103 protein-coding genes and 2 pseudogenes (2 of these 105 running past the window's edge) are annotated in these 113501 nt (G+C 66.2%); 56 read left to right on the top strand and 49 right to left on the bottom strand.

Features of this window, described 5'->3' with window-relative positions:
- The 6 genes from gcvT to C4S70_RS04295 all read left to right on the top strand — a co-directional run.
- A protein-coding gene (gene gcvT, locus C4S70_RS04320) for a glycine cleavage system aminomethyltransferase GcvT (RefSeq protein WP_104006986.1) crosses the window boundary here: on the top strand, nt 1-70 show its 3' end. The gene continues 1052 nt to the left of window position 1, outside the view; 70 of the gene's 1122 nt are visible here — the last part of the coding sequence; its start codon lies beyond the left edge, outside the window; the stop codon is at nt 68-70.
- 20 nt (nt 71-90) lie between these two features.
- Nucleotides 91-450, top strand: a complete 360-nt coding sequence (gene gcvH, locus C4S70_RS04315; RefSeq protein ID WP_104006868.1) for a glycine cleavage system protein GcvH — start codon at nt 91-93, stop codon at nt 448-450.
- A gap of 97 nt (nt 451-547) precedes the next feature.
- Nucleotides 548-3397, top strand: a complete 2850-nt coding sequence (gene gcvP / locus C4S70_RS04310) for an aminomethyl-transferring glycine dehydrogenase (RefSeq protein ID WP_104006867.1) — start codon at nt 548-550, stop codon at nt 3395-3397.
- 235 nt (nt 3398-3632) lie between these two features.
- The gene (locus tag C4S70_RS04305) at nt 3633-4868 is read left to right on the top strand and encodes an acyl-CoA dehydrogenase family protein (protein ID WP_104006866.1); all 1236 of its coding nucleotides are present in this window, start codon (nt 3633-3635) and stop codon (nt 4866-4868) included.
- 7 nt (nt 4869-4875) lie between these two features.
- Complete coding sequence (locus C4S70_RS04300) at nt 4876-5685, top strand: thioesterase family protein (RefSeq protein WP_104006865.1); 810 nt, start codon at nt 4876-4878, stop codon at nt 5683-5685.
- Between the two features lie 153 nt (nt 5686-5838).
- Nucleotides 5839-7257, top strand: coding sequence for a D-alanyl-D-alanine carboxypeptidase family protein (locus tag C4S70_RS04295; protein WP_380218688.1), 1419 nt, complete (start codon nt 5839-5841; stop codon nt 7255-7257).
- Here C4S70_RS04295 and C4S70_RS04290 read toward each other — a convergent pair.
- From C4S70_RS04290 to ccoN, 9 genes are all read right to left on the bottom strand, one after another.
- Nucleotides 7215-8780, bottom strand: coding sequence for a bifunctional aminoglycoside phosphotransferase/ATP-binding protein (locus C4S70_RS04290; RefSeq protein ID WP_104006864.1), 1566 nt, complete (start codon nt 8778-8780; stop codon nt 7215-7217). The genes C4S70_RS04295 and C4S70_RS04290 overlap by 43 nt on opposite strands.
- A gap of 23 nt (nt 8781-8803) precedes the next feature.
- Nucleotides 8804-8962: a cbb3-type cytochrome oxidase assembly protein CcoS gene (gene ccoS, locus C4S70_RS04285; protein ID WP_104006863.1), complete on the bottom strand. Its 159-nt coding sequence runs from the start codon at nt 8960-8962 to the stop codon at nt 8804-8806.
- 4 nt (nt 8963-8966) lie between these two features.
- A complete protein-coding gene (locus C4S70_RS04280; protein ID WP_104006862.1) occupies nt 8967-11147 on the bottom strand; it encodes a heavy metal translocating P-type ATPase in 2181 nt (726 codons plus the stop codon).
- A gap of 4 nt (nt 11148-11151) precedes the next feature.
- Nucleotides 11152-11610 carry a FixH family protein gene (locus tag C4S70_RS04275; protein ID WP_104006861.1) on the bottom strand — a complete coding sequence of 153 codons (459 nt, stop codon included), beginning with the start codon at nt 11608-11610 and terminating at the stop codon, nt 11152-11154.
- A 3-nt stretch (nt 11611-11613) separates the two neighbouring features.
- Nucleotides 11614-13035 (bottom strand): cytochrome c oxidase accessory protein CcoG, encoded by a 1422-nt coding sequence (gene ccoG / locus C4S70_RS04270; protein ID WP_104006860.1) that lies wholly within the window; start codon nt 13033-13035, stop codon nt 11614-11616.
- A 425-nt stretch (nt 13036-13460) separates the two neighbouring features.
- Entirely contained in the window at nt 13461-14330 is an 870-nt protein-coding gene (gene ccoP / locus C4S70_RS04265; protein ID WP_104006859.1) for a cytochrome-c oxidase, cbb3-type subunit III, read from the bottom strand.
- Nucleotides 14327-14512, bottom strand: coding sequence for a cbb3-type cytochrome oxidase subunit 3 (locus C4S70_RS04260; RefSeq protein WP_104006858.1), 186 nt, complete (start codon nt 14510-14512; stop codon nt 14327-14329). Before C4S70_RS04260 ends, ccoP begins: the two co-directional genes overlap by 4 nt.
- A 10-nt stretch (nt 14513-14522) precedes the next feature.
- The gene (gene ccoO / locus C4S70_RS04255) at nt 14523-15251 is read right to left on the bottom strand and encodes a cytochrome-c oxidase, cbb3-type subunit II (protein WP_104006857.1); all 729 of its coding nucleotides are present in this window, start codon (nt 15249-15251) and stop codon (nt 14523-14525) included.
- A gap of 14 nt (nt 15252-15265) precedes the next feature.
- Nucleotides 15266-16870 carry a cytochrome-c oxidase, cbb3-type subunit I gene (ccoN, locus tag C4S70_RS04250; protein ID WP_104006856.1) on the bottom strand — a complete coding sequence of 535 codons (1605 nt, stop codon included), beginning with the start codon at nt 16868-16870 and terminating at the stop codon, nt 15266-15268.
- 195 nt (nt 16871-17065) lie between these two features.
- Here ccoN and C4S70_RS04245 point away from each other — a divergent pair, with 195 nt between their 5' ends.
- Nucleotides 17066-17905: a universal stress protein gene (locus tag C4S70_RS04245; RefSeq protein WP_104006855.1), complete on the top strand. Its 840-nt coding sequence runs from the start codon at nt 17066-17068 to the stop codon at nt 17903-17905.
- A gap of 89 nt (nt 17906-17994) precedes the next feature.
- Here the strand turns inward: C4S70_RS04245 and C4S70_RS04240 are convergent, their stop codons facing one another.
- Nucleotides 17995-19317, bottom strand: a complete 1323-nt coding sequence (locus tag C4S70_RS04240) for a serine hydroxymethyltransferase (RefSeq protein ID WP_104006984.1) — start codon at nt 19315-19317, stop codon at nt 17995-17997.
- Nucleotides 19318-19416: 99 nt separating this feature from the next.
- Here C4S70_RS04240 and C4S70_RS04235 point away from each other — a divergent pair, with 99 nt between their 5' ends.
- Nucleotides 19417-20286 (top strand): LysR family transcriptional regulator, encoded by an 870-nt coding sequence (locus C4S70_RS04235; protein ID WP_104006854.1) that lies wholly within the window; start codon nt 19417-19419, stop codon nt 20284-20286.
- 9 nt (nt 20287-20295) lie between these two features.
- On the opposite strand, the gene fnrL is transcribed toward C4S70_RS04235, so the two are convergent.
- A complete protein-coding gene (gene fnrL, locus C4S70_RS04230; RefSeq protein WP_104006853.1) occupies nt 20296-21039 on the bottom strand; it encodes a transcriptional regulator FnrL in 744 nt (247 codons plus the stop codon).
- Between the two features lie 61 nt (nt 21040-21100).
- Between fnrL and hemN the strand changes: the two genes are divergently transcribed.
- The gene (gene hemN, locus C4S70_RS04225; RefSeq protein WP_104006852.1) at nt 21101-22456 is read left to right on the top strand and encodes an oxygen-independent coproporphyrinogen III oxidase; all 1356 of its coding nucleotides are present in this window, start codon (nt 21101-21103) and stop codon (nt 22454-22456) included.
- Between the two features lie 298 nt (nt 22457-22754).
- Nucleotides 22755-24686: an elongation factor G gene (locus tag C4S70_RS04220; RefSeq protein WP_104006851.1), complete on the top strand. Its 1932-nt coding sequence runs from the start codon at nt 22755-22757 to the stop codon at nt 24684-24686.
- A gap of 220 nt (nt 24687-24906) precedes the next feature.
- Here the strand turns inward: C4S70_RS04220 and C4S70_RS04215 are convergent, their stop codons facing one another.
- Genes C4S70_RS04215 through putA form a run of 3 tightly spaced genes read right to left on the bottom strand, consistent with a single transcriptional unit; the run spans nt 24907 to nt 29489 of the window.
- Nucleotides 24907-25290: a GFA family protein gene (locus C4S70_RS04215; protein ID WP_235003695.1), complete on the bottom strand. Its 384-nt coding sequence runs from the start codon at nt 25288-25290 to the stop codon at nt 24907-24909.
- Nucleotides 25287-26042, bottom strand: coding sequence for a rhomboid family intramembrane serine protease (locus C4S70_RS04210; protein WP_104006850.1), 756 nt, complete (start codon nt 26040-26042; stop codon nt 25287-25289). The genes C4S70_RS04215 and C4S70_RS04210 overlap by 4 nt, the downstream gene beginning before the upstream one ends.
- A gap of 39 nt (nt 26043-26081) precedes the next feature.
- On the bottom strand, nt 26082-29489 hold the full coding sequence (putA, locus tag C4S70_RS04205) for a bifunctional proline dehydrogenase/L-glutamate gamma-semialdehyde dehydrogenase PutA (protein WP_104006982.1): 3408 nt from the start codon (nt 29487-29489) through the stop codon (nt 26082-26084).
- 126 nt (nt 29490-29615) lie between these two features.
- On the opposite strand from putA, the gene C4S70_RS04200 reads away from it, so the two are divergent.
- Nucleotides 29616-30089, top strand: coding sequence for an Lrp/AsnC family transcriptional regulator (locus tag C4S70_RS04200; RefSeq protein WP_104006849.1), 474 nt, complete (start codon nt 29616-29618; stop codon nt 30087-30089).
- Nucleotides 30090-30117: 28 nt separating this feature from the next.
- Here the strand turns inward: C4S70_RS04200 and C4S70_RS04195 are convergent, their stop codons facing one another.
- Nucleotides 30118-31497 carry a M20/M25/M40 family metallo-hydrolase gene (locus C4S70_RS04195; protein ID WP_104006848.1) on the bottom strand — a complete coding sequence of 460 codons (1380 nt, stop codon included), beginning with the start codon at nt 31495-31497 and terminating at the stop codon, nt 30118-30120.
- Between the two features lie 236 nt (nt 31498-31733).
- Between C4S70_RS04195 and hemA the strand changes: the two genes are divergently transcribed.
- The 3 genes from hemA (at nt 31734) to ispG (ending at nt 35507) form a co-directional block, all read left to right on the top strand.
- The gene (gene hemA / locus C4S70_RS04190) at nt 31734-32957 is read left to right on the top strand and encodes a 5-aminolevulinate synthase (RefSeq protein WP_104006847.1); all 1224 of its coding nucleotides are present in this window, start codon (nt 31734-31736) and stop codon (nt 32955-32957) included.
- A gap of 129 nt (nt 32958-33086) precedes the next feature.
- The gene (locus C4S70_RS04185) at nt 33087-34295 is read left to right on the top strand and encodes a helix-turn-helix domain-containing protein (protein ID WP_104006846.1); all 1209 of its coding nucleotides are present in this window, start codon (nt 33087-33089) and stop codon (nt 34293-34295) included.
- Nucleotides 34296-34385: 90 nt separating this feature from the next.
- Entirely contained in the window at nt 34386-35507 is a 1122-nt protein-coding gene (ispG, locus tag C4S70_RS04180; RefSeq protein ID WP_104006845.1) for a flavodoxin-dependent (E)-4-hydroxy-3-methylbut-2-enyl-diphosphate synthase, read from the top strand.
- Between the two features lie 27 nt (nt 35508-35534).
- On the opposite strand, the gene C4S70_RS04175 is transcribed toward ispG, so the two are convergent.
- Nucleotides 35535-36287, bottom strand: coding sequence for a DsbA family protein (locus C4S70_RS04175; protein ID WP_104006844.1), 753 nt, complete (start codon nt 36285-36287; stop codon nt 35535-35537).
- Nucleotides 36284-37636, bottom strand: coding sequence for a M48 family metalloprotease (locus C4S70_RS04170; protein ID WP_200822721.1), 1353 nt, complete (start codon nt 37634-37636; stop codon nt 36284-36286). Before C4S70_RS04170 ends, C4S70_RS04175 begins: the two co-directional genes overlap by 4 nt.
- A 22-nt stretch (nt 37637-37658) precedes the next feature.
- Here C4S70_RS04170 and C4S70_RS04165 point away from each other — a divergent pair, with 22 nt between their 5' ends.
- The 6 genes from C4S70_RS04165 to C4S70_RS04140 all read left to right on the top strand — a co-directional run bounded on the left by C4S70_RS04165 (nt 37659) and on the right by C4S70_RS04140 (nt 46378).
- Nucleotides 37659-38804: a pyridoxal phosphate-dependent aminotransferase gene (locus C4S70_RS04165; protein ID WP_104006980.1), complete on the top strand. Its 1146-nt coding sequence runs from the start codon at nt 37659-37661 to the stop codon at nt 38802-38804.
- A 92-nt stretch (nt 38805-38896) separates the two neighbouring features.
- Nucleotides 38897-40114 carry an N-acetylmuramoyl-L-alanine amidase gene (locus C4S70_RS04160; protein ID WP_104006843.1) on the top strand — a complete coding sequence of 406 codons (1218 nt, stop codon included), beginning with the start codon at nt 38897-38899 and terminating at the stop codon, nt 40112-40114.
- A 102-nt stretch (nt 40115-40216) separates the two neighbouring features.
- Nucleotides 40217-42787 (top strand): penicillin-binding protein 1A, encoded by a 2571-nt coding sequence (locus C4S70_RS04155; protein WP_104006842.1) that lies wholly within the window; start codon nt 40217-40219, stop codon nt 42785-42787.
- Nucleotides 42788-42876: 89 nt separating this feature from the next.
- The gene (gene prfB, locus C4S70_RS04150; protein WP_104006841.1) at nt 42877-44004 is read left to right on the top strand and encodes a peptide chain release factor 2; all 1128 of its coding nucleotides are present in this window, start codon (nt 42877-42879) and stop codon (nt 44002-44004) included.
- A 166-nt stretch (nt 44005-44170) separates the two neighbouring features.
- Entirely contained in the window at nt 44171-45574 is a 1404-nt protein-coding gene (locus tag C4S70_RS04145; RefSeq protein ID WP_104006840.1) for an amidase, read from the top strand.
- A gap of 27 nt (nt 45575-45601) precedes the next feature.
- Nucleotides 45602-46378: a DUF2189 domain-containing protein gene (locus C4S70_RS04140; RefSeq protein ID WP_104006839.1), complete on the top strand. Its 777-nt coding sequence runs from the start codon at nt 45602-45604 to the stop codon at nt 46376-46378.
- Nucleotides 46379-46397: 19 nt separating this feature from the next.
- Here C4S70_RS04140 and C4S70_RS04135 read toward each other — a convergent pair whose 3' ends face one another.
- Complete coding sequence (locus C4S70_RS04135; protein WP_200822720.1) at nt 46398-47195, bottom strand: helix-turn-helix domain-containing protein; 798 nt, start codon at nt 47193-47195, stop codon at nt 46398-46400.
- A gap of 218 nt (nt 47196-47413) precedes the next feature.
- On the opposite strand from C4S70_RS04135, the gene C4S70_RS04130 reads away from it, so the two are divergent.
- On the top strand, nt 47414-47776 hold the full coding sequence (locus C4S70_RS04130; protein WP_146064172.1) for a hypothetical protein: 363 nt from the start codon (nt 47414-47416) through the stop codon (nt 47774-47776).
- A 13-nt stretch (nt 47777-47789) separates the two neighbouring features.
- Here C4S70_RS04130 and ilvN read toward each other — a convergent pair whose 3' ends face one another.
- Both ilvN and C4S70_RS04120 read right to left on the bottom strand, forming a co-directional pair.
- Entirely contained in the window at nt 47790-48350 is a 561-nt protein-coding gene (gene ilvN / locus C4S70_RS04125; protein ID WP_104006837.1) for an acetolactate synthase small subunit, read from the bottom strand.
- A 42-nt stretch (nt 48351-48392) separates the two neighbouring features.
- A complete protein-coding gene (locus C4S70_RS04120; RefSeq protein ID WP_104006836.1) occupies nt 48393-50144 on the bottom strand; it encodes an acetolactate synthase 3 large subunit in 1752 nt (583 codons plus the stop codon).
- Nucleotides 50145-50552: 408 nt separating this feature from the next.
- Between C4S70_RS04120 and C4S70_RS04115 the strand changes: the two genes are divergently transcribed.
- Nucleotides 50553-51404: a HalD/BesD family halogenase gene (locus C4S70_RS04115; RefSeq protein WP_104006978.1), complete on the top strand. Its 852-nt coding sequence runs from the start codon at nt 50553-50555 to the stop codon at nt 51402-51404.
- Nucleotides 51405-51437: 33 nt separating this feature from the next.
- Here C4S70_RS04115 and C4S70_RS04110 read toward each other — a convergent pair whose 3' ends face one another.
- A complete protein-coding gene (locus C4S70_RS04110; protein ID WP_104006835.1) occupies nt 51438-52907 on the bottom strand; it encodes a UbiA family prenyltransferase in 1470 nt (489 codons plus the stop codon).
- A gap of 217 nt (nt 52908-53124) precedes the next feature.
- On the opposite strand from C4S70_RS04110, the gene C4S70_RS04105 reads away from it, so the two are divergent.
- The 3 genes from C4S70_RS04105 to C4S70_RS04095 are packed head-to-tail and all read left to right on the top strand — an operon-like array spanning nt 53125 to nt 56912.
- Nucleotides 53125-54168, top strand: coding sequence for an NAD-dependent epimerase/dehydratase family protein (locus C4S70_RS04105; protein WP_104006977.1), 1044 nt, complete (start codon nt 53125-53127; stop codon nt 54166-54168).
- A gap of 24 nt (nt 54169-54192) precedes the next feature.
- Nucleotides 54193-55947: a hypothetical protein gene (locus C4S70_RS04100; RefSeq protein ID WP_104006834.1), complete on the top strand. Its 1755-nt coding sequence runs from the start codon at nt 54193-54195 to the stop codon at nt 55945-55947.
- Nucleotides 55944-56912: an SUMF1/EgtB/PvdO family nonheme iron enzyme gene (locus C4S70_RS04095; protein WP_104006833.1), complete on the top strand. Its 969-nt coding sequence runs from the start codon at nt 55944-55946 to the stop codon at nt 56910-56912. Before C4S70_RS04100 ends, C4S70_RS04095 begins: the two co-directional genes overlap by 4 nt.
- A 54-nt stretch (nt 56913-56966) precedes the next feature.
- Here the strand turns inward: C4S70_RS04095 and C4S70_RS04090 are convergent, their stop codons facing one another.
- The gene (locus C4S70_RS04090) at nt 56967-57881 is read right to left on the bottom strand and encodes a hypothetical protein (RefSeq protein ID WP_104006832.1); all 915 of its coding nucleotides are present in this window, start codon (nt 57879-57881) and stop codon (nt 56967-56969) included.
- Nucleotides 57882-58031: 150 nt separating this feature from the next.
- Nucleotides 58032-59327, bottom strand: a complete 1296-nt coding sequence (glyA, locus tag C4S70_RS04085) for a serine hydroxymethyltransferase (RefSeq protein ID WP_104006831.1) — start codon at nt 59325-59327, stop codon at nt 58032-58034.
- A gap of 162 nt (nt 59328-59489) precedes the next feature.
- Between glyA and C4S70_RS04080 the strand changes: the two genes are divergently transcribed.
- From C4S70_RS04080 to C4S70_RS04035, 10 genes are all read left to right on the top strand, one after another.
- Complete coding sequence (locus C4S70_RS04080) at nt 59490-60260, top strand: NAD kinase (RefSeq protein WP_104006976.1); 771 nt, start codon at nt 59490-59492, stop codon at nt 60258-60260.
- Between the two features lie 135 nt (nt 60261-60395).
- Nucleotides 60396-61322 carry a UDP-N-acetylmuramate dehydrogenase gene (murB, locus tag C4S70_RS04075; RefSeq protein ID WP_104006830.1) on the top strand — a complete coding sequence of 309 codons (927 nt, stop codon included), beginning with the start codon at nt 60396-60398 and terminating at the stop codon, nt 61320-61322.
- A 141-nt stretch (nt 61323-61463) separates the two neighbouring features.
- On the top strand, nt 61464-62342 hold the full coding sequence (locus C4S70_RS04070) for a D-alanine--D-alanine ligase (protein WP_235003694.1): 879 nt from the start codon (nt 61464-61466) through the stop codon (nt 62340-62342).
- Entirely contained in the window at nt 62342-63223 is an 882-nt protein-coding gene (locus C4S70_RS04065; RefSeq protein WP_380218693.1) for a cell division protein FtsQ/DivIB, read from the top strand. Before C4S70_RS04070 ends, C4S70_RS04065 begins: the two co-directional genes overlap by 1 nt.
- A 6-nt stretch (nt 63224-63229) precedes the next feature.
- The gene (ftsA, locus tag C4S70_RS04060) at nt 63230-64564 is read left to right on the top strand and encodes a cell division protein FtsA (protein ID WP_104006827.1); all 1335 of its coding nucleotides are present in this window, start codon (nt 63230-63232) and stop codon (nt 64562-64564) included.
- A gap of 175 nt (nt 64565-64739) precedes the next feature.
- Nucleotides 64740-66335, top strand: coding sequence for a cell division protein FtsZ (ftsZ, locus tag C4S70_RS04055; protein WP_104006826.1), 1596 nt, complete (start codon nt 64740-64742; stop codon nt 66333-66335).
- Nucleotides 66336-66548: 213 nt separating this feature from the next.
- Nucleotides 66549-67469, top strand: coding sequence for a UDP-3-O-acyl-N-acetylglucosamine deacetylase (lpxC, locus tag C4S70_RS04050; RefSeq protein WP_104006825.1), 921 nt, complete (start codon nt 66549-66551; stop codon nt 67467-67469).
- A gap of 151 nt (nt 67470-67620) precedes the next feature.
- Nucleotides 67621-68475 (top strand): outer membrane protein assembly factor BamD, encoded by an 855-nt coding sequence (locus C4S70_RS04045; protein ID WP_104006824.1) that lies wholly within the window; start codon nt 67621-67623, stop codon nt 68473-68475.
- Nucleotides 68476-68513: 38 nt separating this feature from the next.
- Nucleotides 68514-70163: a DNA repair protein RecN gene (recN, locus tag C4S70_RS04040; protein WP_104006823.1), complete on the top strand. Its 1650-nt coding sequence runs from the start codon at nt 68514-68516 to the stop codon at nt 70161-70163.
- Nucleotides 70164-70334: 171 nt separating this feature from the next.
- Complete coding sequence (locus tag C4S70_RS04035; RefSeq protein WP_104006822.1) at nt 70335-72020, top strand: chloride channel protein; 1686 nt, start codon at nt 70335-70337, stop codon at nt 72018-72020.
- Nucleotides 72021-72027: 7 nt separating this feature from the next.
- Here the strand turns inward: C4S70_RS04035 and C4S70_RS04030 are convergent, their stop codons facing one another.
- The 9 genes from C4S70_RS04030 to C4S70_RS03990 all read right to left on the bottom strand — a co-directional run bounded on the left by C4S70_RS04030 (nt 72028) and on the right by C4S70_RS03990 (nt 79730).
- The gene (locus tag C4S70_RS04030) at nt 72028-72372 is read right to left on the bottom strand and encodes a DUF427 domain-containing protein (protein ID WP_104006821.1); all 345 of its coding nucleotides are present in this window, start codon (nt 72370-72372) and stop codon (nt 72028-72030) included.
- A 63-nt stretch (nt 72373-72435) separates the two neighbouring features.
- The gene (locus tag C4S70_RS04025) at nt 72436-74226 is read right to left on the bottom strand and encodes an aminopeptidase P family protein (protein WP_104006820.1); all 1791 of its coding nucleotides are present in this window, start codon (nt 74224-74226) and stop codon (nt 72436-72438) included.
- A 50-nt stretch (nt 74227-74276) separates the two neighbouring features.
- Nucleotides 74277-76142 (bottom strand): cobaltochelatase subunit CobT, encoded by a 1866-nt coding sequence (cobT, locus tag C4S70_RS04020; RefSeq protein ID WP_104006819.1) that lies wholly within the window; start codon nt 76140-76142, stop codon nt 74277-74279.
- Nucleotides 76143-76308: 166 nt separating this feature from the next.
- Nucleotides 76309-76995, bottom strand: a complete 687-nt coding sequence (locus C4S70_RS04015; protein ID WP_104006818.1) for an aspartate/glutamate racemase family protein — start codon at nt 76993-76995, stop codon at nt 76309-76311.
- Nucleotide 76996: 1 nt separating this feature from the next.
- Nucleotides 76997-77983: a cobaltochelatase subunit CobS gene (gene cobS / locus C4S70_RS04010; protein WP_104006817.1), complete on the bottom strand. Its 987-nt coding sequence runs from the start codon at nt 77981-77983 to the stop codon at nt 76997-76999.
- 135 nt (nt 77984-78118) lie between these two features.
- Nucleotides 78119-78403, bottom strand: a complete 285-nt coding sequence (locus tag C4S70_RS04005) for a hypothetical protein (RefSeq protein ID WP_104006816.1) — start codon at nt 78401-78403, stop codon at nt 78119-78121.
- Nucleotides 78404-78417: 14 nt separating this feature from the next.
- Nucleotides 78418-78600, bottom strand: a complete 183-nt coding sequence (locus C4S70_RS04000; protein WP_235003709.1) for a c-type heme family protein — start codon at nt 78598-78600, stop codon at nt 78418-78420.
- Nucleotides 78597-79040, bottom strand: coding sequence for a hypothetical protein (locus tag C4S70_RS03995; RefSeq protein WP_104006814.1), 444 nt, complete (start codon nt 79038-79040; stop codon nt 78597-78599). Before C4S70_RS03995 ends, C4S70_RS04000 begins: the two co-directional genes overlap by 4 nt.
- 69 nt (nt 79041-79109) lie before the next feature.
- Complete coding sequence (locus C4S70_RS03990; RefSeq protein WP_104006813.1) at nt 79110-79730, bottom strand: J domain-containing protein; 621 nt, start codon at nt 79728-79730, stop codon at nt 79110-79112.
- 120 nt (nt 79731-79850) lie between these two features.
- Here C4S70_RS03990 and C4S70_RS03985 point away from each other — a divergent pair, with 120 nt between their 5' ends.
- Genes C4S70_RS03985 through C4S70_RS03975 form a run of 3 tightly spaced genes read left to right on the top strand, consistent with a single transcriptional unit; the run spans nt 79851 to nt 81112 of the window.
- A complete protein-coding gene (locus C4S70_RS03985; protein WP_104006812.1) occupies nt 79851-80108 on the top strand; it encodes a BolA family protein in 258 nt (85 codons plus the stop codon).
- A 27-nt stretch (nt 80109-80135) separates the two neighbouring features.
- Nucleotides 80136-80420 (top strand): DUF3572 domain-containing protein, encoded by a 285-nt coding sequence (locus C4S70_RS03980; protein WP_200822719.1) that lies wholly within the window; start codon nt 80136-80138, stop codon nt 80418-80420.
- Between the two features lie 2 nt (nt 80421-80422).
- Nucleotides 80423-81112, top strand: coding sequence for an HAD family hydrolase (locus C4S70_RS03975; protein WP_200822725.1), 690 nt, complete (start codon nt 80423-80425; stop codon nt 81110-81112).
- A 60-nt stretch (nt 81113-81172) separates the two neighbouring features.
- On the opposite strand, the gene C4S70_RS03970 is transcribed toward C4S70_RS03975, so the two are convergent.
- Nucleotides 81173-82024: a hypothetical protein gene (locus tag C4S70_RS03970; protein WP_146064171.1), complete on the bottom strand. Its 852-nt coding sequence runs from the start codon at nt 82022-82024 to the stop codon at nt 81173-81175.
- A 119-nt stretch (nt 82025-82143) separates the two neighbouring features.
- Nucleotides 82144-82941, bottom strand: a complete 798-nt coding sequence (locus tag C4S70_RS03965) for a lytic murein transglycosylase (protein WP_104006808.1) — start codon at nt 82939-82941, stop codon at nt 82144-82146.
- Between the two features lie 275 nt (nt 82942-83216).
- Here C4S70_RS03965 and C4S70_RS03960 point away from each other — a divergent pair, with 275 nt between their 5' ends.
- The 8 genes and pseudogenes from C4S70_RS03960 (at nt 83217) to C4S70_RS18980 (ending at nt 89791) form a co-directional block, all read left to right on the top strand.
- The gene (locus tag C4S70_RS03960) at nt 83217-83987 is read left to right on the top strand and encodes a PhnD/SsuA/transferrin family substrate-binding protein (RefSeq protein ID WP_235003693.1); all 771 of its coding nucleotides are present in this window, start codon (nt 83217-83219) and stop codon (nt 83985-83987) included.
- Complete coding sequence (locus tag C4S70_RS03955) at nt 83987-85414, top strand: sensor histidine kinase (protein WP_104006807.1); 1428 nt, start codon at nt 83987-83989, stop codon at nt 85412-85414. Before C4S70_RS03960 ends, C4S70_RS03955 begins: the two co-directional genes overlap by 1 nt.
- The gene (locus C4S70_RS18995; RefSeq protein ID WP_235003692.1) at nt 85408-85590 is read left to right on the top strand and encodes a response regulator; all 183 of its coding nucleotides are present in this window, start codon (nt 85408-85410) and stop codon (nt 85588-85590) included. The genes C4S70_RS03955 and C4S70_RS18995 overlap by 7 nt, the downstream gene beginning before the upstream one ends.
- Nucleotides 85565-86163 (top strand): annotated as a pseudogene (locus C4S70_RS18990) (sigma 54-interacting transcriptional regulator); the annotation flags it as partial. The gene C4S70_RS18995 and the pseudogene C4S70_RS18990, both read left to right, overlap by 26 nt.
- 105 nt (nt 86164-86268) lie before the next feature.
- Entirely contained in the window at nt 86269-86652 is a 384-nt protein-coding gene (locus C4S70_RS18985; protein WP_235003690.1) for a helix-turn-helix domain-containing protein, read from the top strand.
- A gap of 151 nt (nt 86653-86803) precedes the next feature.
- Nucleotides 86804-87328, top strand: coding sequence for an arsenate reductase (azurin) small subunit (locus C4S70_RS03945; RefSeq protein WP_104006806.1), 525 nt, complete (start codon nt 86804-86806; stop codon nt 87326-87328).
- A gap of 15 nt (nt 87329-87343) precedes the next feature.
- Nucleotides 87344-89404, top strand: a complete 2061-nt coding sequence (locus C4S70_RS03940) for an arsenate reductase (azurin) large subunit (RefSeq protein WP_235003689.1) — start codon at nt 87344-87346, stop codon at nt 89402-89404.
- Nucleotides 89405-89419: 15 nt separating this feature from the next.
- Nucleotides 89420-89791: a molybdopterin dinucleotide binding domain-containing protein gene (locus C4S70_RS18980; protein ID WP_235003688.1), complete on the top strand. Its 372-nt coding sequence runs from the start codon at nt 89420-89422 to the stop codon at nt 89789-89791.
- A gap of 212 nt (nt 89792-90003) precedes the next feature.
- Here C4S70_RS18980 and C4S70_RS03935 read toward each other — a convergent pair whose 3' ends face one another.
- The 3 genes and pseudogenes from C4S70_RS03935 to C4S70_RS19520 all read right to left on the bottom strand — a co-directional run.
- Nucleotides 90004-91188 carry an amino acid aminotransferase gene (locus tag C4S70_RS03935; protein ID WP_104006805.1) on the bottom strand — a complete coding sequence of 395 codons (1185 nt, stop codon included), beginning with the start codon at nt 91186-91188 and terminating at the stop codon, nt 90004-90006.
- Entirely contained in the window at nt 91188-92042 is an 855-nt protein-coding gene (sseA, locus tag C4S70_RS03930) for a 3-mercaptopyruvate sulfurtransferase (protein WP_104006804.1), read from the bottom strand. The genes C4S70_RS03935 and sseA overlap by 1 nt, the downstream gene beginning before the upstream one ends.
- A gap of 258 nt (nt 92043-92300) precedes the next feature.
- Nucleotides 92301-92453 (bottom strand): annotated as a pseudogene (locus C4S70_RS19520) (VOC family protein); the annotation flags it as partial.
- Nucleotides 92454-92508: 55 nt separating this feature from the next.
- On the opposite strand from C4S70_RS19520, the gene C4S70_RS03920 reads away from it, so the two are divergent.
- A complete protein-coding gene (locus C4S70_RS03920) occupies nt 92509-93276 on the top strand; it encodes an FAS1-like dehydratase domain-containing protein (RefSeq protein WP_235003686.1) in 768 nt (255 codons plus the stop codon).
- 93 nt (nt 93277-93369) lie between these two features.
- Here C4S70_RS03920 and C4S70_RS03915 read toward each other — a convergent pair whose 3' ends face one another.
- The gene (locus C4S70_RS03915) at nt 93370-94407 is read right to left on the bottom strand and encodes an NAD(P)/FAD-dependent oxidoreductase (RefSeq protein WP_104006802.1); all 1038 of its coding nucleotides are present in this window, start codon (nt 94405-94407) and stop codon (nt 93370-93372) included.
- Nucleotides 94408-94462: 55 nt separating this feature from the next.
- Here C4S70_RS03915 and mnmD point away from each other — a divergent pair, with 55 nt between their 5' ends.
- Nucleotides 94463-95125, top strand: coding sequence for a tRNA (5-methylaminomethyl-2-thiouridine)(34)-methyltransferase MnmD (gene mnmD / locus C4S70_RS03910; protein ID WP_146064170.1), 663 nt, complete (start codon nt 94463-94465; stop codon nt 95123-95125).
- Complete coding sequence (locus C4S70_RS03905; RefSeq protein ID WP_104006800.1) at nt 95122-96006, top strand: DMT family transporter; 885 nt, start codon at nt 95122-95124, stop codon at nt 96004-96006. Before mnmD ends, C4S70_RS03905 begins: the two co-directional genes overlap by 4 nt.
- On the opposite strand, the gene C4S70_RS03900 is transcribed toward C4S70_RS03905, so the two are convergent.
- On the bottom strand, nt 95971-97953 hold the full coding sequence (locus C4S70_RS03900) for a lytic transglycosylase domain-containing protein (protein ID WP_104006799.1): 1983 nt from the start codon (nt 97951-97953) through the stop codon (nt 95971-95973). The two genes, C4S70_RS03905 and C4S70_RS03900, sit on opposite strands and share 36 nt — an antisense overlap.
- A gap of 139 nt (nt 97954-98092) precedes the next feature.
- On the opposite strand from C4S70_RS03900, the gene dapA reads away from it, so the two are divergent.
- Nucleotides 98093-98965: a 4-hydroxy-tetrahydrodipicolinate synthase gene (dapA, locus tag C4S70_RS03895; RefSeq protein ID WP_104006798.1), complete on the top strand. Its 873-nt coding sequence runs from the start codon at nt 98093-98095 to the stop codon at nt 98963-98965.
- Between the two features lie 177 nt (nt 98966-99142).
- Here dapA and C4S70_RS03890 read toward each other — a convergent pair whose 3' ends face one another.
- The gene (locus tag C4S70_RS03890; RefSeq protein ID WP_104006797.1) at nt 99143-99559 is read right to left on the bottom strand and encodes a YqaA family protein; all 417 of its coding nucleotides are present in this window, start codon (nt 99557-99559) and stop codon (nt 99143-99145) included.
- Nucleotides 99556-101013: a MocR-like pyridoxine biosynthesis transcription factor PdxR gene (pdxR, locus tag C4S70_RS03885; protein WP_104006796.1), complete on the bottom strand. Its 1458-nt coding sequence runs from the start codon at nt 101011-101013 to the stop codon at nt 99556-99558. Before pdxR ends, C4S70_RS03890 begins: the two co-directional genes overlap by 4 nt.
- 223 nt (nt 101014-101236) lie before the next feature.
- On the opposite strand from pdxR, the gene C4S70_RS03880 reads away from it, so the two are divergent.
- The 3 genes from C4S70_RS03880 to C4S70_RS03870 all read left to right on the top strand — a co-directional run bounded on the left by C4S70_RS03880 (nt 101237) and on the right by C4S70_RS03870 (nt 103988).
- Nucleotides 101237-102523, top strand: a complete 1287-nt coding sequence (locus C4S70_RS03880; protein ID WP_104006795.1) for an NAD(P)/FAD-dependent oxidoreductase — start codon at nt 101237-101239, stop codon at nt 102521-102523.
- A 129-nt stretch (nt 102524-102652) separates the two neighbouring features.
- A complete protein-coding gene (locus tag C4S70_RS03875; RefSeq protein WP_104006794.1) occupies nt 102653-102961 on the top strand; it encodes an ArsR/SmtB family transcription factor in 309 nt (102 codons plus the stop codon).
- Entirely contained in the window at nt 102954-103988 is a 1035-nt protein-coding gene (locus tag C4S70_RS03870) for a permease (protein WP_104006793.1), read from the top strand. The genes C4S70_RS03875 and C4S70_RS03870 overlap by 8 nt, the downstream gene beginning before the upstream one ends.
- Before the next feature lie 51 nt (nt 103989-104039).
- On the opposite strand, the gene zapE is transcribed toward C4S70_RS03870, so the two are convergent.
- Complete coding sequence (zapE, locus tag C4S70_RS03865; protein ID WP_104006974.1) at nt 104040-105098, bottom strand: cell division protein ZapE; 1059 nt, start codon at nt 105096-105098, stop codon at nt 104040-104042.
- A 148-nt stretch (nt 105099-105246) separates the two neighbouring features.
- Between zapE and C4S70_RS03860 the strand changes: the two genes are divergently transcribed.
- Nucleotides 105247-106494, top strand: a complete 1248-nt coding sequence (locus C4S70_RS03860; protein WP_104006792.1) for an MFS transporter — start codon at nt 105247-105249, stop codon at nt 106492-106494.
- 9 nt (nt 106495-106503) lie between these two features.
- Here C4S70_RS03860 and C4S70_RS03855 read toward each other — a convergent pair whose 3' ends face one another.
- From C4S70_RS03855 to C4S70_RS03825, 7 genes are all read right to left on the bottom strand, one after another.
- Complete coding sequence (locus C4S70_RS03855) at nt 106504-107427, bottom strand: ornithine cyclodeaminase family protein (protein WP_104006791.1); 924 nt, start codon at nt 107425-107427, stop codon at nt 106504-106506.
- Complete coding sequence (locus C4S70_RS03850) at nt 107424-108041, bottom strand: HAD family hydrolase (protein ID WP_104006973.1); 618 nt, start codon at nt 108039-108041, stop codon at nt 107424-107426. The genes C4S70_RS03855 and C4S70_RS03850 overlap by 4 nt, the downstream gene beginning before the upstream one ends.
- Before the next feature lies 1 nt (nt 108042).
- Entirely contained in the window at nt 108043-108495 is a 453-nt protein-coding gene (locus tag C4S70_RS03845; protein ID WP_104006790.1) for a YaiI/YqxD family protein, read from the bottom strand.
- 1 nt (nt 108496) lies between these two features.
- Nucleotides 108497-109327 carry an S-formylglutathione hydrolase gene (gene fghA, locus C4S70_RS03840; protein ID WP_104006789.1) on the bottom strand — a complete coding sequence of 277 codons (831 nt, stop codon included), beginning with the start codon at nt 109325-109327 and terminating at the stop codon, nt 108497-108499.
- 97 nt (nt 109328-109424) lie between these two features.
- Nucleotides 109425-110354, bottom strand: a complete 930-nt coding sequence (locus C4S70_RS03835) for an AEC family transporter (protein ID WP_104006788.1) — start codon at nt 110352-110354, stop codon at nt 109425-109427.
- A gap of 7 nt (nt 110355-110361) precedes the next feature.
- Nucleotides 110362-111336 (bottom strand): iron exporter MbfA, encoded by a 975-nt coding sequence (mbfA, locus tag C4S70_RS03830; protein ID WP_104006787.1) that lies wholly within the window; start codon nt 111334-111336, stop codon nt 110362-110364.
- A gap of 149 nt (nt 111337-111485) precedes the next feature.
- A complete protein-coding gene (locus C4S70_RS03825; RefSeq protein WP_104006786.1) occupies nt 111486-112598 on the bottom strand; it encodes an S-(hydroxymethyl)glutathione dehydrogenase/class III alcohol dehydrogenase in 1113 nt (370 codons plus the stop codon).
- Nucleotides 112599-112720: 122 nt separating this feature from the next.
- On the opposite strand from C4S70_RS03825, the gene C4S70_RS03820 reads away from it, so the two are divergent.
- Both C4S70_RS03820 and C4S70_RS03815 read left to right on the top strand, forming a co-directional pair.
- Nucleotides 112721-112981 carry an I78 family peptidase inhibitor gene (locus C4S70_RS03820; protein WP_104006785.1) on the top strand — a complete coding sequence of 87 codons (261 nt, stop codon included), beginning with the start codon at nt 112721-112723 and terminating at the stop codon, nt 112979-112981.
- A gap of 102 nt (nt 112982-113083) precedes the next feature.
- Nucleotides 113084-113501: the 5' end (the start) of a Y-family DNA polymerase gene (locus C4S70_RS03815; protein WP_104006784.1), read on the top strand. 1235 nt of this gene lie beyond the right edge of the window; 418 of the gene's 1653 nt are visible here — the first part of the coding sequence; its start codon is at nt 113084-113086; its stop codon lies off the right edge, out of view.

Raw genomic sequence — 113501 nt, 5'->3', positions numbered from 1 at the left:
GTTGCGCGGCAAGCGGCTGCCGCTCAAGGTGGAAACGCTGCCCTTCGTGGCGGCCAGGTTCAAACGCTGAAGTCCAAGGGGAATGAGGACATGAAATATACCGAAGAACACGAATGGCTGCTGCCCGAAGGCGACCTGCTGGTTGTGGGCGTCACGGAACACGCCGCCGAACAGCTGGGCGACGTTGTGTTCGTGGAACTGCCCGAACCGGGCACCGAGGTCGCCAAGGGCGACGAGGTCGCCGTGATCGAGAGCGTCAAGGCGGCGTCGGACATTCTGGCCCCGGTGGACGGCGAGATCGTCGAGGTGAACGAGGCGCTGACCGACAATCCGGGCCTGGTGAACGAGGATCCCCTGGGCAAGGGCTGGTTCTTCAAGATGAAGCCGGCGAACATGTCGGACATCGACGATTTCATGGACGAAGCGGCCTACAAGGAATTCATCGGCTAGGCCGCCGCCGCATCCCGCCGGGCCGATCCGGCGGGATTTCTTTTGGGAAGGAGACTGGCGCGCCGCATGGCCGCGCCCGAAACGGGAGTGACCGGGCATGACCTTCAAGCCGACCGACTATCTGCCCTATGATTTCGCCAACCGCCGCCATATCGGCCCTTCGCCCGCCGAGATGGACGAGATGCTCAAGGTCGTCGGCGTCGAAAGCCTCGACGAACTGATCGACCAGACCATCCCGGCCTCGATCCGGCAGAAGGAGCCGCTGGATTTCGGCAAGCCCAAATCGGAACGCGAGCTGATCTGGCACATGCGGCAGGTGGCGTCCAAGAACAAGGTTCTGACCTCGCTGATCGGGCAGGGCTATTACGGTACGATCGTGCCGCCGGCGATCCAGCGCAACATCCTGGAAAACCCGGCCTGGTATACCGCCTATACCCCCTATCAGCCCGAGATCAGCCAAGGGCGGCTCGAGGCGCTGCTGAACTTCCAGACCATGGTGAGCGACCTCACGGGGCTGGAGATTGCCAACGCCTCGTTGCTTGATGAGGCCACCGCCTGCGCCGAGGCGATGACCATGGCCCAGCGGGTGGCCAAGTCCAAGGCGAATGCGTTCTTCGTGGATGAAAACTGCCACCCGCAGAACATCGCCGTCATCAAGACCCGCGCGCGGCCCCTCGGCATCGAGGTGATCGTCGGCGCGCCCGAGGATCTGGAGCCGGAAAAGGTGTTCGGTGCGATCTTTCAGTATCCGGGCACTTATGGGCATCTGCGCGACTTCACCGCGGAAATGGAGGCGCTGCACGCGGCCAAGGCAATCGGCGTGGTGGCGACCGACCTCATGGCGCTGACGCTCTTGAAGGAACCCGGAGCGATGGGGGCCGACATCGCCGTCGGCAGCGCCCAGCGGTTCGGGGTGCCGGTGGGCTATGGCGGCCCGCACGCCGCCTTCATGGCTACGCGCGAGAAATACGTCCGCGCCATGCCGGGCCGGATCGTCGGGATCAGTGTGGACAGCCACGGCCACCGCGCCTATCGGCTGGCGCTGCAGACGCGCGAACAGCATATCCGGCGCGAAAAGGCCACGTCGAATGTCTGCACCGCGCAGGCGCTTCTGGCGGTGATGGCGTCCTTTTACGCGGTGTTCCACGGCCCCGAGGGGCTGAAGGCGATTGCCCAGCGGATCCACCGCAAGACGGTGCGGCTGGCCCGCGTGCTGGAGGCCGCCGGGTTCGAGGTCGAGCCGCGCGAGTTTTTCGACACGATCACCGTCGAGGTGGGGCTGTTGCAGCGCGGCGTGCTGCAGGCGGCGGTGCGCGAGGGCATCAACCTGCGCCGTGTGGGCGAGACCAAGGTCGGCATCTCGCTGGACGAGATGACCCGCCCCGCCACGATCGAGGCGGTCTGGCGCGCCTTTGGCATCATCCTGAAGGACGATCATCTGACCCCGGAATACCGGCTGCCCGATGCGCTGATCCGGCAGAGCAGCTATCTGGATCACAAGGTCTTTCACATGAATCGGGCGGAAACCGAGATGGTGCGCTACATGCGCCGTCTGGCCGACCGCGACCTTGCACTGGACCGGGCGATGATCCCGCTGGGGTCGTGCACGATGAAGCTGAACTCGGCCGCAGAGATGATGCCCGTGTCGTGGCGCGAGTTTTCCCAGATCCATCCCTTTGTGCCGAAGGATCAGGCCGAGGGATATGCCGAGATGATTCGGGATCTGTCGGAGAAGCTGTGCACCATCACCGGTTATGATGGCATGTCGATGCAGCCCAATTCCGGCGCGCAGGGGGAATATGCGGGGCTGTTGACGATCGAGGCCTATCACCGCGCCCGCGGCGAGGGGCATCGCAACATCTGCCTCATCCCGATGAGCGCGCACGGCACCAACCCCGCCAGCGCGCAGATGGCGGGGATGAAGGTGGTGCCCGTGAAGACCGCCGAGAACGGCGACATCGACGTGGAGGATTTCCGCGCAAAGGCCGAGCAGCATTCGGACAATCTCGCGGCCTGCATGATCACCTATCCCAGCACCCATGGCGTGTTCGAGGAGACGGTAAAGGAGATCTGCGACATCACCCATCAGCATGGCGGGCAGGTCTATATCGACGGGGCGAACCTGAATGCGATGGTGGGGCTGGCGCGGCCCGGCGATCTGGGCGGCGACGTGAGCCACCTGAACCTGCACAAGACCTTTGCCATCCCGCATGGCGGCGGTGGGCCCGGCATGGGGCCGATCGGGGTCAAGGCGCATCTGATCCCCTATCTGCCCGGTCATCCCGTGACGGGGGGGAAGGAAGGGCCGGTTTCGGCCGCGCCCTTTGGCTCGGCCTCGATCCTGCCGGTCAGCTGGGCCTATATCCTGCTGATGGGCGGCGAGGGTCTGACCCAAGCCAGCCGGGTCGCGATCCTGAACGCCAACTACATCGCCGCGCGGCTGGAGGGGGCGTATGATGTGCTCTATCGCGGCAAGAACGGCCGGGTGGCGCATGAGTGCATCATCGACACCCGCCCCTTTGCCGAAAGCGCGGGGATCACGGTGGATGACATCGCCAAGCGGCTGATGGATTGCGGGTTCCACGCGCCGACGATGAGCTGGCCGGTCGCCGGGACGCTGATGATCGAGCCCACCGAGAGCGAGACCAAGGCGGAACTCGACCGGTTCTGCGAGGCGATGCTGGTGATCCGCGAGGAGATCCGCGCGATCGAGGAGGGGCGGATGGATCCCGAGAACAACCCATTGAAGAACGCGCCGCACACGATGGAGGATCTGGTGCGCGAATGGAACCGGCCGTATTCGCGCGAGCAGGGCTGCTTTCCGCCGGGGGCGTTCCGGGTGGACAAGTATTGGCCGCCGGTGAACCGGGTGGACAATGTCTGGGGCGACCGGCATTTGGTGTGCACCTGCCCGCCGATGGAGGCCTATTCCGAGGCGGCGGAGTAGTCGCCGCGCACTGTTTTCAGAAAGTGGCGGGCCTTGCGGCCCGCCGCGTTTCATGAACCACCCGGCCCCTTGGGGCCGGGTGGCGGTGCCTCCGGCGGGGGTATTTGCGACCAGAAAGAAGCAGGCGGGTTCCGCTGTGCGGACCGGTGTTTTGACGTGCCGTCACGCGGGTTTGGGCATTGCATGGCGCGGTTCGTCATGGTCCGATCTCGGGGAACGATCGGGAGGAGCAGAGATGGACATGCATTTCGGGATGCGGCCGGAGAACCGCGCGCTGCTGGAACGGGTCAAGGAGATGATCCGCGACGAGGTGATGCCGCTGGAAGAGGAATATCACGCGGAGATCGACAAGGGCGACCGCTGGCAGTTCACGGAGCGGCAGACCGAGATTCTGGAGGGGCTGAAGGCCAAGGCCAAAAGTCAGGGGTTGTGGAATTTCTGGCTGACCGACAGCGAGCGGGGATTCGGGCTGACCACGGTGGAATACGCGTTTTTCGCCGAGGAGATGGGCAAGACGCCGCTGGGCGCCGAAGTGTTCAACTGCTCGGCCCCGGACACCGGCAACATGGAAGTTCTGGAGCGCTATGGCAGCCCGGCGCAGAAGGCGGAGTGGCTGGAGCCGTTGCTGGAGGGCAGGATCCGGTCGGCCTATCTGATGACCGAGCCGGACGTGGCGAGTTCGGATGCGACCAATATCTCGATGTCCTGCGTGCGGGACGGCGATCAATATGTTCTGAACGGAGAGAAGTGGTGGTCCTCCGGTGCGGGCGATCCGCGCTGCAAGGTCTATATCGTGATGGTCAGGACTGGAGGCGAGGACCAGCCCCGGCACAAGCGGCATTCGATGATCCTGGTGCCCGCCGGGACGCCGGGCGTCGAGATCCTGCGGCCGATGCAAGTCTATGGCCATGACGACGCGCCGCACGGGCACATGCATATCCGGTTCACCGACGTGCGCGTGCCGGTGGAGAACATGATCCTGGGCGAGGGCCGCGGCTTCGAGATCGCACAGGGGCGGCTGGGGCCGGGGCGGATTCATCACTGCATGCGGGCGATCGGGCAGGCCGAGGCGGCGCTGGAGCGGATGTGCCGGCGGGCTCTGGAGCGAGAGGCTTTCGGAGAGAAGCTGGCGCGGCTTGGCGCGAATTACGACATCATCGCCGAGTGCCGGATGGAGATCGAGATGGCGCGGCTGTTGTGCCTCAAGGCGGCCTGGTACATGGACCAGGGGGATGCGCGCGCGGCGGCGCCATGGATTTCGCAGATCAAGGTGGTGGCGCCGCGGGTGGCGCTCAAGGTGATCGACGAGGCAGTGCAGATGCATGGCGGGCAGGGAGTGTCGCAGGACACGCCGCTGGCCGATGCCTGGGTGCATGTGCGCACGCTGCGGCTGGCCGATGGCCCGGACGCCGTGCACCGCCGGCAGATCGCGCGGACCGAATTGAAGAAATACACCCAGGAAAAGGTCTGAGGGCGACATGGCGGTGGCCGACCCGCACCGCGTGGCCTATTTCACGCGGGATGCTGACGGCGTCTTTCGCGGCAACGATCCGGCCCGGGGGCCGTGGTCCGAGGATCACTGTCACGCCGGGCCGGTCACCGGGCTGGTGGCACGCGCGGCCGAGGCCCTGGCCGGGCCGGAGAAGATGCTGACCCGGCTGACGGTCGATTTCCTCAGGCCGCTGCCGGTTGCCGGATTGCGGGTCGAGGGCACGCTGATCCGGTCCACGCGCACGCTGGCCGCCACGCGGGTCAAAGTGCACGGTCCGAACGGCGGGCTGTGCGCGCAGGCGACGACCATGCATCTGGTGCGCAAGGCGCTTGCGGGCGTTCCAACCACCCCCGCCGCGCCGCCCGACTTTGACGGTGCGGTGCAGGGGTCCTTTTCCATCGCGGAAGGTCGCCATGACCGGCCGATGTTCGCGGATTTCACCGAGATCCGGTTTCCGCCCGGCGAAGATTCGCGGCCCGGCCCCACGACGCTGTGGATGCGTACGCCGCGGATCGTGCAAGGCGAAGACCCCTCCCCCATCCAGGCGCTGTGCCCGCTGGCCGATTGCGGCAACGCCATTTCGCGCAATGCCGAACTGTCCGAGATGGGGTTCATGAATACCGACCTGACATTGCAGGTCCATCGCGCGCCGGAAGGGCGGTGGTTCGCGTCGCAATCGGTTTCCTATTGGGAACCGACCGGCATAGGGATGTCGCATTCCGTGCTGTTCGACCGCAACGGGCCGGTTGGCGCGGCGCTGCAAACGCTGGTCCTGCATCCGGTGGCCCAAAGGTGAAAGGGCCGGTCTGATTGCCACAGGCGCGGGAAAGTCGGGCCGGAACGGATCACCGGCTTTATTTGGTGGCCCCCCTGTGTTAGCCTCGGCGCAAAGCTGAATAAAACGAGGCCGCCCAATGCATGGCGGTCCGAGGCAGACAGAGGCAGAATCGTGTTGGTTCGAAGGACAGTGCCGGCCCATTCCTGGGCAGTTTTTTTCATTGTGGTCTGGCTATATCTGCTGACGGCGGTGACCTCCGTGGCGGCGCCCTATGCCGCGATGGTCATGGACGCGCGAACCGGAGAAGTTCTGTATTCGCGCAACGCCGACGCGCGGCTGCACCCCGCGTCCCTGACCAAGATGATGACGCTCTATATTGCCTTCGAGGCGGTCGAGAACGGCGAGATTTCCCTGGATACAAAGGTGCGGATTTCTCGCAATGCCGCAAGCGAGCCGCCATCGAAGCTGGGGCTGAAGCCGGGGCAGAGGATCGCGCTGCGCTATCTGATCCGGGCGGCGGCGGTGAAGTCGGCCAATGACGCGGCAACCGCGATCGGAGAGGCGATTTCTGGCAGCGAAGAGGCCTTTGCCCGTCGCATGAACCGCACCGCCAAGGCGCTGGGCATGACGCGGACCACGTTCAAGAACGCCAACGGCCTGACAACTCCTGGGCATCTGTCCACGGCGCGGGACATGACCATTCTCGGCCGGCACATCCTGTATGACTACCCCGAATACTACAATCTGTTTTCGCGCCGTTCGACCAATGCCGGGGTGCGGGTGGTGCGCAACACCAACCGCAAGCTGCTGGCCGCCTATCGGGGGGCCGACGGGATCAAGACCGGCTATACCAGGGCGGCCGGGTTCAACCTTGTCGCCTCGGCCAAGCGGGGAAACAAGCGGATCATCGCAACCGTTTTCGGCGGCAAGTCGAGCGCGTGGCGCAATGCCAAGGTCGCGGAACTGCTGGATCTCGGTTTCCGGCGGGCGCCGGCCAAGGCGCCGCTGCGCAAGCCCGGGCGCCCGGCCTATGACGGCGACGGCGCCAAGACCGTCGTGACCGCATCCACGGCGGTTCGCCAGAGCCCGCGCCCGCAGATGCGTCCAGCCCGGCCATTGCTGATGGCCGATGCGGTGGCCGATGCCGTGGCCGGCGTGCTGGCCGAGGCCGTCGGCGAAGAAAGCGCGGAGGCCCGCGACGCGGCGGCGCCCGATCCTGCCGATGCGGGGAGCGAAGGGCGCGAAGTCGTCCAGCCGAAGGTGCGGCCGCGGGACATCGTGCAGGCTTCGCTCAAGGCTGCGGAGCAGTCGGCGCCCGAACGTGAGGTGGTCACGCGGTTCTCGACGTCGGGCGGGCAGTTCTGGGGCGTGAATGTCGGCCGCTACACCACCCGCTACGAGGCCGAGAAGGTGCTGCTGCGCACCGCTCTGGCCGAGATGGCGACGCTGGATGGATCCTTGCGAAAGGTCGTGCAGACTTCGCGCGGGTTCGATGCCAATTTCATGGGGCTGACGCAGGAACAGGCGGACCTCGCGTGCCGGCGGCTTCAGGCGCGGGGCGTGCCCTGTTCCACGATCGGGCCGTCCTGATCGGGTGCCAGGCGGTCGAGGATGTCGCGCAGCGTCTGATCGAGCGGGCGATCGGTCGGGATCATGGCCCAGCGGACGGGCCCGGGATCGCGGCGCAACTGGCGTTCGAGCACGTCCACCGTGGCATCTGACGGGCCGCCGCGCCGGGCGGCGACGCGGGCGCGCAACGCGTCTGCATCGGCCACGAGCCAGAAGGCGGAACACGGCGTTCCCGTTTCGGCAATGGCGGCCTCGATCGCGTCGCGGCGGTCCGGCCGGTCAAAGACCGCATCAACGATCACGGTGGCCCCGGCGCCCAACAGCGCGCGCGCCCGTTCGCCCAGCCGGGCATAGACCCGGTCGGACACGGGCGGTGCATAGGCGTCGGGCGGCAGGCGGGTGTCGCCCGGGACGCCGAACATCGCCTTGCGGGTGCGGTCGCTTTCCACGATCCGCGCGCCGGGCGGGGCGCCCACATGGGCGGCCAGAGCTTCGGCAAGTGTGGTCTTGCCGGTGCCGCTGAGCCCGCCGATCACGACCGCGCGTGGCGGGATGGGGCGCAGCAGCGTGGCGGCAAGGTCGAAATAGCGCCGGGCGGTGGCGGCCAGCCGGTCCCGGTCGGCGCCTTGGTCCTCGGCCCGGGTGGCGGTGACATGGGCGCGCACCGCCGCCCGCACCGCCATCAGGAAAGGCAGCAGGGCAAAGCCTTCATCCTCGCCGGTTTCGTCGCAATAGCGGTTGGCGGCAAGGTTGGCATGTCCCGGCAGGCCCCGGAACCACAGATCCATCAGCAGAAAGGCAAGATCATACAGCACGTCCACCGTGGCGATCCGGTCGTTGAACTCGATGCAATCGAACGGTGTGGGGCGGCCATGGAACAGGCAGATGTTGCCCAGGTGCAGATCGCCGTGGCAGCGGCGGACCTTGCCGGCGGATTCGCGCGCGTCCAGCATGCCGGCGTAGCGTTGAAGGGCGGCACGAAAATCCGCGTCCAGGGCATCTACCTCGGTTTCCGAAAACACCGTGCTGGTGGCAAAGCCCGCGCGGTTGATGTCCAAAACGCCGGCTATGTTCTCGGCTCCCGTCCCTGCGTGCACCTCGGGCGCGGCGGCGTGATATTCGGCCGCGACACGCGCCAGCTCTGCGACCATGCCGGATGTCAGCTCTCGGCGCTCGGCCACTTTCGACAAGAGCGCGTCGTCGTCGAACCGGGCCATCTCGACCACCGCGTCCACCAGCGGACCGTCTCCGTCGAATTCCAGCCCGCCCCGGGCCGCGCGGGTGATCCGCCGGACGCCCAGGTAGAGCCCCGGCGCGTGCGGGGCATTCAGGGCATATTCCTTTTCGCAGGTGGCCAGCCGGATCCGGGGGGTGGAAAAGTCCGCATAGGGCAGTTTCACCGCCCGCTTGAGCTTGAACGCGCGGTCTCGGGTCAGGAAGATTTCCGAAATATGGGTTTCAACCCGCCTGACCGGCGTGTTCTGCCCGTGAGTGGCCGGATCGGACAGAAAGGCAATGGTGGCGGTCTGGTCTTCGCAGATCATGCGCGACCCTCCGGGGTGGCCGCTCAGGGTTTGGGGCGGTCGTCCCACTCGCCCGACAGGATGCGGCGGCTGTCGCCTTCGGGGTCGTCATACTGGTTGGTCCTGACCGTGTAGAAAAACGCCAGCAACCCCGCCCCGCCAAGCAGCAGGGAGATGGGAATCAGAATGGCCAGAACTTCCATGACGTCACCTCACGCGTAGCGCGTTCAGGGATACGGTAATGGACGAAGCCGACATCGCCAAGGCGGCAATCAGCGGCGTGGCAAGACCCGCAACCGCCAGCGGCACCGCGATCACGTTGTAGATCGTGGCGATCTGGAAGTTTTCGCGGATCCGCCTTGTGGCGCGTTCGGCGGTCCGGCAGGCATCGGCGATGGGCGACAGATCCTGCCCCAGCAGCACGATGTCAGAGGCCACTCGCGCCGCGTCCAGCGCCGAGGCGGGCGAGATGGACACATGCGCCGCGGCCAGCGCGGCGGTGTCGTTCAGCCCGTCGCCCACCATCAGCACGCGCCGGCCCTCGTCGGACAGTTTTCGGATGCGGGCGGCCTTGTCCTCGGGCAGGGCCTCGGCGATCCAGCGGTCGATGCCCAGCCGGCGGGCCAGCGCCTCGACCGCGCCCGCCGTGTCGCCCGAGATCAGCAGCACCTGTTTGCCGGCCTCGCGCAGGGCGCGCACGGCCTCTTCGGCACCGGGGCGCAGCGCGTCGGCAAAGGCAAAGGGGATCGGCGCGCGGTCGCCCACGGCCAGCCAGGCGGTGGTCTGCGCACTCTGCGGCGCGCCCACCCAGGCTGCGCGGCCCAGCCGGACCCTCTGTCCGCGCCAGCGGCCTTCGGTGCCAAAACCCGGCACTTCGGTCACGTCGGAGATGTTTGCCGGCTTGATCCCGGCCGCGCGCGCGGCGCGGGCCAGCGCGCGGGACAGCGGGTGCGAGGAGCTTTCGGCCAGTGCCAGCGCGATTTCAAGATCGGCGCGGGCATGGTCGCCCAGGTTGGTGAGCTCCGGCGTGCCGCCGGTGAGCGTTCCGGTCTTGTCAAAGACCACCGTGTCCACCTGCGCCAGCCGTTCCAGCGCGGTTGCGTTCTTGACGAGCAGCCCCTTGCGGAACAACCGCCCAGAGGCCGCCGTGGTCACCGCCGGCACCGCCAGTCCCAGCGCGCAGGGGCAGGTGATGATCAGCACCGCGGCGGCGATGTTCACCGACATGCGGAAGTCGCCCGACCAGAGATACCAGCCGAGGAAGCTGAGCGCCGACAGGATGTGAACCCCCGGCGCATAGAGCTTGGCCGCCTGATCGGCCAGAGACGTATAGCGCGACCGCCCCGATTCCGCGACCGCCACCAGATCGGCCATGCGGTGCAGCGAAGTGTCCTCGCCCACCGCCGTGGCGCGGATCACCAGCGGGCCGGTCAGGTTGACCTCGCCCGCGCTGACCGCGCGGCCGGGTTCGGCATAGACCGGCAGCGTTTCGCCGGTGAGCAGCGACCGGTCCAACTCGGACGTGCCTTCGACGATCTCGCCGTCCACCGGCATCCGCCCGCCGGGGCGCACGAGGATCCGGTCGCCCACGGCCAGTTCGGCCACGCGGACCTCTTCCTCGCCGTCATCGGTCAGGCGGATGGCGCGGGGCACCTCGAGCGCGGCCAACTCCTCGGCCGCCGACCGGGCCACGGCGCGGGTGCGGTGATCGAGATAACGCCCCGCCAGAAGAAAGAAGGTCAGCGTCAACGCCGCGTCGAAATAGGCATGCTCCCCCGACAGCCAGGTTTCCCAGGTCGAGGTGGCCAGCGCCAGCAGGATCGCCAGCGCGATCGGCACGTCCATGTTCAGATGCCGCGATGTCAGCGCCGCCCAGGCGTTGCGAAAGAACGGCTGCGCCGAAAAGGCGATCGCGGGATAGGTGATCGCGGCCGAGATCCAGTGGAACAGGTCGCGGGTGACGCCGTCGGCCCCCGACCAGACCGAGATCGACAGCAGCATCACGTTCATCGAGGCAAAGCCCGCCACCGCCAGCCGCATCAGCAGGTCGCGGCCCAGCTTGTCGTTTTCCGTGGCCGACAGCGTGCCGGGGTCCAGCTCGTGCGCCTCGTAGCCGATGCGTTCGAGCAGCGGGATCAGGTCGGCGGCGCGGATCTCGGGATCGGCCTGAACCGTCGCCCGCTTGAGCGTGAGGTTGACCCGCGCGTTTTGCACGCCGGGATGGGCGTTCAGCGTGCGTTCGACATCCGTGATGCAGGTCTGGCAGTGGATCGTCGGCAGCGACAGCGCGATGCGCGCCTCGGGCAGATCCGCCTGCACCGCCTCGGCCGGGGCGGCCAGGCATCCGGGGCAGGCGGCGGCAGAAGGCGGGCGAAGCTCGGCGGTCATGGGATCACCTTGTCACATGCACCTGGATGCGCTGGGTAAAGAGTGTGCCGTCCTCGTCCGTGGCCTTCAGCCGCACGTCCCAGCGGCCCGGCGCCAGATCGGTCCGCGCCACATAGGCGATGCCGTCGAACGTGAAATCCGGCGTGAAGTCGTCCTTGATCTCGGTGGGTCGGCCCACGGTGGCCTCCAGCGAGGCGACACGGACAGAGCGCCCGTCGCGGTCGGTGAAGGCCAGCCGGAGCGTGCCGTCGCGCTCTTCGGCGCTGACGGTCCAGCCCAGCGCCTCCTGCGCCTTGCGGCGGGCGTCGAAGGTCTGACTGGCGACATAGGAGTTTTCCACTTCGAGGCCCGGAAAGGTCCTGATCGCATTGTAGGCCATGACCGCGTTCACGGCGATGATGACGCCAAAGGCGCCGACGAAGACCATCGCGGCGTGGCGACCGGTGAATTGGCGTTCCGACATGGCTCAGTTCCCCTTGCCATTGAAGACGGTATCGACATAGGCGCGGTCGCCCCCGGTCAGATCCTCTACCCAGAGCCGGATCTCGGTGCGGTCAGAGGTGGCAGGGGCGGATCCCTTCGGTGCCGTTATGTATACACGCTGATGCAGGGTTTCGTTAGCCGGAACCGTGACCGTGTGATAGGGTGTGCCTTCGAGTTCCAGCACCAAGGCCGGGTCGCCCTTGACGGACAGGCGGAACGGATGGGATTCGCCCAGCTTGTTGCGCAGGCGCACGTCGTAGGTGTTGCGGATCGATCCGTCCGACAGGGTGACATAGAGCGGATTGCGCACCGGGGTCACGTTCACGTCGATATCCGACCGGATGAACAGCGCGACCAGAAGCCCCACGCCCACCAGTGACCACAGCGCGGTGTAAAGAATGATGCGCGGGCGGAAGATGTGCTGCCAGACGGGTTTGTCCGGCAGGCCCTTCTTTTCGCGTTCCTCGTCGCTCAGCGCCATGTAGTCGATCAGCCCGCGCGGCTTTCCCACCTTTTCCATCATCTCGTCGCAGGCGTCGATGCACAGCGCGCAGGTGATGCATTCCAGCTGCTGGCCGTTGCGGATGTCGATCCCCATCGGGCAGACGTTGACGCAGGCGTTGCAGTCGATGCAGTCGCCCAAGCCTTCGCGGTTCTTGCCCTTGCCGCGCGGTTCGCCCCGCCAGTAGCGATAGCCGACGGTGATCGTGTCCTCGTCCATCATCGCGGCCTGAATGCGCGGCCAGGGGCAGGCGTAGATGCAGATCTGTTCTCGCGCGAAACCGCCGAAGAAGAAGGTGGTGAAGGTGAGCAGACCCATCGTCGTATAGGCGATCGGATGAGCGTTGCCGGTGATCAGGTCACGTGCCAGCGTCGGTGCGTCGGCAAAATAGAACACCCAGGCGCCGCCGGTGGCCAGACCGATCAGCAGCCACAGCGTCCACTTGGTCAGGCGCAGCCGGGCCTTGCGGAAATCCAGCTTTTTCTGGCGGTGAAGCCGCAGGCGCGCATTGCGGTCGCCTTCGACCCAGCGTTCGACCAGGATGAACAGATCCGTCCAGACCGTCTGCGGACAGGCATAGCCGCACCACACCCGCCCCATGGCCGAGGTGAACAGGAACAGCCCCAGCCCTGCCATGATCAGCAGGCCCGCGACGAAATAGAATTCATGCGGCCAGATCTCGATCCAGAAGAAGTAAAAGCGCCGGTTGGCCATGTCGAGCAGCACCGCCTGATCGGGCAGGGCCGGACCACGGTCCCAGCGGATCCAGGGCGTGATGTAGTAAATGCCCAGCGTGATCGCCATGATGATCCATTTGAGGGTTCGGAACCGGCCCTTGACGCGTTTGGGGAAGACCGGCTCGCGCGCAGCGTAGAGGGGCTGGGCGGAATTGGTGTCGCTCACGGAATCACTCCGAGGTTGGGGAAACGTCTCTGACCGCCTTGTCACAGATGCGAGGGTTCGAAACTTTGATATGGGTCAAAAAGAGCATCTGCCAATCAACTTTTGACGCGACGGCTGGCCGCAGGCAAAAGACGGACGGTATCAACGTCATGGAGACGGGCGCAAAAAGGGCGCCGACTTTTCAGGAAACGCGCGAACAGATCGAAAAGCCGGCGCCGCTGCCCTCCGCCCTTGCAGGCGCGGGAACTGATGATTTCGGACCTTCCATGACCGAACACCGGGACCATCGCACGGAATCGGCGCGAACGATTTGACCCAAGTCAACTTTGGCCGTGAAATCCGAAAGATTTTCACCGGGCCGGCCTCCGCAAAGGAAAGGGGCCGCGCATGGCGGCCCCTTCCGGTTTCTGCGTATGGGGTTGAGATCACTCGCCGCCCCCCAGCTGGTGGACATAGACCGACACGGCGCGGATCTGCCATTCGTCCAGACGCCCGGTCCACGCAGGCATGACGCCCTTGCGCGAATTGGCAACCGTCTCGACGATGGTGTCGTAGTCGCCGCCATAGAGCCAGATCGCATCGGCCAGGTTCGGGGCACCCTGTGCCCGGTCGCCGGTGCCTTCCTCGCCGTGGCACGCGGCGCAGTTCTCTTCGAAGACGACCTTGCCCTCTGCCACTTTGGAGGCGTCCTTCGGCTCGCCCGACAGGCTCATGACATAGTTGGCCACCGCGTCGATCTGCTCGGGCTCGAGCAGTTCGTCACGACCAAAGGCCGGCATTTCCGAGAACCGGGTCTCGTCATTGTCCGGGCTGCGGATGCCATACGCGAGCGTCGTGTGGATGTCCTCGAGCGTCCCGCCCCACAGCCAGTCGTTGTCCAGCAGGTTCGGGAAGCCCTTGGCCCCCTGCGCGCCCGACCCGTGGCACTGCATGCACCAGGTGCCGAACACGGCCCGACCGGCGTTGACGGCATAGGTCTTGAGCTCGGGATCCTTGATGATTTCGGCCAGTTCGCTCGACTCGAGCTTGGCGTTGATCGGCGCGTTGGCTTCTTCAACCTCGGCGATCTCTGCAGCGACGTTGGCTCGGGTGGACCAGCCCAGAAGGCCGGGCGTCGTGCTGTTCAACAGCGGCCATGCCGGGTAGAGGATCGTGTAGATCACGCCCCAGATGATGGTCACATAGAAGACCCAGACCCACCATTTCGGCAGCGGGTTGTTGAACTCTTGGATCCCGTCCCAGCTGTGGCCCGTGGTTTCAGGATCGCCCTTGAGTTTTTCGGGTGTCTTGCTCATGTCCGCGCCTCCTCGGATTGGGCGGGTTTGTCGTCATGCCGGAACGGAATGTTCGCCGTGTCGCGGTACTGCCGGGTGGCGCCGGGGCGGAACACCCAGAGGATCACCCCGACGAAGAAGATGAACAGCAGCAAAAGCCCCCAGCTGTCCGCGAATGCTCTCAGAGCGGTGTATTCTTCCATCACACCCTCCTCAGCGGTTCGGCAGCGGCTGGAAGGTCGAGAAATCGACCAGCGTGCCCAGCATCTGCAGATAGGCCACCAGCGCGTCCATCTCGGAGATGCCCGGCTGGCCGTCGAAATTGCGCACCTGCACCTTGTCGCCATACCGTTCCAGCAGACCGTCATAGTCGCTGTCGGGATCCGCCTGCGCCTTGAAGTCGGCCTCGGCACTGGCGATCATCTCGTCGGTGTAGGGCACGCCCACGATCCGGTTGGTGCGCATCAGGTCGGCGATGTATTTCGGCTCGATCATGCGATCCATGAGAAAGCCGTATTTGGGCATCACCGATTCAGGCACCACCGATTGCGGGTCGATCAGGTGGGCGACGTGCCATTCATCCGAATAGCGGCCGCCGACGCGGGCCAGGTCCGGCCCGGTCCGCTTGGACCCCCACTGGAACGGGTGGTCATACATCGACTCCGCCGCCAGCGAATAGTGGCCATAACGTTCGACCTCGTCCCGCATCGGGCGGATCATCTGGCTGTGGCAGACATAGCAGCCTTCGCGGATGTAGATTTCGCGCCCCGCCATTTCCAGCGGGGTGTAAGGCCGCATCCCTTCCACCTTCTCGATCGTGCTGTCGAGATAGTAGAGCGGGACCATCTGCACGATGCCGCCGATGGTCACGACCAGAAAGCTGAAGATCAGCAGGAGGGTCGCGTTGGTCTCGAGGATCTTGTGTTTGTCGAGAATTGCCATTGCTCCGGCCCTCCTTATTCAGCCGGGACCGCGACGGAAAGCTTCGACTCGGTGGCCGGAACCTTCCTGACGGTCATCCACAGGTTGTAGCACATGATGAGCGCGCCGATGACGTAGAGCACGCCGCCCAGGCCACGCACCACATACATCGGGAACTTGGCGGCCACGGTGTCGGCAAAGGTGTTCACCAGGAAGCCGTTGGCGTCCACTTCGCGCCACATCAGGCCTTCCATGATGCCGGTCACCCACATCGACGCGGCGTAGAGCACGATGCCGATGGTCGCGAGCCAGAAGTGCCAGCTCACCATGCTGAGGCTGTAGAGCCGTTCACGCTTCCACAGGCGCGGCACGAGGAAATAGAGCGCACCAAAGGTGATCATGCCGTTCCAGCCCAGCGCGCCGGAATGCACATGACCGATGGTCCAGTCGGTATAGTGCGACAGAGAGTTCACAGCGCGGATCGACATCATCGGACCTTCGAAGGTGGACATGCCGTAGAAGCCGACCGAGATCACCATCATGCGGATGATCGGGTCGGTGCGCAGCTTGTCCCAGGCGCCCGACAGCGTCATCAGGCCGTTGATCATGCCGCCCCAGGAGGGCATCCACAGCACCACCGAGAACACCATGCCCAGCGTCGAGGCCCAGTCCGGCAGCGCGGTATAATGCAGGTGGTGCGGACCGGCCCAGATGTAGATGAAGATCAGCGCCCAGAAGTGCACGATCGACAGCTTGTAGCTGAACACCGGGCGTTCGGCCTGCTTCGGCACGAAGTAGTACATCATGCCGAGGAAGCCCGCGGTCAGGAAGAAGCCCACCGCATTGTGGCCATACCACCACTGCGTCATCGCGTCCTGCACGCCGGCCCAGACGATCACCGATTTGGAACCGAAGATCGACACCGGAACGGTGACGTTGTTGACCAGGTGCAGCATCGCCACGGTGACGATGAAGGACAGGTAGAACCAGTTGGCGACGTAGATGTGCGGTTCTTTCCGCTTGATGAGCGTGCCCAGGAACACGGCCAGGTAGGCGACCCAGACGATGGTCAGCCACAGGTCGATATACCATTCAGGCTCGGCATATTCCTTGGACTGCGAGTTGCCCAGCAGATAGCCGGTTGCCGCCAGAACGATGAACAGCTGGTAGCCCCAGAACACGAAGTGGCCCAGACCCCCGCCCCAGAGGCGCGCCGCGCTGGTGCGCTGGACCACATAGAACGAGGTCGCCAGCAGCGCGTTGCCGCCAAAGGCGAAGATCACCGCGCTGGTGTGCAGCGGCCGCAGCCGCCCGAAATTGGCGAACCCTTGCGCCCACTCGAAATTGAGCTGGGGAAAGGCCAGCTGGAAGGCGATGAAGGTGCCCGCCAGGAACCCGACGACGCCCCAGAATGCCGTGGCGATCACCCCCAGCCGCACGACGTCGTCATTGTATTCGTTTTCGGGATGCGCCGTTCCCGGTTCGTCGGTGCGGCGCAGGGTATAGATGAAAAGGCCGATGGCAATCACCGCCACGAGAATGGCGTGCACCATGTAGGCCAGATCGCGTGCGTTGTTGGCCGCGTACATCGCAAAGATGGCGACCAACCCAAGCACGATCAGCTTGAGGTAGTTTGACATGTTGCGTCCCTTCGTCTTGTCCCGCGCGATTCTATGGTCACGCCGAACGGGTTAGACCGCCAGCTTGATGCAATCGAAGCCGGACAGCCGCTTTGATCTGCATCAAGACGAAATTTCGAAAACTGTGAAAGGGATCGGAACAGATACCGGATTCACTGCCGGCCGCGGCCGGATTTCAGTTGCAAAGAGGCCCCGATGGCTTACAAGTCGCTCCTCACCGTTTTGACCGATCGCGCGATCGCGGAACCGCCGCTGGCGGCGCTGATCGCGCTGGCCCGAGAGTTTGACGCCCATGCCGAGGCGCTGTGCCTTGGCGTGGATCGCACACAGACGGGATATTACTATGCCGGCGCCAACGCGCTGATCCTGCAGGAGACGCTGGAGCGCGCGAACGCCGAGGCGGCCGAACTTTTGGACTACGCCAACGGCATCCTTGGCAGCGCGGGTGTGCGCTGGTCCACCGAGGAAGGGGTGGCGCAGATTGCCGATCTGGGACGACATGTCGCGTATCGCGCGCGTTTCTCGGATCTGGTGGTCATGCCGAAACCCTATGGCAAGGATCGCGGCGCCGAGGTCGAGCCGATCGTCGAGGCCGCGCTGTTCGAGGGGCGCGCGCCGGTCCTGGTCGTGCCGGACGAGGGCGACGTGAACCCTCATCCCTCGACCATCATCGCCGCGTGGAACGAAAGCGTCGAGGCGCTGGCGGCGATCCGTCGGGCGCTGCCGTTCCTGAAGCGGGCCGACCTCGTGCGCGTGGTGATCATCGACCCGCCGAAGCACGGGCCGGAACGGTCCGATCCCGGCGGGCTGTTGTCGCAGATGTTGGCGCGCCACGGCGTGCGTTGCGAAATCGACGTGCTGTCAAAGACCATGTCGCGGGTATCGGACGTTCTGAACCGTCACGCGGTGGATACCGCCGCCGAGATGATCGTGATGGGCGCCTATGGCCATTCGCGGTTCCGCGAGGCGATCCTGGGCGGGGCCACCCGCAACATGCTCGAACAGGCCAAGGTGCCGGTCTTCATGGCGCATTGAACCGACCGGCGAGGCCGGACAAGGGGGGGCGCGGTCGCGGCTGCCCCCTTTCGACTGTGCCTGTTCCAACGACCTGACACCCGCGCCGGTCACGCTCGCACGAAGTGCATCCCTCCAAAGCCGCGCCTCAGTTCGCGAGTGCGCGTGGCAACGGATGCCGGGGCGTTGCGCCGCAGCCCCTTCGCGATCAGGGCGGCCAGTTCGCCGGCATGATCGGGCGTCACGCCCCGACGCACCAGTTCCGGCGTGCCGATCCGCAGCCCGTTCATGTCACCCGCCACCGGGGCGACGGGCAGGCCGATGGCGCAGGCGAGGAAGCCGGCGCGGCGCAATGTCCTTGACGCGGCCTGTCCGCCGCCGAAGGGGGCCGCCTCGACCGCGAACTGGTGAGAGGCGGTCGCGCCGCCGCGGCCCTTGAACACCGGCAGGCCCTGCGCCTCCATCGCATCCGCAAGCGCCCGGGCCAGATCGATCATCGCCTGCGCATAGGCCGGACCGAACTCCACCCAGTCCAGCAGCGAAATCGCCAGCGCCGCCGATTTCGCCGCGTCGAAATTCGCGGTCATGCCGGGAAAGGCGATCGCGTCGAGCCGTCGGGCGATTTCCGCTTCATTGGTGACGATCAGGCCGCCGGCGGGGCCGCCGAGGCTCTTGTAGGTGCTCATGGTCATCAGGTGCGCGCCTTCGTCCAGCGGGTTGGGCCAGGCGCCGCCGGCGATGATCCCGCATTGGTGGGCGGCGTCGAACAGCACATGCGCGCCCACCTCGTCGGCGATGGCGCGCACCTCCTGCACCGGGTGGGGAAAGAGGTTCAGGCTGCCGCCCACGGTGATCAGTTTCGGCCGCACCTTGCGGGCCAGCGCCCGCAGTCCGTCGAGATCCAGCGAATAGCCGTCCGCATCCACCGGGGCGGGATGCGTGGTCAGGCCGTAAAGCCCCGCGCAGCCGTCGGCGTGGTGCGTGACATGCCCCCCGACCGAGGCGGGCGGGGCGATGATCGCGTCACCGGGCCGGGTCAGTGCCATGAAGCCGTAGAGGTTCGCCAACGCGCCCGAGCCGACGCGGATTTCGGCATATCGGGCATTGAACACGCGGGCGGCAAGCTCCGCGGCGATCACCTCGATTTCCTCGATCGCCTCCAGCCCCGTTTCATACTTGTCGCCCGGATAGCCCAGCGAGGGCCGGCTGCCCAGGCCGGCGGCCAGCGCGGCTTCGGCGCGCGGGTTCATCACGTTGGTCGCGGGGTTGAGGTTGAAACACTCTTCGTCAAGGATTTCCCGGCTCCGCTCGATCAGGGCGGCGATGCGGGCATCGATTTCATCGCCGGTCTCGCCATCGACGCGGGCGGCAATGGACTGGATCAGGGTTTCGTAATGTTCCGGCACCCAGGGGCGGCGGGCAAGATGGGGCATGGTCGTCTCCGTCATGGTCTGCACCCAGCAAACACCCGAGCCGGGGTTGTGGGCAAACCAGTTTTGCGAAAAACTAGGGTCAGAAAAAATGAGGCTCATATGGCTGTCTCGCCGCCCCGTCCGAAGTCCCTGCCGATGAATGCTCTGCGTGCCTTCGAGGCCGCCGCGCGACTGGGCGGCTTTGCCGCGGCAGCCGAGGAACTGGGTGTTTCACCGGGCGCGGTGTCGGCGCATGTCAAGACGATCGAGGATGCGCTGGGCGCCAAGCTGTTCGAACGCACGCCGCGCGGGGTGCGGCTGACGGCGCTGGGCGCACGGATGCAGCCCGAGTTTTCACGGGCCTTCGACGCATTGGGTATGGCGGTGCAAAAGCTGCGTGCCGAGGCCGCGCCGCGCAGGGTGCATATCGCGGCGCTTCCGGCGGTGGCGCAGTTCTGGCTGAGCCACCGCCTGCCGGGGCTGCGGGCCGCCTCGCCCGAGATCTCGGTTTCGATCACGGCGATGGAGACGCCCCCCAACCTGAAGCGCGCGCCGTTCGATCTGTGCCTGTTCTACGGCGGCCAAGGCGAGGTTCTGGTGCGCGACCATGTCTTTCCCGTCTGCGCGCCCCAGATCGCGGCGCGGCTGCGCAGTCCTGACGACCTGTCGCGGGAAACCTGCCTCACCGACAGCACATGGACCTACGACTGGGCGCTCTGGGCCGGGGCGGTGATGCCCGGCGCGGGGTTTTGCCCGCGCGGTCCGGTGCATTCGCTCTACTCGCTGGCGGTCGAGGAAACTGTGAATGGCGCCGGGGTGCTCATGGGGCGCGAGGCGCTGGTGGCGCCGCTCTTGCAGAGCGGGGCACTGGTCGCGCCGTTTTCGAAAAAGGTGCCGCTGCCGCAGCCGCTGACCCTGTGGAGCCTGCGGTCGCTGCGTCCGGGCACGCCGGTTGCGCGGGTCGTCGAGTGTTTGAGGACCGGCGCGTAGGTGGCCCCGTCAGACCAGAAAACCGCCGTCTGCGTCGTCGCCCGCCTCTTCCATCAGACGGCCCATGTCGGGCACGGTGATGTGGCGTTTGCCCTGCATCTCGATCACGCCGTCCTTTTTCAGCGCCGAAATCTGCCGGCTGACGGTTTCCAGAGTCAGACCCAGATAATCGGCCATCGCCTCGCGCGTCAGCGGCAGGTCGAAGACCAGCGGGCCGACCGTCGCCTTTTTCGCGATCGAGGCATCGCGGCGGGCGACGATCGACAGAAGGCTTGCGATCTTTTCCCGCGCCGTCTTGCGGCCCAGCACCAGCATCCACTCCCGCGCCGCGTCCAGCTCGTCCAGCGTCATTTCCAGCAGCCGATGCGCGATATGCGGCGTGCGCGCCATCAGATCCTCGAACGGTTTCTTGCGGAAACAGCACATCACGATGTCGGTGGTGGCGATCACGTTGTAGGCCGCGGTATCGCGTCCCGGCCGCCCCACGAAATCGGACGGCAGCAGCAGGCCCACCATCTGGGTGCGACCGTCCTCCATGGTCTGGGTCAGGGTGGCGACGCCAGTGATCACGGTGCCCACGAATCCCATCTTGTCGCCGGCCCAGATCACCGTCTGGCCCGCCTCGAAGCTGCGATAATACTTGATCTCGTCAAGTTCCTGAAGTTCCAGCGGGTTGCAATGAGCGCAGACCGCGCGGTGCCGGATCGGGCACTCGGTGCATTTCTGGGTGGGGGCGGCGACGGCAGCGTTCATCTGTTTTCCAAATTGATCTGGGTCAAAGTCATGATCGGGCGTTCCCGCCTAACTTATGCCAATGGTCACCAAATCACAATTGGCACGATTGGGTCTTTTTGACGCCAAGGTGCCGCGCTACACAAGCTATCCGACCGCGCCCCACTTCAGCAACGACGTGGGGCCGGATCTTTATGGGGATTGGGTTTCGGACATCGCGCCGGGCAGCGAGATATCGCTTTATGTCCATGTGCCGTTTTGCCGGAACCTTTGCTGGTTCTGTGCCTGCCGCACCCAAGGCACGCAGACGGATTCGCCGCTGGCCGCCTATCTGGAGACGCTCAAGGCGGAACTCGCGCTTCTGAAAGAGCGGCTGCCCGAGGGTGTCACGCTCTCGCGTCTGCACTGGGGCGGGGGAACGCCCACGCTTTTGCCGGCGGCGATGATCGACGAGCTGGCCGGCGCGATCTTCGAGGTCGCGCCCATGGCCGAGGGCGGCGAATTCTCGGTCGAGATCGACCCCGGCGAGATCGACGAATCGCGCATGGACGCGTTGGCGCGCAACGGGCTGAACCGCGCTTCGATCGGGGTGCAGGATTTCGACCCCGAGATCCAGAAGACCATCGGCCGGATCCAGGGCCATGACCAGACCCGCGATGCGGTGGAGCTGATCCGGTCGCGCGGCATTCCCAGCCTGAACGCGGATATCCTGTATGGCCTGCCGCACCAGTCCAAGGCGCGAATCACCGAAAGCGTGCAGAAGCTTCTGTCGCTTCAGCCGGACCGGGTGGCGCTTTATGGCTATGCCCATGTGCCGTGGATGGCCAAGCGCCAGCAGCTGATCCCGTCGGACGCGCTGCCCACGCCCGAGGCGCGGCTGGAGCTGTTCGAGACCGCCCGGCGGCTTTTCCTGTGGGACGATTACGCTGAAATCGGCATCGACCATTTCGCCACGCAGCAGGACGGTCTGACCCGCGCATTGCGGGGCGGCACGCTGCGGCGCAATTTTCAGGGCTATACCGACGACACCGCCGAGGTGCTGATCGGCATCGGGGCGTCTTCGATCTCGAAATTTCCGCAGGGCTATGCGCAGAACGCCCCGGCGACGGGCGCGCATACCGCGAAGATCCGCGACGGGCGGTTCTCGATCAGCCGGGGCCATGTGTTCAAGGGCGAAGACCGCCTGCGGGCGCGCATGATCGAGATGTTGATGTGCGACTTTCGCATCGACGCGGGAGAGATCTGCGATCGGTTCGGCGTGTCGCGGGACTGGCTGGCCGAACAGTTCGAGCGCGCGAACAGGCATTTCGAGGGCCTCCTGGAGGTGACCGAAGAGGGGCTTTTCATCCCGCCTCAGGCGCGCGCGCTCACGCGCATGATCGCGCGGGATTTCGACGCCTACGATCTCAGCAAGGCTGGGCACAGCTCGGCGATCTGAGGCGCGGGGCACGCGGATATGGGGTGACGTCCCGGCGCGGGCCGGCCCGCGCCGGGACGGGTGCGAGTTGATCCGGTTTCGGACGATTGCCGGTCATGACACTTGACGGGGCGGGCATTGGCTTTCAACAATCGTCAGGCAGGACTGGACCGCGGCGCGCCCGGCGCGCGGCGGGGCTGTTCCGCGGCGAGGCAGGCACTTCTGACAAGGCGATACCTGCGGATGCGCGCCGTCCGTCTGATTTTCAGGTCGTGCAATCGTGAACATGAGCCATGAAGCAGACGAAAGGGGCAGATCCATGCGAGTCTTTACCGTTCTAGGCCCGACGCAGTCAGGCAAGACCACCCTTGTCGAGGCGCTGAGCCGCCTGGACGACGGGCGGTCCACCAGGTTCGACGTCGCGGGAGTCGTGACCCTGCACGGTTTCGACTATCTGGGCGAGCCTTGGGTGGCGATCGACGTCGGTGGCGGGGCCGACAACCTGTCCTATGCCGGCCCGGCGATGGCGGTCAGCGACACGGTGGTGCTGTGCGTGCCGCCCGACCCGGACGCGTCGGTTCTGGTCGCGCCCTATCTGCGGATGGTCGAAGAGGCCGGGGTCCCCTGCATCCTGTTCGTGAACCGGATGGACAATCCCAACGGCAGGCTGCGCGACATCGTTTCGGCCCTGCAAGGCTATGCCAGCCACCACATCCTGTTGCGGCAGATCCCGATCCGCGAAGGCGACAAGGTCGTGGGCGCGGTTGACCTGATCTCGGAACGGGCGTGGAAATACCGGGAAGGTCAGCCCTCGGCGCTGATCGAGATTCCGAAATCCGTCGAAGAGCGCGAGCACGAGGCCCGCGCCGAGCTGCTGGAGGAGCTGAGCGATTTCGACGATCACCTGCTGGAGCAGCTGATCGAGGACAGGGAGCCGCCCAGCGAGGAGATCTATCACCTCGCCGCCGAGGTCTTGCAGCACCACCAGCTGATCCCGGCCTGTATCGGGTCGGCGGCGCATCGCAACGGGCTCACGCGGCTGATGAAGGCGCTGCGGCACGAGGCGCCGCAGGTGGATGTCGCGGCCGAAAACGATGGGGCCACCGATGGTGTCAAGGCGATCGCCGCCTTTGCCGACGTGAAGAAGCATATCGGCAAGATCACCGTCCTGCGTGGGCTGGGCGAGGGCGTGAAGGCGCATGACCAGCTGGGCGGCGAGGCGGTCGGCAGCCTGGTTGCGCTGGATGCCAAGACGCAGATCGACGGGATCGCGGCCGGCGAGATCGGACTGGCGGTGAAGTCCGATCATCTGGTGCCGGGGAACCTCTATACCGCCGAGCAGGCGATCCCGCTGCCCGAATGGGCGCGCGGGCGGCCGGCGGGGTATCGGCAGCTGGTGCTGCCGGCGCATGAAAAGGACGACGTGCGCCTGTCCAACGCGCTGACGCGGCTGGCCGAGATCGACCCCGGCTTGACGGTGGAGCAGGATGAGCAGAGCGGGCACGCCATCGTCGGCACCCAGGGACCGCAGCACATGCGGCGGATCGTGGACAAGCTGAAGGAGGATTTCTCGGTCGAGGTGGTCACCGAGCCGGTGCAGGCGGAGTATCGCGAGACCATCAGCAAGCCGGTGGAGCAGCACTATCGCCACCGCAAGCAGTCGGGCGGGGCGGGGCAGTTCGCCGATGTGGTGATCGACGTGGCGCCCCTGCCGCGCGGGACCGGGTTCGAATTCGAGGAAGTGGTCAAGGGCGGTGCGGTGCCGCGCAACTATATCCCCGCGGTCGAGCAGGGCGCGCGCGACGCCACCGAGGAAGGCCCGATCGGGCATCCGGTGGTGGATCTGAAGGTGACGCTGAAGGATGGCAAGCATCATTCAGTGGACAGTTCGGACCATGCATTCCGCATTGCCGGCAAGATGGCGGTGAAGGAAGCGATCGCGCAGGCCAAGCCGATCCTGCTGCAGCCGATCCTGAAGGTGGAGATGCACCTGCCGTCGGTGTTCGTGGGCGACATCGTGCCCACGATCAGCAGCCTGTCGGGGCAGGTGCTGGGCTTCGAGGCACACCCCGCAGCGTCGGGCTGGGAAGTGTTCAACGCCCTGCTGCCGGCCGTTGCGCGGGACGAGCTGATCCGGTCGTTGGCGAGCGCCACGCGCGGCACCGGCTGGGCGGTGTTCGCCTTCGACCATTTCGAAGAGGTTCATGGCCCCATCCCCGAGGCTGCGAAGCGCAAGGAAATGTCTGCCTGACGCAGGCGGGCGCCGGTCGAGGGCTATTGATTGGATTGGCCGTGCCAATCCGGCCGGTGCGAGGGGCTCTGCCCTTTGCACCGGAGGCGCGCAGACCAATATTGCGAGGGGCGCTGCCCCTCGCGCTCCCCGGAGTATTTGGGGCAAGATGAAGATAAGGGGCTTTGGTGCCGGCCGACTGGCGTCCGGAGTCCGGGGCGCGTCCTTTGTGTGGTTCTCTTCAGCGGTCGCTGGGGTGGTTCACGCCATCGGTCCAGGGAACGGGGTCCAGGTCCCGCGGGTTAACGCCGTCGATGCAGCCTAGGTTGACGCCGCATTCCGCCCGGTCCGACCGGCGGCGGTGATGGGTGTAGATGCCGCATGTCTTGCAGAAATAGTGCTGCGCGGTGTGCGTGCCCCAGGTGTAGAGCGCCAGGTTGTCCGCGCCTTTCAGCACCTTGAGGGTTGCAGCGATGGCGGTGACGGCGGCCGCGCCGCGCCGGCGGCAGAAGGAGCAGTCGCAGTGCGTGGCCGAGGCCAGGCCTTGGGGCAGTTCGGCTTCGATCACCACGGCGCCGCAGTGGCATCGCGCGCGGCGGATTTCGGCAGTGTCGGGGGCGGTCAACGGCGCCACCTGTCGCGTGGCAGTTTCGGGATGCGGCTCGCGGTGATCCGGTATTCATGCGGGGGGTGGCGGGGATGGCCGCGCGTCCGATGCCAGAAATCGGGTCCGCCCAGGCGCAGCCAGTGGGGCAGGGTCAGGATCAGCCCCACCACGAAACCGCCGGTGTGGGCCCAGTAGGCCACGCCTCCGCGGTCGGGGTTGATGTTCACGCTGCCCATGAGTTGGAACAGGAACCACAGCCCCAGCATCAGCCAGGCGGGGACCGAGACGATCTGGATGAAGATGATGAGGATGATGAGAACGTCCACCCGCGCGCGAGGATAGAGCAGCAGGTATCCCCCCATGACGCCTGCGATCGCGCCCGAGGCGCCGACCGTGGGAACGGTGGAATAGGGGGCGACGATCACATGGATCAGGGCCGCGCCGATTCCGCAGGCCAGATAGAACAGCAGAAAACCGACATGGCCCATCTCGTCTTCGAGATTGTCGCCGAAGATCCACAGAAACAGCATGTTGCCCGCCAGGTGCATGAAGCCCGCGTGCAGGAACATCGACGTGAAGAGGGTCGCGTAGCCTTCGCCCATCGTGATGCGCCGGGGCACGATGCCGTATTCCATGAAGAACCAGGTCAGGGCGCGTTCGTCCGAAAACAGCCCGGAATAGCTCAGAAACACCAGGATGTTGGCGGCCAGGAGGCCGTAGACGACATAGGGCGTGCGCCCCGAGGGGTTGTGATCGCGGATCGGGAACATGGGGGCACGCTGGGCCGGTTTCGGCCCGGCGTCAAGGGGTCAGGCCAGCCCGCCCAGAAGCTGCGCGTTCCCGCCCGAGGCGGTGGTGTCCACGCAGACATGGCGTTCTCCCATCACGCGAGCGAGGTCGGGTTTGCCGGGGATCAGAGGGATGATCGGCCCGTCGCGGCGTGACAGCGCCCGTTCGATCGCCCGCGCGGTGGCGGCATCGCCCCACCAGAGCACGCCCGAAATGCCGTCGATCCGCTCCAGCCGGTCGGGGTCGATCATGCCCGTGGCGGGAATGGCCTGACCGCCCATTTCCCGCACCACGCCGGCCTGTTCGGTCACCGCGCGCGGTCCGGGGCCAAGGCAGAGCAGCGGGGCGCGCGGGATCAGGCCGAGACGGTTGGATTCGCCGGTCGGCCCCGGCATGGAGCGCACGCGCGGGCGGGCCGGTTCGCCGGTGGGGGCGGGCAGGTTGGACATCGTGCCGTCCCAGGAGGCATCGACGTGCTGCCGGTCTGGGGCGCAGAAGCGGGGCATGTAGTGCGGCCCGCCGGCCTTTGGCCCGGTGCCGGAAAGCCCTTCGCCGCCGAAGGGCTGCGAACCGACGATGGCGCCGATCTGGTTGCGGTTGACGTAGATGTTGCCGGCGTGGACGCGTTCGGTGACGTGCTGCACGCGGTCGTCGATGCGGGTGTGCAGGCCGAAGGTCAGGCCATAGCCGGTGGCGTTGATCGTGTCGATCACGCGGTCCAGATCGGCGGCCTTGAAACGCGCGACGTGCAGGACCGGGCCGAAGATCTCGCGCTCCAGAGCCTCGATTCCCGGCACCTCGATCAGGGTCGGGCCGACGAACAATCCGGCATTGGGTGTCGGCAGTTCCTTGAGTACACGGCCTTCGGCGCGGGCTTGGGTGACATGGGCCATGATGCCGGCGCGGGCCTCTTCGTCGATCACCGGGCCCACATCGGTTGACAGATGCCACGGGTCGCCCAGCCGAAGCACATCCATCGCGCCCATGAGCATCTCCAGCACGTCGTCGGCCACGTCCTCCTGCAGGTAGAGACAGCGCAGCGCCGAACACCGCTGGCCCGCGGACTGAAAGGCGCTTTCGATGATGGATTGCACCGCCTGTTCGGGCAGGGCGGTCGAATCCACGATCATCGCGTTCAGCCCGCCGGTTTCCGCAATCAGCGGCGCGCCGGGTTCGAGGTTGTCGGCCATCGACGCGCGGATCAGTTTCGCGGTCTCGGTCGAACCGGTGAAGGCCACCCCGTTCACGCGCGCATCCGACGTCAGCGCCGCGCCCACGCGGCCGTCGCCCGGCAGCAGTTGCAGCACCTCGCGCGGCACCCCAGCCTCATGCATGAGCTGCACCGCGCGGTGCGCGATCAGCGGGGTCTGTTCGGCGGGTTTGGCCAGCACCGCGTTGCCCGTGGCCAGCGCCGCCGAGACCTGACCGGTGAAGATCGCCAGCGGAAAGTTCCAGGGGCTGATGCAGGAAAAGGTGCCCGCCGGCGCGCCATCGGGGATGTTGGCGGCATAGTAGCGCAGGAAATCCACTGCCTCGCGCAGCTCGGCCACCGCATCCACCAGGTTCTTGCCCGCCTCGCGCGCGACCAGGGCGAAGAATTCGCCGAAATGCGCCTCGTAGAGGTCGGCCGCCCGGTTCAGCACCTGCGCGCGGGTCGCGGCATCGGCCTTCCACGGACGCGCGGCGGCCAGCGCGGTTTCGATGTCGGCCGCACTGGCAAAGGCGACCGTGCCGGGGCTGTCCTCGGGGCGGGCGGGGTTGGCCACGGGTTGCGGCGCCTCGGGCGCGGCCGTGCCGGCGATCAGCGGCGCGGCCTGCCAGCAGTGGGCATGGAACGGTTCGCGCGCGGCGTCGATCTCCTCCAGCGTCGGCGTGTGGTGCAGGTCGAAGCCATGCGAGTTGCGGCGCTCGGGCAGGAAGAGTTCGGCGCCGGTGGGGATCTTTTTCGCGGGTTCGTCGAGCTTTTCGAACGGATCGGCGGCGACCACCTCTGGCGGCACGCTTTCGTCCACGATCTGGTTGACGAAGGACGAGTTCGCGCCGTTTTCCAGCAGCCGCCGCACCAGATAGGCCAGCAGGTCACGATGCGCGCCCACTGGCGCGTAGATGCGGCAGCGGGTGCCGTGGCGGTCGTGCACGATATCATGCAGGGTTTCGCCCATGCCATGCAGGCGCTGGAATTCGAACGGGATGTCCTGCCCGGCCTCGCGTACCATGTGCAGGATCGCACAGACGGTATGGGCGTTGTGGGTGGCGAATTGCGGATAGATCCGGTCGGCAAGGCCCAACAGCTTGCGCGCATTGGCGATGTAGGACACGTCGCTGGCCGCCTTGCGGGTAAACACCGGAAAGCCGTCCATGCCCGCGACCTGCGCGCGCTTGATCTCGGTGTCCCAGTAGGCGCCCTTGACCAGCCGCACCATGATGCGCCGATCATGGCGCCGGGCCATGTCGTAAAGCGCATCGATCACCGTGCCGGCGCGCTGGCCATAGGCCTGCACCACGATACCGAAACCGTCCCAGCCGGACAGCGCAGGTTCGGCCATCACCGCCTCGATCACCTCGAGCGACAGCGCCAGCCGGTCGGCCTCTTCGGCGTCCACGTTCAGCCCCATGCCGGCGGCCTTGGCCAGCAGCGCCAGCGCCCGCAGCCGCGGCACGAGTTCGTCCATCACCCGGTCGCGCTGGGCCACCTCATAGCGCGGATGCAGCGCCGACAGCTTGACCGAGATGCCGGGATTGTCGCGGATGTCGTCGCGGGTGCAGGCCTCGGCGATGGCCGAAATTGCCCGCGAATAGGCCAGATGATAGCGCGCGGCGTCGGCCTCGGTGCGGGCGGCCTCGCCCAGCATGTCGTAGGAATAGGTGTAGCCTTTCGCCTCCATCCCCGCAGCGCGTTTCATTGCCGCGTCGATCGTTTCGCCCAGCACGAACTGGCGCCCCATCTCCTTCATGGCGCGGCCCACGGCGGTGCGGATCACCGGCTCGCCCACGCGCTTGATCGCCGCCCGCAGCACCTGCGCGGGTCCGGGCGCGTCGTCGTCCAGCACCTTGCCGGTCAGCATCAGCGCCCAGGTCGAGGCGTTGACCAGCGGCGAGGAGGACTTGCCGATATGCCGACCCCAGTCGGATGGGGCGATCTTGTCCTCGATCAGCGCGTCGATGGTGTCGGCATCGGGCACGCGCAGCAGCGCCTCGGCCAGGCACATCAGCGCCACGCCTTCGTCGGTGGAAAGCCCGTATTCGGCGAGAAACACCTCCATCAGCCCCGGTGCGGTCGAGCCGCGGATGTCGCGCACCAGCTGCGCGGCCTCGGCGCAGATCGCGGCGCGGTCCTGCGGCGACAACGCGGCCTGATCGACCAGCCGGGCGATCACGGCCTTCTCGTCGGCATAGGTTTCCGCGTCGATCCGGTGGCGAAGGGTCATGTCGTTCATCGTCATCCCCGTGCAGAAGTCGTTTGTCAGAGTATATCGCGGATCATTCGGGACAATCGCCCGAATTTGGTCTATTCAAGGTCCAACGATCTGAATGATTGACGAAATGAGGTTCAAATGGACTTTCCCGGCCTTGACCGTTTCGACAGCGCGATTCTGACGGTTCTGTCCGAGGATGGGCGCATATCGATCGCCGATCTCGCCCGTCGGATCGGCCTGTCGAAATCCCCCACCCAGGCGCGGCTGCGCCGGCTCGAGGCCGAAGGCTACATCACCGGTTATCGCGCGTTGATCGACCCGATCCGGCTGGGTCTGGATCTGGTGGCCTTTGTCGAGGTGCGCCTGCAGGACACGCGCGAGGCCGCGCTGGCAGAGTTCAACGCGGCGGTGGCGAAAGTGGGCGAGATCGAGCAGGTGCACATGATCGCCGGCAATTTCGACTATCTGATGAAGGTGCGGACCCGGTCGATGTCGGATTACCGCCGCGTCCTGGCCGAAAAGGTTTCGACCCTGCCGCATGTGGCCTCGACCTCGACCTATGTCGCCATGCAGGCGGTCAAGGAAGGCGGGCCGCTGGAGAAGGTGGGGTAGGGCGGGGACATCCGCCCCGCCCGCGCCGTCAGGCGTTGCGCGTCAGCGCGTCCAGCACCCGCGCCCAGCTGCGGATGCCCTTGTGAAAGCTTTCCAGGTCGTATTTCTCGTTCGGGCTGTGGATGTTGTCGTCATCCTTGCCGAACCCGATCAGCAGCGCATCGGTGCCCAGAAGCTCCTTGAAATAGCCCGCGATCGGGATCGACCCTCCGCAGCCGACATAAGCCGCCTCGTCCGGCCATTCGTCGCTGAGCGCGCGGCGGGCCTTTTCAAACGCGGGAGCCTCCACCGACATCTGCGAGGCGGGCGAGCCCTTTTCGGTGCGATATTCGACGGTAAAGCCCGGCGGCAGGCTGGATTCGAGATAGTCGCGGAAGCTCTTCCGGATGGCCTCGGGATCCTGCGTGCCGACCAGGCGGAAGCTCAGCTTGGCGCTGGCTTTGCTGGGCAGGACGGTCTTGAACCCGTCGCCGGTATAGCCGCCCCAGATGCCATTCACGTCACAGGTTGGCCGCGACCAGATCATCTCGAGCGGCGTGCGCCCCTTTTCCCCGGCGGGCTCCTTCAGCCCCACATCGCCCAGGAACTTTTCGGCGTCAAAGCCCAGCCGGTTCCACTGTTCCAGGATCTCGGGGGGCGTTTCGGGCACGCCGTCATAGAAACCAGGCAGCGTGATGCGGCCGGTTTCGTCATGCAGGCCGGCAAGGATGCGGGCCAGCACGTTGATCGGGTTCGCGGCGATGCCGCCATACATGCCCGAATGCAGGTCGCGGTCGGGGCCGGTGATGGTGAAATCCTCGGCCAGAAGCCCGCGCAGCATGGTGGTGATCGCGGGCACGCGGGATTCGAAAAGTCCCGTATCGCAAATCAGCGCGAGGTCCGATTTCAGCTCTTCGGCGTTCTCCTGCATGAACGGCACCAGCGAGGGCGAGCCCGATTCCTCTTCGCCCTCGAAGAAAAAGGTGAGTCGGCAGGGCAGTTTTCCATGCACCTCCTTCCACGCCCGGCAGGCTTCGACAAAGGTCATCAGCTGTCCCTTGTCGTCGCTGGCCCCGCGCCCGCGGATCACCTTGCCCTGCGGCGTGTCCTCGATCGCGGGATCGAACGGATCGCGGTCCCACAGCTCCAGCGGGTCCACCGGCTGCACGTCGTAATGGCCATAGAACAGCAGGTGCGGCCCGTCGCCGTCGATATGGCCCACCACCATCGGGTGGCCGGGAGTCGGGCGCTTTTTCGCATCGATTCCAAAGGATTGCAGGTCGCGCACCAGCCAGTCCGCGGCACAGTCGCACTGCGCCTTGTAGGCCGGATCGGTCGAGATCGACGGGATGCGCAACAGCTCCAGCAGCCGGTCGGTAGCGGCCGGCAGCTCCGCGTCGATTTTCGCCAGAACGTCGTCGAGATTCATGTGGTTCTCCGCAGGACCGGATGATAGATCGGGCCGAACCTAGCAGGGCGCCCGCCGCTGTCCAGTCCGCTTGATCCAGATCAAGGCTGCGACCATGGGACACCTTCTATGGAGTTGATGGAAACGCGCATCTGAAATATGCATTCCCGATCAAGAATGCGTGGGGCGCCGAAACAGGGCTTGGCGTCTGTGATAAACTCGCAGCCAGATGGCCCGGGACAGGACTGGAGGAATCGGTGGACTATACCGCGAAACTCGATGAAGCGTTGAACCGTCTCCACGAGGAAGGCCGCTATCGCACCTTCATCGACATCGAACGCGAACGCGGGCATTTCCCCCACGCGATGTGGACCCGTCCCGACGGCACGCAGACCCGGATCACCGTGTGGTGCGGCAACGACTATCTGGGCATGGGCCAGCACCCGGCGGTGCTGCAGGCAATGCACGAGGCGCTGGACGCCACCGGCGCGGGCTCGGGCGGCACGCGCAACATTTCCGGCACCACGGTCTATCACAAGCGGCTGGAGGCCGAGCTGGCCGATCTGCACGGGAAAGAGGCGGCACTGCTCTTTACCAGCGCCTACATCGCCAATGACGCGACGCTCAGCACCCTGCCCAAGCTGTTTCCCGGCCTCATCATCTATTCCGACGAGCTGAACCACGCTTCGATGATCGAGGGCATCCGCCGCAATGGCGGGGCCAAGCGGATCTTCCGCCACAACGACGTGGCGCATCTGCGCGAGCTGCTGGAGGCCGACGACCCGGCCGCGCCCAAGCTGATCGCCTTTGAATCGGTCTATTCGATGGATGGCGACTTCGGACCCATAGAGGCGATCTGCGATCTGGCCGACGAGTTCGGCGCGCTGACCTATCTGGACGAGGTGCACGCGGTCGGCATGTATGGCCCGCGCGGCGGCGGCGTGTCCGAACGCGACCGGCTGGCCCATCGCATCGACATCATCAACGGCACGCTGGGCAAGGCGTTTGGCGTGCATGGCGGATATATCGCGGCTTCGGCCAAGATGGTGGATGCGGTGCGGTCCTATGCGCCCGGCTTCATCTTCACCACCTCGCTGCCGCCGGTGGTCGCTGCCGGTGCGGCGGCCTCGGTCGCCTGGCTGAAGCGGCACCCCGAGCTTCGCCAGAAACACCAGGAACAGGCAAAGATCCTCAAGACCCGGCTGAAGGGGCTTGGGTTGCCGATCATCGATCACGGGTCGCATATCGTTCCGGTGATCGTGGGCGACCCGGTGCACACCAAGAAGATCTCGGACATGCTGCTGGAAAGTTACGGGATCTATGCGCAGCCGATCAACTTCCCGACGGTTCCGCGCGGCACCGAAAGGTTGCGCTTCACGCCTTCGCCCGTGCACGGGCCCGACGAAATCGACCGTCTGGTGCGGGCGATGGACGAGTTGTGGTCGCATTGTGCGCTGAATCGTGCCGAATTGAGCGCCTGACAAGCTGCTGATATGCAAATCACTTGCGCTGTGTTACCGTGTCCTCAATAACACGGTGCAAGCGAGAATCGTGGTGGGGCGATTGCCAGTGCCGTGAGCGGGGCACAACGGGCACTATGGGGCAGCGGGATGATTGGGCGCAGGTTCCAGCGCAAGGTCGAAGAAGAACACCAGGTCGGACCAAAGGGCTTCGACGACTACGAGGTGCGCCTGGGCGACCTGATGCGCGGCGAACGCGCCACGATGGGCAAATCCCTTCTGGACGTGCAGCGGGATCTGCGGATCAAGGCAAGCTACATCGCCGCGATCGAGAATGCCGACCATTCCGCCTTTGACACGCCCGGTTTCGTTGCGGGTTATGTGCGATCCTATGCGCGCTATCTGGGCATGGATCCCGACGAGACCTTCCAGACATTCTGCCGCGAAAGCGGCTTCGTCCCGCCCACCGGGGGCGCTCTGCAACCGTCTGCGTCGCGCAGCAAGTCCACCGTCGCGACAGGGGGGGGCAAGGGTGCGGCCAAAGCCGATCCGCTGCTGTCCGCCCGAACGACCTTCGTGCCGGAACCCGAGAGCCTTCTGGATCGGATCGAACCCCGCGCGATCGGATCCCTGCTGGTGCTTCTGGCCCTGATCTCGGGGATCGGCTATGGCGGCTGGACCGTTCTGAAAGAGATCCAGCAGGTGCAGTTCGAACCCGTCGAACAGGCGCCGGTGGTTCTGGCGGATCTGGATCCGCTGGACGCGGCCACCGCGGGCGTGACCGAGGGCACGGAAGACCCGGCCCGCGCCGAGTCGCTGGATCGTCTCTATCGCCCGCAGGCGCTGGACGTTCCGGTTCTGGTGTCGCGGGATGCGCCGATTTCCACGCTGGACCCGCGCGAGGTGGGCATTTTCCGCGCGCCCGATCTGCCAAAGGTGGACCCGGTTTCGGATTCTGGCCGGGTGGCCGCCGTGGAAGAGGGTGCCCAGTCCGTGCCGCAGGTGGTGGAAACGGCGGCGCCCGTGCTTCAGATGGTTGCCGTGCGCCCGTCCTGGGTTCGGGTGCGCGCGACGGATGGGACCGTGATCTTCGAAGGGATCATGGAAAGCGGGCAGACCTACGACGTGCCGATAACCGAAGAGCCGCCCGTGCTGCGGGCCGGGGAATCGGGAGCGATCTATTTCGCGGTGAACGGCACGCATTATGGCCCCGTGGGGCAACCGGGCACCGTGACGTCGAACCTGCCGCTGTCGATCGAGGCGGTGACCGAACGGTTCCAGCTGGCCGATCTGGAACAGGACCGTGACTTGGCCCGGCTGGTGGCCGAGGCGAAAATCGACCCCGCGCCCGCCGAGTGATGCGCCGCGTGACCCGCCCGCCATTGCGGCCGGCCGGGCAGGGGCGTATCTAGGCGGCAATACGCAACGCTCCTTGGACAGGTCCATTCCATGTCGCATTCCCAGTTGCGCCCCTGGCGCACCATCGAACGCCGCAAGTCGCGCCGGATCATGGTCGGCAGCGTGCCGGTCGGCGGTGACGCGCCGATCGCGGTGCAGACCATGACCAACACCCCTACCACGGATGTCGCTGCGACCGTGGCGCAGGTGCAGGCGGCGGTCGAGGCGGGCGCCGACCTGGTGCGGGTGTCCGTCCCGGACGAGGCCTCGGCGCGGGCGCTGCGCGAAATCGTGCGCGAAAGCCCGGTGCCGATCATCGCCGACATCCATTTCCACTATCGCCGCGGCATCGAGGCAGCCGAGGCGGGTGCGGCCTGCCTGCGCATCAATCCGGGCAATATCGGCGATGAATCCCGCGTGCGCGAGGTGATCGCGGCGGCGCGCGACCACGGCTGTTCGATCCGTATCGGCGTGAACGCGGGCAGCCTGGAGAAGCACCTGCTGGAAAAATACGGGGAGCCCTGCCCCGAGGCGATGGTGGAATCGGGGCTCGATCACATCCGCATCCTCGAGGATCACGACTTTCACGACTACAAGATCAGCGTGAAGGCCTCAGACGTGTTTCTGGCGGCGGCGGCCTATCACGGCATCGCCGAGGCCACCGACGCGCCGATCCATCTGGGCATCACCGAGGCGGGCGGGCTCGTTTCGGGCACGATCAAGAGCGCGATCGGCCTGGGCAGCCTGCTCTGGGCCGGGATCGGTGACACGATCCGCGTGTCTCTCAGCGCCGATCCGGTGGAAGAGGTCAAGGTCGGCTTCGAGATCCTGAAGTCGCTGGGCCTGCGGCATCGCGGGGTCAACATCATCTCGTGCCCATCCTGTGCGCGGCAGGGCTTCGACGTGATCGCCACCGTCGAAGAACTGGAACGCCGGCTGGCGCATATCCACACGCCGATGAGCCTGAGCATCATCGGCTGCGTGGTGAACGGCCCGGGCGAAGCTCTGATGACCGATGTGGGCTTTACCGGCGGCGGGGCCGGGGCCGGCATGGTCTATCTGGCCGGCAAGCAGAGCCACAAGATTTCCAATGCCGAGATGATCGAACACATCGTCGAACAGGTCGAGAAAAAGGCCGCCGAAATCGAAGCGGCCAAAGAGAAGGACGCATAGGCCGGCCGCGCGGCCGGCGCGGGCGGCTCAGCCGCCGGCGCGGACCTCATCCACCAGTTCCTGCATCTGTTCCGCGGGAAGATAGCCGCGCAGGATCTGGTCGCCCAGGATGAAGGTCGGCGTGCCCGAGATCTTGAGCGCGCGGGCCAGCGCGTGGTTCTTGGCGATCACCTGCGTGACCTCGTCGCTGTCCATGTGTTCCATGATCGCGTCGGTATCCAGCCCCAGCCCGTCGCCCAGCCGGCGCAGGGCGACATCGGTCACCTCGCCCTTGAACGCGATCAGCGCCTCGTGGACCTGTTGATAGGCTTCGTATCCCAGCAGCTGATGGGCGGCGATGGCAAAGCGCGAGGACTTGACCGAAGCGTCGCCGAGGATCGGATACTCCTTGACGATCAGCCGGATGTTCCCGTCCGACGACAGCAGCGCATCGACTTCGGACGCGGCCTTGCGGCAATAGCCGCAGCGGTAATCCATGAACTCGACCAGCGTGACGTCGCCTTCGGGATTGCCGCCGACCCAGGAATAGCCGTCGTTGAAGATCGCGTCGGCGTAGCCCTTGATCATCTCGCGGTCGGCATGGGCCTCGGCCGCGGCCTGTTTCTGTTCCAGCAGGTTGATCGCCTCGATCAGCACCTCGGGGTTGTCCAGCAGATAGGCGCGCACCTCGTCGCGGAAGGCCTGCCGCTCGGCATCGGTCATGTTGGTCAGGTCCAGCGCGGCAACCGGGCCGGTCGCGAGCGCCAGCGCCAGAGCGGCGGCAGAGGCAAGACGGATCATCGTTTCTTCCTTTTCCCGTATCGTTCAGAAGCCAAAAGCACATCATTGGCCCGTTGCCAACCGGCCGAGCCTTCGGGCAGCAGCGCAACCGCCCGGCGGGCGTGGATGCCGGCATCTTCCAGCCGGCCCTGCGATGCATAGCGTTCCGCCGTGACTGCGGCCGCCATGCCGGTCTGGCCGGTCCTTGCATAGGCAATCGACATGTCGCGCAGCAGCCGCGGATCGCGCCCGTCGCGCAGGCGGGCCTTTTCCATGACCTCCAGAGCATCGCGCGGATGCCCCGCCGCCAGCAGCGCCCGCCCGAACCCGGCAAGGATCTGCGGGTTGCCCGGCGCGAGCGTCTGCGCCGTCCGGTAGGCGGCCAGCGCCTCGGCCCATTTCCGGTGCTCCATCAGGATCTGGCCCTTGAGGTCGAAATAGAACGGATCCTCGGGCCGCGCCGCGATCGCCGCGTCGACCCCGCGCAGGGCGGCGGACAGATCGCGCTGGCGGTGATGGGCCACCGCAAGACGCATCGCACGGACATCGGTAAAGCGCTCCTGCTCGACCCGCCGCATGGTCCATTTTGGCGATCTGCGAAAGGCCGAAAGCTTCCCCTGCACCCGCGCGAACCAGTAATCCGCGTCGGGGTTCGCGGCGGGCGCGTCGCCGTTCGCCGCGACATAGGCCTGCGCGGCGCGGATCCGGTCGCGGGTCAGGGGGTGCGACTGCATGTAGGGATCCTGGCGGCTGACGTTCAAAACCTCCTGACCGTGGAACAACTCGTGCAGGCGCGCCATGCCGCGGGGATCGGCGCCGGCCGATCGCATGTAGGCAAGCGCCGAACGGTCGGCCGAGGCTTCCTCGGCCCGGGTGTGCATCAGAAAGGACCGCAGCGCCGAGGAGGACGTGCCCACTGCGATCCCGCCGGCCGCCTGCCCGCCCCCGGCCGCGGCCGCCGCGACCGCCAGCGCCATGCCCAGCCCCGCCATGCCGCGCGCGGCGCGCAGGTTGTTCAGGCGCCGCACGATGTGGCCGTTCGCGATATGCGCTGCCTCGTGCGCGATCACCGCCTGAAGAGTGGCGGGATCCCTGACCTTCAGGATCAGGCCCGAATGCAGGTAGATCGCCCTGTTGTCCACCACGAAGGCGTTGAGCGAGCTGTCGTCGATTACCAGCACCCGCACACGGCGCGGGTTAAGCCCCGACGCCTGCAACACGCCGCTGGCCAGTTGCGTCAGCCCGTGTTCGATGTCGGCATCCCGCAGCATGGTGACCGCCGCCGAAGGCACGGCCGAGGCCGCCCACGCGACGAAGGCAAGGATCACGCCTGGGATTGACGCCGGGCTACGGATGGGCACAAAAGCCATGCGCGCACCATGGGAGATCAATATGCGAAACTCAACCCGGTCCGAAGTCGATCCCTTCATTGTGATGGACGTGATGGAGGCCGCGTGCCGCGCCGAGGAATCTGGCCGCCGGATCATCCACATGGAGGTCGGCCAGCCCGGAACCGGCGCGCCGAAGGGAGCGGTGCAGGCGGTGCGCGAGGCGCTGGACGCCGACGCGCTGGGCTATACGGTCGCGCTGGGCCTGCCCGCCCTGCGCAGGCGCATCGCGCGGCTTTATGCTGACTGGTATGGTGTGGACCTGAACCCCGAGCGGGTGATCGTCACGTCGGGCTCTTCGGGGGCCTTCCTGCTGGCCTTCACCGCGCTGTTCGATACCGGCGACCGGGTGGGGATCGGCGCGCCGGGCTATCCCTCCTACCGCCAGATCCTCAGGGCGCTGGGGCTGACCCCGGTGGATCTGCCCACAGCGCCCGAGAACCGCTATCAGCCGGTGCCGGAGGATTTCGCCGGGCTGGATCTGGCGGGGCTGATGGTCGCCTCGCCCGCCAACCCCACCGGCACGATGCTGGACCGTGACGCCATGCGCGCACTGGTCGAGGCCTGCGCCGATGCCGGCACCGCCTTCATCAGCGACGAGATCTATCACGGGCTGGAATACGGAAAAAAGGCGGTGACGGCGCTCGAGATCACCGACGACTGCTATGTGATCAACTCGTTCTCCAAGTATTTCAGCATGACCGGCTGGCGCGTGGGGTGGATGGTGGTGCCCGAGGACCACGTCCGCATCGTCGAGCGGCTGGCGCAGAACATGTTCATCTGCGCCCCCCATGTGGGGCAGGTGGCGGCGCTGGCGGCGATGGACTGCGCCGACGAACTGCAGGCCAATGTCGAGGTCTACCGCCGCAACCGCGAATTGATGCTGGAGGGGCTGCCCAAGGCCGGCTTCGGCAGGATTGCGCCGCCCGACGGGGCGTTCTATGTCTATGCAGACGTGTCGGACCTGACCGATGACAGCCGCGCCTTTGCCGCCGAGATCCTCGAACAGGCCGGCGTGGCGGTGACGCCGGGGCTCGATTTCGACCCCGCGCGCGGCCACACCACGCTGCGGTTTTCCTATGCCCGCTCGACCGAGGACATCGAGGAAGGTCTGCAACGGCTCGCGCGTTTCATGCAGGCGCGGGGCTGAGGCTTGCATCGCCCGCCGCGCCCGGTATCCTTGCCGCAAAGGGCCGCGGACAAGGCCGCCGACTAAAGGCCGCTGAGGCAGGATTCATGGCAATGCGCAGGCTTCTTTTTCTTCTGGTTCTGCTCCTGGTCGCGCCGGCGGCGACGGCGCAGGGCTTCAGCGGTCTTGCGCGGATCGATGCCGACGGCAGCCGGATTGCCGATCTGGACAAAGGCCTGCGGGTCGAACTGGGGCTGAGCGTCGGCGTGCCCTGGCGCCTGTTCACGCTGGACGGGCCGCCGCGGCTGGTGATGGACTTTCAGGAGGTGGACTGGACCGGGCTGGACGCGGAGCGTCTGGCGCGGGCCGAGCGGGTGAAGTCGGTGCAATTCGGCGCCTACCGGCCGGGATGGTCGCGGATGGTCATCGAACTGGCCGCGCCGCTGGGCGTCGATCAGGCGGGAATGCGGGTGGACCCGGTGACCGGCGCGGCGCGGCTGGCCATCGATCTATCGCCGCGCTCGGCGCAGGAGTTTGCCGCCGAGGCCGGCGCCCCTCGCGATCCGCGATGGGATCTGCCCGAGCCCGCGGCGATCCCGCGCGGGTATGCGGACCGCGGCCCGGACGGCCCGTTGCGGGTCGTGATCGATCCCGGTCATGGCGGTATCGATCCGGGCGCGGAAAGGGGCGCGATCGCCGAAAAGGCGCTGACGTTGGCCTTTGCCCGGCAGCTGCGCGAAGAGCTGCTGCGCGACGACCGGTTCGAGGTGGTGCTGACGCGGGACGCCGACTATTTCGTTTCGCTCGAACGACGGGTCGAGATCGCGCATCAGGCCGGGGCGGACGTCTTTCTGTCGATCCACGCCGATTCGCTGTCCGAAGGGCTGGCGCACGGCGCCACGGTGCATGTGCTGGCGCATGAGGCGTCCGATGCGGCCAGTGCCAGGCTCGCCGAGCGTCACGACCGCGACGACCTGCTGGCCGGCGCGGATCTGAGCGGCGCGGACGACCGTGTGACCGACGTGCTGCTGGATCTTGCCCGGCAGGAAACCCAGCCCCGGACCGAGGCCCTGGCCCGCGCGCTGATCGACGGCATGACCCAGGTGGGCGGGCCGATCAACCGCAAACCGCTGCGCTGGGCGGCGTTCTCGGTGCTCAAGGCCGCCGACATTCCCTCGGTCCTGATCGAGATCGGGTTCATGTCCAGCCCGCGCGACCTGAAGAACCTGCAGGATGCCGAATGGCGGGCTCGGCTGGCACGCGGCATCCGCAACGGTCTGATCGCCTGGCGCGAGGACGATCTGGGGCGCAAACCTCTGGTGCGGAAATAACTGGCTGGCTGGCGGCATCCCGCGCGGCGCGGTTTCGTGTTTTGACCATCGCCGCCGCTGCCCCTATATAGCCCGCACCACACCAGCAGAGGCCAGTGCCAGTTGATCCGGTTCATCCTCAACATCTTCGGGGCGATTTTCAGCTTTGTCACGCTGAGCATCTTCATGGTGGCCGTGCTGATCGGCGGCATCTTCTGGATGTACAGCCGCGACCTGCCCAGCCACGAATCGCTGGCCCAGTATCAGCCGCCGATGATCAGCCGGGTGTTTTCCGGCGAAGGCCACCTGATGGACGAATTCGCCAAGGAACGCCGCCTGTTTACGCCGACCGAGGAAATCCCCGATCTGGTCAAGCACGCGTTCATCTCGGCCGAGGACAAGAACTTCTACCAGCACCACGGCTATGACACGCGCGGCATTGCCGCCGCGATCTACGAGGCGGTCCGATCGCGCGGGCGCAACGTGCGGGGGGCATCGACCATCACGCAGCAGGTGATGAAGAACTTCCTGCTGTCGGGCGACCGCAAGATCGAGCGCAAGATCAAGGAAATCATCCTGGCCGCGCGGCTGGAGGAAACGTTGCCCAAGGAAAAGATCCTCGAACTCTATCTGAACGAGATCTTTCTGGGTCAGAACTCCTATGGCGTGACGGCCGCCGCACAGACCTATTTCAACAAGACGCTGGACGAACTGGCCCCGCACGAGGCAGCGACGCTGGCCTCGTTGCCCAAGGCGCCGTCGGACTATCACCCGGTGCGTCGCAAGGATCGGCTGCTGGCGCGGCGCAACTACGTGCTGCGCGAGATGTATCAGAACGGCTACCTCTCCAAGGAGGTGTATGAAAAGGAAATCCAGGCGCCGCTGAAGACCGTTCAGAACGGTGACTATCCGTCATTCCGCGCCTCTCTGCCGCCGCGCGACTATTTCACCGACGAGATCCGCCGTCAGCTGGCGCAGTCGGACGAATATATCGGGCAGAAGGGTGAGGAGGGGTTCTTTACCGGCGGCTACACCGTCCGCGCCACCATCGACGAGGAGATGCAGGCCGCCGCCGCGCTGGCGCTGCGCAGGCAGCTTGAGGCCTATGACCGCAAGCAGGGGCGCTGGCGCGGCACGGGCAAGACGATCCCGGCCGACAAGCTGATCTCCGAGGAAAGCTGGCGTAAGGCGCTGGCTGAGGTGGACGTGCCGCGGGACGTGGTGCTGCCGACACGGTGGTATCCTGCCGTTGTTCTGGAGGTCGGCAAGAACGATGCCCGCATCGGCATCGAGGACGTGCCCGAGGATGCCGACGGCCACTGGATCCCGGCCAAGGACGTGCAATGGGCACGCAAGGTCGGCCCCGACGGCAAGCCGGGCAAAAAGGCCCGCGTGGCCGGCGATCTGCTGTCGGTGGGCGACGTGGTGCTTGTGCGCAAGGTGACCAGCGACAAGGACGGCTCTTTCATCCGGTGGAGCCTGCGGCAGATCCCCGAAATCCAGGGCGCCTTTGTTGCGATGGACGTGCATACCGGCCGCGTGCTGGCGATGCAGGGTGGCTTTTCCTACCAGGCGTCGGTGTTCAACCGCGCCACCCAGGCCAAGCGGCAGCCGGGGTCGAACTTCAAGCCCTTCGTCTATGCCGCGGCGCTGGACAGCGGCTATTCGCCCGCGACCATCGTGATCGACGCGCCGATCGAGATCGACACGCCGCAGGGCCTGTGGCGGCCGCAGAATGCGTCGAACAAGTTTTACGGCCCCACGCCGCTGCGGACGGGCATCGAACAGTCGCGCAACGTGATGACGATCCGACTGGCGCAGGAGGTCGGCATGCCGGTGATCGCGGGCTATGCCGAGCGGTTCGGCGTCTATGACCACCTTGGCCCCTATCTGGCCAATGCACTGGGGGCGCAGGAAACCACGCCCTATCGGATCGTGTCCGCCTATGCCATGTTCGCCAATGGCGGCGAGCGGGTCCATCCCACGCTGATCGACCGGATCCAGGACCGCTATGGCCGCACTGTCTATCGCCACGACAGGCGCAAGTGTCTGGACTGCGAGTCCGAAACGCTGGGGCCGCGCCAGTTGCCCCGGATCGAGAGCCACCGCGAACGGGTCATCGACGCCATCACCGCCTACCAGATCACCTCGATGATGGAGGGGGTGATCAAGCGCGGCACGGCGGCGGGGCGGATCAACCTGCCGGTTCCCGTGGCCGGCAAGACCGGAACCACCAACGATGCACGCGACGTGTGGTTTACCGGGTTCACCTCGAACATCGTGGCGACCTGCTACATGGGCTATGACCAGCCGCGGCCGCTGGGGCGGGGGGCCTATGGCGCGTCGATGTGCGGCCCGGTGTTCCAGAGCTTCATGGAAAAGGCGGTGGCGAAATATGGCGGCGGGCCGTTCCGGGTGCCGCCCGGCGGGCAGTTCATCAAGATCGACCGGTTCACCGGCGCGCGGCTGCCGGACGATGCCTCTGGTCCCAACGTGGTGGCGGAATATTTCCGCGCCGGCGAAGAGCCGATCTTCGGCCTGACCGTGGATGGCGGCTTTGCCATGGGCTCGAACCTGCCGTTGTTCGAAGAGGTGACGACCTCGGGGCAGCAGGTGCGTAAGTCCACTGGCGAGACCACGACCGTCGGTCCCAAGGCGAATTTCGGAACCGTCAGTTCGGGCGGGCTCTACTGACCGTTTTCCCCGGCCGGGCCGCAGCCGCTTGCCGGTTGCGGCGGGCTGGTCTATCAGACGCAACACGAACCCGATTTGCAGGATATCCCATGCGCGCCGAGACGCAGAACATCGTTGCCGAGATCGAGAAATCGCTGAGCCTTCTGGCGCAGCGCATGAATCGCGAGACGGCGCAGCACCGGCTTGAGGAGTTCAACGCGCGGGTCGAGGATCCGGGGCTCTGGGACGACCCGGAGGCGGCGCAGAAGCTGATGCGCGAACGCCAAGCCCTGGTGGATGCCATCGAGACCTACGATTCGATCGAGCGCGAGCTGCGCGACAATGTCGAGCTGATCGAACTGGGCGAGATGGAGGGCGACGACGAGGTCGTGGCCGAGGCTGAGGCGGCGCTGGCCGCGCTGAAGGAGAAGGCCGCGCAGAAGGAGCTGGAGGCGCTGCTGGACGGCGAGGCGGACGCCAACGACGCCTATCTGGAGATCCATGCCGGGGCGGGCGGCACCGAAAGCTGCGACTGGGCGGCGATGCTGGCGCGCATGTATGTGCGCTGGGCCGAGAAGCACGGCTACAAGGTCGAGCTTCAGGAAGAAACCCCCGGCGAAGAGGCCGGGATCAAATCGGCGACCTACAAGGTTTCCGGCCACAACGCCTATGGCTGGTTGAAGTCGGAAAGCGGCGTGCATCGGCTGGTGCGGATCTCGCCCTATGACAGTTCGGCCCGGCGGCACACGTCGTTTTCTTCGGTCTGGGTCTATCCGGTGGTGGACGACAATATCGAGATCGAGGTGAACCCGGCGGATATACGCATCGACACGTACCGGTCTTCGGGCGCGGGCGGGCAGCACGTGAACACCACCGATTCGGCGGTGCGGATCACGCACCTGCCCACGGGTATCGTCGTCACCAGTTCCGAGAAGTCGCAGCACCAGAACCGCGACATCGCCATGAAGGCGCTGAAGTCGCGGCTGTATCAGCTGGAGCTGGACAAGCGGAACGCGGAAATCAACGCCCAGCACGAGGCCAAGGGTGAAGCCGGCTGGGGCAACCAGATCCGGTCCTATGTGCTGCAGCCCTATCAGATGGTGAAGGATCTGCGCACCGGCTATGAGACCTCGGACACCAAGGGCGTTCTTGATGGGGATCTCGACGGGTTCATGGCTGCGACGCTGGCGATGCAGGTATCGGGCAAGAGCCGGGCCGAGGCGCAGGCCGAGGAATAGGTGGCCCCGAATCGGCGCTGCGCGCCGATGCCTCCGGCGGGGGTATTTGCGACCAGAAAGAAGCAAGGGCGCGGGGTGGCGGCGCCACGGGCACAGCGGCGAATCGTTGCTTTTCCTGAAAAGATGAGGCCGTTAGGCTGCTTTTCGAGGAGCAACGGGAGGCCCCATGTCCGAGGAACTGACGCGGAAGTCCGCGGCGGAGTTGCTGGCGGATCTGTCCGCGCGGCAATTGAGCGCGGCGGAGATGATGCAGGCTACGCTGGCGCGCATCGAGGCGGTCAATGGCGCGGTCAACGCGGTCGTGGCCCTTCGCGATCCAGAGGTGCTGATGGAGGAGGCGCGCGCGGCGGACGACGGGCCTGTGCGCGGGCCGTTGCATGGGCTTCCGATTGCGGTGAAGGATCTGGTCAACGTGGCCGGGATTCGGTCCACCCAAGGGTCCCCGATCCTGCGGGATTTCGTGCCCGGGCGTGACGATCTGATCGCGGCGCGGATGCGGGCGGCGGGCGCGATCCTGATCGGCAAGACCAACGTGCCGGAGTTCGGGTTGGGGTCGCACACGTTCAACCCGGTCTATGGCGCCACGCGCAATCCGTACGATCCGCCACTGTCCTGCGGGGGATCGTCCGGGGGCGCGGCGGTGGCGCTGGCCACGGGGATGGTGGCGCTGGCGGATGGATCGGACATGATGGGCAGCCTGCGCAATCCGGCGGCGTGGAACAACGTCTATGGGTTCCGTCCAAGCTGGGGCCGGGTGCCGTCCGAGCCGATGGGCGATACCTTTCTGCATCAGCTGGCGACATTGGGGCCCATGGCGCGCAGCCCGGAGGATCTGGGGATTCTGCTGGACGTGATCTCGGGGCCCGACCCGCGTCAGCCGCATGGGATCGAGGCCGCGCCTGTCGCGCCGGTGCGGCCTGCGGACCTGCGGGGCAGACGGATCGGCTGGCTGGGCGATTGGGGCGGGGCGTTTCCCATGGAAGCGGGGATCCTCGATCAATGCCTGGGCGCGCTGCGGGTGATGGAGGAACTGGGCTGGGTGGTCGAACCGGTCGAGCCGCCCTTTGACGCCGAGGCCATGTGGGAGAGCTGGATCACGCTGCGGTCCTGGTCCGTGGCGGCGGGGCTCGCGCCGCTGGCGGACAGGCGGGATCAGTTGAAGGACAGCGCGCGGTGGGAACTGGACCGGGGGCTGGCGATGAGCGCGATGGAGGTGCATCGTGCCTCGGTGATCCGGTCGGACTGGTTCCGGCGCGCGGCGGAGTTGTTCGATGCGTTCGATGCGCTGGTCCTGCCCGCCGCACAGGTGTGGCCGTTCGACGTGGATCTGCCCTGGCCGACAGAGATCGCTGGACGGGCGATGGATACCTATCACCGCTGGATGCAGGTCGTGGTGCCGGTCAGCCTGATCGGTCTGCCATGCCTGGCCGCGCCTGCCGGGTTCGGGAAGAACGGGCTGCCGATGGGCGTCCAGATGTTCGGCCGCCGGGGGAGCGACGCCGATCTTCTGGCGATCGGGGCGGCTTGGCACGAAGCGACGGGCTGGCCGCAGCGGAGGCCGGCGATGTAGCCGCGACAATAGGAAGGAGACGACAGGATGGCTAGACAGAGGGAGTTCGGGGTGCCCGATCTGCGCCCCATGACCTTTTCAATTCTGGGAGAGGCGCTGCGTCAGGGGTGGCGCGATTTCCGCCGCCAGCCGCGCTGCGGGCTGGTGTTTTCGGCGTTCTACGTTCTGGCTGGTTGGGCGATGACCTGGATCACGGTGCAGACCAGCACGACCTTCTGGCTGGTTCTTGCGGCGATCGGCTTTCCGCTGATCGGCCCGTTTGCGGCGGTGGGCATGTATGAGGTGTCGCGCCGTCTCGAATGGGGCGAGGATACGCGGTTTTCCGAGATCATGGGCTGCGTGTTCCGGCAGAGCAAGCGCCAGCTGCCGTCGCTGTCGGCAGTGATCGGGGTGGTGTTCCTGTTTTGGTTTTTCCTCGGCCACATGATCTTTGCGCTGTTCCTGGGTCTTGCGACCATGACCAACATTTCTTCGTCCTTCGAGGTGTTCCTGACGATGAACGGCCTGTTGATGCTGGTCGTGGGCGGGGCCGTCGGCGCGGGATTCGCGCTGCTGCTTTACATGATAACCGTCATGGCGGTGCCGCTGTTGCTGGATCGCGAGGTGGATTTCGTCACCGCGATGATCGCCAGCTTTCAGTATGTGCTGAACAACCCCGTGCCGATGCTGGCCTGGGCGGTGTTGCTGGCCGGCGCGACCTTTCTGGCGATGATCCCCGCCTTTCTGGGGTTGCTGGTGGTCCTGCCGGTTCTGGGCCATGCGTCCTGGCACCTTTACCGGATCGTGTCGCGCCCGCCGGGTTGACCCCGGCGGGGCCGGTCGTTCAGCGGAACGGTTCCCCCACCTGCAACTGTCCGCGCACGTAAAGGGTCAGATCCTCGGCCGACTTGAAGCCGGCGTCGTGGGCCGCTGCCAGCGCCTGGCCAAGGTCGTGACCGAGATGTTCATAGACCATCCGCGTCACCCGCGTGCTCGACACGCTTTCGCGGACGGTGCGCGTGACGTAGCCGACCCAGTAATTGTTGTCGAACGAGGCCGCCCGGCTGAGATAGTTGAACGAACACGTCATCGCCTTGCGGTGGGAAATCATCAGGGCCACGCCATCCTCGAGCCGCATGACGAAGCCCCGGAATTCGCGCGCCTCCGGAGTCGTGGGCAGACCCTGAAGCCGCATACCGCTTTTCGGTTCATAGCCGCGGACATAGGTCGCGCCGCCTTCGCGAAAAACGAAGACAAGTCCGGTGATGAACCGGTCGGCGTTGAGAAAGCTCTGGCGAAAGAACCTGTAGAAGCCGCTGGGAAACTGGTCTTCGGTCAGGGTGTTGATCCCTTCGCCCAGAAAGTCCTTTAGAAACGGGTTGCTCAGGGCGGCGTTGGGCGTTTCGATTTCGCCTACCGGCTCCAGAAGGATCCGCGCGTCCACCCCGAAGAAGGTGCAGATCCGGTCCAGAACGTCCGGGCGCGGAAAGCTCTCTCCTGACAGGTAACGGTTGAACTGCGTCCGGTTGATGCCAAGTTGGCGCGTCAGTTCGGAAATCGACGGGTACTGCCTGGACAGTTCCCGCAGGTTTGCTCCGAACATGTTGCGCAATTCGGCCGGCGATCGTTTTTCCTTTTTCATTTATTGTTCCTCGCTCCCATCCCCAAAGCGCCACATTCCGGGTGTTGTCTCCAATTCTTGTCGAGTGACGCTATTTGGCGTCATGCATGACGCCAAATCATGTCGGGAGGCTATGTGAGCCGACACAAATTGCAAGCCTTCGACGCGAAATTAACCATGTTTGAACGCAACGATTCGGAGCAACTATAAGAAAAACAACGAGTTGGGACGGGATGGACATGTTCGGAGTAGTTCTCTGGAGCGACAGAAAGGACAACAAGGCGGTCATCTGGTGCGAGGACCACGGTGATCTGGCCTTTTACCGGCCTTGCTGCGAAGAGGCGGGTGTTTCGCTGGATACCGGGGATTGGGTCCAGTTCGACCTGACCACGGAACGCGACATGCGCTTAGCTCACAATCCGCGGTTGGTGGCCGAAGGGGCCTATGCCGGGATCGCGGACGTGCTGGGCCGGGGCGAGGGGGACACGACAGATACCACCACCACTCACGGGCGGGACGGCGTGGCCGAGGTCATTCCGTTCCGCCCGGTACGGTCCCGAACAAAAAGGGGCGCGTCCTCGGCGCACCCCATGCTGGCCTGAAGCGGTCAGGTTCCTAGTCGCCGCGCAACAGCGCGGCAACGCCCGTTCTGGCGATCTCGGTCAGGCCCAGCGGCCGCATCAGATCGGCAAAGGCGTCGATCTTGTCCGGCGCGCCGGTGATCTCGAAGACGAAGCTGTTCAGCGTGCTGTCCACTACGTTGGCGCGGAAAATGTCCGCCAGCCGCAGCGCCTCGACCCGCTTGTCGCCCTGACCCACCACTTTCAGAATGGCCAGTTCCCGTTCCACGGCCGGGCCCTCGACGGTCAGGTCGTGCACGTCATGGACCGGCACGATCCGGCCCAGCTGGGCCTTGATCTGTTCGATCACCTGCGGCGTGCCGGTGGTGACGATGGTGATGCGGGACAGGTGGCCCGTGTGGTCCACCTCGGCCACGGTCAGGCTTTCGATGTTGTAGCCACGCCCCGAAAAGAGCCCGATCACGCGGGCCAGCACGCCGGGTTCGTTCTCGACCAGAACGGCGATGGTGTGGCGTTCCTCCACGTCCGAAAAGGTCGGGCGCAGATTGTAGGCGGAATGGCGGGTGGAGCCTTTCTTGATGTGCAGGGCTGACATTGTCTTTGTTCCTCGATCCTTGTTCGCGTTCCGGCCTGACGATTACACCAGCACCGCGCCGCCGGATTCGATCGCGCCCTCGGTCGAGGCGTCGCCCAGCAGCATTTCGTTATGTGCCTTGCCTGACGGGATCATCGGGAAGCAGTTGGCATGTTTCTCCACCACGCAGTCAAAGATCACCGGGCCGGGATGTTCGATCATCTCCATGATCGCATCGTCCAGCTTGGCCGGGTCGTCGCAATGGATGCCCTTGGCGCCGAAGGCCTCGGCCAGTTTCACGAAATCGGGCAGCGATTCCGACCAGGAATGCGAATAGCGCGACCCGTGCAGCAGTTCCTGCCATTGCCGGACCATGCCGAGCCGTTCGTTGTTCAGTATGAACTGCTTCACCGGCAGGTCATACTGCGCCGCCGTGCCCATTTCCTGCATGTTCATCAGCCACGAGGCATCGCCCGCCACGTTGATGACCAGCGCCTCGGGATGCGCGATCTGCACGCCGATCGAGGCCGGGAACCCATAGCCCATGGTGCCCAGCCCCCCCGACGTCATCCAGCGGTTGGGATCCTCGAAGCCCATGAACTGGGCCGCCCACATCTGATGCTGGCCGACCTCGGTGGTGACATAGCGGTCATGCCCCTTGGTCAGCGCTTCGAGCCGCTGCAGCGCGTATTGCGGCTGGATGGTCTTTTCGCTGGGCCGGTAGGCAAGGCAGTTCACCTTGCGCCATTCGTCGATCTGTGCGTGCCACTTCTGCACCGCCTCGGCCTGGGTCTTGCGCCCGCGCGACTTCCAGATCTTGAGCACATCCTCGAGCACATGGGCCACGTCGCCGACGATCGGGATGTCGGTCTTGATCACCTTGTTGATGGACGAGGGGTCGATGTCGATATGCGCCTTGATCGAATTGGGGCTGAAGGCGTCGATACGGCCGGTGATCCGGTCGTCGAACCGCGCGCCAACGGCGATCAGGAGGTCGCAGTCATGCATGGCCATGTTGGCCTCGTAGAGCCCGTGCATCCCCAGCATGCCCAACCAGTTTGCGCCGCTCGCCGGATAGGCGCCGAGACCCATCAGCGTCGAGGTGATGGGAAAGCCCGTCGCGTCCACCAGTTCACGCAGCAGCTGGCTGGCGCCGGGACCGGAGTTGATGACGCCGCCGCCGGTATAGAACACGGGCTTTTTCGCCTTTTCGATGGCCGCGACCAGTTCGGTGATCTCTTCAATGTCGCCCTTGACCTTGGGCTGGTAATGCGAGGTCGAGGGCTTTGGCGGCACATAGGTGCCGGTGGCGAACTGCACGTCCTTGGGAATGTCGATCAGCACCGGGCCGGGACGGCCCGAGGTGGCGACGTGGAATGCCTCGTGGATGGTTTCGGCCAGCTTGTCGGTGTCCTTCACCAGCCAGTTGTGCTTGGTGCAGGGGCGGGTGATGCCGACGGTATCGGCCTCCTGAAACGCGTCAGAGCCGATCATGAAGGTCGGCACCTGCCCGGTGAGCACGATTATGGGAATCGAATCCATCAGCGCGTCGGTGATGCCGGTCACTGCGTTGGTCGCGCCGGGGCCCGACGTCACCAGCACCACGCCGGGCTTGCCGGTGGACCGGGCGTAACCCTCGGCGGCGTGCACGGCACCCTGTTCGTGACGCACCAGGATGTGCCGGATGTCATTCTGCAGGAAGATTTCGTCATAGATCGGAAGGACGGCGCCGCCGGGATATCCGAATACCGTGTCCACGCCCTGGTCCTTCAGGGCCTGAACCACCATCTTCGCGCCGGTCATCTCACGTTTCATCTGCCTTGCTCCATTGGCGACATCGCTGGTTTCGTCCGAACAAAAAAAAGCCCCCGGTCAGACACGAGGGCGCATGGGGAGAGGTATGGCAACCGTCACCGGCCCATGCGCGTTGATCCTACGATTACGACTAGGGTCATCATGCCCCGGGACTCCTTTCCGTTCGGGCGGGACATTATGGGCGGGGGGCAGGGGCGTCAACCGCCAATCATGCCCGAATCGGGCCGAAACGGGTCATTTTCTTGCGTCAGGGGGCGGGTGCGACGAAATATCCGCGAAAACCGTCGGGTCCGTCTTGGCAATTTTCGTCCCGAAGGGCCGGAAAGCGGCGCGCGCATGTCCCAAACGGACAAGAATCCGCGCGGCGCGGCGGACAGGCTGGACCCAGGTCAGGCCGGGGAGGACGCCATGACGGTTCTGCACGATCTCGTGGACATGGGAAAATACCCCATAGACCGGCCGAATTCGCCGGCCTTCCGGCGCCTGATTGCGGATCTGCGGCGCGAACTGGAGCGGGACGGCTGCGCCGTGCTGCCGGGCTTCGTTCATGCGGAGGGGCTGAAACAGCTGTTGGCCGAGGCCAGCCGCGTGGCCCCCAGGGCGCATCGCTCCTTTGGCCGCACCAACCCGTATTTTGGCAAGGACGATCCGGATCTGCCGCCGGATCATCCGGTGCGCTGGTTTCACGACCGCTCCAACGCCTTTGTCCCGGCGGACAATTTTGCCGCAGACGGCCCGTTGCGGCGGATCTATGAATACCCCGGTTTCATGCCGTTCATCCGCGAGGCCCTGGGCGAGCCCGAAGACCGTTTCTTTCGTTATGACGATCCGCTGGCTGATGTTATCATCAATACGGCGGAGGCGGGACCGGGCTTTCCGTGGCATTTCGACACCAACAACTATACCGTCACGCTGGCGATCCAGAACGCCGAAGAGGGCGGCGCCTTTGAATACGTCCCCCACCTGCGCACGCCCGAGGACGAGAATTTCGCCGAAGTTGCCAAGGTTCTGAAGGGCGACCGGTCGCGGGTTCGGGTGCTGGAGTTGCAACCGGGCGACCTGCAGATCTTTCGTGGACGGTATGCCTTGCACCGGGTCGCGCCTCTGGCGGGGGCCCGGGCGCGGCATGTGGGCATTTTCTCATTTGTCGAACGCGCGGGCATGTGCGGCAGCGTCGAGCGCACGCGGCAGCTCTATGGCCGGGTGCTGCCGGTGCACTACAGGTGGGCGGGGTGCCGCGGGGACAAGCTGCTTGACTGACCGGGGCCGTGGGGGACGCCCCCGGTGTGCCTGTCAGACCGCCAGCAGGCCGATCACGATTCCCGTCGCCGCGATGGCCAGGCCGATCGGGTCGCGCGTGACGGCGCGCACCGGATCGTAGTCCTCTTCGCCGCGCGAGGCGAAATGCACCATCCGCCCAAGCCAGATCGCGATGAGCACCGCGACCAGGGCAAGGACATGCGGGGCGTCATACTGCGTCTGCGCGGCGGGGCTGAAGGCATGGGCCAGAAACACCCCCGCCGCGCCAAGCGTTGCGGCATAGGCCAGCGCCCTGAGCCGGTTGAAATCCTGGCGCGAATAGCCCCGTCCCGGCAGCTGTCCCCGTCGCAGGGCGCGAGCCAGTTCGGTCAGCCGCTTGGTGCAGGCCAGCACCAGAAAAACGGCAAAGACAAAGGCGAACAGCCAGCCCGACACCGCAACCTGCGCCGCAGCCGCGCCGGCCAGCACACGCAGAAGGAAGAACCCGACCAAGGCCAGCACATCCACCCAGCGCCAGCGCTTCAGCCACAGGGAATAGACCAGGCTCCCTGTCATGTAGATCAGCGTGATCCCCGCCACGGCCGGGCTCACCGCCAGGGCAAGCGCCAGCGCGACCAGCGACAGCACCACGCTTGCGGCCAGCGCCCTGGGGATCGGCAGGGCGCCCGCGGCCACCGGGCGGCGGCTCTTTTCCGGATGGCGGCGATCCGCGGCGAGATCCAGCAGATCGTTGACGATATAGATCGACGACGCGCCCAGGCTGAAGGCGAGGATCGCCACCATCACCGGCAGCAGCGTCGCGGGCGAGACGTCGTGCGCGGCCAGCGCCGGAAGAAGCAACAGAAGGTTCTTGATCCACTGATGCGGGCGCATCTCCTTGAGCAGGGCGCCGGCGGCGCGGTGGCGGGGCAGCAGGTCCAGGGGCACGCCCAGGGCTTCGATCCGGCGGCGCAACGCAGGGCGCGGCGCAACGGCGACGGCCCTGGCCGCGCCTTCCCAACAGGGCAGATCCGCCTGCGAATCCCCCCCATAGACATAACCGCCCCGCCCGAACCGTTCCGTCAGCAGCTGCGCCTTGGCCGACCCTTTCAGGTTTCGGTTTCCGTCCGATCCGAAATGTGGCCCCTCCAGCCCGAACCGTTCGCCGACCGCATCGACAAGAACCTGATCGGCGGCCGAAGCCAGATGCACCGGGCGCCCTTCGTCCAGGGCACGAACGGCAAGCTCCAGCACCGCGTCATTGACGGGAAGCGTCTCGACCTCGGGCATGGCGATCTCGCGCAGGCGGGCCTTGAGCCGGGCGGGCCGTCGCAGATTGGCAAAAGTCGCCCGCAACGTGGCGAACGGGCGCCGCCCCAGTGCCGCCCAGAAGGTTTCGTGCAACAGATCGGTGCGTAACAGGGTGCCATCGACATCCAGCACCAATGGCAGCGCGCCGTCCCCGTCAGGGTGGGTCGGATCCGTGCCGGCGGGTGCCGGCGAAACCGCGCGGGAATCTTCCATGCCTTCACTCTGGGATGCTGTAAGCGCCGCGACAAGTGCGCGGGCAACACAGTTTCCTGAAACTTTCGTCACTGCGGGCGCCGTGCAAGAGCCTGTTGATGCAGGTCATTTACCCTTCCTGCGCAAGGGGGCAGCATCAAGCCCGATCACGGGATGCGCTGGAATGAAAGGCGGCGCGGCCCTATGTCTGAAGGAACAGGAGGCAGCGGCATTTCGCATGACCAAAGCGCGTTTTCTTGTTACCGGCGGGGCCGGCTTCATGGGGATCAACCTGATCCGCTATCTGCTGGAGCGCGGACATGACGTGACCAGCTATGACCTCGCCCCATTTGATTACCCCGAAGCCGACCGGGTTCGTATCGTCACCGGCGACATTCGCGACACGCGGCTGCACGACGCGGCCCTTGCCGATGTGGATATCGTCGTGCACTGCGCAGCCGCGCTGCCGCTGGCCGATCATGACGAGATCACCTCGTCCATCGTCGATGGCACGACGGCCCTGCTGGAAAGCGCGCGGGCGCGGGGGATCACGCGCTTTGTCCACACCTCCAGCACGGCGGTCTACGGCATCCCCGACCACCATCCGCTGGTCGAGGACGACCCGCTGCACGGGGTCGGCCCCTATGGCTCGGCCAAGGTGGTGGCCGAAGGCATCTGCGAACGGTTCCGCGACAGGGGCATGTGCGTGCCGGTGCTGCGGCCCAAGTCCTTTGTCGGGCCCGAACGGCTGGGCGTGTTCGAACTGCTCTACGATTTCGCCTATACCGGCCACAATTTCCCGGTGCTGGGGTCGGGCAACAACCTCTATCAGCTGCTGGATGTCGAGGATCTGAGCCAGGCCGTTCTGCTGGCCGCCACGGCGGACGAAGCGGTCGCCAACGACACGTTCAACGTGGGCGCGGCGCGCTTCGGCACGCTGCGCGAAAGCTTTCAGGCGGTGCTGGACCGCGCAGGCCACGGCAAGCGGGTGATCGGCCTGCCAGAGGCGCCCGCGATCTGGACCCTGCGCGTGCTCGAGGCGCTGCATCTCTCGCCGCTCTACAAGTGGGTCTATGAAACTGCCGGCACGGACAGCTATGTCAGCATCGACAAGATCACACAGCGGCTGGGGTTCGCGCCGAAATATTCCAACGAGGACGCGCTGATCCGCAACTACGACTGGTATGTGGCCAACCGCGACCGTTTCGCGGGGGCTTCGGGCGTTACCCATCGGGTGCCGTGGAAAAAGGGGGCGCTTGCGCTTGCGAGGCTGGTGTTCTAGGGACGCGCGCCCCGAAGGAGGAGCATGGGACGACTGGCAACCGCATTTCTGATCGCTGCCGCCGCCGTGACCGGGGCGGCTGCAACCGGCGGCGAGGCGCAAAGGGACCCGCAGGCTCTGGCCCGCCAGTGGGCGGCCTATGAAGAGGTTCGCCCCAAATCCATCATCGAACTGCAACCCTTTCGCGCCGAATGGGACGCCGAGGACGCCGCGCAGGGGCTGCGGCTGCATTTCGTGGCGCTGAATCCGGCGGTGGATGCGTGGTTTCTGTTGCAGGCTACGGACGCCAGGGGGCGGGTGCACAGCTATCACCTTGAAAACCCCGACCCGGCGGCGCAATCGGTTCGGTTCGAAACAACCCCGTCGCCGACGGTGGTGATCCGCGGCAGGGTCGGTGCGGAAACCTTCTGTCGGCCCTGGGCGGACGGCGCCCGCGAACTGGCCGAGGCGCGCAGGACCGCGCTGCCCTATGCGCCGGTCTGCAATGGCAGGCTGTTTCTGCGCAACAAGGTGACCGGCTCGCGCACCACGCTCGAGGCCACGGCGGAGTTCCTGCGCGACAACATCTGGGGCGGCGAGGACATCGTGCGCTTTGTGCGCGACACGTTCTTCAAGGATTCGCAGCTGGAGACCAGCCGCGAGCTGGGGATCGGCGGCGGGCGCGCCGAACAGGGCCCCGCGCCCATGCGGGCCAGCACGCCGCCGGATCAGCGCCCGGTGATCTCGACGCTGCTGGACATCGCGCTCGAGGGCACGCCGCATGGGCGCATGGCGGTCGGGCTGTGGTATCCGGTCAAGGGGCTGCCGGGCATCTATGCCAGCGCCTTTCAGCCGCGGGCCATCGCGCCGGAGGTGTTGCAGGGGCCGGGTAGGACGAACCGGCTGGATTCGGTGGAGGCCAAGGCCACCGGCTATATGGTCGCCTTTGATCTGGGCCGGCTCGACATGGGCTATGCGGTCGGCACCGATCATCCGGCGCTGGGCTGGTCGCCGCGCCCGCCGGGGTCGGTGCGGCCGCGCGGGATGCCGGGGCCGGACGGTGTGCGCAGCGCTGCGCCGCTGGTGCGGCTGGGCATGGTCAATCCGGTGATCGCAAATCGGACGGTTGCCACCTTTACCGGCGGGTTCAAGCGCGAACACGGGGCGTTCAAGTATGGCGACATGGCCACCTACAACCATGGCCACCATTACGGGTTCATCGAAAAGGGCACCATTTTCAGCAAGCTGCAGCCGGGGCTGTCCACGCTCTATCGCCTGACCGACGGCACGATCGGCATGAAGACGTGGACGGAGGCGGACAACGCGCTTTTGCCGCGCATCGACTTTGCCCGCCAGAACGGCGTGCCGCTGCTGGAAACCGATCCGGTGACCGGGCAGGGCGTGCCGGGTGATCGGGTGGCGCGCTGGGGGCCGGGGAACTGGTCGGGGTCGGCCAAGGCCGAACTGCGCACCCTGCGCGCCGGGGCCTGCATGGCCCGGTCGGCCGGGACGACCTGGCTGATCTACGGCTATTTCTCGACCGCCACGCCTTCGGCCATGGCGCGGACCTTTCAGGCCTATGGCTGCGACTATGCGATGTTGCTGGACATGAACGCGCTCGAACACACCTATCTGGCGCTCTACGTGCCGCAGGGGGGGCGCACGCATGTGGCACATATGGTGCCCGGCATGTCCCTGATCGACAAGAAGATGGGCGGCGGGCGGATTCTGCCGCGCTTCATCGGTTTTGCGGACAATCGCGATTTCTTCTATGTGACGCGAAAGGAGGCCCCCGGATGAGACGGATCCTGACCGGCCTGGCCTTGGCGGGCGCGGTTCTGGCCGCCCCGGCCACGGCGCAGACGACGCGGCAACAGGCCAATGAGGCGTTGTTTCAGCAGTTGCAGAAGGTGCACCGGCTGAGCGAAGCGCAGATGAAGGAGATCCGCCGCATCTTTGCCCGTTCGGCGGTGATCGGACAGGGCAACCCGGCGATCAGCAAGCACCCGATGACGCCCGAACAGTGCCGCAGGCGCGCACCCGACTATGCCAACAAGCGGTTCGAGCGGATCTGTGGGGCGAAATACATGGCGCCGCTCTACGATCCGCGCAAGGAACGCCCCGAGGACGCCAAGGCTTGCATCGACCAGTTCGAGTTTCCCGACATTCCCTGCACCTACCCGGTGGTCTGGGTCAAGGCCAAGGAGGCTGCCGAGATCTGCGCGGCCATGGGCAAGCGGCTGTGCGACGCTCATGAATGGGAAGGCGCCTGCGCCGGGGCGCTCGAGCCGCCCGATTACCCCTTTGGTGCGGGGTCCGTGGCCGCGATGCGGGCGATCCACAACCGGAAATACGAACCCACGAAGAGCTGGGCCTATGGTCCCGCCTTCCAGCGCGGCATCTGCGCTCAGAACAGCACGAAAAGCCCCACCTGCAACGGCGGCGGATACAATCGCTGCGGGTCGAACACCTATCCTACCGGCGCGTTTCCGAAATGCGTGAGCAAGTTGGGCGTCTATGATCTGCACGGCAACGCGGCGGAACACATGAACCTGCCGATGGCGCCGGATCAGATGGCCAGCCGGGGCAGCCGAAAGCTGGGCGTGACGGAAATGAAAGGCAGCTGGTTCATCTGGGACAAGTATCGCGCCCATCCCGACTGGTGCCGGTGGCGCGCGCCGTTCTGGCATGGCACCCGCGTGATGAGCCCCGCCAGCCACGAGAATTACCACCTCGGTTTTCGCTGCTGCAAGACGATCGACTGAACGCGAAACCGCCGCGCGGGGGGCGCGGCGGTTCGATCTGGATGACGGTCGCGGTCAGTAAAGGCTCGCCATCAGGCGCGTCGCGTCCGGGATCGGCCCTTCGCGGCTGACGATGGGGGCCAACTGCCGGTCGCGCATGATCTCGTCCAGCGGCACCGGCTTGCCGTTGACGAAAGCCGTCCGGCTGACCAGCCGCACCCCGTGGCTGTAATCGGCGTAAAAGGCGCCGTGCACGGTGCTGAGCGGCTGGATCGGACGGCCGTTCGGGCGGTGCCAGCCATAGATCGCCACCCGGCCGGGATGGCTCAGCAGGCGCGTGGTCAGCACGATGTCCTTTTTTTGCCCCGCAGTCAGTTCGGTCAGCTTGCCACCGGTCCTGCGCCGCTGGGCGTCCAGCGTTTCGTCATGCTGCAGCAGATAGGGGGTGGAGCTCATCATCCGCCCCGGCTTCATCGGGCGCGGCGCCAGGCGGACCTTGGCCTGCTGATAGATTGCATCCACCATTTTCGGCGTGGGCAGGATGAAGCCAAGGCTGTCGGCCACCCGCGCCGCCGCCGCCAGCCCCATCGGAACCCGCACGAAATCGCGGTCATTGCCGACAGCCAGATAATCGGGCGTCACGCATAGCGTGACCTGAACCTTGCGGCCATTGCCCAGCCTGCCGGTCAACGAAACCGGAGTCAGTCGGCGCAGGAAATCCGGCACATTGCCCGACAGGATCTGATCCACCACCGCCGCGTCGCGTTCCGGGCCGCTGCGGTCCATCAGCCGCTGCATCACCCGGCTGCCGGCGGGGGCCGTCAGCGGGCGATGCGGGATCTCGCGAACCAGCGATTCGGAGCAGAGCTCGGCGGAGGCCTGTGCGGCCAGGGGGAGTGTCAGCGCCGTGAGCATCACGGATACCATCCCGGCGAAACGCCGGTTCAACGGAAAACGCAACATGATGAACCATCCCTCGTGAGTGTTCATGAACGAGTGCTCGGAACCTCACGCGAGGATCAAGCGCATCTGCGGCGAATCTTTTCCGGTCGGCAGAAACTTGCCATGTGCAGGGCGTCAATGCGCGAACGGGCGCCCATGTGCGGCGCCCGTTCACCGGATGTCAGCGGATTCGTGCCGTCAGAGATTCGGGTAGATCGGGAAACGCGCGCAAAGCTCGGCCACTTCGGCCTTGACCTTGGCCTCGACCGCGCCGTTGCCATCCTCGCCATTGGCAGCGAGCCCGTCCACCACTTCGATGATCCAGTCGGCGATCTGGCGGAACTCGGTTTCCATGAAGCCGCGGGTGGTGCCGGCGGGCGACCCCAGCCGGATGCCGCTGGTCACGGTCGGCTTTTCGGGGTCGAACGGCACGCCGTTCTTGTTGCAGGTGATGTGGGCCCGGCCCAGCGCCTTTTCGGTGGCATTGCCCTTCACCCCCTTGGGTCGCAGGTCCACCAGCACGACATGGGTGTCGGTGCCATGCGTCACCGTGTCCAGCCCGCCCTTGATCAGTTGGTCGCTCAGCGCCTGGGCGTTTTTCACCACGTTCCGGATGTAGGTCTTGAACTCCGGCCGCAGCGCCTCGCCAAAGGCCACGGCCTTGGCGGCGATCACATGCATCAGCGGCCCGCCTTGAATACCGGGGAAAATCGCGCTGTTGACCTTCTTGGCGATGTCTTCGTCATTGGTCAGGATCATGCCGCCGCGCGGGCCGCGCAGGGTCTTGTGGGTCGTGGTCGTCACCACGTGGGCGTGTGGAAACGGCGATGGATGCTCGCCTGCCGCCACCAACCCGGCGAAATGTGCCATGTCCACATGCAGATACGCGCCCACCATGTCGGCGATCTCGCGCATGCGGGCAAAGTCGATCTGCCGCGGGATGGCCGAGCCGCCGGCGATGATGAGCTTGGGCTGATGCTCCCTGGCCAGCCGCTCGACCTCGTCATAGTCCAGCATGTTGTCCTGTTTGCGCACGCCGTATTGCACGGCGTTGAACCACTTGCCCGACTGGTTCGGCGCGGCGCCGTGGGTCAGGTGGCCGCCGGCGGCCAGGCTCATTCCCAGAATCGTGTCGCCCGGCTTGAGCAGGGCCTGGAACACGCCCTGGTTGGCCTGGCTGCCCGAATGCGGCTGTACGTTGGCAAAGCCGCAGTTGAACAGTTTTTTGGCGCGCTCGATCGCCAGTTCTTCGGCGATGTCCACGAACTGGCAGCCGCCATAGTAACGCCGACCGGGATAGCCTTCGGCGTATTTGTTGGTCATGATCGAACCTTGCGCCTCCATCACGGCGGCAGAGACGATGTTTTCCGACGCGATCAGTTCGATCTCGTCGCGTTGGCGGCCAAGCTCCTTTCGGATGGCGTCAAAGATCTCGGGGTCGCGGGTTTCCAGGGTTTCGGTAAAGAAACCGGTGTCACGGTTGGGCGCGTTCATGTCTGCTCCGATGGTCAGCGGTCGAATGGCGGCTTTCCTATAGGAAACCCCGCCCCCGGAAAAGGCTCCAATGCGACGCATCGCTGAAATCTCGCGGCATGGCTGGCGCTGACCGGAAAGCTGTGATTGTTTCGGAACCGGATGAACAGGACCGGAAACACCATGGCCCGCCGTTTCGAAAAGATCGCCTTTGTCGCCAGTGATGCCCCGGTGGCACAGACCGCGCGCGCCGCGCTGATCGGCCGCTATGGCAACGTCCCCCCCGAAGAGGCCGACGTGATCGTGGCGCTGGGCGGCGACGGGTTCATGCTGCGCACGCTGCACGCCTACCAGCATCTCGACGTGCCGGTCTATGGCATGAACCGGGGCACCATCGGCTTTCTGATGAACGAGTATTCCGAAACCGATCTGCCCCAGCGGCTGGAGGCGGCCGAGGAAGTGGTCCTGAACCCGCTGGCCATGACCGCCTGCGACCGCAAGGGCAGGCTGCACCACGCGCTGGCGATCAACGAGGTGTCGCTCCTGCGCGCCGGCCCCCAGGCGGCCAAGCTGCGCATCACCGTCGACGGCCGCCTGCGCCTGGCGGAACTGGTCTGCGACGGCGCGATTCTCGCAACGCCGGCGGGCTCGACCGCCTACAACTACTCCGCCCACGGCCCGATCCTGCCCATCGGCTCGGACGTGCTGGCGCTCACCGCGCTCGCCGCCTTCCGCCCCCGGCGCTGGCGCGGCGCGCTGCTGCCCAAAACGGCGGTGGTCCGCTTCGATGTGCTCGAGGCCGACAAACGCCCCGTCATGGCCGACGCCGACTCCATCGCGATCGCCGATGTGGACTGGGTCGAAATCCGCTCCGAGGACAGCATCCGCCACCGTCTGCTGTTCGATCCCGGCCACGGGCTCGAAGAGCGCCTGATCGCGGAACAGTTCACCTGAGTCCCATTTCTTCATCTTGCCGGCAAATACTCCGGGGGTGAGGCCCGCAAGGGCCGAGGGGGCAGCGCCCCCTCCCTTCCCCGCCCGCCCGACAACCCGGTTCCCACGGCGCGCGCTTTTCGTTAGACCGCCCCCATGAGCGATCTTCCCACACCCAGAGGGCGCCTGACCTCGAACCGCCCGCTGTCCGACCTGACCTGGCTGCGGGTCGGCGGTCCCGCCGACTGGCTGTTCCAGCCGGCCGATCTCGACGATCTCGCTGCCTTTTTGCGCGACCTGGATCCTGCGATCCCGGTTTTCCCGATGGGCGTTGGCTCCAATCTCATCGTCCGCGATGGCGGCATCCGGGGCGTCGTGATCCGGCTGGGCCGCGGGTTCAACGCCATCACGATCGAGGGCCCCCGCGTCACCGCGGGCGCGGCGGCGCTGGATGCCCATGTGGCCCGCCGCGCGGCCGAGGGCGGGCTGGACCTGACCTTTCTGCGCACCATCCCCGGCAGCATCGGCGGGGCGGTGCGGATGAACGCGGGCTGCTATGGCACTTATGTCGCCGACGTGTTCGTCTCGGCCCGGGCCGTGCTGCGCAGCGGAGAGATCGTGACCCTCGGGCCGGAGGATCTCGATTTCCGCTATCGTCAGGCCGACCTCCCCGATGGCGCGGTGCTGGTCGATGCGACTTTCGAGGCACCGCGGGGCGATCCCGAAAGGCTTGCCGCGCGGATGCAGGCGCAGCTTGAGAAGCGCGACGCAACTCAACCGACAAGGGACCGCACGGCGGGATCGACCTTTCGCAACCCCGCGGGGTTTTCCTCGACCGGGCGCGCCGACGACGTGCACGACCTGAAGGCGTGGAAGTTGATCGACGATGCCGGCATGCGCGGGGCGCGCCGGGGCGGGGCGGTCATGAACGAAAAGCACGCCAACTTTCTGACGAATGCAGGGGGCGCCACGGCCGCCGACCTCGAAGGTCTGGGCGAAGAGGTGCGAAAAAAGGTTTACGATTCAAGCGGCATCAGGCTAGAATGGGAAATCATGCGCGTGGGCGAACCGCGCGCGGACTGACCCCGACCGATCCGGACAGGCATTTCACCGGACGGGCGGGACCAAGAACGACAACAGGACCGGGCAAGCAGAAAACCCGGCGGTAACGAGGCACTTGACGTGGATCAGTCGGGCAGGACGATCCCCAAGGTGGCGGTATTGATGGGCGGACCTTCCGCGGAACGCGAAGTGTCGCTCAGTTCGGGGCGCGAATGCGCCGCCGCCCTGCGCGGGGAAGGCTACGAGGTGGTCGAGCTGGACGCAGGCCCCGACCTGTCCGAACGGTTGCGCGAGATTTCGCCGGACGTGGTGTTCAATGCCCTGCATGGCCGCTGGGGCGAAGACGGCTGCGTGCAGGGCATGCTGGAATGGCTGCGGCTGCCCTATACCCATTCGGGCGTTCTGGCCTCGGCGCTGGCGATGGACAAGCAGCGCTGCAAGGACGTCTACCGTGCCGCCGGTCTGCCGGTGGCCGACAGCGGGCTTTACCGCCGCGACGAGGTGTCCGCCCGCCACGTGATGGCGCCGCCCTATGTGGTCAAGCCCAACAACGAAGGTTCCTCGGTCGGAATCCACATCGTGCATGAGGCCACCGAAGCCCCGCCCGCGCTGGGGCCGGAAATGCCGGAACTGGTGATGGTCGAGGCCTTCGCGCCGGGGCGAGAGCTGACGGTTTCGGTGATGGGCGACCGGCCGCTGGCGGTGACCGACATCATCACCGAGGGCTGGTATGACTACGACGCGAAATACACCCCGGGCGGGTCGCGGCATGTGGTGCCGGCACGGATCCCGCCGGATGTCTACGACCTGTGCCTCGACTACGCCCTGCGCGCGCACCGGGCGCTGGGCTGCCGGGGGCTCAGCCGCACCGATTTCCGCTGGGACGAAACCCGTGGCACCGAAGGGCTGGTGCTTCTGGAGACCAACACGCAGCCGGGCATGACGCCCACCTCGCTCAGCCCCGAACAGGCGGCGGTGTCGGGGCTGGGGTTCGGAAAGCTGTGCCGCTGGCTGGTGGAGGATGCCTCATGCGATCGGTGATGCGCGGCGCCAGAGGCGGGCGCAAGCCGTGCCGCGATCCGGCGCCGTCGCGCCTGGCCTATCGGCTCCAGCGCCTGATGCTGACGCCGGGGGTTCGCCTGTCGCTGCGGATCGGCCTGCCGTTTCTGCTGATCTTCGGCCTGACCAGCGCATTTCTGGCCAACGAAAAGCGCCGCGATGCGCTGCTGCTGTTCGTGGCCGAAACCCGCGCCTCGATCGAGGAGCGACCCGAATTCATGATCAATCTCATGGCCATCGACGGCGCCGACGACAGCCTCGCCGAGGACATCCGCGAAGCCGTGGCGCTGGATTTTCCGGTCAGCAAGTTCGATCTCGACCTCGATCAGTTGCGCGAGATCATCACCGGGCTGGACCCGGTGAAGTCGGCCGCCCTGCGCGTGCGCCCCGGCGGCATCCTGCAGGTGGACGTGGTCGAACGCGTCCCCGTGGTGGTCTGGCGCAACCGGGAGGGGATCGAGACGCTGGACGAAACCGGCGCCCACATTCACGATTTGCCCAACCGGCTGGCACGCGCCGACCTGCCGCTGATCGCGGGCGAAGGCGCGGACCGGGCCGTGGACGAGGCGCTGGACCTCTTTGCGGCGGCCCGGCCGATCGAGAGTCGCCTGCGCGGGCTGGTGCGCGTGGGCGAACGGCGCTGGGACGTGGTGTTGGATCGCGGGCAACGGATCATGCTGCCGGCCGAGCGGCCGGTGCAGGCGCTGGAACGGGTGATTGCGCTGAACGAGGTTCAGGATCTGCTGGAACGCGATGTGGCGGTGGTGGACATGCGTATCGACGCCCGGCCAACGGTTCGGCTGAACGAGAACGCCGTCGCGGAACTGACGCGGATAAGAATGACGAACGAGAACGGGCAGTAGACGACCATGAAGGACCTGTATCAGGCTCAGCGGGCAATGCGGCAGATGCGCCAGCAGGCGCTGCAACGCGGCGTGATCGCCATTCTCGATGTCGGCACGACCAAGGTGGCCTGCCTCGTGCTGCGGTTCGACGGCACGGGCCGGCTGAGCGACGACAATTCGATCGGCTCGCTCGCGGGGCAGAGCGGCTTTCGCGTGATCGGCGCGGCCACCACGCGCTCGCGCGGGGTCAAGTTCGGCGAAGTCGATGTCATGCACGAAACCGAACGGGCCATCCGCACTGCCGTGCAGGCCGCCCAGAAGATGGCCGAAGTTCGTGTGGACCATGTGATCGCCTGTTTTTCGGGCGCCAATCCGCGGTCCTATGGGCTCAACGCCCGGATCGACCTGGAAGGCCAGGTCGTGACGGAACACGAAATCGCGCGCGTTCTGGCCGAATGCGAGGTGCCCGAATACGGCGCAGGCCGCGAGGTTCTGCATGCTCAGCCGGTGAACTTCACACTGGACCATCGCACCGGGCTGACCGACCCGCGTGGCCAGCTGGGCCAGTCGCTCGAGGTGGACATGCACATGCTGACCGTGGACGAGGCGCCGATCCAGACGCTGATCCACTGCATTCGCCGCTGCGATCTGGAACTCGCGGGGATCGCCTCCTCGGCCTATGTGTCGGGAATTTCCGCGCTGGTCGAGGACGAACAGGAACTGGGCGCGGCGTGCATCGACATGGGCGGCGGCACGACCTCGATCTCGATCTTCATGAAAAAGCACATGATCTATGCCGATTGCGTGCGGATGGGCGGCGATCATGTGACCAAGGACATCTCGATGGGGCTGCAGGTGCCCATGGCCAATGCCGAGCGGATCAAGACCGTCTGCGGCGGCGTGCAGGCCACCGGCGCGGACGACCGCGACATGATCGATATCGGAGGAGACACGGGCGATTGGGAGCGCGACCGCCGGACCGTCAGCCGCACCGAGCTGATCGGCATCATGCGCCCGCGGGTCGAGGAGATCCTCGAAGAGGTGCGCGTGCGGCTGGATGCGGCCGGCTTCGACCAGATGCCCAGCCAGCAGATCGTCCTGACCGGCGGTGCCAGCCAGGTAACGGGGCTTGACGGTCTGGCCAGCCGGATCCTGGGCCAGCAGGTGCGGCTGGGCCGGCCCTTGCGCGTGCACGGGCTGCCGCAATCGGCCACCAATCCGGGCTTTTCCAGCGCCGTGGGGCTGGCGCTGTTCGCGGCGCACCCGCAGGACGAATGGTGGGATTTCGAGATTCCGGTCGATCGCTACAGTGCCCGCCCGCTGCGGCGGGTGGTCAAATGGTTGCGAGACAACTGGTAACCGCCAGATATGGCGTTAATGCCGAAATCCGGCGGAAAACAGCGGAAAATCGCCCATATTTTGCGGCAATTTTTCGTTTTTTGCGTGACGACCGGACCGCTTGCCGGTAGGGTTGTCGGTGACAGGTAGGAAAGACCGCCCGCTCAATGGGCGGCATGACAGGCGGACCAGTAACATGACTTTGAACCTTTCGATGCCCGGACACGAGGAGCTCAAGCCCCGGATCACCGTTTTCGGCGTGGGCGGCGCCGGCGGCAACGCCGTCAACAACATGATCGAGAAACAGCTCGAGGGCGTGGATTTCGTGGTGGCCAACACCGACGCCCAGGCGCTGCAGCAGTCCAAGGCGCAAAGCCGGATCCAGATGGGCGTGAAGGTGACCGAAGGGCTGGGCGCCGGGGCGCGGCCCAGCGTGGGCGCCAAGGCGGCCGAGGAAAGCATCGAACAGATCGTCGATCATCTGGCCGGGGCGCATATGTGCTTCATCACCGCCGGCATGGGCGGCGGCACCGGCACCGGCGCGGCCCCGATCATCGCGCAGGCGGCGCGTGAACTGGGCGTGCTGACCGTGGGCGTGGTGACCAAGCCTTTCCAGTTCGAGGGCGCCAAGCGGATGCGCCAGGCCGAGGAAGGCGTGGAACAGCTGCAGAAGATGGTGGATACGCTCATCATCATTCCCAATCAGAACCTGTTCCGCCTGGCCAACGAAAAGACCACCTTTACCGAAGCCTTCGCCATGGCCGACGACGTGCTGTATCAGGGCGTCAAGGGCGTGACCGACCTGATGGTCAAGCCGGGCCTCATCAACCTCGACTTTGCCGACGTCCGGTCGGTGATGGACGAGATGGGCAAGGCCATGATGGGCACGGGCGAAGCCGAAGGCGAGGATCGCGCCATCCAGGCCGCCGAAAAGGCAATCGCCAACCCGCTGCTGGACGAGATCAGCCTCAAGGGCGCCAAGGGCGTTCTCATCAACATCACCGGCAGCCACGACCTGACTCTGTTCGAACTCGACGAGGCCGCCAACCGGATCCGCGAAGAGGTGGACCCGGATGCCAACATCATCGTCGGCAGCACGCTGGACACCGACATGCAGGGCGTCATGCGCGTCAGCGTGGTCGCCACCGGCATCGACGCCTCGGATGTCCACAGCGAGGTTCCGGTGCCGCGCCGTCCGCTGTCGCAGCCGCTCAAGCAGACCGTTTCGGTCGAAGAAGCCGCGTCCGAGCCGCTGGAACTGGATCAGCCGGTCGCGGCCGAGGCCGCCGAAGAGCCGACCCTGTTCGAAGGCTTCGAGGTCGAAAAGGCCGCCGCCGAGGACATGGCCGAGGATCTGTTCGAGGATGAGGGCCTCCAGGAGACGGACGACGATCTGCCACCTCCGGCCTACCGCCCCGAGCGCGAGTTTGGGCAGTTCGACGATGCCGCCGTTGACGAGAGCGTCGAAAGCTTTGTCGCGCCGCGTCCGGCGGCCGCGGGCACGGCCTCGCCGCAGACGATGGAACGGCTGCGCGCCGCGGTCCAGAACCAGCCGCGCAGCGATGGGGCGCCCGCGCAACCGGCTGCCCGCCGCGAAGAGCGGCCGCGCTTCGGCATCAACTCGCTCATCAACCGGATGACGGGCCATGCCTCGGACACGCCGGCGGCCCAGGCCGCGCGCCGGCAGCCCCCGGTGACGCAGCCTTCGGCGGCTCCGCAGCCCGAGGAATCGGTCGATCCGGATCAGGAACGGATCGAGATTCCCGCGTTCCTGCGGCGCCAGGCGAACTGATCCACGTCACAATCTGACTCTGGTGAGCGGCCGCGAGGCCGCTCATTTTCTTTGTAAATCAGCGCATTGGGCGAATATTGGCGAGGATTTGCCAAGTTGGTTCGCCCGTGTTTCATTTCGTTGCAAAGCGTGAGTTGTGACATTTTCGGGCCGCATCTACCTGTCGTGACAACACAGCCCGCCGAGGCTGGCCACTGCCACAAGAGGTTCGTTTTGCAGAATACACTGAAGTCGCCCGTCGTCTTTGCAGGTGTTGGACTGCACACAGGCAAAACCGTTCGCATGGCGATCCGCCCCGCCGCCGCCGGCCACGGCATCTGGTTCCGGCGCACCGACATCGAACTGGGCGATGCCATGATCCCCGCGCTTTATGACGCGGTGGACCGGACGCCGCTTTGCACGCGGATCGTCAACGACAGCGGCGCATCGGTCTCGACGATCGAACATGTCATGGCGGCGCTGGCGGGGACCGGCGTGCACAACGCCCTGATCGAGATCGACGGTCCCGAAGTTCCGATCCTTGACGGGTCGTCCGTGCCCTTCGTGCGGGGGATCATGGCACGCGGCATTCGGCAGCTGAACGCACCGATCACCGCCTGGCAGGTGATGAAGCCCGTGACCGTGGAACGCGAAGGGGCGCGGGCGACTCTGTTGCCTGCGGATCGGCTGCGGATCGAATTCCACATCGACTTTGCGGATGCGGCCATCGGGCGGCAAAGCAAGGTGCTGGACATGGCCAACGGCGCCTTTGCCCGCGAGTTGTGTGACAGCCGCACCTTCTGCCGGCTGGCCGACGTGGACACGATGCAGAAAAATGGCCTGGCGCTGGGCGGGTCGCTGGACAATGCGGTGGTGGTGGATGGCGAGCGCGTCCTGACCCCCGGCGGTTTCCGTCACCACGATGAACCCGTGCGCCACAAGATGCTTGATGCGCTGGGAGATCTCGCGCTGGCCGGCGGGCCGATCCTTGGCCATTATATCGGCGAACGCGCGGGGCATGTGATGACGAATACGCTGCTGCGCGCGGCCTTTGCCACGCCGGGGGCTGTCCGGCCGGTGACTTGCGACGCCGAAGTCGCGGCGCGCCTGCCGGGCAAGGGGCTGGTCCGGGACGAAATTCCCGCGGTCGCGTGACCGCGCGGCCTCCGGTCTGCGTGACACGGTTGTTGCCGCCATCGTCCCGGGCACCCATGCGTTTCAGGCGTTTTGCAGCGCGAAATAGTGTGCTAGACCGACCTGCAAGCGGGCGAGAGGCCCCGCGTTCGACCAAGGTGGGCAAGCAAGCATGATCGGCGGCAGAGCGATGGGCAGGGTGTTTGGCGCAGTCCTTCTGGCAGTGTTTCTCGCCGGCTGCTCCGGCATCGGCGGCGGGCCGGCGGCGGATCGGTCGGTCAGGCTGGATGGCTACACGCCCGAACAGATCTATCAGCGCGCCGAATACGAACTGAATCGCGGCCGAACCAACGACGCGGCCTATTTCTTTTCCGAGATCGAGCGGCTCTACCCTTATTCCGACTGGGCCAAGCGGGCGCTGATCATGCAGGCCTATGCCTATCACAAGGGCACCGATTACGAAAACAGCCGCGCCGCGGCCCAGCGCTATATCGACTTCTACCCCGCGGACGAGGACGCAGCCTATGCGCAATACCTGCTGGCGCTGAGCTATTACGACCAGATCGACGAGGTGGGCCGCGACCAGGGGCTGACCTTTCAGGCGCTGCAGGCGCTGCGCACGGTGATCGAGGTCTACCCCGACAGCGAATACGCCACCGCCGCCACGCTCAAATTCGACCTGGCCTTCGACCATCTCGCAGCCAAGGAGATGGAGGTCGGGCGCTACTATCTCAGGCGCAAGCAATACACCGCGGCCATCAACCGTTTCCGATCCGTGGTCGAGGACTACCAGACCACCTCGCACACCGCCGAGGCGCTGTATCGGCTGGTCGAGGCCTATCTGTCTCTGGGGCTGCTCGACGAGGCGCAGACCGCCGGCGCGATCCTGGGCTACAACTACCAGTCCAGCGAATGGTATCAGGAAGCCTACAAGCTGCTGACGGCCAAGGGGCTGGAGCTCAAGTCGCGCGGCAACAACTGGCTGAGCCAGATCTACCGGCAGTCGGTCAAGGGCGAATGGCTGTAACGGCGGGACCGGTGGGCCGCGCCTGACAGGATAGAGGGATGCTGCGCGCGCTTGATATCCGCGACATTCTGATCATCGACCGGCTGGAAATCGAATTCCGGCCGGGGCTCAACGTGCTGACAGGCGAAACCGGGGCGGGCAAGTCGATCCTGCTCGATTCGCTGGGTTTCGTGCTGGGCTGGCGCGGGCGGGCGGATCTGGTGCGGCAGGGCGCCGGGCAGGGCGAAGTGGTGGCCGAATTCGACCTTCCGCCGGATCATCCCGCGCGCGCCGTGCTGGAGCGCGCCGGGATCCCGGCGGGCGACGAACTGATCCTGCGCCGGATGAACACCGCCGAGGGGCGCAAGACCGCCTGGGTCAATGACCGCCGCTGTTCGGGAGAGGTGCTGCGGGCGCTGAGCGAAACACTGGTGGAACTGCACGGACAGCATGACGACAAGGGGCTTCTGAACCCACGCGGGCACCGGGCGATGCTGGATGCCTTTGGCGGTTTGCAGCCGCAACTGGACGCGGTGCGCGCCGCCTGGCGCGGCATGGTCGAGGCGCGCAAGGCGGTGGACGAGCTCGAAGAGGCGCTGGCGCGGGTCCGGTCCGAGGAGGATTACCTGCGGCACGCGGTGGCGGAACTCGACGCGCTGGATCCGCAGCCGGGGGAGGATGCCGAACTGGACGCCCGCCGCCGCATGATGCAGGCGGCCGAGCGGATCCGCGAGGATGTCGCCCGCGCGCTGGCCGCGCTGGGCCGCGACGGGGCCGAGGGCGCCGCGGGCGATGCGCTGCGCTGGCTCGAAGGGGTGGGGGACCGGGCCGAGGGGATGCTGGAGGAACCCATCGCGGCGCTGGGGCGCGCTCTGATCGAGCTGGGCGAGGCGCAAGAGGGGGTAGAGCGGTGCCTTGAGGCGCTGGATTTCAACCCGGCCGAGCTGGAGCAGGTCGAGGAGCGGCTGTTCGCGCTGCGGGCGCTGGCGCGCAAGCACGGGATCGTGCCGGACGATCTGCCGGGCTTCGCCGAAACGCTGCGCGAGCGGCTTGCGGCGTTGGATGCGGGCGACGCCGACCTTGAGGCGCGCCGAACGGCACTGGCCAAGGCCGAGGCGGGCTATTCCAGTGCCGCGGAGGATCTGAGCGCGGCCCGCCGTCTGGCTGCCGGGCGGCTGGATGCGGCGGTCATGGCGGAGCTTGCGCCGCTGAAGATGGAACGCGCGGTGTTCGAAACCCGGATCGAGCCGGCCGAGCCGGGCCCCGAAGGGCACGACGCGGTGACCTTCACCGTCGCCACCAATCCCGGCGCGCCGGCGGGGCCCCTGAACCGGATCGCCTCGGGCGGGGAACTCAGCCGGTTTCTGCTGGCGCTGAAGGTCTGCCTGCGGGGCAATGACAGCGGCCTGACCATGATCTTTGACGAGATCGACCGCGGCGTGGGCGGGGCCACGGCGGATGCGGTGGGCCGGCGGCTGGCGGCGCTGGCACAGGGTGGGCAGGTGCTGGTGGTGACCCATTCGCCGCAGGTGGCCGCCCGCGGCGCGCATCACTGGCGGGTGGAAAAGAAGGTGGCCGACGGGGCGACCCTGTCCACCGTCACGCCGCTGGCGCCGGAGGATCGGGTGGACGAGATTGCCCGGATGCTGGCCGGTGACACGATCACCGACGAGGCCCGCGCCGCGGCCCGGGCGCTTTTGGCGGGCTGAGCGAAGGGGACGGATCGGAAAGGACTCCGTGCCGACCGCCGGGAAGCGCGGAATTTCCATGTCGCGGTACACGTCGCGCGGATACCACAGGGCAGGCCGCCCGTGCCGGGAACCGGCTTTCCAGTCCTGCGGGGCTGCCGTAAAGAGGGGCGAACCGAAACCGAGGCGCACATGCCCAAGTCAACAGGCGCATTCCTGTCCGAGCAGCTCCGGCAGGCCGTCGCGGCTTTCCGGCACGGGCTGCATGTGGTGCGCCAGCGCGGGCCGAACCAGATCCAGTTCTGGTTCATCGCGCTGGGCATCGGTGTCGCCGCCGGTTTCGCCGCGCTGGGCTTTCGACTGGGCATCGTCTGGCTGCAATCGACGCTCTACGGCACCGAGACGCCACAATTCCTGCATTCCCATGCGGAACGGCTGCCTTGGTTCTGGGTTCTGGCGATTCCGGTCGCGGGCGGGCTGGCGGTGGGGTTGATCCTGCATTTCTTCACCCCCGACGGTCGCGTCCGATCGGTGGCCGACGTGATCGAGGGCGCGGCGATCCGCGACGGCCGGGTCGAAACCCGCGCCGGGATCGCCTCGATGCTGGCATCGCTGATCACGCTGAGTTCGGGTGGTTCGACGGGGCGCGAAGGGCCGGTGGTGCACATGGCCGGCGTGATCTCGACCTGGGTGTCGAATCGGATACACGCCGACGGCATCACCGGGCGCGACCTGCTGGGCTGTGCCGTGGCCGCGGCGGTCGCGGCCAGCTTCAACGCGCCCATTGCCGGCGCGCTTTTCGCGCTCGAGGTGGTGCTGCGGCATTTCGCGGTCCATGCCTTTGCTCCCATCGTCATTGCCGCGGTCGCCGGGGCCGTCATCAACCGGCTTGAATTCGGCGATGTGGCCGAGTTTTCTCTGGTCACGCCCGGCGCGCTGCAATTCTATGTCGAATTGCCGGCCTTCCTGCTCTTGGGGCTGGTGTGCGGTCTGGTGGCGGTGATCCAGATGCGGGCGCTGTTCTGGGCCGATGACTTGGGCAGCAACATCCAGGAGAACCTGCGCCTGCCGCGCTGGGTGCGCCCGGCGCTGGCGGGGCTGCTGCTGGGCGCGATCGCGATCTGGTTCCCGCACATCATCGGGGTCGGCTACGAAACGACGCTGCTGTCGCTGAAGGGTGAACTGCTGCTGCGCGAGGCGATCGTCTTTGCCATCGTCAAGACCGCGGCGCTGGCGATCACCATGGGCGGGCGCATGGGGGGCGGGGTGTTCTCGCCCTCGCTGATGATCGGGGCGCTGACGGGGTTGGCCTTCGGCCATATCGCGACCGGGTTCCTGCCGGACTATTCCGGCGCGCCCAACCTCTATGCCTTTGCAGGCATGGGCGCGGTCGCGGCGGCGGTGCTGGGTGCGCCGATTTCCACCACGATGATCGTGTTCGAGCTGACCGGAGACTGGCAGATCGGGATCGCGGTCATGGTCGCTGTGTCGATGTCCACCGCGCTGGCCTCGCGCCTGGTGGACCGGTCGTTCTTTCTCACCCAGATCGAACGGCGCGGCCTGCATCTGGCCGCCGGGCCGCAGGCCTATCTGCTGGCAATGCTGCGGGTGGGATCGGTGATGCGGCCGCTGGAGCAGGCATTGCCGAGCGACGAGGCAGCCGCCCGCGATCTGATGGCGCGCGGTCTGCATGTCTCGCCGGCCGACACTCTGGAGGCGGCGATGCCCGTCTTCGAGGCGCGGGAGCTGCCCTTTCTCCCGGTCGCGGTCGAAACGGACAAGGGCGACCTTCGACTCATCGGCCTCTTGCACGAGGTGGACGCCCTGCGCGCCTACAACCGCCTGCTGGCCGCAACCGCGGCCGAGGAGCATTCCTGAGACGCGGTCAGATCCGCTCTACCGTCACATTGTCGCCGGTGGCAAAGGCCAGCCGGTCCTTGATCTCGGCCACTTGGGGCAGCGGGTCTTCATAGGTCCAGACCGCGTTTTCCAGCGTCGCCGACTTGTTGACGATGGAATAGTAGTTGGCATCGCCCTTGTGCGGGCAATGGGTCACCTTGTCGGTTCGGTCGAGAAAGGCCATCGCCACATCCTGTCGCGGGAAATAGACGACCGGCGGCAGGTTGTCCTCGCACAGCTCGATCGCATCGCGTGTTTCGGCCAGAACCGCCCCGCCCGACCTGACCGTCCAGACCCCGTCCAGCTTGCGAATGATGATCTTGGCTGTCATTCCGCCTCCTTTCCCTGTTGGCTGTTGCGGCGCAGGATAGGCCCCCGCGCCGCCGGCCCCAAGTCAAAGCGGCGCGGTCGCGGCGTTCAGCCACAGTTCCGCCGCGCCACCCACGAGCGGGCCGATCCGTTCGGCCACCGTCGCGTGATAGGCGTTGAGCCAGTCTCGCTCGGCCGCCGTCAGCATGTCGGCAACGATCAGGCGGCGGTCGATCGGCACATGGGTCAGCGTGCGCCAGCACAGCATCTCGCGCCCCGCGTCGCCTTCGGGCAGGTCGGGGGCCGGTTCGACCACCACGAGGTTCTCGATGCGGATGCCGAACGCGCCCTCGCGGTAGTAACCCGGTTCGTTCGACAGAATCATGCCGGGCTCCAGGGGGACGTCGCTCAGCCGGCTCAGCCGCTGCGGTCCCTCGTGCACGCTCAGATAGGCGCCGACGCCGTGGCCCAGCCCGTGGTTGAAATCCTGCCCCGCCTGCCAGAGCGGCACGCGCGCGATCGCCTCGATATGGCACCCGGCCAGCCCGCGCGGCCAGCGCAGGCGGCTCATGGCGATCATGCCCTGCATCACGCGGGTAAAGGCGCGGCGCTCTTGCTCGCCAGGCGCACCGATGGCGATGGTGCGGGTGACGTCGGTGGTGCCGTCCAGGTATTGCCCGCCGCTGTCCAGCACCAGCAGATGCCCGTCCTCCAGCACGGCATTGCTGTCCTCGGTCACGCGGTAGTGGATCACCGCGCCGTTCGGCCCCGTGCCCGCGATCGTGTCGAAGCTGATTTCCATCAGCCGATCGTCGCGGCGCCGGAGCTCTTCGAGCCGTTTCACCACGTCGATCTCGGTGAGCGACCCAGGCGCCTGCGCGTCCAGCCAGCACAGAAACTCGACCATGGCCGCCCCGTCGCGCAGATGCGCCTCGGCGCTGCCTGCGATCTCGGCGGCGTTCTTGCGCGCCTTGGGCAGCAGGCAGGGGTCGGCGCCAAACACCGCCCGATCGCCCAGCGCCTGCGCCACGATCTGCGGAACGGTATCCTCATCCACCAGCACCGGTCCCTCGAGCACCGCCAGAGCGCCTAGAAAGTCATCCGGCGCGCGCACCGTGACCTCGGGGCCGAGATGATCTCCCAGTCCCCGCAGCTTGGCCTCGGCCATGAAAAGATCGACCGCGCCCGTGTCATGCAGAACGGCGAATCCGTGCGCCACCGGGTTGTGCGCCACGTCCGATCCGCGAATGTTCAGCAGCCACATGATCGAATCCGGCAGCGTCAGCACCGCCGCGCGCTGCCCCGCCTTGCGCAGCCCCTCGGCCAGCCGCGCCCGTTTCGACGTCGAGGATTCGCCGGCAAACGCGATCGGATGCGCCCGCACCGGATTCATCGGCGGCGGAGGCTGATCCTCCCAGATCCGGTCCACCAGGTTCTCGCAGGCCGACAGCTCGATCCCCGACCCGTCCAGTTCCTTTGTCAGCTTGCGGATCTCGCCCGCGGAATGCAGCCAGGGATCAAAGCCCACGCGCCCGCCCCGCGGCAGCTTCTCGCGCAGCCAGCCCGACAGCTTCACCTCGGGCCAGGGCACCGGCGTGAACACTTCGGCCACCTGCGCCTTGACCTGGGTGCGATAGCGGCCGTCCACGAAAACGCCCGCGACATCCCGCAGCACCGCGCAGAACCCCGCCGAGCCGGTAAACCCGGTCAGCCAGGCCAGCCGCTCGTCATGCGGCGCGACATATTCGCCCTGATGGGCATCCGACCGCGGCACCAGGAACCCGTCCAGCCCCTCGCGCGTCATCTCCTGCCGCAATGCCGCCAGCCGCGGCGGCCCCTGCTCGGGCCGGGCGGTCACCTCGAATGTCTGGAACATCGCCTCCCCTTCATCTTGCGAAAAATACTCCCGCCGGAGGCAGGCGAGCGTCAGCTCGCCTTCCTGATCCCCATCACCCGCGCGCGCGCCCGCGGATCCTTGTCGAACAGCGCGGCCAGTTGCTCGGTGATGGCGCCGGCCAGCTGCTCGGCGTCGGTGATCGTCACCGCGCGTTCGTAATAGCGGGTCACGTCATGGCCGATACCGATTGCCAGCAGTTCGACCATCTTCTTGCGCTCGACCATGTCGATCACGTCGCGCAGGTGCTTTTCCAGATAGTTGGCGGGGTTGACGCTGAGCGTCGAATCGTCCACCGGCGCGCCGTCGGAAATTACCATCAGGATCTTGCGCGCCTCGGGCCGCAACATCATCCGCCGATGCGCCCATTCCAGCGCCTCGCCGTCGATGTTCTCCTTCAGCAACCCCTCCTTCATCATCAGGCCAAGATTGTCCCGGGTCCGCCGCCACGGGGCGTCGGCGCTCTTGTAGATGATGTGGCGCAGGTCGTTGAGCCGCCCCGGCTGTTGCGGGCGCCCGTCGTTCAGCCAGGCCTCGCGCGCCTGCCCGCCCTTCCAGGCGCGGGTGGTAAAGCCGAGAATCTCGACCTTCACGTTGCAGCGCTCCAGCGTCCGCGCCAGCACGTCGGCGCAGATCGCAGCGATCGAAATCGGCCGGCCGCGCATCGAACCCGAGTTGTCCAGCAAGAGCGTCACCACGGTGTCGCGGAACTCGGTGTCCTTCTCGACCTTGAAGCTCAAGGGCGTCGTGGGGTTCGCCACCACCCGCGCCAGCCGACCGGCATCCAGGATCCCCTCGTCACGGTCGAACTCCCAGCTGCGGTTCTGCTGCGCCTGAAGGCGGCGCTGCAGCTTGTTGGCCAGCCGGCTGACCGCGCCCTTGAGCGGCTCCAGCTGCTGGTCCAGATAGGCGCGCAGGCGCTCCAGCTCGGCCGGCTCGGCCAGATCCTCGGCGGCGACCTCTTCGTCATGGGCGTCCAGATAGACCTTGTAGTTCGGGTCGGCCTCGGACGGCGGAGGCGGCGGGGGCGGCTCGAGCGGCGCGTCGGCCTCGGGCATGTCCACCTCGTCATGCATGTCTTCGTCCGACATCTCGTCGGCGGTGACCTGCATCTGATCCGGCTGGTCCTGCTGTTCGGCGTCGGGGTCCATCTCGGCCTCCGAGTCGTCCTGGTCCTGGTCGCCGCTGCTGTCGGGTTCGGACTGCTCCTCGTCCTGGCTGGCCTCTTCTTCGGACTGGTCGTCCTGGTTGTCGGGATCCTCGCCCAGCTGGTCGCCATAGCCCAGATCCTCGATGATCCGGCGCGCGAGCCTGGCAAAGGCCGCCTGATCCTCGAGCACCGAATCGAGATCGGCCAAGGTCTCGCCGGCATGCTGTTCGATATATCCCCGCCACAGATTCATCACGTTCGCCGCCGGGCCGGGCAGGTCGCGCCCGGTGGCCAGATGCCTGATCAGAAAGCCCGCCGCGTCCGCCAGCGGCGCCTCGGCGGGATCCTTCAGCCGGTCGAACCCTTTGCGCAGGGTTTCGTGGGTGATCTTGACGTCGATATTGCTGGCCGTTCCGGGCATGTGGCGGGCGCCGACGGCCTCGCACCGGGCGGTTTCCATTGCCTCGTAGAGGTCGCGGGCCATGTCTCCGCGCGGGACATAGCGGTTGTGCAGCGCATCGTCGTGATAGCGCCGACGCAGCGCCAGCGCGTCCGCCGTGCCGCGCGCAAGCAGCACCTCTTCGCGGTCCATGCGTCGGCTGACCTGCGGCAGGCGCATGGTCTCGCCGCTCAGCCCCGAGGGATCGACCGTGTAGCTGACCGTCAGCTCCGGGTCGTCGGCCATGACTTTGGCGGCCTCGGCCAGCGCCTTCTTGAACGGATCGGCGGGATTGTCGGATTTCTTCATGTCCGGTCCTCGTTCGGGGCGGTCCGCCCCGCGTGGCAAAGCGTGTTGCAACTTATTTCGGTCATGCCATGGCAAATGACAAGACGCGAGGCGGCCGGAGCGGGATCGCGGCTGCGCCGCGATGCCTCCGGCGGGAGTATTTTCGGCAAGATGAAGAACGGGGCGGTCACGCCGGCAGCGGCGCTTTGCCGGTGGCGAGCCGGGCCAGAAGGTCCACATGCACGTCGAGCGCGTCGATCACCGGATAGCCGGGATCCTGCCCGTCGAAGGCGAGGTTCAGGTCGGTGCCGGCGAGCACCACGGCGTCGGCGCCCAGGTCGCGGATCATGCGGGCGCCGGCGTCGAGAAAGAGGGCGCGTTGTTCCGCGGTGCAGGCCCCCGTCACGGCCATGTCCTGATAGCTTTGGCCGAGCCTTTCCATGTCGTCGTCAAGGGTCACCGCGCGGGTTCGGCGGAGCTGGCCGTAAAGGCGCGTGCGCATCACGGCACGGGTGCCGAGGAGCCCCACGCAGCCGATGCCTTGGCTGACGAAGAAGTCGTCGAGCGGTGCCACGGCCGAGACCAGCGGCAGGGAGGCGCGTTGCACGGTTTCGTCAAAGCAGAAATGTCCACCCAGCGAGGTGATCGCCGCGCAGTCGCAGCCCGCCGCCCGCAGCCGGTCGATCAGGCGGGCATAGATCTGCGCCTGTTCGACCCTGTTGTCGGCCAGGTTGTTGCGGATCAGCGTCTGCACGTCGGCATGGACGATGGTCAACTCGAGCCCGCCGCCGAGGCGTTCGACCGCCGCGGTCAGGCGCTGATAATAGACCACCGTCGCCGCGACGCCGATGCCGCCGATCAGGCCGACATGCATGTCAGCCGACGCTGACGTTGGCGGCGCTTTCGGGCAGTTCCTCATCAAAGCAGCGCTGGTAGAATTCCGCCACGGTCTGGCGTTCCAGTTCGTCGCATTTGTTGAGGAAGGTCACGCGGAAGGCATAGCCGATGTCGCGAAAGATCTCGGCGTTCTGCGCCCAGGTGATGACCGTCCGGGGCGACATCACCGTGGACAGTTCCCCGTTCATGAAGGCCGTGCGGGTCAGGTCGGCCACGGTGACCATCTGGCTGACGGTCTTGCGGCCCTTCTCTGTGTTGTAATGCGGGGCCTTGGACAGCACGATCGCGCATTCCGCGTCATGGCTGAGATAATTCAGCGTGGCGACAAGGCTCCAGCGGTCCATCTGCGCCTGGTTGATCTGCTGCACGCCGTGGTAAAGGCCCGTCGTGTCGCCCAGGCCCACCGTATTCGCGGTGGCAAACAGGCGGAAATAGGGGTGGGGCGTGATGATCTCGTTCTGATCGAGCAGCGTCAGCTTGCCGTCATGTTCCAGCACGCGCTGGATCACGAACATCACGTCGGCGCGTCCGGCGTCGTATTCGTCGAACACGATCGCGGTGGGGTTGCGCAGCGCCCAGGGCAGGATGCCTTCGTGGAATTCGGTCACTTGCTTGCCGTCGCGCAGTTTGATCGCGTCCTTGCCGATCAGGTCGATCCGGCTGATATGGCTGTCGAGGTTCACGCGCACGCAGGGCCAGTTGAGCCGCGCGGCGACCTGTTCGATATGGGTCGATTTGCCGGTGCCGTGATAGCCCTGAATCATGACGCGGCGGTTGTGGCTGAAGCCCGCGAGAATCGCCAACGTGGTGTCGGGGTCGAACTTGTAGGTCGGGTCGATTTCGGGCACGCGGTCGTTGCGCTCGGCAAAGCCGCGCACGATCATGTTGGTATCGATCCCGAACACCTCGCGGACCGGAAAATCCTCGGTGGGTCTCGCATTGGGATCGAGGGCGACTTCAGCCATCTCGTGGTCCTTTTTCTACGGATAATTCTGCTTCGGCTCGTGGTGCAACATATCGGCGCCGATCACAAGGGGCAGGGCGAAAAGCGACCTGTCGAGGCGTCATTTGGGAAACGTCACGTCAATATTCAATGGGTGTCAGTCGTCCAGCGCCGCCCTGAGCCGGGCGCGCGTGGCCGGATTGAGCCGCGCGGCGTCGATGCGCACGACGCCGCCATCGTCAGTCGGAACCTCGACGGGCTGGGCCTGCGCGTGCTTGATGTCGGTGACCTCGTAGGGGATGATCTCGTGCGAAATGCCGGCGAGAAGGTCGTTATCGGCCGCCAGCTCCCGGTTCAGCCGTCGTAACCGGCCGGCAAGCCGCGGTTGGTGGCCGGCGAAGAGAAAGCCGAACGTGCCCGCGACCGCCAGATAGGCCAGCACGAACTTGAACGAGGTCAGGCGATCGCCACCGTCTGGGTCACGCAGACCAGTTGCAGCCCGCGCACATCGCCCACCTTCCAGTTGCGCTCGGGGCTGTCGGGGAGGGTGTCGTGGCAGGACACGCAAGCGTCGGACATGACAACCGGAGTGGTCAGGGTCAGGCTGTCGTTCAACAGGTCGCCGGTGGCTTCGGTCAGTGAAGCGGGAGGGGCGTCGCCGCTGCGGAAAGTAGCAAACGCCCGCGTTTCAACGGGGGCAGGTCATGTGACGGCTGGCCCAGGAACGGATAGTCCGACACGAAGCGATAGCCGACATGGTTCTGCGCATCGTGCACCGTCTCCCCCAGCTCGATCGACAGGGTGGCGGGCACCGGGATCGCGCCCTTGACCTGATGATGGTTGTGCAGCGTCTGCACGTTGCCCTCGGCCTCGCGTGCGCGGGCGACCACGTTCGCGGCATAATAGCCGCGGAACCCGTTGATGATCCCGTTCAGGTTGGACGCCTGCCGGGACAGGTTGCGTTCCGACAGCGCGACGAGATTCAGCCGGACCGCGACGGGCAGCATCACCAGCGCCAGCGCGACCACGAAGAACAGGATGCGCGGGGGGGTGGTCAGGCAGTCGCTCAGGCAGTCCATGCCGCCCCTCCGGTATGGCCGTGGGATATGACCTCTATCGCAAAACCGGGCCGCGGGCCATGGTTGCCGTCACTTGAAGTGGCGGCTGTCCTTGATCTGCTCCCAGGCCCAGACGACCTGTTGCAGCTGTTCTTCCTGGCTGCGGTCGCCACCGTTCAGGTCGGGATGCAGAACCTTGATGAGCTTCTTGTAGGCCTTGCGCACCTCGGCCTTGGTCCAGGTGTCCTCGGCTTCGAGGATCTCGATGGCGCGGCGTTCGGTCGGGGGCAGGCGGCGGCCGGTGGCCTGCCGGCCCGGGTTCTTGGTGGCTTTGTCGCCCAGAACCTGGTGCGGATCCTCGATTCCCAGCCGCGCCCAGGCCCGCCGTTCGGGGTCGTTGAGGGGGCGCGTCTTGCGCTCCCACACCTTGTCGCGGGACATCTGCGCGTTGATCTCGGCTTCGGTCGTGCCCTCGAAGAAATTCCACTTCTGGTTGTATTCGCGCACATGCTTCTGGCAGAACCAGTAATAGTCGTCCAGTACGTCGGGGGCCTTGGGCGCGCGGAACTTGCCCGGTTCCTGGCAGCCGTCATGGTCGCAGATGCGGGTCGAGGTTTCCGACGCCCCCGACATCGCCCGCCGGCCGCGCGGCTTTTTCTTTTTCGCGGCAGACACGGAGATATCGAAACCAAAGGGGTCGGGTCTGGGCATGACGGGGCTCCTTCGACGGCATCTTTTCGACTCGGAAGCGGCAGTTTAGTCTAAGCCGCAGGAGATAGAAGAGGGGTCCGGGAAATTTTTCGCCGGACGAGACAAACGGGCAGGGATCATATGAGTGTGACCGAGGAAATCCGCAACCGGCTGGAACAGGCGTTCCGGCCCACGCTGCTGGAGGTCGTGGACGACAGCGAACGCCACCGGGGCCATGCGGGCTATCGCGAAGGGGGGGAAAGCCATTTCAACGTGACGATCCGGGCGGCGGCCTTTGCCGGCATGTCGCGCATCGAACGTCACCGCGCGGTGCACGCGGCGCTGGGCAAGGATCTGGTCGGGCGCATCCACGCGCTGGCGCTGGACATCGGCGCCTGACGCGCCCGGCCCGAAGGAGACATGGCGATGACCCTTTCCGAACAAGCCGCCGAGACGCTGGCGCTGCAGGCGCTGGCATGGCTGGTCGCCAATGACGATCTGCGCCCGGTCTTCATGGGCGCATCGGGCGCGTCCGAGGCCGATTTGCGCGAACGCGCGGGCGAGCCGGAGTTTCTGGCTTCGGTGCTGGACTTTCTTCTGATGGATGACGCTTGGGTGATCGGGTTCTGCGATACGGTGGGCGAACCCTACGAACGGCCGATGCAGGCCCGCGCGGCGCTGCCCGGCGGGGCGCAGGTGCATTGGACATGACGATGCGCGTTGATGCGATCCTGTTCGACAAGGACGGCACGCTGTTCGATTTCGCCACCACCTGGGGGGCGTGGGCGCGGGCCTTCCTGCTGCGCGCAACGGGCGGAGACACGGCGCGGTGCCGGCTGGTCGGGGCTGAGATCGGCTATGATTTCGACACGGGCCGGTTCGACCCGTCCAGCATCGTGATCGCCGGCACCACCGCCGAGGCGGCCGAGGCGCTGTTGCCCCATTTCCCCGAGATGGGGCGGCATGCATTGATCGCGCTCCTGAACGAAGAGGCCGCCCGCGCGCCGCAGGCCGAGGCGGTGCCGCTCGTCCCTTTGCTGGACGACTTGCGCGGGCGGGGGCTGCGACTGGGGGTTGCGACGAACGACTCGGAGGGGCCGGCGCGGGCGCATCTGCGGGGCGCCGGGGTTCTGGACCGGTTCGATTTCGTCGCCGGGTTCGACAGCGGACACGGGGCCAAACCGGAACCGGGGCCGCTGCTGGCCTTTGCCGATCACGTGGCGGCCAACCCGAACCGGATCGCCATGGTCGGCGACAGCCTGCACGACCTGGTTGCCGGGCGGGCGGCGGGCATGGTGACGGTTGCGGTTCTCACCGGTTTGGCAACGCACGATGATCTCGCGCCTCATGCCGATGTCGTGCTGCCCGATATCGGGCACATTCCAGGCTGGCTGGACGGGTGATTTGCGCAAATAAAAAGCCCGGCAAAACTGCCGAGCTTTGCAGTTTTTCTGCTTCGGCGGTCAGATCGGAAGGTTCTGCATGATCTGTGCCAGAAGCCCGGTGCTGCTGAGCACGGCGACCAGCCCGGTGAAGGACAGCACCTGCGTATTCAGCCGCAGATCTTCGCCGCGCGCCAGGTTGACCGCGGCCAGCGAGGCGGCGACCGGCGCGGAGAGAATCGCGACCATCCCGGTCATGCCCCATACGGCTAGACGGCGGATGTCGTTTTGCGCGCGCTCGACATCCGTCAGGTAATCTTCGTCCAGCGGGTCGTCCGACCGGAACGCCATCGCAAGGGTTTCCTCTTCGCTCAGGGTATGAGCCTGTTCGGCGGCCTTTGCGTGAATGTCGTAGTGATCGTCAATCTGGTCGAGTGTTTCATCCACCGGCGCAAAGCGTTCGGCCGGGGTCAGGCGCGATCTGCAACCGCGCACGCGATGCGGCGACACATTGGTGAAGGCGCTGAGAAACTGCTCGACGGTCAGGACCGTGCCGGGATCCATCCACTCGATGCTTTCGGCGTTGCAGATGTCCACCATGCGGTAGAGCATGACGACCATCATCAGTTCGGAAATGTCGCGATCCTCGTACTGGTCGTCCGCCGGAACCATCGAGATTTCCAGCCTCTGGCATTGACCGCCAAGCGGGCGATCCTCGGCCTTGTCTGAGAAATGCCGCGCGTTCATCGTCAGTTCGACCATGTAAAGGCTGGTCACCACCACCGCCGTGTTCGAATCGCGCACGCTCTGGCGCTCCACGCGCTGGCCGTAGTCTTCGAGGGTAGCCGTCACGATCCGGCAGAACTGATCGATTGAAACAGGATGGTCGTCACGAAAGACGAGCCCGCCGTGATAAATGGACGTCCGAGTCACTTTTGCGCCCTCCAGTAAGCTGCTCTTGAGCGGACGCTATCGGCGAAAGGTGGTCGAACTTTGGCAAGTTTTGTCAAACTTGGTGACATGCGGCGGGCCGCGTGCCGTCCCGTCGGTTTTCACGGGCGGTCGATTCTCGCCCCCATGATCGCCAGCGCCTGTTGATAAACCGTTGCCGCGTTCCATTCCTTGAGCACGGCGAAATTTGGCTGGCCGGGCTGATAGCCCTTGCCCCGTTTCCAGCCCTTCCTGCGCAGGTAGTTGGCGGTCGAGGCGAGCGCGTCAGTCACGTCATAGAGATCGACCCGTCCGTCCCCGTTGCCGTCCACGCCATAACGCAGCGCGTTTCCGGGCAGGAATTGCGTATGCCCCAGCTCGCCATGACGCGCGCCCAGGGTCGTGGCGGTGATACTGCCCCGATCCACCAGTTTCAGCGCCCCGATGGCGTGGGGGCGGAACAGTTCCGGCCTGCGGCAATCATAGGCCAGGGTCGCGATGGCCGAAACCACCGGGCTGTCGCCCATGAACCAGCCGAACCCGGTCTCCATCCCGTGAATTGCGATCAGGATACCGGCCGACACGCCATAGCGGCGCTCCAGCGCGGCATAGAATTCGGGGGTGCGGGACTTGCGCTTGCGCCCCTGGGCCACGATCGCATCGGCGCCGCGCACCCGCATGAACTTTTCAAGACCGTAGCGAAAGGATTTCTGCTGGCGGTCCGCCGCGATCGTGCGGGTGGCGTATTGCGCCCGGGCCAATGCGCGCAGTCCCTTGCCGCGAACCCCGGCCTTGCGGGCCTCTTTCGCAAACTCCGCCTTCCACGCCTCAAAGCCGCTTGCGTCATTGCCGCAAGGCGCGCCGAGGGCCGCCCCGGCCCAGATCAGCCACCCCAGACCCAGGGACACAATGCGTTTCATGGCAAATTCCTTCTCAAGAACGGGGACAGGTCAAGAACGGGGACAGGCTAATCCTGGCCGGGCGGCGCGCTCAAGAGGCAAGCGCCGGGACATCGAAAAAGCCGGATGCAGGGTGCAAAAAAGTCTTTGCGACATGTCGAGCCTTCGCCATACCCTTACGAGGCGTCAAGTCCAGGCAACATGCTGATGACCATATCGTTCTCGCGACGCGATCTTGTCCTGTCGGCGCTGGGCCAGTCGCCCTGCCGTCCATCGTGAGAGGGGCGCCGCGCGAGTTGCGCCTGGGCATCACGCCGGTATTTCTGGACAATGACGCCGAAATCCTGACCGCCCTGCGCTCTGCCTTGCAGGAGGCTGCCGGCCAACGGGTCCAGTTCGAGCAACGCCGCACCTATGAAGAAGTGACCGGCATGTTGCTGGAGGGGGCGATCGAGGCCGCGTGGCTGTGCGGTTACCCCTTTCTTCAACACCGCGCCACGCTGGCGCTGATGGCGGTACCGCTCTGGCACGGCAAGCCGATGTATCAGTCCTATGTCATCGTGCGGGAGGGGGATGATGCGAAATCGTTGGCCGATCTGCGGGGCGGAACGCATGCCTTTTCAGATCCGAACTCGAACTCGGGTTTTCTTGTCACCGCTTCGGATCTGGCGCTGAAAGGCGAAAAGGCCGAGGACTTCTTTCGCCGCACGATCTTTACCTACGGGCATCGCAACGTGGTGCGGGCGGTGGCGGATGGGCTGGCGCGATCGGGCAGCGTGGATGGCTATGTCTGGGAATCGCTGGCGGCCCTGGAACCGGAACTGGCAGGCCGCACCCGGGTCGTGACGCGCAGCGAATGGCTGGGTTTCCCGCCCTTCTGCACCCGCGCAGGGCACTTGGCCGATCCCGGCGTTGCCGCCCTGCGAAAGGCACTGCTGGGACTGGACAGGACGGAGGCCGGGCGACACGCGCTGGGGCTGCTCCTGCTGGACGGGATGACGGCGGGCGATGTGTCGCTGTTCGACGGGATCGCGCGGCGGATGCGGCTGCTGGCCTCGTTGCGCTGATGTCGGCGATCCTGCGAATACCGCTGAGCATCCGGGTGCCGTTGCTGACGGCGCTGCTGATGGTGGCGCTGGGCGTGGTCGCTTCGCAGCAGGTGCTGGCTGCGCTTGACCGGTTGCAGGATGCCCGCATCCGCGAAATCGCGCGGCTGCATGTGGAAACGCTGTCGGTCGCGCTGGGGCCTCATGTGCTGCGCGACGATGTCTGGGAGGTCTATGACACGCTGCAACGCGCCGCCGGTGAGGGCGAGGGCCGGCGGATGATCTTCACCGCCGTTGCCGACGAAGACGGGCGCGTGATCGCGGCCACGCTGCCGGACCGGGCGCCGCTGGACAGTTCCATCGCCGAGATATCGGACGGCGCGCAGCCGCCCGCCAATCTCACCGTGCCCAGCGACGAAGAGACGCTGCGGCTTGTCGCGCCACTGGTCTATCAAGGGCGCGAGGTCGGGCAGGTCGTGACTGAGCTTGACGTCGCCGACCTGGTTGCGGAACGGCGTCGGGCGGGGCGGCTGCTCTTGCTGGGAAACGCGGTGGCGACCGGAGTTCTGGCCCTGCTGGGCTATTTTCTGATGCGCCGGATGCTGCGGCCGATCACCCGGCTGTCGCAGCGGATGCGCGACACCAGCGACCAGCCCGAGCAGGTGCCCGAAACCGAGATCCCGCGCGGGGATACCGAGCTTTCGCGGCTGGTGCATACCTACAACGCCATGGCCCGAACGCTTGTCGCCAAGCGGGACGCCGAACGCCGCCTGGCCGAGCGCGAGCGCTTTGTCAGCCTGGGCCGGTTGTCGTCTGCGCTGGCACACGAGATCAACAATCCCTTGGGCGGGCTGCTGAACGCCGCGGACACGATCCGCGAATATGCCGACCGGCCCGAAGTGGTGCGCCGGTCGGCCGAGCTGCTGACGCGCGGGCTCAACCATCTGCGCGACGTCTCGCGGGCGATGCTGGAACAGAACCGGTTGGATCGCTCCGGCGCGGCGCTGTCGGCAGAGGACTTCGAGGACATCCACCTTCTGATCGGCCCCGAGATCAACCGGCAGGCGCAACGGCTGAGCTGGAAGGTCGAGGTGACGCCGACCGCGCTGGAGGTGTTGCCGGCGGGTCCGGTCCGCCAGAGCGCGTTGAACCTGTTGCTGAACGCTTCGGCAGCGGCGGGTCGGCAGGGGCGCGTGTGGTTTCGGGTCGCGCCGGACCGCGATCATCTGCACATGATGGTCGCCGACACCGGCCCCGGTCTGTCAGGAAGCGCCCGCACGCGGCTTCTGTCCTCGGGGCCGGTTCCGCCGGGCGGGGGCGTGGGCTTGCGTCTGGTGCATGATCTGGTCGAAGAACTGGGCGGAGTGATTCAGCTCGATCGCCGCGACGGGCGCACCGAAATCGCGGTATCGTTGCCGCTGAAAGGCAAGGAAGATCCGCAATGCTGAACGGGTTCCGCATCGCTTTGGTCGAAGACGACGAGATCATGGGCCATTCGCTGGTTCAGCGGCTGGAACTCGAAGGGGCCGAGGTGATCTGGATGAAGCAGGTCGGGCGCGCCATCGGGGCCTTGCGCACCCCGCGCGCCCATCGACGCGGTGATCTGCGACATCCGCCTGCCTGATGGGGACGGCGAGGATCTGTTCAATCGGCTGATGGAAACCACCACCCCGCCGCCGTTTCTGTTCATCACCGGGCATGGAGGCGTCGAAAAGGCCGTGCGGCTGATGCAGGCGGGCGCGGCCGATTACATCACCAAGCCGTTCGAGATGGCCGTGTTCCTTGATCGGCTGACATTGCTGCTGAACGCCAGCGGCGACCAGGACATGCCGCCGCTTCTGGGCATCTCGCCGGCGGCCCGCCGGGTCGAAGAGATGGCCGAACGCGCCGCGCGGATCGATCGGGCGGTTCTGATCCGAGGCGGGCCGGGCTCCGGCAAGGAACTGGTCGCCCGGCGTATCCACGAACGATCCGACCGCCGCGCGGCCCCTTTCGTGGTGGTGAACCTCGCACGAGAGCCTGACGTGCAGGCGGCGATGTTCGGGCCGGGCGGCGCCATCGAACGCACCGGCGAAGGCGTCCTGTTCCTGCGGGCGCTCAGCCGGATGCCGGGGCAGGCGCAGCAGGCGCTGGCCGACGTTCTGGATGCCGCTTTGCCGGCCGGGTCATTGCCGCCTGTGGCCATGACATGGACAAGGTGGTGCAGTCCGGCGGCTTCGATGCCGATCTGTTCTATCGACTCGACATGGTGGAACTGCCGGTCCCGCCACTGTCGGAACGCCCCGAGGATGCCGTCTGGTTGATGGAGCACCTGTTCGACCGGCTCAACCCCCGCCGTGACCGACCGCTGAAACACATCAGCCGTCTGGCCGAACAGGCCGTGCGCGCACATGACTGGCCGGGCGGCGGCCGCGAGCTGCGCGCGCGGTTGTCCCGCGGACTTGAAACCGCGCAGGGAGAGATGCTGCTGCCCACGGACCTGTTCCCGGAACGGATCGCCGACGGCGACCGCATCCTGACGCTGGCCGAGGCCCGCGAACAGGCCGAGCGCCGCCAGATCGTCGCCGCGCTGGAACGCACGGGCGGCCAGATCGGGCAGGCGGTGAAATTGCTGAAGGTGTCGCGGACGACTCTGTGGGAAAAGATGCAGAAACTGGGCCTGTCCGCTGGAGCCGATCAGGCCTGAACTTCTGCGCCGCGGCATGTTCGAAAATCCGAACACCCAATTTAATTTCGAAATTACAAGGTCTTAACCTGAACCAATTCCCGAAATGCGCGCCCCATCGACCTTCTTGGCGGTGATAGTTTTGCTGTCACCACAAGTTGGGAGGAAACTCATGAAAAGATGCAAAGGCATGGTCGATGTCGGCCGTCGCCAGTTCCTGCGCGGCGGTGCGATGGCAACCGCTGGCGCAGCCGTCGCGGCGGTGGCCCCTGCGCAAGAGGCCAAGGCGGCCCCGGCGCTGGCGCAGATCGACTACCCGTCGAACAGGCTGGCCAACGTGGCCGACCTGAAGGTCAACGAACCCGTGGACATCGAATATCCCGACGCCGACAGCCCCGGCGTTCTGCTGAAGTTGGGCCAGTCGGTCGAGGGCGGCGTGGGCCCGGACGGCGACATCGTCGCCTTCTCGACGCTCTGTCCGCACAAGGGTTTCAACATGTCCTACAACGGCGAGGATCACACCCTGAACTGCCCTGGCCACTTCTCGCGCTTCGACGTCGAGGCCGGTGGCCAGCAGACCTGGGGCCACGCCACGTCGAACGTTCCGCAATTCACCCTGCGCGTCGATGACAAGGGCGACATCTACGCCGAAGGCTGCAGCGACCTGATCTACGGCCGCATGTCGAACGTGCTGTAAGGGAGAGGATCACACATGGCTTACAAGAGACAGATCGACCGCCTTCCGATCCCGCCCGCGGACGCGAAGGTTCACAACGTGACCTGCCACTATTGCATCGTCGGCTGCGGCTACAAGGCCTACACCTGGCCGCGCAACAAGCAGGGTACGCCGGAAAACAACGCCTTCGGCGTGAACCTGAACGAACAGCAGGGTGCCATGGGCACCTGGGTCAACCCGTCGATGTATAACATCGTCAAGCAGGACGGGAAGGACGTGCACCTGATGGTGGTGCCCGATGACGACTGCGTGGTGAACTCGGGGCTCGGCTCGATCCGCGGCGCGCGGATGGCGGAAAACCGCCCTTCGGAGATCACGCTCACCCAGCAGCAGCGCCTGACCGACCCGATGGTGTGGCGCAACGGCGTGTGGCAGCCGACGTCGTGGGATGACGCGCTGGATCTGGTGGCCCGTGTCACGGCGAAAATCCTCGCCGAATACGGCGAGGACGAACTTCTGGTGTCGATGTTCGACCACGGCGGCTCGGCCGGCGGCTATGAAAATACCTGGGCGACCGGCAAGCTCTACTTCCAGAGCATGAAGGTCAAGAATTGCCGGATCCACAACCGCCCCGGCTACAACTCCGAGGTGCATTCGTCCCGCGACATGGGCGTGGGAGAGCTGAACTACAGCTACTCGGACTACGAAGTGACCGACACCATCTTCGTCGTCGGTGCCAACCCGATGGAGACGCAGACCAACCTGTTCCTCAACCACATGGTTCCGGGGATGCAGAACGGGGCGAAGTTCATCATGGTGGACCCGCGCCGGACGGTCACGGTGAACGCCGCCGAGGAAGTCGCCGGCAAGGAGAACGTGCTGCATCTGGCGATCACGCCGGGCACCGACATGGTGCTGTTCAACGCGCTGCTCACGCATATCGTGGACAACGGCTGGATCGACAAGGAGTTCATCGCCAACTCCACTTTCCAGGGCGGAGAGGCCGTGGCCGAAGATTCCGGTCAGCCGGCGGGTCTGGGCAGCCTCGACTATGCCATGGAAACCTGCCGCACCTCGCTGGGTGAGGCGGCGGAAATCTGCGGCGTGTCCAAGGACGACATCGTCAAGGTCGCCGAGTGGATCGCCAAGCCGCATGATGACGGGTCGCGCCGCAAATGCGTCACCGCCTATGAAAAGGGCATCATCTGGGGCAACGACAACTACCGCACCATCGGCGCGCTGGTGAACATCTCGCTGGCCACCGGCAATATCGGCCGCGAAGGCGGCGGGTGCTGCCGTCTGGGCGGTCACCAGGAAGGCTACTACCGTCCCTCGGACGCCCATGTGGGCCGTCCGGCCACCTATTTCGACCGGCACCTGATCCGCGGCGGCGGCAAGGTCTATCATATCTGGGCCTGCGACCACTACAAGACCACGCTGAACGCGGCCGAGTTCAAGCGCGTGCTGAAGAAGCGCGCCGACATGGTCAAGGAGGCGATGGACGCAGCCGCCGGCGGCACCCGCGAGGAGCTGGTGGACGCGATCGTCGCGGCGGTCAACGCGGGCGGTCTGTTCGTGGTGGACATGGACATCATCCACAGCCAGATCGGCCAGAACGCGCATGTGATCCTGCCCGCCTGCGAAGCCAACGAGATGAACCTCACCTCGATGAACGGCGAGCGGCGCCTGCGTCTTTCCGAGAAATACATGGACCCCTACGGCCAGTCCAAGCCCGACTGCCTGATCGCGGACGGCATCGCCCAGAACATGGAGCGCGTCCTGAACGAGATGGGCAACGACGAATATGCCGATCAGTTCAAGGGCTACGACTGGGAGACCGAGGAAGACGCCTTCATGGACGGCTACCATCAGGGCAACCCGGAAGTGACCTATGAGCGCCTGCGCGCGATGGGCAACAACGGGGTGCAGGAGCCGGTCGTGGGTTATGAGAACGGCAAGCTGATCGGCACGCCGCGTCTCTATGCCGACGGCAAGTTCGACCGGCATGGCCGCGAGGACAAGAAGGCGCTGTTCTGTGCGGCCCAGTGGCGCGGTTATGCCGCCGAAGGCAAGGCGCGCGAGGCGGCGAACCACTAGTTCTTCGTCAACAACGTGCGGGCCAACATCTTCTGGCAGAACCAGTTCCTGGATCAGGCCAACGACTTCATCCAGGACCGCTTCCCCTATCCGTTCATCGAGATGAACCCCGACGACATGGCCGAAATGGGCATCAACGCCGGCGATCTCATCGAGATCACGAACGAGAACGGGGCGACCCAGGGCATGGCCTATCCCACCGACACCGCCAAGCGCGGCCATGTGGCGATGGTGTTCGGCTCGCCCGCGGGCAGCCGGGGCAACGTGGTGAACCCGGGTGTCAGCGAACTCATCCCGCCCGAGTACAAGCTGACCTTCGGCAACATCCGCAAGCTGGCCGACGCCACGCCGCGGTCCAGGGCCGTTTCCTTCAAGTCGAAGGAATAAAAGGCGTAACCCTAGGCGCAGAACGACGGAACGGGCGGCCTTTGTGCCGCCCGTTTCTTTCTGGCGCCGGGGATCATGGTGTCTGGTGCCGGGGATGGCAGGGGCAATGTGGCCGCGGGGCGGGGGGCTCTGCCCCCCGCGCCCCCCGGGGTATTTCGGACCAGAAAGAAGCTGGTTGGAGTGCTGTCGTCGGAGAGGCAGTCGTTCCGAGGTCAGATCCCTGCGTCGACGATGGCGCGGGCAAGGATCGGAACGGTCTGCGCGTTCAACCCGGCAATGTTCATCCGGCTGTCGCCCACCATGTAGATCCCATAGTCGGTGCGCAGTTTGTCGACCATCTCGGGGGTGGTGCCGAGCCGTGAGAACATGCCGCGGTGCTGGGCGAGAAAGGCGAAGCGGTCCGAGCCAGTCAGCCGCTGCAGCTCGTCCGCAAGCTGCTGGCGGATCGCCAGCATGCCGGTGCGCATCTCTTCCAGTTCGGCGGTCCATTCGGCGCGCAGCGCGTCGTCGTTCAGGATCATGGTGACCAGCCGCGCCCCGTGATCGGGCGGGAAGGAATAGTTCTGGCGGTTGAGGAAGGCCAGCGTACCCTGGTTGACCGGCTGGCGCGCGGCATCCTGCGCCACTGCCATCAGGATGCCGGTGCGTTCGCGGTAGATGCCGAAGTTCTTGGAACAGCTCGCCGCGATCAGGCATTCGGGCACCGACGAGGCCACGAGTCGGGTGGCGGCGGCGTCCTCTTCGAGCCCGTCGCCGAAGCCCTGGTAGGCGATGTCGATCATCGGCATCAGGCCGCGTTGGTTCAGCAGGTCGATCACCGCCTGCCATTCCACCATGTTGAGGTTCGCGCCGGTGGGGTTGTGGCAGCAGCCGTGCAGCAGCACCACGTCGCCGGGGGCGGCGCGGCCCAGATCCTCCATCATGCCGGTGAAATCGACGCCGCGCGTTTCGGCGTCGAAATAGCGGTAGGGAACCGTCTCCATCTTGAGGTAGTTCAGGATCGACAGATGGTTGGGCCAGGTCGGGTCGGATACCCATATCCTGGCCTGCGGGTTCGCCATGCGGATCAGTTCTAACGCCTGGCGCACCGCGCCGGTGCCGCCGGGGGTCGCGGCGGCGGCCACGGTTTCGCGGGGGACGGCATTGCCCAGCACCAGGCCGATCATCGCATCGCCGAAGGCCGGGTCGCCGATCAGGCCGGTATAGGACTTGGTGGTCTGTTCCTCCCACAGCGTCCTTTCGGCGGACTTGACCGCGCGCATCACTGGCGTGACGCCCTGCGCATTCCGGTACACCCCGACGCCAAGGTCGATTTTCCGTTCGCGCGGGTCGTCGGCGAACATCTTCATCAGCATCAGAATCTTGTCGGCGGGTTGTTCCTTCAGGTTCTCGAACATCAGTCGTCTCCGGTGGCGACGGGGAGGGTGGAGAAGGCGCCCCATTCGGCCCAGGAGCCGTCATAGAGCGCGTAATCGGTCTTGCCCATGCGCTGAAGCGCAAGACACAGGATCGCGGCGGTGACGCCGGAGCCGCAGGTGGTGATGATCGGTTTGCCGAGGTCCACGCCGGCGGCCTCGAACACGGCGCGGCACTCTTCGGGGGATCTCATCGTTCCGTCGTCGTTCAGAAGCGCGGTGTAGGGGACGTTCTTCGAGCCCGGAATGTGGCCGCCGCGCAGCCCCTCGCGCGGTTCGGGCTCTTCTCCGCGGAAGCGCCCGGCCGAGCGCGCATCGACGATCTCGTGATCGCCCAGCTTGGACGCGGCGGATACCTGGGTGACGTCGCGCACAAGGTGGTTCTGGACGCGCGCGGTCATGTGCCGGTCGCGGATCACGGGGGGCAGGTCTTCGACCTCGCGGCCTTCGGCCTGCCATTTGGGCAGGCCGCCGTCGAGCACCGCGACATTGTCCTGGCCCATCAGCTTGAACAGCCACCAGACGCGGGCGGCCGATTGCAGCCCGGCGCCGTCATAGACCACGACCTGATGGCCGTCGCCCACGCCCATCGCGCGCAGCCGCGACATGAACTTTTCCGGCGGCGGGGCCATGTGCGGCAGATCCGAGCGATGGTCGGCGATGTCGTCTATGTCGAAGAACCGGGCGCCGGGGATATGGGCGGCCTCGTATTCGGCGCGCGCGTCGCGGTTCTGCTGCGGCAGATACCAGGAAGCGTCGAGGATCCGCAGGTCGGGATCCTTCAGGTGGCGCGCCAGCCAGTCGGTTGAAACCAGAGTTTTCGGGTCGTCCTGCATCGCCGCCTTCCCTTGCGTCCCATTTCGGGCCCTGCGTAACCGTTGCGGGCCGGAGTCGCAAGCCGGGTCAACGCCGCAAGCGGGTGGCGATTTCGACAAGGTTGTTGTCGGGGTCGCGGATGTAGATCGACAGGATCGGGCCGGTGGCGCCGGTGCGGGGGCCGTGGCGTGCGGCGCAAAGGGCGCGGCGGCGGGGTGCAGGTTGATCTTCTGGTTGCCGAAGCGGAGCGCATGGCGGATCGAGCCGTCGGCGGGGTGGAAGATCTCGGCGGTCATGCCGAGCGCGCGGGTGTAGAAGGCGACCGTGGCTTCGATGTCGGCGACGGTCAGAACCAGGTGATCGAGGCTGGCGACGCGAGGGGGGCATCCGGGATTGTCCTTTTCGCGGGGGGCGGTTAGCGTGCGGCCCATGCAGGGTGGCGAGAAGCGGACCGGGTGTCAAACCACCGAGCGGCAGGCCGACCTGATGGATCCTGCCCGCGCGGCGGCGTTTCAGGTGGCGCTGGGACAGGAACCGACGATTGGGGCGGGGTCGGTCCTGCCGCCGTTCTTTCACCAGCTCTATTTCTGGGCCCCGCGACCGCCGGGTGCGCTGGGCCGGGACGGCCATCCCAGAGTGGGGGACGGCATCATCCCCGACATGGGGCTGCCGCGGCGGATGTGGGCCGGGGGGCGGCTTGCGTTCCACGCGCCTTTGCTGGCGGGGGTGCCGGCCGAGCGGGTGAGCCATCTGGAGCAGGCGGTGCGCAAGACCGGACGGAGCGGGCCGCTGGCCTTTGTCACGCTGCGCCACGAGATTTCGCAAGGCAGGCGGGTTTGCGTGACCGAGTGGCAGGATCTGGTCTATCGCGAAGATCCCGATCCGTCCGCCGCGCGCCCGGCGCCGCCCGAGGCGCGGCGCGACGAGACCGAGAGGCGCACAGTATCGTTTTCGACGACTCTTCTGTTTCGCTATTCGGCGTTGACCTTCAACGGGCACAGAATTCATTACGACCTGGATTATGCACGGCAGGTGGAGGGCTATGACGGGCTGGTGGTGCATGGACCGCTTCTGGCGCAGCTGCTGATGCTGCTGGCAGAGGAGGCGATCGGGCCGCTCGCGGGGTTCGCGTTCCGGGCGTCGTCTCCGCTGATGCATTTCGATACCGCCGAGCTGTGTCTCAAGGGGCGCGAGCTGTGGGTTCGCGGGCCGGACGGGCGGCAGTGCATGACGGCGGCGGCCGAGACGGGCTGAGGGTTTCGGACCGCTGGCGCGATCCGACCGGGGCGAGGGGCTCTGCCCCTCGCGCTCCCCGGGGTATTTTCGACCAGAAAGAAGCGGGATCGGTCAGAGGGAAGCTTCGGGGCGGAAGTCCTCGGGGATGTCGTCGCGGTTTTCGAGGACGAGGTCGGCCATGACTTGTGCCACTTTGGGGGCCATGCCGAAGCCGATCTTGAAGCCGCCATTGGCGATGAAATGGCCGTTGTGGATCGGGTGGAGGCCAAGCATGGGCGCGCGGGAGCGGGCGCGAGGGCGGATTCCGGCCCAGCGTTCGATGACTTCGGCGCCGTGCAGTACCGGCATTGCCGCCATGGCCCGGTCGATCACGGCGTCGAGACGGGCGTCGGTGGCAGCGGGGTCGTCGTAGTCGCGTTCGCTGGTCGATCCGATCGCCACGGTGCCGTCCGCGTGCGGGATGATGTGGATCGAGTCCGCGAAGATCTGCGGGGCGTTTTCGGGGGCGTGGAAGCGCAGCAGCGCGGCCTGGCCCTTGACCCCGCTGCCGATGGTGCGGCCGAAATGGCGGTTGAGCTCTTCCAGCCCGGCGATGCCGGTGGCGTGGATCACGGCGCCGCGATCCGGGGCCTCGGGCTGCACCTCGACCCCGCGCACCGCGAGTGCCGCGACCAGCGCCGCGCAGGCGCGGCGGGGGGACATGCGGGCGCTGAGCGTGTCGTGGATGACGAGGCCCGTGGCGCTGGGCGGCGCCCAATCTCCCAGGTCGGAGGCCGGGCGCACGCGCCAGATCGCGTGATCGGACCAGAGCGCGCGAGCCGTGCCTTCGCGGCGGCGGGCAAGGTCCAGCGCGCGGTCGTCCGCGATGGGTTGCAGCCGCCCGGTGCGGGCATAGCCGGGCGACACGCCGCCGGTCGCCTCGACCCCCGCCCAGAAGTCGCGGGCCATCAGCAGGCTGGCCAGCTGGAAGGCTTTCTTGTCGTTCCAGTTTTCGGGCACATGCGGCGCCAGCGCCCCGACCAGCCCGCCGGAGGCGCCGGTGCCGGGACCGGCGGGATCCACCACCTGCACCCGCGCGCCGCGGCAGGCGCATTCCCATGCGATCGAGAGCCCGAAGATGCCCGCCCCGCGCACCGTCACATCGACCATTGCCAAAGCCCCCGTCATTGTTCAGTTATGCCACGGTCTAGGGGATTGTGCGACCATGCGCCAGCGCGCGGAACTGAACTGGAACGACGATGGCGTGCCGGTGTCGGCGCGCTTTGACGATCCGTATTTTTCACTGCAGGACGGGCTGGCCGAGACGCGGCATGTGTTTCTGACGGGCAATGGCTTGCCCGAGCGGTTCGCGCCGGGGTTCCACATCGCCGAGTTGGGCTTTGGCACCGGGCTGAACATGCTGGCGGCCTGGGCCGCGTGGGAGCAGGCCGGGGTGGAAGGTTCGCTGCGGTTCACCAGTTTCGAGGCTTTTCCGATGGCCCCCGAGGAGATGGCGCGTGCGCTGGCGGCTTTTCCCGAACTCGCGCCGTGGGCCGGACGGTTCCTGGAGGCCTGGGAGGGCGGGGCGTGCGATCTGGGCAGTCTACGGTTCGAGCTGATCGTGGGGGATGCGCGCGAAACCCTGCCGTCCTGGGCCGGGGTCGCGGATGCGTGGTTCTTGGACGGGTTTGCGCCGGCGAAGAATCCCGAGCTGTGGGAAGAGCCGCTGTTGGCCGAAGTGGCCCGCCATACGCGGCACGGCGGCTCGGCGGCGACCTACACAGCGGCCGGCTTCGTCCGTCGCGGTCTGGCGGCGGCGGGGTTCGAGGTGGAACGCGCCCCTGGCTATGGACGCAAGCGGCACATGACGCGGGCGAGGCTGCCATGACGCGGGCCGTGACCGCGCAGAGCAACAACGTCCCCGCCGGCATCGCGCTGATGATCGCGGCCACGATCGTCTTTGCCCTGCAGGACGGGATCTCGCGCCACCTGGCGGGCAGCTACAACACCTGGATGGTGGTGATGATCCGATACTGGTTCTTCGCCGCCTTCGTGCTGTCGGTCGCCGCGCGCGCGCCGGGGGGCTTGCGCGCGGCGGCCCGGACCGAGCAGCCGCTGCTGCAGGCGTTTCGCGGCGTGCTGCTGGCGGGCGAGATCTGCGTGGCGGTTTACGGCTTCACGCTCTTGGGGCTGATCGACAGTCTGGCCGTGTTCATCTGCTATCCGCTGCTGGTGGCGGCGCTGTCGGGGCCGGTGCTGGGCGAATCGGTCGGCTGGCGGCGCTGGGCGGCGATCGGCGTGGGGTTCGTCGGCGTGCTGATCATCCTGCGGCCCAGCGGCGGGGTGTTCGATCCGGCCGCCGTGGTGCCGTTGGTTTCGGCCTTCATGTTCGCGCTTTACGGGCTTCTGACCCGCTATGCCGCCCGCCGCGACAGCACCGCGACCAGTTTCTTCTGGACCGGGGTCGTGGGGGCGGCGTTCCTGACCGGGTTCGGACTCTATCACTGGCAGCCGATGACCGCGCCGGACTGGGGGTGGATGGTGCTGCTGTGCGTATCGGGGGCCTTCGGGCACTGGCTGCTGATCCGCTGCTACGAGGTGGCCGAGGCCAGCGCGGTGCAGCCCTTTGCCTATTTCCACCTCGTGTGGGCGGCGATCCTTGGCATCACGGTGTTCGGAGAGACGATCCGCCTGAACGTGGCGCTGGGGGCGGCGCTGGTGGTCGGGGCGGGCCTATTCACCTTGTGGCGCGAACGCCGCAAGGGTTGAGCCCTTGAGTTCCCTGCTGAACGGTATCGGCAGCGCCGGCTTGCCCAGGCGTGCGCGATAGACCGGCAGGCTTTCGGTCACGCGCATCACATAGTTGCGGGTTTCGCTGAAGGGGATGTGCTCGATCCAGTCAACCACGTCCACCGCGGGCGCACGCGGGTCGCCGTAGCGCTCGATCCATTCCGCCGGGCGACCGGGGCCTGCGTTGTAGCCAGCGGCCATCAGCACCACGTTGCCGTCGAACCGCCCCGCCAACCCGGACAGGTAGTTCGCCCCCAGTTTGGCGTTGTAGTCCCATTCGCGGGTCAGGCGGCTGGTGGCGTGGGCGGCGAGGATGCCCAGATCGCGCGCCACCTTCTTTGCCGTGGCGGGCATCACCTGCATCAGCCCGCGCGCGCCGGCGCCGCTGATGACCAGGGGGTTGAACTCGCTTTCCCGCCGGGCGATGGCCAGGACCATTTCGGGCGCCATGGGCAGCTTTTCCTTCGCCACCGGGTGCAGGGGGTAATAGGCGCCGGGCAGAATGATGCCGCGCCGCGCCGCCTGCTTGGCGATCATCACGGCGAGGTAAGGCTGGCCCAGATCCACGGCCATCTGGCCCAGCTGCGCGACCTCTTGCGGGTCCAGACTGTCGGCCAGATGGGTCAGAAACACGCGCGCAAGCCCCGGTTCATCCGCCTTGATGAGCAGCAATGCGGCCTGCGCGACCGAGGATTTCAGGAAGGCGGCCTTGCGCCAGTCGGGCGGCGTTTCGGGGTTCGCCAGAGCCGGGTCGAAGGGCCGCCCGATCCGCTCTGCCGCCAGAAGGCCGTAGAACGCGGTCTGAAAATCGGCGGCCATTGCGTAGGCGTCGTGCGCCTTGTCCGCATTGCCCAGCGCCGCGTAGGCGCGACCCAGCCAGTAGCCTGCCCGGCTTTTGGAAATCGGGGAGGCCACCGCCGCGCCGAAACGTTTGAAATGTTCCACCGCCCTCGCTGGATCGTTCAGCTTGCGCAGCGCGATGTAGCCGGCGAGCCATTCCAGATCAGCGTAGGAATAGCCGTCCTCGGGCGTCAGCTGATGCGTCGCCGCGATCCGGTAGGCGCGTGCCGGATCGCCGTCGCGCATCTCCTGCCGGGCCAGCTTGCGCCGGCGCGGCGCCCATTTCGCCGGCTCGCCGAGGCTCTCGGCGCTCGTGCTGCGCGCCAGAAGCAGCGTGATGGCGCTGTCGTCCAGATCCTTGCGATCGCGCCAGACGAACCGCGCGTAGACAAGGCCGGGGTCGTCCTTCAGCGCCTTCGGCACCCTGGCGATCAGCGCATCGACCCCCGGTTTGCGCTCGGCCAGGGCGATGCGGGCCTCGGCCAGCCGGCGGTGGCCTTCGTCCACCAGCGGCAGAATCCGTTTCGCGCTGATGTAGTGCCCATCCCACAGCATCCGGTCCAGCCGCGCCCAGTGATGCGGCTTCAGAAGCGTGCCGTAGTTTTCAAGATAGGTCCGCTGCAACCCTTCGCCCATCGGCATGGTGCGCCAGGCGAGCACGATTTCGGCCTGAGCATCGCCTTCACGCCCCTGCGTGGCCAGCGCCACGGCGTAGTTCAGCGCGCCTTCCGCGGTCTGCGGGCGATGGCCGGCGTGGAATTTCAGCACGCGTTCGGGGGCGGCATTGGTGAAGGATGGCTCGCTCTTGCGGCGCAGCCGGGTCAGGCCCGGCCAGTCCGGGCGTCGGTTCAGGAACACCAGAACGTCGCCGTCGCTGCCTTCGCCGGCGTGCAGCCAGTGCCAGACGATGATGTCGCGCGCGATCGACCCGCGCCGGCCAGCGACGTTCAGCGCGACGGTCCATTTGCCGTCGCGCATCGCCGCGAGGGCGCGTTTCAGAGCATCCGAGTCACTGGCAAGCGCGGGCCCTGTCAGGGTGGCGCAGAGCAGAACCAGACCGATCACGCCGAACAGGATGCGCCTCATCACTTGCAAACCCATGTCAACCAAGGCTAGAGGCTGTGACGATAAACCGTGACCGTCCGGGTTCAACCCGCAAACGGATCACGATCCTGTGCCGGCGGGCTTTCGCCCGCATGACTGCGACGACAAGAGGAGCGCACCCATGTTCAAAGGCTCGATGACGGCTCTCGTCACCCCTTTCCGCAACGGTGAGCTGGACCTGGAGACGCTCAAACGCCTGGTCGAGTGGCAGATCGGCGAAGGAACGGCGGCGCTGGTGCCGGTGGGCACGACCGGCGAGAGCCCGACGCTGACGCATGAGGAACACGAAACCGTGGTGGCCGAGGTGGTCAGGGCCGCGGCCGGGCGCGTGCCGGTGATCGCGGGCGCGGGGTCAAACAACACGGTGGAGGCGATTCGATTCATGCGTCATGCAGAGGCGGTGGGGGCCGACGCGGCGCTGGTGGTCACGCCCTATTACAACAAGCCGACCCAGCGCGGGCTGATCGCGCATTTCACGGCGCTGCATGATTGCTGCGAGCTGCCAATCTTCATCTACAACATCCCCGGCCGGTCGGTGATCGACATGACGCCGGAGACGATGGGCGAGCTCGCCAGGCTGCCGCGGATCATCGGGGTCAAGGACGCCACCGGAGACATCACCCGCGTGAGCAAGCAGCGCGCGACCTGCGGGGCGGATTTCATCCAGCTGTCGGGCGAGGATGCCTCGGCGCTGGGGTTCAACGCGCATGGCGGGGTGGGGTGCATTTCGGTCACCGCGAACGTTGCGCCGCGGCTGTGTGCCGAGTTTCAGAACGCGACCCTGGCGGGGGATTATGCCAAGGCGCTGGAATATCAGGACCGGTTGATGCCGCTGCACGAGGCGATCTTCCTCGAGCCGGGACTGGTGGGCGCGAAATACGCGCTGTCGAAGCTGGGGATGTGTTCCGAGGAGGTCCGGCTGCCGCTGACCGGGCTGCAGGACGGCACCAAGGCGGCGATCGACGCGGCGATGGAGCACGCGGGGATCGTCTGACAGAGGTGTTTCGGATCGCTCGCGCGATCCGACCGATGCGGGGGGCTCCGCCCCCCGCGCCCCCCGGGGTATTTCGGACCAGAAAGAAACGGGTCGTTTCGGGGTTTTCTGCTTTTAGCGTGCGCGGGCGCGGCCGGACCGGGAAACCGCAGCAGCGGGCGGCGCGCGGTCCGGCGGTCAGAACAGCAACCCTATCGCGGCATAGCGGGCCGTCTTGCCGATAGCGACCAGCGGGAAAAACAGGGTGAGAGGCACGCGGAGGGTGCCTGCGGCGAAGGTGAGCGGATCGCCGATCAGGGGCACCCAGGAGAGCAGCAGGGACCAAGTTCCGTACCGGTTGAACCGGTCGGATGCGCGGGAAAGCTGGTCGGGGGAGAAGGGAAACCAGCGGCGGTCCTGCCAGTGCAGCAGGTAGCGCCCGAGCCACCAGTTCAAGACGGCACCAGCGGTATTGGCCATGGCCGCGACAGCGATCGCAAGGTGCGGATCGGTGTCGCCGGCCGCCAGCGCCGCGGCCAGCAGCGCCTCGGACGAAAACGGCAGGATCGTCGCGGCGAGGAAGGCGGTGACGGCCAGGGCGGTCAGCGTGGTCACGATGCCAGCGCCTGGGCGATGCGGTGGATACCCTCGGGGATCCTGGAGGACGGGATCGAGGAATAGCCCAAGCGATAGAAATGCGTGGGCCGGTCCTCGCCGGCGAAGAATGGGGCTCCCGGTTCGATGAGCACGCTGCGCTCGCGCAGGATCTCGGCCAGTCTCGCGGTGTCGCTCCCCGGCGGCGCCTGCATCCACAGCGACGAGCCGCCATAGACGCCCCGACCGGCCACCGTCAGCCCGTGTTCCTCGATCGCCTTCTCGATCGTCCGCCGGCGGCGGTGCAAGACCGAGGCCATGCGGCGAATCTGGGCATCGTAGTGGCCCAGTGAAAGGAAATAGGCCGCGGTGCGCTGGATGTGGCCCGGCGGGTGGCGCAGCACGCTGGCGCGCAGGGCGCGGGCCTCGCGGATGAAGGCTTCGGAGCCGACCAGGTAGCCTAGCCGCAGTCCCGGGAACAGCGATTTCGAGAAGCTGCCGATATAAATCACCCGGCCGTCGCGGTCGAGCGACTTCAGCGCCGGCGAGGGGGCGCCGAGAAAGGCCATTTCGAATTCGTAGTCGTCCTCGATGATCAACGCGTCGATCTCGCGGGCGCGGTCCAGCAGCGCCCGGCGCCGGTCGAGCGGCATGGTCGCCGTGGTCGGGCTCTGGTGGCTGGGGGTGGTGAAGATCACGTCGGTATCGTCGGGGATCGCCGCGGGCGGCAGCCCGTCGGCATCCACCGCAACCGGGGTCAGCGGGCAACGCGCCTGCATCAGCAGGTCGCGCAGCGAATAGTAGCAGGGATCTTCGATCGCGGCCTTGCGGCGGCGGTTCAGCAGGATCTGCGCGGTCAGCCACAACGCGTTCTGCGCGCCCAGCGTGATCAGGATCTCGGTCGGCCGCGCGGTAATGCCGCGCCGGGGCAGGGTGTTGCGGGCGATGAACTCGACCAGAAGCGGGTCGTCTTCGTCGTAGTAGTCGCCGGTCATCGAGGCGAAGTCCCGTTGCCCCAAGGCGCGCAGGGCGCAAAGCCGCCAGTTGGCATGGTCGAACAGGGTGGGATCGGCCTGCCCGTAGATGAACGGAAAGCGGAAGCTGTGCCAGTCGGCCGGCTTGCGTGGCGTATCGCCGCCGGTAAAGCTGCGCGCCAGTGCGCGGGACCAGTCCACATTGTCCTCGGTCGCGGCGGGCGGGTCATAGGTTGGCGGGATCGGCGCGTTCTCGGACACGAAATAGCCCGACCGCCCGCGCGAAACCAGGTAATCATTGGCCAGAAGCTCGGTATAGGCCAGCGTCACCGTGATCCGGCTGACGCCCAGATGCCGCGCCAGCTTGCGCGAGGAGGGCAGCTTTTCACCCACCCGGAAACGCCCAGACAGGATGCCGGCGGCGATCATCTGCTGGATCTGTGCCTGAAGCGTGCCTTGTCCGTCGGGGTTGAGATAGAAGGTTTCCACCGGAATCGCCATGCGCGCAGGATAGGCTGGACCTATGTTCCCTGCAATCTGGACTTATCTACCTCCTCGTCTTGAACCGCGGAGGCTGTTCCACGGTAACATGTTGATTTTCAACGTCACTCTCCGGCCGCCGCATCAAAACTCCACAGACGCAAAAAAATGCGTGGAAAAAATATAACAAATTCGGATAAATGAATTGATTGTGCCGCACAGATGCGTTTCAGAAGGAGGAAAAATGGCTCATATCGTCGTGATGGGGGCTGGGCTTGGCGGGTCGATCATGGCCTACGAGATGCAGGAACAACTGCGCCCCGAAGACCGGATTACCGTGATCACCAAGGATCCCATGTATCATTTCGTGCCGTCCAACCCGTGGATTGCGGTGGGATGGCGCAAGCGGGAACACATCTCGGTCGATCTGTCCAAGATAATGGCCAAGAAGAAGATCGACTTCAAACCGGTGCCCGCAAAGAAGGTGCATCCACAACAGAACCGGATCGAGCTGGAAGATGGGACTTCGGTCGATTACGACTATCTCATCATCGCCACGGGGCCCGAACTGGCCTTTGACGAGATCGAGGGACTGGGCCCCTATGGCGGGCACACCCAGTCGATCTGTCACGTCGATCATGCAGAAAAGGCCCATGAGGCGTTCGAGGAATTTTGCAAGAATCCCCGGCCCATCGTGGTGGGCGCGGTGCAGGGCGCGTCGTGCTTTGGCCCGGCCTACGAATTCACCTTCATTCTGGATACCGAGCTGCGCCGCCGCAAGATCCGCGACCAGGTGCCGATCACCTTTGTCACCTCTGAACCCTATATCGGGCATCTGGGTCTCGACGGGGTGGGGGATACCAAGGGGCTCCTGGAATCCGAAATGCGCGACCACCACATCAAGTGGATCACCTCGGCCAAGGTCAAGAAGGTCGAGGACGGCAAGATGTTCATCGAAGAGATTGCCGAGGACGGGTCAGTCAAGAAGGAAACCGAGCTGGAATTCGGTTTTTCGATGATGCTGCCGGCCTTCCGCGGCATCGACGCCGTAATGGGGATCGAGGGGCTGGTGAATCCGCGCGGCTTCATCATCGTGGACAAGCATCAACGCAACCCGACATATCCCAACATCTTCGGCGTCGGCGTTTGCGTTGCGATCCCGCCCACGGGGCCGACCCCGGTTCCGGTCGGTGTGCCCAAGACAGGCTTCATGATCGAATCCATGGTCACGGCGACGGCGATGAACATCGGCCAGATCCTGCGCGGGCAAACCCCCGACCATGTCGGCACCTGGAACGCGGTGTGTCTTGCGGATTTCGGCGACAGCGGCGTGGCCTTCGTCGCGCAGCCGCAGATCCCGCCGCGCAATGTGAACTGGGCGTCCTCGGGCAAGTGGGTGCATGTCGCCAAGGTCGGCTTCGAGAAATATTTCCTGGGCAAGCTGCGCAAGGGCACCAGCGAGCCGTTCTATGAAAAGGCGCTGCTCAAGGTGCTGGGCATCAGCAAGCTGAAAGAGGTCGAGCGGCTCTGACACCGTCGCGCGCGCACGGATCGGGCCGGGCTCCGTCGGAGTTCGGCCCTTTCCGTTGAAAAATCGCTTGCAGAGGTTGACTTCAAAATATAACTATAAACCTAGTTATATCGAATCAAGGGTGAGATCATGTGGGAAACCGCAGCGCAGGGCTTTGCCGCGATGGGGTCGGAGGCGCGTCTGAAAGTGCTGAAATGCCTCATTCGCGCGGGCCAGGGCGGCCTGACCGTGGGCGAGATCCGGGACCGGACGGGAATTCCGCCCTCGACACTGGCCCATCACCTGAAATTCCTCGCCGCCGGCGGGCTGGTGGAACAGGAAAGGGCGGGCCGGTCGGTCATCAACCGGGCCCGATATGACACATTGGAAAACCTCGCGCAGTTCATCCTGTCGGAATGCTGCGCCGACGCACCGAAGAGGGCCGCGAACGATGGCTGACACGACACAGGCAACCGGGCGCGGCTGGCGCGCCATGGCCGAGGCCCTGAAGAGCCCTTGGGCGGTGATCGCCGCCTGCTTTGCGGCGGTTGCGGTCCTTGACCCGTCGAACCTGACCAACACGGCGGCCTTCGCCGGCCGCGCCCTGCTGCATACGTCGCAGTACATCCTCTTCGCCGTCCTGCTCCTGGCCTGGCTGAAGGCAACGGGGGCCGAGGTCATGGTGGCGCGCGCCTTCGAGGGACACGAGGTGCGCATGATCATTCTGGCCGCGCTTTTCGGAGGGCTTGCCCCGTTCTGCTCCTGCGAGGTGATCCCCTTTGTCGCCGGTCTCCTGGCGCTGGGGGCGCCGTTGGCGGCGGTGATGGCCTTCTGGCTCAGCTCGCCCCTGATCGACCCGCCGACGCTGATCATCACGGCCGGAGCGCTGGGCTGGCCCTTCGCCGTGGCCAAGGCGGCCTCGGCGGTGGGTCTCGGCCTGCTTGGCGGCTTTGCCCTGCGGGCGATGATGCGCCGGGGCGCCTTTGCCGCGCCGCTTCGGGAATACAGATCCGCCGGATGTTGCGGCTGCGGGCCCCGGCTGGACGGCAAGCCGGTCTGGAAATTCTGGACCGAGCCGCCCCGCCGCGCGCTGTTCCGGGCCGAGTTCGCCAGCAATGCGTTGTTTCTGCTCAAATGGATGGCGCTGGCCTACACGCTCGAGGCGCTGCTGGTGAGCTATGTTCCCGCCGAAGCGATCGCCACCGTCGTCGGGGGCGAGGGTCTGATCCCGATCATCCTGGCTGCCTTCGTCGGCATGCCGGCCTATCTCAACTCCTACGTCGCGCCGCCTCTGGTCGCGGGGCTGATCGATCAAGGGATGAGCACGGGCGCGGGGCTGTCCTTCATGGTGGCCGGCGCGGTCAGTTCGGTGCCGGCGATGGCGGCGGTCTGGTCGCTGGTGAAACCGCGCGTCTTTGCCGCCTATCTGGGGCTGGGGCTCGTCGGCGCAATTGCGGCCGGGGTTCTGTTTCAGGTGGTCGCCTGACGCTCCCACGCCGGGCAAGAGGGGGGCGCCGCCGGGCGCGCGCCGTTCTGGCTAGCGGCCCCAGTTCGCGTCCTGCATCTCGCGCAGGCGGCTGGCGGTTCGTTCGAATTCGAACGCGCCATCGCCTTCGACATAGAGCATCTCGGGCTCGGCGGCGGCCGAGCAGATCAACCGCACCTTTGCCTCGTAGAGCGTGTCGATCAGGGTGACGAAGCGCTTGGCCTCGTTGAAGTTCGATCGCGACAGGCGCGGGATGTCCTCGAGGATCAGAACCTTGGCTTCCTCGGCCAGCGCGAGATAGTCCGCCGGGCCGAGATAGCGGCCGCAGAGGTCGTAGAAATTCACCCGCGCGACGCCGTTGTGGAAGCGGTCGATCCGCAGCTCGCGGCCCTTCACCCGCAGAACCAGCGGTTCGGAATGGCCGCCGGTCAGATCGTGCCAGAGAGCGTCGATTGCGGCGCGCGCCTGCGCGCCGAGCGGCGTGAACCAGACCGGGCTGTCTGGCAGGCGGTTCTGGCGATAGTCGGTGGGGCTGGCCAGTTCGTGCACCACCATCCGGTCCTTGATGAGCTGGATGAAGGGCAGGAAAAGCTGGCGGTTCAGCCCGTCCTTGTAGAGGTCGTCCGGCGACCGGTTCGAGGTGGTCACCACGACCACGCCCGCGTCGAGCAGGATCTGAAACAGTCGGCCGACGATCATCGCATCGGTGATGTCGGTGATCTGCATCTCGTCGAAGGCCAGCACCCTGACCTGCCGGGCGACCTGCTGCGCGACCGGGGCCAGCGCGTCCCGCGCGCCCCGGCTGCGCTGGGCATGGATGCCTTCGTGCATCTCCTGCATGAAGGCGTGGAAGTGCACGCGCCGGCAGGGGACGTCGCCGAGATTGTCCACGAACAGATCCATCAGCATCGACTTGCCGCGCCCCACGCCGCCCCAGAGGTAGAGCCCCTTGGGCGGTGGCGGCGGTTTGCGGAAGAGGCCGCGTTTCGCCGGGCGGGTAAGCGCGGCGCGGATGCGTTCCAGTTCGGGCAGTACGGCCTGTTGCGCGGGATCGGCGCGCAGCTCGCCGCGGGCCGCCTTTTCGGCGTAGATCGTGGGCAGATCGGTCATGCGGCGCTGCATATCGCGGGGCGGGCGGGTTGAAAAGAACCGCCTGAAGCCGGACGCATAAGCGGCGCTGATCTGGTGCGCCAAAACTTCTGAATTGACCGGTTGCGGAATTTCCATACCCTCGCCGGACCTTTTGCGGAGGCGCGCGATGAACTCTCGAACCGGCATTCTGAATCCCGTCCTGATCGTGGGCTGCGTCATCATTCTGGTCAGCTTTGCCGTGCGCGCGTCCTTTGGCGTGTTCCAGATTCCGATCGCCGAAGAGTTCGGCTGGCCGCGCTCGGAGTTTTCGCTGGCGATCGCGATCCAGAACCTGGCCTGGGGGATCGGGCAGCCGCTGTTCGGGGCGCTGGCGGAAAAGATCGGGGACCGCCGGGCGATCGTGCTAGGGGCGTTGACCTATGCGCTGGGCATGGTGCTGACCTCGGGATCCGTCACGCCGATCGAGCATCAGCTTTACGCCTGGCTGGTGGGGTTCGGCATCGCGGGCACCGGGTTCGGCGTGATCCTCGCCGTGGTCGGGCGGGCGTCCAGCGACGAGAACCGGTCGATGTCGCTGGCCATCGTCACCGCCGCCGGGAGCGCGGGGCAGATCGTGGGCGCGCCGACGGCGGAATGGATGCTGTCCTTTCTGAGCTGGCAGCAGACCTTCGTGGTGTTCGCCGCGGCAATCCTCGCCCTGATCCTGCCGCTGCCGCTGATGCGGGCGCCGACCCCGGCAGGCCGGCAGGAACTGGAAGAGTCGATGGGCACGATCCTGAAACGCGCCTTTCGCGACCCGTCCTATACGCTGATCTTTCTGGGCTTTTTCAGCTGCGGCTATCAGCTGGCCTTTGTCACCGCGCATTTCCCCGCCTTCGTGACCGAGGTCTGCGGCCCGATCCAGCCTGGCGGGGCGCTCTATTCGATCGGAATCACTTCCACCTCGGCGCTGGGGGCGGCGGCGATCGCCATCATCGGCGCGGCCAATGTGGGCGGCACGCTGCTGGCGGGGTGGGCCGGGAAATACTGGTCGAAGAAATACCTTCTGGCCGGGATCTACGCCGCGCGAACCGTGGCGGCGGCGGCCTTCATCATCTTTCCGATGACGCCGGCGACCGTGATCCTGTTCTCGGTCGTGATGGGGGCGCTGTGGCTGGCCACCGTGCCGCTGACCAGCGGGCTGATCGCGCATATCTACGGGCTGCGCTACATGGGCACGCTGTATGGCATCGTGTTCTTCAGCCATCAGCTGGGCAGCTTCATGGGCGTGTGGCTGGGCGGCGAGTTGTATGACATCTACGGCAGCTACGACGCCGTGTGGTGGATCGGGGTCGCCGTGGGCGCGTTCAGCGCCATCGTGCACCTGCCGGTGCGCGAGCAGCGGCGGGAACCGGAGCCGGCCGTGGCCGCCTGAGCGGCGGCCTCAGCTTCCCTTGGCCGCGGTCCACTTGTCCAGGATGTAGCGGCTGGTCATCAGGTCCAGATGCGCGCCGCCGCCGTTCTTGAACAGGGTGATCTCGTCATCGCTCTGCCGCTCGAAGGCCGCGAGGTCGTAGTAATCCGCGACAATGTCCCCGGCGGAGATGACGCCCTCTGCGATCGGGATCTTCAACTCTCCGATATGGTCGATCGTGGTGTCGAGACTGTCCACGAAGATCCGCGACCGGCGCAGGGCCTCGTCGTCGGCTTCGCGCATGTCGGGGCGGTAGGCGCCGATCAGGTTCAGATGCTGGCCCGGTTGCAGCCATTCCCCCCGGATAACCGGTTCCGACGACATGGTGGCGGTGACGATGATGTCGGCCGCGCGCACCGCCGCCTCCAGATCGTCGGCGACCGCCACGCCGGGCAGCTCGGCGGCCAGCGCCTCGGCCTTGTCCCGGGTCCGGTTCCAGAGCGTGAAGCGGGCGTCGGGGAACCCCGCGCCAAAGGCTTCGATCAGCGACTGGCCCACGGTGCCCGCACCGACGATCAGGATCTCGCGGCTGTCGGGGCGCGCCAGCCGCCGCGCCGCCAGCAGGCTGTCGCCCGCCGTCTTCCACTTGGTGACCAGGTGAAAATCCACCAGCGCCGCGAGCGAACCGTCATGGTCGGAATAGAGGCACACCCCGCCGTGGATCAGCGGTTCCCCGATCTGCGGGTTTCGCGGAAAGATGTTGGCGGTCTTGACCGCGATCCCCAGCCCGTCGATCCAGGCCGACCGGGTCAGCATCGTGTCGGGGTCGCGGTAGAGGAAGGTGTCGCCGATCTCGGCCTTGGGCAGGTCATGCGCGTCGGCCAGCGCCTGCGTCAGTTCCAGCCAGTCCAGCAGCGCCTCGCCCTCGTCGAAGGGAATGATGGGGATGGTCATGCAATGTCCTCCTCGGTCAGCAGGCCCTCGGCCACCAGCCGCGCGGCCCAGCCTTCGGGGCCGTCGAACAGGTGGGTGCGCCAGCCTCGGGCGCGGGCGGTGTCGATATTTTCCGGCCGGTCATCGGCGAAAAGCAAGACATCCGGCGGCAGGCCGGTGCCGGTTTCAAGGGTTTCGTAGATCTCCGGCTCTGGCTTGATCGCGCGCAGATCGCCGGACAGGAAGACCCGGTCGAACCGGTCCAGAACGGGAAAGCGCCGGCGCGCAAGTTCGAACGGGCCGCGCCCGAAATTGCTGAGCGCGAAGACCGGCACGCCCCGGCGGCGGAGTGCTTCGAACAGCCGTTCCGAGCGCGGCATGGGGTGGGTGAACTCCAGCCAGTTGTCGTGCCACATGCGGATCTCGGAGGCCCATCCGGGATGCGCGTCGGCCAGTGCCTCGACGGTTTCGCGGAACGGGGCGCCGCGGTCGATGCGCAGGTTCATGCCGTGCAGATCGACTTGGGCGAACAGGGCGCGGCGGCGATCCGGGCCGATCCGGGCGTCATAGAACCGCCGCGGATCCCAGCCGATCAGGACGTTGCCAATGTCCCAGATGACGGCCTTGACTGTCATCTCAACCCCTTCCGGCGGCCCGCAGTTCGCGTTCGAGCGCATCCAGAAAGCGCGACCGGTCTGCCCTGGAAAACGCCCGCCCGCCGCCGCCCGCGCCCAGCGGGTTGGCCGCGCGCAGATCCGCCATCAGGTCGCGCATCGCCAGTTGCTGGCCGATATTGGCGGCGGTGAAGGCCTCTCCGTTCGGGCGCAGCACGCGGGCGCCGGCTTCGACGCAGCGCGCGGCCAGAGGGATGTCGGCGGTCACCACCACGTCGCCGGGCCCGCAGCGGTCGGCGATCCATCGGTCGGCCTCGTCCGCGCCCTCGGCCACGATCACGGTGTCCACCAGCGTGTTGCGCGACGGCCGCAGTCCGCCGTTCGACACCAGATAGAGGCGCGCGCCGTGCCGGGTGGCGACCCGTTCGGCCTCGGCCCGGACCGGGCAGGCATCGGCATCGACGTAGACCGCCATGTCAGGCCCAGAGCGCCTCGCCGTGGAAGGTGACATGATCCTCCATGAAGGTGGAGACGAAGAAGTAGCTGTGATCATAGCCTTTTTGCATACGCATCGTCGCCGGCTGGCGGCGTTCGGCGATGGCGGCGGCCAGCGCGTCGGGGCGCAGCAGGTCGATGAACTGGTCGGCGGTGCCCTGGTCGATCAGGACGGGGCCGTCAAAGCCCGCCTCGCGCATCATCACGCTGGCATCGTGCCGCAACCAGGCGGTTTCGTCCTCGCCCAGATAGGCACGCAGCTGCTTGCGGCCCCAGTCCGACCCGGTCGGGTTGGCGATCGGGGCGAAGGCCGAGACCGAGCGGAACCGGCCCGGCAGGTTCATCGCCAGCGTGAGCGCGCCGTGCCCGCCCATGGAATGGCCGGTGATCGCCTGCCGGTCGGGGTCGATGGCAAAGCGTTCGGCCAGCAGCGCGGGCAATTCCTCGGCCACATAATCCCACATGCGGAAATGCGGGGCCCAGGGGTCTTGGGTTGCGTTGACGTAGAACCCCGCGCCCTGGCCCAGATCGTATTCGGGGTCGTCTGCCACGTCGTCGCCGCGCGGGCTGGTGTCGGGAAAGACCACGGCGATGCCCTGTTCGGCGGCCCATTGCTGGGTGCCGGCCTTGATCATGGCGTTTTCATGCGTGCAGGTCAGGCCCGAGAGATACCACAGCAACGGCACCGGGCCGTCATTGGCCTCTTCCGGCAGGAAAAGGCCGAACGTCATGTCGCACCGGCAGGTGGTCGATGGGTGGCGATAGACGCCCTGCGTGCCGCCGAAGCATCTGTTTTCGGATAGGGTTTCCATGGGCACCTCCGTCGCTGTCAGTGCATGGCTAGCGGGCGTTTGCGCGCGCGTCCAGTGCGGGAGCCTCCGGCGGGAGTATTTTCGGGCAAGATGAAGATCAGGGGGTGCTGACCAGCGCGATGATGGTGGGCACGGTGAGGATGCTGGCGGCGGTCGAGATCAGGATCGCGGCCGAGACGCGGTGGGCGGCGATGCCGTAATGCTGGGCCAGCATGAACACGTTGCCGGCGACCGGCATGGCGGCGGTGGCGATCACGACCTGGGCCGAGAAGGAATCGGTGGGGAAGATCACCAGAACGCCCAGGGCGACGAAGAGCGGATGCAGGATCAGTTTGGCGGAGCTGAGCCAGGCGGCGATGCGCACGCGTTCGGCGCTGCGTGCCGCCAGCGAGGCGCCGATGGCAAACAGCGCCCCGGGCGTGGCCGCGCCGCCCAGGATGGTCAGGAAGTCGTTCAGCGGGCGCGGCATCGGCAGGGCAAGCGCGGACCACAGCAGCCCCGCCGTGATCGACAGGATCATCGGGTTGCGTACCAGCCCCGCGCCGATCAGGCGCAGCGTGCCGAGGTGCAGCCGCCCGTCCCGGCCGCCGTTGATGAGGATCACGATCAGGCTGGAGAACACGATCAGATCCACCGCGAGCGTCAGCATGATCGGGCCGATCGCCCGTTCGCCGAACAGGACCGCCAGCATCGGCAGGCCGAGGAAGCCGGAATTGCCGATGGCGGCGCATTGTGCCTCGACCGCGGCGGTGGGCACGTCGAGCCGGCGCAGAAAGGCGACCGCCGAGGCGATGCCATAGACGCAGGCCGTGCCCCAGAGATAGGCGGCGACGAGACGGCCGTTGAAGATTTCGGAAAAGGGCAGGGTTGCCGAAAACCGGAACAGCATCGCCGAGAGGGCGAAGAAGAACACGAACTTGGTCAGCCAGGCGGTCGCCTCTTGCGAGAAGAACCGCGTCACCCCGGCCCAGTAGCCGATGCCGATGATGGCAAAGAAGGGCAGGGTGCGCAGGAAGATCTCGAGCATGCCGCGCCTATCCGCTGCCGATCAGCACGCCAGCGGCCAGCACCAGCGCGCCGCCCAGCACCACCTGGAACACGGCCCGGTGGAAGGGGGTTTCCATATAGCGGTTCTGGATCCATGCGATCGCCCAGAGTTCGACGAACACGATCAAGGCGGCGATCGCGGTTGCGGTCCAGAAATGCGGGATCAGGTAGGGCATGGCATGCCCGAGCCCGCCCACGGTGGTCATCACCCCCGAGGCAAGCCCGCGTTTCCACGGAGAACCGCGGCCCGAGAGTTCCCCGTCGTCGGAGGCGGCTTCAGTGAAGCCCATGGAGATGCCGGCCCCGACCGAGGCGGCGACGCCGACCTGGAAGGTGGTCCAGGTGTCCTGGGTGGCAAAGGCGGTGGCGAAGATCGGCGCAAGCGTCGAGACCGACCCGTCCATCAGGCCGGCAAGGCCCGGTTGCACCCAGGTCAGGACAAATTGCCGGTGGGCGTGGCGATCCTCGGCGGCGCGGGCGTCGTCGGTGAGATGTTCTTCGGCCAGTTCGTCGGCGGCGTGCTGGTGGCCGGCCTCGGCCGCGGCGAGATCGCCCAGAAGCTTGCGCGTCGCCGCGTCGGTGGTGCGTTTGGCGGCTGCGAGGTAGAAATGTTCGGCCTGGCGTTCCATCGCTTCGGCCTCGGCCCGGATCTGGTCGATGCCGAGATTTTCCACCAGCCAGACCGGGCGGCGGGCGTAGAACCCGGCGACATGTTCGCGGCGAATCAGCGGGATCACCGGGCCGAAGCGCTGTTTGTGGAGCTCGATCAGCTGGCGGCGGTGTTCGTCCTCTTCCTGCGCCATGCCGTCGAAGATGCGGGCGGTGTCGGGGTATTCCTCGCGCAGGCGCTCGGCGTAGTTGCGGTAGATTTGCGCGTCGTCTTCCTCGGAAGAGATCGCGAGCGCGAGAATTTCCTGCTCGGTCAGGTCGCTGAACCGCTTGCGCGATGAAAAGAACTGCATGTCACTGCCCAAAATTTAGAATGGTTCCAAATATATTGGGGGCATGGAGGAGCGCAAGTCTTTGTGGAGGCGCGAGGCGAAACGGGTGGACCGGGGGCTGTCTGCCCCCGGACCCCCGAGGGTATTTCGGACCAGAAAGAAGCGGGGCCTCAGTAGACGACCACCGAGCGGATGGATTTGCCTTCCTGCATGAGGTCGAAGCCCTTGTTGATCTCGTCCAGGGTGAGAGTGTGGGTGATCATCGGGTCGATCTCGATCTTGCCCTGCATGTACCAGTCCACGATCTTCGGCACGTCGGTGCGGCCGCGGGCGCCGCCGAAGGCCGTGCCGCGCCAGACCCGGCCGGTGACCAGCTGGAAGGGACGGGTGGAGATTTCGGCGCCGGCGGGCGCCACGCCGATGATGATCGATTCGCCCCAGCCCTTGTGCGCGCTTTCGAGTGCTGCGCGCATCACCTGCACGTTGCCGGTGGCGTCGAAGGTATAGTCGGCCCCGCCTTTGGTGAGGTTGACGAGATAGGGGACGAGATCGCCTTCGACCTCGTTCGGGTTGACGAAATCGGTCATGCCGAAGCGTTCGGCCATGGCGCGTTTTTCAGGGTTGATGTCCACGCCGACGATCTGGTCGGCACCGGCAAGCCGCAGTCCCTGGATCACGTTCAGCCCGATGCCGCCCAGCCCGAACACGATGGCGCGGGAGCCGATTTCCACCTTGGCGGTGTTGATGACCGCGCCGATGCCCGTTGTCACGCCGCAGCCGATATAGCAGACCTTGTCGAACGGCGCGTCGGGATGGATTTTCGCCACCGCGATTTCGGGCAGGACCGTGTGGTTGGAGAAAGTTGAGCAGCCCATGTAGTGCAGGATCGGGTCGCCATCGAGCGTGGAAAACCGGCTGGTGCCGTCGGGCATGACGCCGCGCCCTTGGGTTTCGCGGATCGATTGGCAAAGGTTGGTTTTCGGGTTCAGGCAGTATTCGCATTCCCGGCATTCCGGCGTGTAGAGCGGGATCACGTGGTCGCCGGGTTTGACCGAGGTGACGCCTTCGCCGACCTCAAGCACCACGCCGGCGCCTTCGTGGCCGAGTATGGCTGGAAACAGCCCTTCGGGATCGGCGCCCGAGAGGGTGAATTCATCCGTGTGGCAGATGCCGGTGGCCTTGATCTCGACCAGCACTTCGCCGGCGCGGGGGTCTTCGAGGTTCACGTCGATGACTTCCAGTGGTTTGCCTGCCTCGAAGGCGACGGCGGCTTTGGTGCGCATGGGGGACCTCCCGTTTCCTGTGCGGCTGCAATGCGTGGCCTGTGGTTTCCTGTTGACGATGTCTACGTCCGTGGGGTTCCGTCAACCCCACGGAAGCGACATGATCCGACGGGAGTGCGCCAATGAAGGGAATCGCGACGTTTTTCGGCGGGCTGGGCCTGCTGATTTCGGCGGCGTGGGCGAACGGAGATGACCTGACGAGCTGTGGCGCCGATGCTCTGACGGGGCTTGTCGGCCGCAAGGTCGAGGAGGTGCGCGACCGGTTGCCGCCCGAAGCGCGGGTGCTGGCGCCGAACAGTCCGATGACGCAGGATCACCGACCGGATCGGGTGAATGTCGCTCTGGATGACGACGGCGTGATCGTCCGGTTCTGGTGCGGGTGACTGCGCGGGTGACTGGGCGGGTGACTGGGCGGGTTTTGCGGGACTCGACTCGGCAGAGGGTTTGTGGATAGGAACATAAAGTGAACAAACCTGCCGCGCATCATGTCCCGCCGCCGAATCCTGTCTCTGTGGTTTCCCCGTCTTGGCGCCGAGCGGATCGCCCGCGCCGAAAGGGCGCTTGCCGGTCCGCTGGCGGTGGTGGGCGAGCAGGGAAACATGCAGGTGGTGACCTCGGCCAATGCCGCGGCGCAGGCGGCGGGGGTCCGGGTCGGCCAACCGGTGCGCGATGCCCACGCGGTCTGCGCGGCCCTTGTCACCCGCGCCCGCAACGCACCGGCCGAGGCCGCGTTTCTGACCGCGCTCGGGCGCTGGGCGGGGCGGTTTTCGCCCTGGGTGGCCGAAGAGCCGCCGGACGCGCTGGTGGTGGATCTGACCGGCTGTGCCCATCTTTTCGGGGGAGAGGAGGCGCTGTGCCGGGTGATCGAGGAGGATTGCGCCGGCATGGGCCTGACGGTGCGGC

Origin of the sequence: Jhaorihella thermophila (assembly GCF_900108275.1) — a bacterium.
In the GTDB taxonomy this organism is placed as follows: Bacteria; Pseudomonadota; Alphaproteobacteria; order Rhodobacterales; family Rhodobacteraceae; genus Jhaorihella; species Jhaorihella thermophila.
Note: the sequence above shows the minus strand (reverse complement) of the source record. Positions and strands in the feature narration are given on the sequence as shown.

What these genes read in the sequence shown, in the direction of transcription:
- gcvH (WP_104006868.1), top strand. Translation starts at nt 91, where the DNA reads ATGAAATATACCGAAGAACACGAATGGCTGCTGCCCGAAGGCGACCTG.
- gcvP (WP_104006867.1), top strand. Translation starts at nt 548, where the DNA reads ATGACCTTCAAGCCGACCGACTATCTGCCCTATGATTTCGCCAACCGC.
- C4S70_RS04305 (WP_104006866.1), top strand. Translation starts at nt 3,633, where the DNA reads ATGGACATGCATTTCGGGATGCGGCCGGAGAACCGCGCGCTGCTGGAA.
- C4S70_RS04300 (WP_104006865.1), top strand. Translation starts at nt 4,876, where the DNA reads ATGGCGGTGGCCGACCCGCACCGCGTGGCCTATTTCACGCGGGATGCT.
- C4S70_RS04290 (WP_104006864.1), bottom strand. Translation starts at nt 8,780, where the DNA reads ATGATCTGCGAAGACCAGACCGCCACCATTGCCTTTCTGTCCGATCCG.
- ccoS (WP_104006863.1), bottom strand. Translation starts at nt 8,962, where the DNA reads ATGGAAGTTCTGGCCATTCTGATTCCCATCTCCCTGCTGCTTGGCGGG.
- C4S70_RS04280 (WP_104006862.1), bottom strand. Translation starts at nt 11,147, where the DNA reads ATGACCGCCGAGCTTCGCCCGCCTTCTGCCGCCGCCTGCCCCGGATGC.
- C4S70_RS04275 (WP_104006861.1), bottom strand. Translation starts at nt 11,610, where the DNA reads ATGTCGGAACGCCAATTCACCGGTCGCCACGCCGCGATGGTCTTCGTC.
- ccoP (WP_104006859.1), bottom strand. Translation starts at nt 14,330, where the DNA reads ATGAGCAAGACACCCGAAAAACTCAAGGGCGATCCTGAAACCACGGGC.
- C4S70_RS04260 (WP_104006858.1), bottom strand. Translation starts at nt 14,512, where the DNA reads ATGGAAGAATACACCGCTCTGAGAGCATTCGCGGACAGCTGGGGGCTT.
- ccoO (WP_104006857.1), bottom strand. Translation starts at nt 15,251, where the DNA reads ATGGCAATTCTCGACAAACACAAGATCCTCGAGACCAACGCGACCCTC.
- ccoN (WP_104006856.1), bottom strand. Translation starts at nt 16,870, where the DNA reads ATGTCAAACTACCTCAAGCTGATCGTGCTTGGGTTGGTCGCCATCTTT.
- C4S70_RS04245 (WP_104006855.1), top strand. Translation starts at nt 17,066, where the DNA reads ATGGCTTACAAGTCGCTCCTCACCGTTTTGACCGATCGCGCGATCGCG.
- C4S70_RS04240 (WP_104006984.1), bottom strand. Translation starts at nt 19,317, where the DNA reads ATGCCCCATCTTGCCCGCCGCCCCTGGGTGCCGGAACATTACGAAACC.
- C4S70_RS04235 (WP_104006854.1), top strand. Translation starts at nt 19,417, where the DNA reads ATGGCTGTCTCGCCGCCCCGTCCGAAGTCCCTGCCGATGAATGCTCTG.
- fnrL (WP_104006853.1), bottom strand. Translation starts at nt 21,039, where the DNA reads ATGAACGCTGCCGTCGCCGCCCCCACCCAGAAATGCACCGAGTGCCCG.
- hemN (WP_104006852.1), top strand. Translation starts at nt 21,101, where the DNA reads ATGGTCACCAAATCACAATTGGCACGATTGGGTCTTTTTGACGCCAAG.
- C4S70_RS04220 (WP_104006851.1), top strand. Translation starts at nt 22,755, where the DNA reads ATGCGAGTCTTTACCGTTCTAGGCCCGACGCAGTCAGGCAAGACCACC.
- C4S70_RS04210 (WP_104006850.1), bottom strand. Translation starts at nt 26,042, where the DNA reads ATGTTCCCGATCCGCGATCACAACCCCTCGGGGCGCACGCCCTATGTC.
- putA (WP_104006982.1), bottom strand. Translation starts at nt 29,489, where the DNA reads ATGACCCTTCGCCACCGGATCGACGCGGAAACCTATGCCGACGAGAAG.
- C4S70_RS04200 (WP_104006849.1), top strand. Translation starts at nt 29,616, where the DNA reads ATGGACTTTCCCGGCCTTGACCGTTTCGACAGCGCGATTCTGACGGTT.
- C4S70_RS04195 (WP_104006848.1), bottom strand. Translation starts at nt 31,497, where the DNA reads ATGAATCTCGACGACGTTCTGGCGAAAATCGACGCGGAGCTGCCGGCC.
- C4S70_RS04185 (WP_104006846.1), top strand. Translation starts at nt 33,087, where the DNA reads ATGATTGGGCGCAGGTTCCAGCGCAAGGTCGAAGAAGAACACCAGGTC.
- ispG (WP_104006845.1), top strand. Translation starts at nt 34,386, where the DNA reads ATGTCGCATTCCCAGTTGCGCCCCTGGCGCACCATCGAACGCCGCAAG.
- C4S70_RS04175 (WP_104006844.1), bottom strand. Translation starts at nt 36,287, where the DNA reads ATGATCCGTCTTGCCTCTGCCGCCGCTCTGGCGCTGGCGCTCGCGACC.
- C4S70_RS04170 (WP_200822721.1), bottom strand. Translation starts at nt 37,636, where the DNA reads ATGGCTTTTGTGCCCATCCGTAGCCCGGCGTCAATCCCAGGCGTGATC.
- C4S70_RS04165 (WP_104006980.1), top strand. Translation starts at nt 37,659, where the DNA reads ATGCGAAACTCAACCCGGTCCGAAGTCGATCCCTTCATTGTGATGGAC.
- C4S70_RS04160 (WP_104006843.1), top strand. Translation starts at nt 38,897, where the DNA reads ATGCGCAGGCTTCTTTTTCTTCTGGTTCTGCTCCTGGTCGCGCCGGCG.
- prfB (WP_104006841.1), top strand. Translation starts at nt 42,877, where the DNA reads ATGCGCGCCGAGACGCAGAACATCGTTGCCGAGATCGAGAAATCGCTG.
- C4S70_RS04145 (WP_104006840.1), top strand. Translation starts at nt 44,171, where the DNA reads ATGTCCGAGGAACTGACGCGGAAGTCCGCGGCGGAGTTGCTGGCGGAT.
- C4S70_RS04140 (WP_104006839.1), top strand. Translation starts at nt 45,602, where the DNA reads ATGGCTAGACAGAGGGAGTTCGGGGTGCCCGATCTGCGCCCCATGACC.
- C4S70_RS04135 (WP_200822720.1), bottom strand. Translation starts at nt 47,195, where the DNA reads ATGAAAAAGGAAAAACGATCGCCGGCCGAATTGCGCAACATGTTCGGA.
- C4S70_RS04130 (WP_146064172.1), top strand. Translation starts at nt 47,414, where the DNA reads ATGTTCGGAGTAGTTCTCTGGAGCGACAGAAAGGACAACAAGGCGGTC.
- ilvN (WP_104006837.1), bottom strand. Translation starts at nt 48,350, where the DNA reads ATGTCAGCCCTGCACATCAAGAAAGGCTCCACCCGCCATTCCGCCTAC.
- C4S70_RS04120 (WP_104006836.1), bottom strand. Translation starts at nt 50,144, where the DNA reads ATGAAACGTGAGATGACCGGCGCGAAGATGGTGGTTCAGGCCCTGAAG.
- C4S70_RS04115 (WP_104006978.1), top strand. Translation starts at nt 50,553, where the DNA reads ATGACGGTTCTGCACGATCTCGTGGACATGGGAAAATACCCCATAGAC.
- C4S70_RS04110 (WP_104006835.1), bottom strand. Translation starts at nt 52,907, where the DNA reads ATGGAAGATTCCCGCGCGGTTTCGCCGGCACCCGCCGGCACGGATCCG.
- C4S70_RS04105 (WP_104006977.1), top strand. Translation starts at nt 53,125, where the DNA reads ATGACCAAAGCGCGTTTTCTTGTTACCGGCGGGGCCGGCTTCATGGGG.
- C4S70_RS04100 (WP_104006834.1), top strand. Translation starts at nt 54,193, where the DNA reads ATGGGACGACTGGCAACCGCATTTCTGATCGCTGCCGCCGCCGTGACC.
- C4S70_RS04095 (WP_104006833.1), top strand. Translation starts at nt 55,944, where the DNA reads ATGAGACGGATCCTGACCGGCCTGGCCTTGGCGGGCGCGGTTCTGGCC.
- C4S70_RS04090 (WP_104006832.1), bottom strand. Translation starts at nt 57,881, where the DNA reads ATGAACACTCACGAGGGATGGTTCATCATGTTGCGTTTTCCGTTGAAC.
- glyA (WP_104006831.1), bottom strand. Translation starts at nt 59,327, where the DNA reads ATGAACGCGCCCAACCGTGACACCGGTTTCTTTACCGAAACCCTGGAA.
- C4S70_RS04080 (WP_104006976.1), top strand. Translation starts at nt 59,490, where the DNA reads ATGGCCCGCCGTTTCGAAAAGATCGCCTTTGTCGCCAGTGATGCCCCG.
- murB (WP_104006830.1), top strand. Translation starts at nt 60,396, where the DNA reads ATGAGCGATCTTCCCACACCCAGAGGGCGCCTGACCTCGAACCGCCCG.
- C4S70_RS04070 (WP_235003694.1), top strand. Translation starts at nt 61,464, where the DNA reads ATGGGCGGACCTTCCGCGGAACGCGAAGTGTCGCTCAGTTCGGGGCGC.
- C4S70_RS04065 (WP_380218693.1), top strand. Translation starts at nt 62,342, where the DNA reads ATGCGCGGCGCCAGAGGCGGGCGCAAGCCGTGCCGCGATCCGGCGCCG.
- ftsA (WP_104006827.1), top strand. Translation starts at nt 63,230, where the DNA reads ATGAAGGACCTGTATCAGGCTCAGCGGGCAATGCGGCAGATGCGCCAG.
- ftsZ (WP_104006826.1), top strand. Translation starts at nt 64,740, where the DNA reads ATGACTTTGAACCTTTCGATGCCCGGACACGAGGAGCTCAAGCCCCGG.
- C4S70_RS04045 (WP_104006824.1), top strand. Translation starts at nt 67,621, where the DNA reads ATGATCGGCGGCAGAGCGATGGGCAGGGTGTTTGGCGCAGTCCTTCTG.
- recN (WP_104006823.1), top strand. Translation starts at nt 68,514, where the DNA reads ATGCTGCGCGCGCTTGATATCCGCGACATTCTGATCATCGACCGGCTG.
- C4S70_RS04035 (WP_104006822.1), top strand. Translation starts at nt 70,335, where the DNA reads ATGCCCAAGTCAACAGGCGCATTCCTGTCCGAGCAGCTCCGGCAGGCC.
- C4S70_RS04030 (WP_104006821.1), bottom strand. Translation starts at nt 72,372, where the DNA reads ATGACAGCCAAGATCATCATTCGCAAGCTGGACGGGGTCTGGACGGTC.
- C4S70_RS04025 (WP_104006820.1), bottom strand. Translation starts at nt 74,226, where the DNA reads ATGTTCCAGACATTCGAGGTGACCGCCCGGCCCGAGCAGGGGCCGCCG.
- cobT (WP_104006819.1), bottom strand. Translation starts at nt 76,142, where the DNA reads ATGAAGAAATCCGACAATCCCGCCGATCCGTTCAAGAAGGCGCTGGCC.
- C4S70_RS04015 (WP_104006818.1), bottom strand. Translation starts at nt 76,995, where the DNA reads ATGCATGTCGGCCTGATCGGCGGCATCGGCGTCGCGGCGACGGTGGTC.
- cobS (WP_104006817.1), bottom strand. Translation starts at nt 77,983, where the DNA reads ATGGCTGAAGTCGCCCTCGATCCCAATGCGAGACCCACCGAGGATTTT.
- C4S70_RS03995 (WP_104006814.1), bottom strand. Translation starts at nt 79,040, where the DNA reads ATGGACTGCCTGAGCGACTGCCTGACCACCCCCCCGCGCATCCTGTTC.
- C4S70_RS03990 (WP_104006813.1), bottom strand. Translation starts at nt 79,730, where the DNA reads ATGCCCAGACCCGACCCCTTTGGTTTCGATATCTCCGTGTCTGCCGCG.
- C4S70_RS03985 (WP_104006812.1), top strand. Translation starts at nt 79,851, where the DNA reads ATGAGTGTGACCGAGGAAATCCGCAACCGGCTGGAACAGGCGTTCCGG.
- C4S70_RS03980 (WP_200822719.1), top strand. Translation starts at nt 80,136, where the DNA reads ATGACCCTTTCCGAACAAGCCGCCGAGACGCTGGCGCTGCAGGCGCTG.
- C4S70_RS03975 (WP_200822725.1), top strand. Translation starts at nt 80,423, where the DNA reads ATGCGCGTTGATGCGATCCTGTTCGACAAGGACGGCACGCTGTTCGAT.
- C4S70_RS03965 (WP_104006808.1), bottom strand. Translation starts at nt 82,941, where the DNA reads ATGAAACGCATTGTGTCCCTGGGTCTGGGGTGGCTGATCTGGGCCGGG.
- C4S70_RS03955 (WP_104006807.1), top strand. Translation starts at nt 83,987, where the DNA reads ATGTCGGCGATCCTGCGAATACCGCTGAGCATCCGGGTGCCGTTGCTG.
- C4S70_RS18995 (WP_235003692.1), top strand. Translation starts at nt 85,408, where the DNA reads ATGCTGAACGGGTTCCGCATCGCTTTGGTCGAAGACGACGAGATCATG.
- C4S70_RS18985 (WP_235003690.1), top strand. Translation starts at nt 86,269, where the DNA reads ATGGAGCACCTGTTCGACCGGCTCAACCCCCGCCGTGACCGACCGCTG.
- C4S70_RS03945 (WP_104006806.1), top strand. Translation starts at nt 86,804, where the DNA reads ATGAAAAGATGCAAAGGCATGGTCGATGTCGGCCGTCGCCAGTTCCTG.
- C4S70_RS03940 (WP_235003689.1), top strand. Translation starts at nt 87,344, where the DNA reads ATGGCTTACAAGAGACAGATCGACCGCCTTCCGATCCCGCCCGCGGAC.
- C4S70_RS03935 (WP_104006805.1), bottom strand. Translation starts at nt 91,188, where the DNA reads ATGTTCGAGAACCTGAAGGAACAACCCGCCGACAAGATTCTGATGCTG.
- sseA (WP_104006804.1), bottom strand. Translation starts at nt 92,042, where the DNA reads ATGCAGGACGACCCGAAAACTCTGGTTTCAACCGACTGGCTGGCGCGC.
- C4S70_RS03920 (WP_235003686.1), top strand. Translation starts at nt 92,509, where the DNA reads ATGGATCCTGCCCGCGCGGCGGCGTTTCAGGTGGCGCTGGGACAGGAA.
- C4S70_RS03915 (WP_104006802.1), bottom strand. Translation starts at nt 94,407, where the DNA reads ATGGTCGATGTGACGGTGCGCGGGGCGGGCATCTTCGGGCTCTCGATC.
- mnmD (WP_146064170.1), top strand. Translation starts at nt 94,463, where the DNA reads ATGCGCCAGCGCGCGGAACTGAACTGGAACGACGATGGCGTGCCGGTG.
- C4S70_RS03905 (WP_104006800.1), top strand. Translation starts at nt 95,122, where the DNA reads ATGACGCGGGCCGTGACCGCGCAGAGCAACAACGTCCCCGCCGGCATC.
- C4S70_RS03900 (WP_104006799.1), bottom strand. Translation starts at nt 97,953, where the DNA reads ATGAGGCGCATCCTGTTCGGCGTGATCGGTCTGGTTCTGCTCTGCGCC.
- dapA (WP_104006798.1), top strand. Translation starts at nt 98,093, where the DNA reads ATGTTCAAAGGCTCGATGACGGCTCTCGTCACCCCTTTCCGCAACGGT.
- pdxR (WP_104006796.1), bottom strand. Translation starts at nt 101,013, where the DNA reads ATGGCGATTCCGGTGGAAACCTTCTATCTCAACCCCGACGGACAAGGC.
- C4S70_RS03880 (WP_104006795.1), top strand. Translation starts at nt 101,237, where the DNA reads ATGGCTCATATCGTCGTGATGGGGGCTGGGCTTGGCGGGTCGATCATG.
- C4S70_RS03875 (WP_104006794.1), top strand. Translation starts at nt 102,653, where the DNA reads ATGTGGGAAACCGCAGCGCAGGGCTTTGCCGCGATGGGGTCGGAGGCG.
- C4S70_RS03870 (WP_104006793.1), top strand. Translation starts at nt 102,954, where the DNA reads ATGGCTGACACGACACAGGCAACCGGGCGCGGCTGGCGCGCCATGGCC.
- zapE (WP_104006974.1), bottom strand. Translation starts at nt 105,098, where the DNA reads ATGACCGATCTGCCCACGATCTACGCCGAAAAGGCGGCCCGCGGCGAG.
- C4S70_RS03860 (WP_104006792.1), top strand. Translation starts at nt 105,247, where the DNA reads ATGAACTCTCGAACCGGCATTCTGAATCCCGTCCTGATCGTGGGCTGC.
- C4S70_RS03855 (WP_104006791.1), bottom strand. Translation starts at nt 107,427, where the DNA reads ATGACCATCCCCATCATTCCCTTCGACGAGGGCGAGGCGCTGCTGGAC.
- C4S70_RS03850 (WP_104006973.1), bottom strand. Translation starts at nt 108,041, where the DNA reads ATGACAGTCAAGGCCGTCATCTGGGACATTGGCAACGTCCTGATCGGC.
- C4S70_RS03845 (WP_104006790.1), bottom strand. Translation starts at nt 108,495, where the DNA reads ATGGCGGTCTACGTCGATGCCGATGCCTGCCCGGTCCGGGCCGAGGCC.
- fghA (WP_104006789.1), bottom strand. Translation starts at nt 109,327, where the DNA reads ATGGAAACCCTATCCGAAAACAGATGCTTCGGCGGCACGCAGGGCGTC.
- C4S70_RS03835 (WP_104006788.1), bottom strand. Translation starts at nt 110,354, where the DNA reads ATGCTCGAGATCTTCCTGCGCACCCTGCCCTTCTTTGCCATCATCGGC.
- mbfA (WP_104006787.1), bottom strand. Translation starts at nt 111,336, where the DNA reads ATGCAGTTCTTTTCATCGCGCAAGCGGTTCAGCGACCTGACCGAGCAG.
- C4S70_RS03825 (WP_104006786.1), bottom strand. Translation starts at nt 112,598, where the DNA reads ATGCGCACCAAAGCCGCCGTCGCCTTCGAGGCAGGCAAACCACTGGAA.
- C4S70_RS03820 (WP_104006785.1), top strand. Translation starts at nt 112,721, where the DNA reads ATGAAGGGAATCGCGACGTTTTTCGGCGGGCTGGGCCTGCTGATTTCG.